Origin of the sequence: Phaeovibrio sulfidiphilus (genome assembly GCF_014861485.1) — a bacterium.
In the GTDB taxonomy this organism is placed as follows: domain Bacteria; phylum Pseudomonadota; class Alphaproteobacteria; order Rhodospirillales; family Rhodospirillaceae; genus Phaeovibrio; species Phaeovibrio sulfidiphilus.
The window spans coordinates 1-115343 of sequence record NZ_JACZHT010000004.1; the positions used below are offsets into that span (position 1 = coordinate 1).

The 115343-nt window shown below is 66.3% G+C and carries 97 protein-coding genes, 3 tRNA genes and 3 pseudogenes; 42 read left to right on the top strand and 61 right to left on the bottom strand.

Features of this window, described 5'->3' with window-relative positions:
• The first annotated feature begins 266 nt into the window (after positions 1–266).
• A tRNA-Met gene (locus IHV25_RS06040) sits at positions 267–343 on the top strand.
• Between the two features lie 659 nt (positions 344–1002).
• Here IHV25_RS06040 and IHV25_RS06045 read toward each other — a convergent pair.
• Together IHV25_RS06045 and IHV25_RS06050 are read right to left on the bottom strand one after the other, a co-directional pair.
• The gene (locus tag IHV25_RS06045; protein ID WP_192534222.1) at positions 1003–1368 is read right to left on the bottom strand and encodes a hypothetical protein; all 366 of its coding nucleotides are present in this window, start codon (positions 1366–1368) and stop codon (positions 1003–1005) included.
• Positions 1369–1463: 95 nt separating this feature from the next.
• Positions 1464–1646 carry a hypothetical protein gene (locus tag IHV25_RS06050; RefSeq protein WP_192534223.1) on the bottom strand — a complete coding sequence of 61 codons (183 nt, stop codon included), beginning with the start codon at positions 1644–1646 and terminating at the stop codon, positions 1464–1466.
• Between the two features lie 136 nt (positions 1647–1782).
• Here IHV25_RS06050 and IHV25_RS06055 point away from each other — a divergent pair, with 136 nt between their 5' ends.
• On the top strand, positions 1783–2331 hold the full coding sequence (locus IHV25_RS06055) for a hypothetical protein (protein WP_192534224.1): 549 nt from the start codon (positions 1783–1785) through the stop codon (positions 2329–2331).
• Here IHV25_RS06055 and IHV25_RS10705 read toward each other — a convergent pair.
• The 9 genes and pseudogenes from IHV25_RS10705 to hsdR form a co-directional block, all read right to left on the bottom strand.
• A pseudogene (locus IHV25_RS10705) lies at positions 2299–2679 on the bottom strand (relaxase/mobilization nuclease domain-containing protein); the annotation flags it as partial. The gene IHV25_RS06055 and the pseudogene IHV25_RS10705 sit on opposite strands and share 33 nt — an antisense overlap.
• Positions 2679–3050, bottom strand: a complete 372-nt coding sequence (locus IHV25_RS06065) for a hypothetical protein (protein ID WP_192534226.1) — start codon at positions 3048–3050, stop codon at positions 2679–2681. The gene IHV25_RS06065 and the pseudogene IHV25_RS10705, both read right to left, overlap by 1 nt.
• A 252-nt stretch (positions 3051–3302) precedes the next feature.
• Complete coding sequence (locus IHV25_RS10450) at positions 3303–3533, bottom strand: restriction endonuclease (protein ID WP_338048604.1); 231 nt, start codon at positions 3531–3533, stop codon at positions 3303–3305.
• 83 nt (positions 3534–3616) lie between these two features.
• Positions 3617–4213 carry a winged helix-turn-helix domain-containing protein gene (locus IHV25_RS10455; protein ID WP_338048597.1) on the bottom strand — a complete coding sequence of 199 codons (597 nt, stop codon included), beginning with the start codon at positions 4211–4213 and terminating at the stop codon, positions 3617–3619.
• Positions 4213–4584 carry a hypothetical protein gene (locus IHV25_RS06075; RefSeq protein ID WP_192534227.1) on the bottom strand — a complete coding sequence of 124 codons (372 nt, stop codon included), beginning with the start codon at positions 4582–4584 and terminating at the stop codon, positions 4213–4215. Before IHV25_RS06075 ends, IHV25_RS10455 begins: the two co-directional genes overlap by 1 nt.
• 406 nt (positions 4585–4990) lie before the next feature.
• Complete coding sequence (locus tag IHV25_RS06080; RefSeq protein WP_192534228.1) at positions 4991–6394, bottom strand: restriction endonuclease subunit S; 1404 nt, start codon at positions 6392–6394, stop codon at positions 4991–4993.
• Entirely contained in the window at positions 6391–7857 is a 1467-nt protein-coding gene (locus tag IHV25_RS06085) for a class I SAM-dependent DNA methyltransferase (protein WP_192534229.1), read from the bottom strand. Before IHV25_RS06085 ends, IHV25_RS06080 begins: the two co-directional genes overlap by 4 nt.
• Complete coding sequence (locus IHV25_RS06090) at positions 7854–8498, bottom strand: hypothetical protein (RefSeq protein ID WP_192534230.1); 645 nt, start codon at positions 8496–8498, stop codon at positions 7854–7856. The genes IHV25_RS06085 and IHV25_RS06090 overlap by 4 nt, the downstream gene beginning before the upstream one ends.
• Positions 8495–11878, bottom strand: a complete 3384-nt coding sequence (gene hsdR, locus IHV25_RS06095; protein ID WP_192534231.1) for a type I restriction-modification system endonuclease — start codon at positions 11876–11878, stop codon at positions 8495–8497. The genes IHV25_RS06090 and hsdR overlap by 4 nt, the downstream gene beginning before the upstream one ends.
• Positions 11879–12145: 267 nt before the next feature.
• On the opposite strand from hsdR, the gene IHV25_RS10745 reads away from it, so the two are divergent.
• Both IHV25_RS10745 and IHV25_RS06105 read left to right on the top strand, forming a co-directional pair.
• Positions 12146–12976, top strand: a complete 831-nt coding sequence (locus IHV25_RS10745; RefSeq protein ID WP_192534232.1) for a recombinase family protein — start codon at positions 12146–12148, stop codon at positions 12974–12976.
• A gap of 94 nt (positions 12977–13070) precedes the next feature.
• Entirely contained in the window at positions 13071–13904 is an 834-nt protein-coding gene (locus tag IHV25_RS06105) for a hypothetical protein (protein WP_192534233.1), read from the top strand.
• A gap of 57 nt (positions 13905–13961) precedes the next feature.
• On the opposite strand, the gene IHV25_RS06110 is transcribed toward IHV25_RS06105, so the two are convergent.
• The gene (locus tag IHV25_RS06110; protein WP_192534234.1) at positions 13962–14426 is read right to left on the bottom strand and encodes a hypothetical protein; all 465 of its coding nucleotides are present in this window, start codon (positions 14424–14426) and stop codon (positions 13962–13964) included.
• 761 nt (positions 14427–15187) lie between these two features.
• Here IHV25_RS06110 and IHV25_RS06115 point away from each other — a divergent pair.
• Entirely contained in the window at positions 15188–15787 is a 600-nt protein-coding gene (locus IHV25_RS06115) for a hypothetical protein (protein WP_192534235.1), read from the top strand.
• A 177-nt stretch (positions 15788–15964) separates the two neighbouring features.
• Positions 15965–16378, top strand: a complete 414-nt coding sequence (locus tag IHV25_RS06120) for a hypothetical protein (protein WP_192534236.1) — start codon at positions 15965–15967, stop codon at positions 16376–16378.
• On the opposite strand, the gene IHV25_RS06125 is transcribed toward IHV25_RS06120, so the two are convergent.
• Entirely contained in the window at positions 16348–16920 is a 573-nt protein-coding gene (locus IHV25_RS06125) for an Arm DNA-binding domain-containing protein (RefSeq protein WP_192534237.1), read from the bottom strand. The genes IHV25_RS06120 and IHV25_RS06125 overlap by 31 nt on opposite strands.
• A gap of 135 nt (positions 16921–17055) precedes the next feature.
• On the opposite strand from IHV25_RS06125, the gene IHV25_RS06130 reads away from it, so the two are divergent.
• Positions 17056–17132: transfer RNA gene (locus IHV25_RS06130), tRNA-Met, on the top strand.
• Positions 17133–17360: 228 nt separating this feature from the next.
• Here the strand turns inward: IHV25_RS06130 and IHV25_RS06135 are convergent.
• The gene (locus IHV25_RS06135) at positions 17361–19040 is read right to left on the bottom strand and encodes a hypothetical protein (protein WP_192534238.1); all 1680 of its coding nucleotides are present in this window, start codon (positions 19038–19040) and stop codon (positions 17361–17363) included.
• Positions 19041–19512: 472 nt separating this feature from the next.
• Here IHV25_RS06135 and IHV25_RS06140 point away from each other — a divergent pair, with 472 nt between their 5' ends.
• Both IHV25_RS06140 and IHV25_RS06145 read left to right on the top strand, forming a co-directional pair.
• On the top strand, positions 19513–21357 hold the full coding sequence (locus tag IHV25_RS06140; RefSeq protein WP_192534239.1) for an ABC transporter ATP-binding protein: 1845 nt from the start codon (positions 19513–19515) through the stop codon (positions 21355–21357).
• Complete coding sequence (locus IHV25_RS06145; protein WP_192534240.1) at positions 21357–23144, top strand: ABC transporter ATP-binding protein; 1788 nt, start codon at positions 21357–21359, stop codon at positions 23142–23144. The genes IHV25_RS06140 and IHV25_RS06145 overlap by 1 nt, the downstream gene beginning before the upstream one ends.
• 509 nt (positions 23145–23653) lie before the next feature.
• Here the strand turns inward: IHV25_RS06145 and IHV25_RS06150 are convergent.
• From IHV25_RS06150 to IHV25_RS06170, 5 genes are all read right to left on the bottom strand, one after another.
• On the bottom strand, positions 23654–24898 hold the full coding sequence (locus IHV25_RS06150) for an MFS transporter (protein WP_192534241.1): 1245 nt from the start codon (positions 24896–24898) through the stop codon (positions 23654–23656).
• Between the two features lie 166 nt (positions 24899–25064).
• Complete coding sequence (locus IHV25_RS06155) at positions 25065–25994, bottom strand: helix-turn-helix transcriptional regulator (RefSeq protein ID WP_192534242.1); 930 nt, start codon at positions 25992–25994, stop codon at positions 25065–25067.
• Positions 25995–26472: 478 nt separating this feature from the next.
• Positions 26473–28641, bottom strand: a complete 2169-nt coding sequence (locus tag IHV25_RS06160) for a TonB-dependent receptor (RefSeq protein WP_192534243.1) — start codon at positions 28639–28641, stop codon at positions 26473–26475.
• 406 nt (positions 28642–29047) lie between these two features.
• Positions 29048–29869: a MinD/ParA family protein gene (locus IHV25_RS06165; protein WP_192534244.1), complete on the bottom strand. Its 822-nt coding sequence runs from the start codon at positions 29867–29869 to the stop codon at positions 29048–29050.
• Positions 29869–30864 carry a flagellar biosynthesis protein FlhF gene (locus tag IHV25_RS06170; RefSeq protein WP_192534245.1) on the bottom strand — a complete coding sequence of 332 codons (996 nt, stop codon included), beginning with the start codon at positions 30862–30864 and terminating at the stop codon, positions 29869–29871. Before IHV25_RS06170 ends, IHV25_RS06165 begins: the two co-directional genes overlap by 1 nt.
• Positions 30865–31183: 319 nt before the next feature.
• Between IHV25_RS06170 and IHV25_RS06175 the strand changes: the two genes are divergently transcribed.
• From IHV25_RS06175 to IHV25_RS06185, 3 genes are all read left to right on the top strand, one after another.
• Positions 31184–32068 carry a SphA family protein gene (locus IHV25_RS06175; RefSeq protein ID WP_192534246.1) on the top strand — a complete coding sequence of 295 codons (885 nt, stop codon included), beginning with the start codon at positions 31184–31186 and terminating at the stop codon, positions 32066–32068.
• A gap of 299 nt (positions 32069–32367) precedes the next feature.
• Positions 32368–33894, top strand: a complete 1527-nt coding sequence (locus IHV25_RS06180; RefSeq protein WP_192534247.1) for a hypothetical protein — start codon at positions 32368–32370, stop codon at positions 33892–33894.
• A 1-nt stretch (position 33895) separates the two neighbouring features.
• On the top strand, positions 33896–34483 hold the full coding sequence (locus tag IHV25_RS06185) for a L,D-transpeptidase family protein (protein ID WP_338048598.1): 588 nt from the start codon (positions 33896–33898) through the stop codon (positions 34481–34483).
• Positions 34484–34653: 170 nt separating this feature from the next.
• Here IHV25_RS06185 and IHV25_RS06190 read toward each other — a convergent pair whose 3' ends face one another.
• Genes IHV25_RS06190 through purU form a run of 3 tightly spaced genes read right to left on the bottom strand, consistent with a single transcriptional unit; the run spans position 34654 to position 38061 of the window.
• Positions 34654–35673 carry a DUF6635 family protein gene (locus IHV25_RS06190; protein WP_192534249.1) on the bottom strand — a complete coding sequence of 340 codons (1020 nt, stop codon included), beginning with the start codon at positions 35671–35673 and terminating at the stop codon, positions 34654–34656.
• Positions 35670–37136, bottom strand: a complete 1467-nt coding sequence (locus IHV25_RS06195; protein WP_192534250.1) for an ammonium transporter — start codon at positions 37134–37136, stop codon at positions 35670–35672. The genes IHV25_RS06190 and IHV25_RS06195 overlap by 4 nt, the downstream gene beginning before the upstream one ends.
• Positions 37137–37173: 37 nt before the next feature.
• The gene (gene purU / locus IHV25_RS06200) at positions 37174–38061 is read right to left on the bottom strand and encodes a formyltetrahydrofolate deformylase (protein ID WP_192534251.1); all 888 of its coding nucleotides are present in this window, start codon (positions 38059–38061) and stop codon (positions 37174–37176) included.
• A gap of 158 nt (positions 38062–38219) precedes the next feature.
• On the opposite strand from purU, the gene folD reads away from it, so the two are divergent.
• Complete coding sequence (gene folD / locus IHV25_RS06205; RefSeq protein WP_192534252.1) at positions 38220–39104, top strand: bifunctional methylenetetrahydrofolate dehydrogenase/methenyltetrahydrofolate cyclohydrolase FolD; 885 nt, start codon at positions 38220–38222, stop codon at positions 39102–39104.
• Between the two features lie 352 nt (positions 39105–39456).
• Here the strand turns inward: folD and IHV25_RS06210 are convergent, their stop codons facing one another.
• The 10 genes from IHV25_RS06210 to ftsE form a co-directional block, all read right to left on the bottom strand.
• Entirely contained in the window at positions 39457–39990 is a 534-nt protein-coding gene (locus tag IHV25_RS06210) for a universal stress protein (protein ID WP_192534253.1), read from the bottom strand.
• A 70-nt stretch (positions 39991–40060) separates the two neighbouring features.
• Complete coding sequence (locus IHV25_RS06215; protein ID WP_192534254.1) at positions 40061–40894, bottom strand: TIGR02186 family protein; 834 nt, start codon at positions 40892–40894, stop codon at positions 40061–40063.
• 2 nt (positions 40895–40896) lie between these two features.
• On the bottom strand, positions 40897–41112 hold the full coding sequence (locus IHV25_RS06220) for a hypothetical protein (protein WP_192534255.1): 216 nt from the start codon (positions 41110–41112) through the stop codon (positions 40897–40899).
• The gene (gene argH / locus IHV25_RS06225; RefSeq protein WP_192534256.1) at positions 41112–42536 is read right to left on the bottom strand and encodes an argininosuccinate lyase; all 1425 of its coding nucleotides are present in this window, start codon (positions 42534–42536) and stop codon (positions 41112–41114) included. Before argH ends, IHV25_RS06220 begins: the two co-directional genes overlap by 1 nt.
• A 386-nt stretch (positions 42537–42922) precedes the next feature.
• Complete coding sequence (locus tag IHV25_RS06230; protein ID WP_192534257.1) at positions 42923–44983, bottom strand: propionyl-CoA synthetase; 2061 nt, start codon at positions 44981–44983, stop codon at positions 42923–42925.
• A 428-nt stretch (positions 44984–45411) separates the two neighbouring features.
• A complete protein-coding gene (locus tag IHV25_RS06235) occupies positions 45412–46122 on the bottom strand; it encodes a class I SAM-dependent methyltransferase (protein WP_192534258.1) in 711 nt (236 codons plus the stop codon).
• Positions 46123–46611: 489 nt separating this feature from the next.
• Positions 46612–47445 (bottom strand): lysophospholipid acyltransferase family protein, encoded by an 834-nt coding sequence (locus tag IHV25_RS06240; RefSeq protein ID WP_192534259.1) that lies wholly within the window; start codon positions 47443–47445, stop codon positions 46612–46614.
• Positions 47442–48107: an ElyC/SanA/YdcF family protein gene (locus IHV25_RS06245; RefSeq protein ID WP_192534260.1), complete on the bottom strand. Its 666-nt coding sequence runs from the start codon at positions 48105–48107 to the stop codon at positions 47442–47444. The genes IHV25_RS06240 and IHV25_RS06245 overlap by 4 nt, the downstream gene beginning before the upstream one ends.
• A 16-nt stretch (positions 48108–48123) precedes the next feature.
• Positions 48124–49020: a cell division protein FtsX gene (locus tag IHV25_RS06250; RefSeq protein WP_192534261.1), complete on the bottom strand. Its 897-nt coding sequence runs from the start codon at positions 49018–49020 to the stop codon at positions 48124–48126.
• On the bottom strand, positions 49017–49790 hold the full coding sequence (ftsE, locus tag IHV25_RS06255; RefSeq protein ID WP_192534262.1) for a cell division ATP-binding protein FtsE: 774 nt from the start codon (positions 49788–49790) through the stop codon (positions 49017–49019). Before ftsE ends, IHV25_RS06250 begins: the two co-directional genes overlap by 4 nt.
• A gap of 180 nt (positions 49791–49970) precedes the next feature.
• Here ftsE and IHV25_RS10720 point away from each other — a divergent pair.
• From IHV25_RS10720 to IHV25_RS06270, 3 genes and pseudogenes are all read left to right on the top strand, one after another.
• Positions 49971–50027 (top strand): annotated as a pseudogene (locus IHV25_RS10720) (zinc-ribbon domain-containing protein); the annotation flags it as partial.
• Positions 50028–50222: 195 nt separating this feature from the next.
• Complete coding sequence (locus IHV25_RS06265) at positions 50223–51647, top strand: hypothetical protein (protein ID WP_192534453.1); 1425 nt, start codon at positions 50223–50225, stop codon at positions 51645–51647.
• Positions 51648–51762: 115 nt separating this feature from the next.
• The gene (locus IHV25_RS06270; protein WP_192534263.1) at positions 51763–53553 is read left to right on the top strand and encodes an OmpA family protein; all 1791 of its coding nucleotides are present in this window, start codon (positions 51763–51765) and stop codon (positions 53551–53553) included.
• 368 nt (positions 53554–53921) lie between these two features.
• On the opposite strand, the gene cysC is transcribed toward IHV25_RS06270, so the two are convergent.
• Both cysC and cysD read right to left on the bottom strand, forming a co-directional pair.
• Positions 53922–55850 carry an adenylyl-sulfate kinase gene (gene cysC / locus IHV25_RS06275; RefSeq protein ID WP_192534264.1) on the bottom strand — a complete coding sequence of 643 codons (1929 nt, stop codon included), beginning with the start codon at positions 55848–55850 and terminating at the stop codon, positions 53922–53924.
• Positions 55850–56764: a sulfate adenylyltransferase subunit CysD gene (gene cysD, locus IHV25_RS06280; RefSeq protein WP_192534265.1), complete on the bottom strand. Its 915-nt coding sequence runs from the start codon at positions 56762–56764 to the stop codon at positions 55850–55852. Before cysD ends, cysC begins: the two co-directional genes overlap by 1 nt.
• Positions 56765–57012: 248 nt before the next feature.
• Between cysD and htpG the strand changes: the two genes are divergently transcribed.
• The gene (htpG, locus tag IHV25_RS06285; protein ID WP_192534266.1) at positions 57013–58947 is read left to right on the top strand and encodes a molecular chaperone HtpG; all 1935 of its coding nucleotides are present in this window, start codon (positions 57013–57015) and stop codon (positions 58945–58947) included.
• Between the two features lie 102 nt (positions 58948–59049).
• On the opposite strand, the gene IHV25_RS06290 is transcribed toward htpG, so the two are convergent.
• Positions 59050–59913, bottom strand: a complete 864-nt coding sequence (locus IHV25_RS06290; protein ID WP_192534267.1) for a 23S rRNA (adenine(2030)-N(6))-methyltransferase RlmJ — start codon at positions 59911–59913, stop codon at positions 59050–59052.
• Between the two features lie 244 nt (positions 59914–60157).
• Here IHV25_RS06290 and IHV25_RS06295 point away from each other — a divergent pair, with 244 nt between their 5' ends.
• From IHV25_RS06295 to IHV25_RS10320, 3 genes are all read left to right on the top strand, one after another.
• The gene (locus IHV25_RS06295) at positions 60158–60706 is read left to right on the top strand and encodes a MarR family winged helix-turn-helix transcriptional regulator (protein WP_192534268.1); all 549 of its coding nucleotides are present in this window, start codon (positions 60158–60160) and stop codon (positions 60704–60706) included.
• Between the two features lie 421 nt (positions 60707–61127).
• Positions 61128–62309: an MFS transporter gene (locus tag IHV25_RS06300; RefSeq protein ID WP_192534269.1), complete on the top strand. Its 1182-nt coding sequence runs from the start codon at positions 61128–61130 to the stop codon at positions 62307–62309.
• A gap of 85 nt (positions 62310–62394) precedes the next feature.
• Positions 62395–63060: a hypothetical protein gene (locus IHV25_RS10320; protein WP_197974978.1), complete on the top strand. Its 666-nt coding sequence runs from the start codon at positions 62395–62397 to the stop codon at positions 63058–63060.
• A gap of 125 nt (positions 63061–63185) precedes the next feature.
• On the opposite strand, the gene IHV25_RS06310 is transcribed toward IHV25_RS10320, so the two are convergent.
• Positions 63186–63422 (bottom strand): helix-turn-helix domain-containing protein, encoded by a 237-nt coding sequence (locus IHV25_RS06310; RefSeq protein WP_192534270.1) that lies wholly within the window; start codon positions 63420–63422, stop codon positions 63186–63188.
• Between the two features lie 848 nt (positions 63423–64270).
• Here IHV25_RS06310 and IHV25_RS06315 point away from each other — a divergent pair.
• The gene (locus IHV25_RS06315) at positions 64271–65230 is read left to right on the top strand and encodes an NAD(P)-dependent oxidoreductase (protein WP_192534271.1); all 960 of its coding nucleotides are present in this window, start codon (positions 64271–64273) and stop codon (positions 65228–65230) included.
• Here IHV25_RS06315 and IHV25_RS06320 read toward each other — a convergent pair whose 3' ends face one another.
• From IHV25_RS06320 to IHV25_RS06330, 3 genes are all read right to left on the bottom strand, one after another.
• Entirely contained in the window at positions 65231–66925 is a 1695-nt protein-coding gene (locus tag IHV25_RS06320) for a nitrite/sulfite reductase (protein ID WP_192534272.1), read from the bottom strand.
• Positions 66926–67568: 643 nt separating this feature from the next.
• Positions 67569–67653, bottom strand: a tRNA-Leu gene (locus IHV25_RS06325).
• A 608-nt stretch (positions 67654–68261) separates the two neighbouring features.
• Complete coding sequence (locus tag IHV25_RS06330; RefSeq protein ID WP_192534273.1) at positions 68262–69095, bottom strand: hypothetical protein; 834 nt, start codon at positions 69093–69095, stop codon at positions 68262–68264.
• A gap of 353 nt (positions 69096–69448) precedes the next feature.
• On the opposite strand from IHV25_RS06330, the gene IHV25_RS06335 reads away from it, so the two are divergent.
• From IHV25_RS06335 to IHV25_RS06350, 4 genes are all read left to right on the top strand, one after another.
• Entirely contained in the window at positions 69449–70273 is an 825-nt protein-coding gene (locus IHV25_RS06335) for a tetratricopeptide repeat protein (protein WP_192534274.1), read from the top strand.
• Positions 70274–70626: 353 nt separating this feature from the next.
• Entirely contained in the window at positions 70627–71289 is a 663-nt protein-coding gene (locus IHV25_RS06340) for an LON peptidase substrate-binding domain-containing protein (protein ID WP_192534275.1), read from the top strand.
• 21 nt (positions 71290–71310) lie between these two features.
• Positions 71311–71493, top strand: a complete 183-nt coding sequence (locus IHV25_RS06345; RefSeq protein ID WP_192534276.1) for a Trm112 family protein — start codon at positions 71311–71313, stop codon at positions 71491–71493.
• A 13-nt stretch (positions 71494–71506) separates the two neighbouring features.
• Entirely contained in the window at positions 71507–72472 is a 966-nt protein-coding gene (locus IHV25_RS06350; RefSeq protein ID WP_192534277.1) for a DUF1266 domain-containing protein, read from the top strand.
• Between the two features lie 401 nt (positions 72473–72873).
• Here IHV25_RS06350 and tldD read toward each other — a convergent pair whose 3' ends face one another.
• The 5 genes from tldD to IHV25_RS06375 all read right to left on the bottom strand — a co-directional run bounded on the left by tldD (position 72874) and on the right by IHV25_RS06375 (position 78466).
• Complete coding sequence (tldD, locus tag IHV25_RS06355; protein ID WP_192534278.1) at positions 72874–74313, bottom strand: metalloprotease TldD; 1440 nt, start codon at positions 74311–74313, stop codon at positions 72874–72876.
• Between the two features lie 220 nt (positions 74314–74533).
• Complete coding sequence (gene kaiC / locus IHV25_RS06360; RefSeq protein WP_192534279.1) at positions 74534–76054, bottom strand: circadian clock protein KaiC; 1521 nt, start codon at positions 76052–76054, stop codon at positions 74534–74536.
• A 58-nt stretch (positions 76055–76112) separates the two neighbouring features.
• Positions 76113–76403, bottom strand: coding sequence for a circadian clock KaiB family protein (locus tag IHV25_RS06365; RefSeq protein ID WP_192534280.1), 291 nt, complete (start codon positions 76401–76403; stop codon positions 76113–76115).
• A complete protein-coding gene (locus IHV25_RS06370) occupies positions 76400–77287 on the bottom strand; it encodes a NarL family two-protein response regulator (protein ID WP_192534281.1) in 888 nt (295 codons plus the stop codon). The genes IHV25_RS06365 and IHV25_RS06370 overlap by 4 nt, the downstream gene beginning before the upstream one ends.
• Positions 77288–77494: 207 nt before the next feature.
• Positions 77495–78466, bottom strand: coding sequence for a DnaJ C-terminal domain-containing protein (locus tag IHV25_RS06375; protein WP_192534282.1), 972 nt, complete (start codon positions 78464–78466; stop codon positions 77495–77497).
• A gap of 166 nt (positions 78467–78632) precedes the next feature.
• Between IHV25_RS06375 and pdxH the strand changes: the two genes are divergently transcribed.
• The 3 genes from pdxH to trxA all read left to right on the top strand — a co-directional run bounded on the left by pdxH (position 78633) and on the right by trxA (position 81223).
• Positions 78633–79238, top strand: coding sequence for a pyridoxamine 5'-phosphate oxidase (gene pdxH / locus IHV25_RS06380; RefSeq protein WP_192534283.1), 606 nt, complete (start codon positions 78633–78635; stop codon positions 79236–79238).
• 42 nt (positions 79239–79280) lie between these two features.
• Entirely contained in the window at positions 79281–80255 is a 975-nt protein-coding gene (locus IHV25_RS06385) for a cation diffusion facilitator family transporter (RefSeq protein ID WP_192534284.1), read from the top strand.
• Positions 80256–80905: 650 nt separating this feature from the next.
• Positions 80906–81223 carry a thioredoxin gene (gene trxA, locus IHV25_RS06390; RefSeq protein WP_192534285.1) on the top strand — a complete coding sequence of 106 codons (318 nt, stop codon included), beginning with the start codon at positions 80906–80908 and terminating at the stop codon, positions 81221–81223.
• A gap of 646 nt (positions 81224–81869) precedes the next feature.
• Here the strand turns inward: trxA and IHV25_RS06395 are convergent.
• Positions 81870–82979 carry a porin gene (locus IHV25_RS06395; protein ID WP_192534286.1) on the bottom strand — a complete coding sequence of 370 codons (1110 nt, stop codon included), beginning with the start codon at positions 82977–82979 and terminating at the stop codon, positions 81870–81872.
• Positions 82980–83937: 958 nt separating this feature from the next.
• Here IHV25_RS06395 and bchC point away from each other — a divergent pair.
• From bchC to pufC, 9 genes are all read left to right on the top strand, one after another.
• Positions 83938–84879 carry a chlorophyll synthesis pathway protein BchC gene (gene bchC / locus IHV25_RS06400; RefSeq protein WP_192534287.1) on the top strand — a complete coding sequence of 314 codons (942 nt, stop codon included), beginning with the start codon at positions 83938–83940 and terminating at the stop codon, positions 84877–84879.
• Positions 84876–85790: a chlorophyllide a reductase iron protein subunit X gene (locus IHV25_RS06405; protein WP_192534288.1), complete on the top strand. Its 915-nt coding sequence runs from the start codon at positions 84876–84878 to the stop codon at positions 85788–85790. The genes bchC and IHV25_RS06405 overlap by 4 nt, the downstream gene beginning before the upstream one ends.
• 15 nt (positions 85791–85805) lie before the next feature.
• Positions 85806–87164 (top strand): chlorophyllide a reductase subunit Y, encoded by a 1359-nt coding sequence (gene bchY, locus IHV25_RS06410; protein ID WP_192534289.1) that lies wholly within the window; start codon positions 85806–85808, stop codon positions 87162–87164.
• Between the two features lie 46 nt (positions 87165–87210).
• Complete coding sequence (bchZ, locus tag IHV25_RS06415) at positions 87211–88659, top strand: chlorophyllide a reductase subunit Z (protein ID WP_192534290.1); 1449 nt, start codon at positions 87211–87213, stop codon at positions 88657–88659.
• 193 nt (positions 88660–88852) lie between these two features.
• Complete coding sequence (locus IHV25_RS06420) at positions 88853–89047, top strand: light-harvesting protein (RefSeq protein ID WP_192534291.1); 195 nt, start codon at positions 88853–88855, stop codon at positions 89045–89047.
• A 20-nt stretch (positions 89048–89067) separates the two neighbouring features.
• Positions 89068–89253, top strand: coding sequence for a light-harvesting antenna LH1, alpha subunit (gene pufA / locus IHV25_RS06425; RefSeq protein ID WP_192534292.1), 186 nt, complete (start codon positions 89068–89070; stop codon positions 89251–89253).
• A 141-nt stretch (positions 89254–89394) separates the two neighbouring features.
• Entirely contained in the window at positions 89395–90225 is an 831-nt protein-coding gene (gene pufL / locus IHV25_RS06430) for a photosynthetic reaction center subunit L (RefSeq protein ID WP_192534293.1), read from the top strand.
• A gap of 18 nt (positions 90226–90243) precedes the next feature.
• A complete protein-coding gene (gene pufM, locus IHV25_RS06435; RefSeq protein ID WP_192534294.1) occupies positions 90244–91209 on the top strand; it encodes a photosynthetic reaction center subunit M in 966 nt (321 codons plus the stop codon).
• 16 nt (positions 91210–91225) lie between these two features.
• The gene (gene pufC, locus IHV25_RS06440; RefSeq protein ID WP_192534295.1) at positions 91226–92473 is read left to right on the top strand and encodes a photosynthetic reaction center cytochrome PufC; all 1248 of its coding nucleotides are present in this window, start codon (positions 91226–91228) and stop codon (positions 92471–92473) included.
• A gap of 885 nt (positions 92474–93358) precedes the next feature.
• On the opposite strand, the gene IHV25_RS06445 is transcribed toward pufC, so the two are convergent.
• The 16 genes and pseudogenes from IHV25_RS06445 to IHV25_RS10725 all read right to left on the bottom strand — a co-directional run.
• Positions 93359–94045 (bottom strand): J domain-containing protein, encoded by a 687-nt coding sequence (locus IHV25_RS06445; protein ID WP_192534296.1) that lies wholly within the window; start codon positions 94043–94045, stop codon positions 93359–93361.
• Between the two features lie 4 nt (positions 94046–94049).
• Positions 94050–94724, bottom strand: a complete 675-nt coding sequence (locus IHV25_RS06450; RefSeq protein ID WP_192534297.1) for a LolA family protein — start codon at positions 94722–94724, stop codon at positions 94050–94052.
• Positions 94725–94987: 263 nt separating this feature from the next.
• Positions 94988–97705, bottom strand: coding sequence for a ribonuclease E/G (locus IHV25_RS06455; protein ID WP_192534298.1), 2718 nt, complete (start codon positions 97703–97705; stop codon positions 94988–94990).
• Between the two features lie 160 nt (positions 97706–97865).
• Positions 97866–98000 carry a hypothetical protein gene (locus IHV25_RS10560; protein WP_274605253.1) on the bottom strand — a complete coding sequence of 45 codons (135 nt, stop codon included), beginning with the start codon at positions 97998–98000 and terminating at the stop codon, positions 97866–97868.
• Positions 98001–98498: 498 nt separating this feature from the next.
• Positions 98499–99134, bottom strand: coding sequence for an ABC transporter substrate-binding protein (locus IHV25_RS06460; protein ID WP_192534299.1), 636 nt, complete (start codon positions 99132–99134; stop codon positions 98499–98501).
• A 393-nt stretch (positions 99135–99527) separates the two neighbouring features.
• On the bottom strand, positions 99528–100196 hold the full coding sequence (locus IHV25_RS06465) for a class I SAM-dependent methyltransferase (RefSeq protein ID WP_192534300.1): 669 nt from the start codon (positions 100194–100196) through the stop codon (positions 99528–99530).
• A gap of 56 nt (positions 100197–100252) precedes the next feature.
• Positions 100253–100822, bottom strand: a complete 570-nt coding sequence (locus tag IHV25_RS06470) for a hypothetical protein (protein ID WP_192534301.1) — start codon at positions 100820–100822, stop codon at positions 100253–100255.
• 293 nt (positions 100823–101115) lie between these two features.
• Complete coding sequence (locus IHV25_RS06475) at positions 101116–101460, bottom strand: carboxymuconolactone decarboxylase family protein (protein WP_192534302.1); 345 nt, start codon at positions 101458–101460, stop codon at positions 101116–101118.
• A 193-nt stretch (positions 101461–101653) separates the two neighbouring features.
• Positions 101654–102103, bottom strand: a complete 450-nt coding sequence (locus tag IHV25_RS06480) for a nucleoside deaminase (RefSeq protein ID WP_192534303.1) — start codon at positions 102101–102103, stop codon at positions 101654–101656.
• On the bottom strand, positions 102093–102494 hold the full coding sequence (locus tag IHV25_RS06485; RefSeq protein WP_192534304.1) for a response regulator: 402 nt from the start codon (positions 102492–102494) through the stop codon (positions 102093–102095). The genes IHV25_RS06480 and IHV25_RS06485 overlap by 11 nt, the downstream gene beginning before the upstream one ends.
• 21 nt (positions 102495–102515) lie before the next feature.
• Positions 102516–105137: an ATP-binding protein gene (locus IHV25_RS06490; RefSeq protein ID WP_192534305.1), complete on the bottom strand. Its 2622-nt coding sequence runs from the start codon at positions 105135–105137 to the stop codon at positions 102516–102518.
• 326 nt (positions 105138–105463) lie between these two features.
• Positions 105464–106366: a carbon-nitrogen hydrolase family protein gene (locus IHV25_RS06495; RefSeq protein WP_192534306.1), complete on the bottom strand. Its 903-nt coding sequence runs from the start codon at positions 106364–106366 to the stop codon at positions 105464–105466.
• A gap of 17 nt (positions 106367–106383) precedes the next feature.
• The gene (grxC, locus tag IHV25_RS06500) at positions 106384–106641 is read right to left on the bottom strand and encodes a glutaredoxin 3 (RefSeq protein ID WP_192534307.1); all 258 of its coding nucleotides are present in this window, start codon (positions 106639–106641) and stop codon (positions 106384–106386) included.
• 91 nt (positions 106642–106732) lie between these two features.
• On the bottom strand, positions 106733–107353 hold the full coding sequence (locus IHV25_RS06505; RefSeq protein WP_192534308.1) for a HEAT repeat domain-containing protein: 621 nt from the start codon (positions 107351–107353) through the stop codon (positions 106733–106735).
• Between the two features lie 642 nt (positions 107354–107995).
• Positions 107996–108559 (bottom strand): hypothetical protein, encoded by a 564-nt coding sequence (locus tag IHV25_RS06510; RefSeq protein WP_192534309.1) that lies wholly within the window; start codon positions 108557–108559, stop codon positions 107996–107998.
• Positions 108556–108801, bottom strand: a pseudogene (locus IHV25_RS10725) (L,D-transpeptidase); the annotation flags it as partial. The gene IHV25_RS06510 and the pseudogene IHV25_RS10725, both read right to left, overlap by 4 nt.
• A gap of 496 nt (positions 108802–109297) precedes the next feature.
• Between IHV25_RS10725 and leuA the strand changes: the two are divergent.
• The 5 genes from leuA (at position 109298) to IHV25_RS06540 (ending at position 115320) form a co-directional block, all read left to right on the top strand.
• Positions 109298–110983 carry a 2-isopropylmalate synthase gene (gene leuA / locus IHV25_RS06520; protein ID WP_192534310.1) on the top strand — a complete coding sequence of 562 codons (1686 nt, stop codon included), beginning with the start codon at positions 109298–109300 and terminating at the stop codon, positions 110981–110983.
• 717 nt (positions 110984–111700) lie between these two features.
• Entirely contained in the window at positions 111701–112906 is a 1206-nt protein-coding gene (locus IHV25_RS06525; protein WP_192534311.1) for an ABC transporter permease, read from the top strand.
• Positions 112907–112910: 4 nt separating this feature from the next.
• A complete protein-coding gene (locus IHV25_RS06530) occupies positions 112911–113789 on the top strand; it encodes an ABC transporter ATP-binding protein (protein ID WP_192534312.1) in 879 nt (292 codons plus the stop codon).
• Positions 113789–114661, top strand: coding sequence for an MlaD family protein (locus tag IHV25_RS06535; protein ID WP_192534313.1), 873 nt, complete (start codon positions 113789–113791; stop codon positions 114659–114661). The genes IHV25_RS06530 and IHV25_RS06535 overlap by 1 nt, the downstream gene beginning before the upstream one ends.
• Positions 114658–115320, top strand: coding sequence for an ABC-type transport auxiliary lipoprotein family protein (locus tag IHV25_RS06540; RefSeq protein WP_192534314.1), 663 nt, complete (start codon positions 114658–114660; stop codon positions 115318–115320). The genes IHV25_RS06535 and IHV25_RS06540 overlap by 4 nt, the downstream gene beginning before the upstream one ends.
• Positions 115321–115343 lie beyond the last annotated feature (23 nt).

Here is a 115343-nt window from a genome sequence, read left to right on the forward strand (position 1 = left end):
AAGCCCCCACGGATCACAAAGTCTTGGGGGCTTTTTGATGCGCACATACAGTCACGGCCCAAAGCCTCGCACGACGCCCCAAAGGCGCCAACCACCCCGAGACGCTCCCCCAACACCGGGAGCACACACGGGGAACCGACGGACCCGCACAGCGCCTCCTCAGGGTACAGGCGGTGCCGCCCCTCCGGAGGCCTCCCTTGCACAGCGCGGGAGCCGTCGCCGGAAACCGGAGACAGGCCCAAAGGCCTCGCACACAGCGCCCTTGACGCGGGGTGGAGCAGCCCGGTAGCTCGTCAGGCTCATAACCTGAAGGTCAGAGGTTCAAATCCTCTCCCCGCACCCAAAAAAGCCCCCACGGACCAAAAATCCGGGGGGCTTTTTCACTTCCTCAAAACAGCGATCGGGCACATGTAAACGGGCCCCCAAGACTGCCCGCACCGGCAGCTTCAGGCGCCACCATGGGCGCGCCTCACCCCCAATACAAAGGACCGGGGCGCAGCGCATCCCCACAAACCCGGACCTCGAGCAAGCGCAGGGCGCAGGGGGCATTGCTAAGGCAGCCAGCGGACAGGGCACCAGCACAGGCGCAAGGGCGCGCCAACACGCACGTCGCCACGCAACGCCCTGGATGCTGTCCGGGGCGTTTTTCTTTGTGTCCGTGCCATGTCCGTAAATGATGGCGTGCACTGCGCGGGCGAGGATGGCCCACAAGGCCCAATGGAAGCGGTCTGCCTGCTTCCGGTTTGCGTCCTGCCACGGGGCGGCGCTGCCGGGGTGTCTCCCACATTCTTCCCCGTTGCGACCCCATCGCCCTCGCGCTGAGTCCAGCACCATTGGCGCAGGGTGGAGCAAGCTTTCCCTGATTACAAGGCGTTTCCGCAGGTGCTCCGGCATCTCGTGGCTGGTGATCGGCGGCGGCTGGTTCCGCTCGCATTCGAGGGTGATGGCCTCCGGCGGCCATCCCTGACGCAGGGCCTCCAATTTCGCGCCGTATTTGAACACCTAACTGCCGAAGAACCGTATGTCGCGGCAGCCGCGCTGCTTGGCGGCGGCGACCATCTGGGCAATTTGCTGGTCTGTGGGCGGGCCGCCGCTGATCTCGACTCGGCTGCCATGGTCGCGGATGACGTGGCCGGTGTCGGTCTCGATCTCCAGGCAGTTGGGCTTACGCTGAGGTTCGTAACCAAGGCGCTTCCAATAGTCGGTGATTGGTTCCCAGTCCCATGTCACGCTCGGCTGGGAGGAGCCAATCCCCCACACCTGATCCTGTTTCCTGTCCATGTTGATGGTTTTTTGCTTAGTTTCTTCTCCTCTGAGGTTTCGCTGAGGCCATGCAAGGGACAAGGGTTGGCGCAGGGCATCCGTCAACGAACGACGTTCCTGGGTCTGCCGGAGGGCGCTGCAAACCTTTTGGCGCTCCGGAATAAGTCCGGAGCCAATGCGGGCAAGTTAACCATCCGCTATTAGGCTGCGGATGGCCGCTGCCTGATCTCGACCTGTGCCGCCAGCATCGCACCAAGCTGGTCGTTGATCTCGCGGAGCAAGGTGGTTTGGTTGGTCAGCAACTCGATCACCAGCGCTATGCGGTCCTCGCCATCCCCGGCCAGCGCCTCCGCCAGCAGTGCGGGGATGGCGTCGGCGGTCACCTCCCCCTGCATCGCCCCGTATCTCGCTGGATCGAGGCCCGAAGGGTCGAGGGCCTTGGTTGCTTCCGCGCGCGTTTCCCGGTAGAGGACCGCTTTCAGGTGGGCAATGGTTCAGGGCGTAGCTTTGGTTGGCGGCATGGGCGTTCTCCTGTTGTTGTTTCTTGGCCTCGGGAGGGCGGGGAAGGGGATAGCCGTCGAGGCGGGCCTTCACCTGGGTGGCGGTGATTCGCTGGCCGGTGGCGGCGCGGGAGGCTGCGCCAATAACTCGGGTGAGGCTGTGAACCGCACCCGCGTGGTCAACAATCACCGGCCCTTTGTCGCCCTGGGCCAATGCGAGGCCCTGGTGAGCGAGGGTGGCTTGGAAGTCATTGGCAGTGCTTGTGGCGGTCCAGGCGTCCAGCACCATGGCGCGGACCTCGGCCAACGGGATGCCGGTGCGCTCCTGATGATGCCGTTCATCTGGCGTCAGAGACGCGACGGCGCGCTGGCCGAAGGCGTACCCTCCATCTACCAGGGCGCGGTGCACGTCGGGGCGTTCCTGGCGAAGGGTGGTCAGGACGGCCTTTTCGTGACAACCGGGACCGAAGGGAATGCCGTGGTCAAATTCCCAGCAGCGTTGAACCGCCTCGCGCGTGGGGAAATCATGGGAAAGCCTGACGGTGGTGCCGTCCTCACGGACGGTTAAGTAAACCCGGTGCTCGTGCCAGCGCCCGTGCTTGACATGGTAGACGGCGGCATAGGGCTGCCGATCCAGCGCCAGCTTGATTTCAAGGCGGGTCCAGAAGTCGGCGCGCTGCTCTTCGGTCGGGAGCGGGTGATTGGGGGCCGGATTGAAGTGAAGATGGTAAAGCGGCTTTTTGGTGCGGCCATGTGCCCCCAGGGTCTCAAGCTCCCTCCTCTGGGCGTGAAGGTCGCCCTCGGCGACGAGGCCGCGCGACGGGCCAAGGCGAACTTCTTCGTTGTCGTCAGTGCGAAGCAGGTGCCTAACCAGGGCGGCACCGCCCGCGCCTCGGGTTGCGCCGGTCAGTGCCATCAGGCTTCGCCCTCCCTCAGCCAATGCAGCATGTCCACGACCTGAGCATAGCCACTTCGCAAGGCGGTAAGGACTCGTTCTGCCTCGTCGTGGACGCCGTCATGGCCGGTTTCTCGGAGGTCTTTGCAAAGCTGCACCGTAGCTCCGCAAGTCTCCCCCAGCACACCTTGAAGGCGGCGCATCTCGACCACCGCCTCGCTCAACACCGGGCGGCTTTTCTTGGCTGGCGGTGTCGGATGCACTGCATCCGGCTGGTGAACAACATCGGCAAGCTGTCGCCGAATCCATGCGCTGGCCGACAGTTCGGCGGCCTCGGCACGCACGGCAGCGGCCAGGGTAGGCGACATCCGCACCAAGACCTGATCGGCCAATCGCCTGCGTTCTGATCCTCGTTCTCCCGGCATTAGCATCCTTTTTGTTCTTTCGCCTTCGGGGTGCACGGGGGGGACCCCAGCCCAGGACCTGACAGTATCCGCGCCCCAATGCGGGCGCGGATACTGTCATGCCTGGCTTTCTGTTTTTGTTCTCTCTGGGGGAAGTATGAAGCTGCCGTGTCCTGCGCAAGCGGAAAATTACAGCTCTAAATCGTGTTTTGTTGACGAGTGGCGATGCGGGTTGGCCCCTTACGCCTCGAAAAATTCCTCGTCCACCTTCCTGATGGTCAGGGCTTCCTCGACGCGGCAACCAACGTCGTGGCGGATCATCAGGCGGGCCAGGTGCGGGCCGTCGATGAGGACGATGCGCTTGCCCAAAGCCTCGGCGGTCTGCTTGGCGGATGGCGAGAACGACGAGGCGGTGACGAAGATGCCCTTGCTGGCCTTCTTCATATCCAGGCTGCCGAAGAAATCGCGGATGGCCCCGGCCCCGACATTGTTGCCGTCGGCATAGCGCTTGGCCTAGACATAGATGCGGTCGAGGCCAAGCGGGTCCTGGTCGATCACGCCGTCGACGCCGCTATCGCCGGGCCACCGACCAGGGCCTTGTCCACGTCGGTGACCGAGCCGCCATAGCCCATGGCGACCAGCAGGCGGACGACCAGGCTCTCGAAGAATGCCGGGGTGCCAGAGTGGATGCGCTGAAGCAGGTCGTCGGCCAGGGCCGCATCCAGTTGCTGGTGGGCACTGCGCATGATCTCGTCCGGGGTCAGGGTGCTGGCGACCTCGACAGCGGGCGCGGCGACGCTGTCGTCCTCGGTGACTTCACGGAAGGTCTGGAATTCGGGGAACTGGCCAAGGAACTTGATGTCGATGCGCTCGGGCGGTGAGGTCAAAACCTTGCGGCCCCGGTCGGTGATGCAGAAATGGGCGCGTCTGGTCAGTTCCACCAGTCCGGCCTTCCCCAGATAGCTCTTGGCCCAATGGATCCGGTTGGCGAAGGTGGTCTGCCGCTCCGAGGTAAGAAGCTGGGAGCGTTCTTCCGGCGTTAACGCGAACTCGTCCGCCAGCCGTTCCACCACGTCGGAGATGCGGACTTCGCCCTCGGCGGCGACGCGCAGGACGGGCAGCATCAGGGTCTGGAAATCGGGGATGCCCACTATTCGCTCTCCACCAAGTCAGGACCATAAGGTATGCAATGTTCGTCATAGGCGGCCAGCAATTCGGCTGACAGCAACGCCTCGCGCAGTGCATTCAGATGGGACGCTGGGCAAAGCAGCTTGAACACGTCCTCGGGGTCCACATCCATGCTGACACGGATTGCGCTTCCCTTTCGCCCCCAAGTGTCCGGGAACGCGATAAGGGCGGGAATCTGTTCTTTGCCGGTCTCTGTCCCCAAGCTCAGAGGTTCGCTTTGGACAATCCTCCACTCGGCTTCCCAGCTATCCTCGGCCCCCTGCATGAATTCGAGTTCCCGCAGGAAGCTGATTTGAGTGACGGCCCCCAAGGCCGCCGCTGCATTCGCGTTCATTTGGGCGAGTTTCCAAAACTCATCGTCGGGATACAAAATCCGCCTGTCAACGTCTATGGCGGCAGCCTTGGCCCAGTTTTGCAGGCTGACAAAGTCGGGATCATCCGGGCTGATTTAACGCACCTTCCGGGCACCGTTGCGAGCCGCCCAACCAGGCGACATGACGACCCCAGGCGGCCCATAATCGCGGGTGTGTCTGTCCGCCTGTGCCAAGGGCAGATCGGTGAGGCAGACCATGCCGAAGGCTTGTGGCTCGTGCTTGATCGGCAGGTCTGGTCGCAATTTGTTCATGACCCTGCGGTCATGACGGGGCATCAGAAAGCCGTGCCGCAAAATCTCAACGACCGTGCCGATTTCGCCGGTCCAATGGGTCAGCAATGGGATGCGGGCTGGTTGAGGCATGCCATTACTCAACCGTCTTGGATCGTCCCTGTTTCACCTTCGGTGCCGCCGCCCGCGCCGCCTGGATGCGCTCCAGCAGTGTGGAGGCCGGTTCGTCGGTGGGGTCTTGCGTCACTAGCCTGCCGCTGAAGGCTTTGTCGAGGATGGATTGGTCGAGGCGATCAACATGTTTGACCGCCTGACGGAATTCGTTGGCGATGGTCTCGATGGCGGCAAAACGCTGTTCGATCCGCGACACGATTTCCGCCTGTTCCTCTTCGGGCGGAAGAGGAACGGGAAGCACCTTCAGAAGCGTGCCACTGATCTTGGGCATATTGCCAGCGGTGCCGGTGGCGCGATCTTTCAGCCAGTTGCGGGCGCTGGGGCTATTCATGTAGCGCCAAAAGAACAGGCGTGTCGTGGGCGAGGCAATGCGGACCCGCATCATCAGATCGGGATAGATGTATTGCCCTGCGGGACCATCGAAAATCGCCGTTGCGCCGACATATTCGAGCGAATTCGCCCGCTGGATCAGGATGTCGCCGGGGCGTAGCCAGAATTTTGCCTCTGGCGAGACTTCCTCTAAAAGCCGCTTGGTGGTCTGGTCGTTGAGAATGAAGGTGCCGGTGGTGGTGGCGCTTAGCTTCAGACTCTTGGTGCCCGCAGCATCCGCAGCAGCCTTCGGCGAATACCCATTAGTCGGTCCCTCGTCAAATAACCGGAGGGCTTCAACCTCTCGCCATTTCGGACCTTCACCGTTGCGCCAATCTGCCGTCAGATCGCCCCGGAAAGCCGACTTCAGCACGGCCTGGCGGTAGCGGTCGATTAGCTTGGGGATGTGGGCGAGTTCGTCCCGTGCCCGCGACAAACGCTCAGAAGCGGAATTGATTGTGCGCGTGATGCGCTCTTGTTCTTTTCGAGGGGGGATTGGCACCTGAATCTGTGAAAAGCGGGCACGAGTTAAATTCATGCCGCTTTCACTGATCCCTGTCTTCATCTCGTCGATCTGCTCTTTTGACTGAGTGCAGCGAAGAAATGCCGACAAGTAACTCGGCGACACTAACTCATCATTCGCACGGAATCTGTACATTTTTCCGGATATCATGAGCTTTGGGCGCGCCTCTTTGACCAGACACGACACTCCACACCGTTCCCTCGGACCCGCGCAGGTCAGCAGTATATCGCCTGTTCTTACCTCAAGGTGGGGGCGTGGCTCCAAGTGGTCTGGTAGCTTTTTGTTATGCCTACCATCGAAGAAGCCGTATTGAATCGCAGTTGTTTTAAGTGCAGCCCATTGTTGATCATTGTCGGCGGGTTGCCTTTCGCATTGCGGACTCCAACCCTGATGCAAAATCTTGCCATCGGCAAGGGGGGCGAAAGTGTCGTAAATCGGCGCGAAGACCCATCCGCTCGGTAGTTCCTTGCTCACTCCGCAGCCTCCTCGACTGCGACCGCTTCCCCGCCGACTTCCTCGGCCAGGGCGGCGATTTCGTCTAGGGCGGTTTGCAGGTGGCCCATGATCGCGGCGGCGATGTCGGCGGGTTCGGTCAGGCCGTCCTCGGGGTCGGCGCTGTCGTCGCGCAGCCAGGCGATATCCAGGTTATCGTTGCGCTCGGTGATTTGGGCGCGGGTGAACTTGCGCCAGCGGCCCGCCTCGCCCTGGTCGGTGCGAGGGGATTTGCCCAGCGGGTCGGTGCCGAAGCAGGTCTCGAAATCGGTGAAGTGATCGACGGTCAGCGGGCGGGTCTTGCCAAAGGCGGGCATGTCGGCCCGCATGTCATAGACCCAGGTTGCAGTTGTGGTGCCCTTGGCTGCCTTGCCACGGGTGAAGAAGATCACGTTGGTCTTGACTCCCTGGGCATAAAAGATGCCGGTGGGCAGGCGTAGGATGGTGTGCAGGTCGCACCAGTCCAGCAGCATTTGGCGCAGGGCGCGGCCCGCATTGTCCTCGAACAGCACGTTGTCCGGCACCACCACGGCGGCGCGGCCACCGGGCTTCAGCGCCCGGATGATGTGTTCGACGAAGGCCAATTGCTTGTTGGACACGTCGGCGGTGACTGAGAAATCGCCGCGCGTCGGCCTGCCGCCACCTTTCTTGGTGCCGAAGGGCGGGTTGGTGATGATCACGTCGGCTTGGCCCAGCGCCTCGCCCTCGTGCGACAGAGTATCGCCCTGTTGCACGCCGTAACCAGCCTCGCCACCAATACCGTGCAGCATCAGATTCATCAGGCACAGGCGATGGGTGTCCGGCACCAGTTCCAAGCCGATGAAGGCGTTGTTGCGCTGGAAGAAGCGCTGCGGCTCGGCCAAGTCGTAGAGGTCGTCGGTGTGAGACTTGATGTAATGGTCGGCGGCGACCAGAAAGCCGCCGGTTCCGGCGGCGGGGTCCTGGACCACCTCGCCCGGCTGGGGCTTGATCAGGCGGATGATGCTGTCGATCAGCGGGCGGGGGGTGAAATACTGGCCAGCGCCGCTCTTCTTTTCCGCTGCGTTCTTTTCCAGCAAGCCTTCGTACAGATTGCCCAGGCCCTCCTCGCGGGCGCTGAACCAATCCAGGCCATCGATGGCCTCGACCAGCGCCTTCAGGTTGGTGGGCTTCTTCAGGCGGCTTTGGGCGTCGGCGAAGATGGCCTGCACCAAGCCGCGCCCGTTGGTGCCCGGGTCCAGCAGCAGGTGCTTGTAGAAGGTCAGTTGCTCCATGCCCTCGCGCCGCACCAGATCATTCCAGCGCTTGCCCTCGGGCAACTGATCCTCGCGGCCAGTCTCCGCCATCATCTTGAGGAACAGCAGGTAGGTCAGTTCGGTGACGTATTCGTGATAGGTGATGCCGTCATCGCGCAGGATGTCGCATAGCCGCCACAGCTTGGCGACGATATCGGTGGTGATGGTCATTCGTTCCAATAATCCTGTTCAGTAAGAACGCAGACGCAGAAGCGATTGCTTGTGCTGCCTACGCCGAGCGCGTACCACCCATGAGGAGATGCTAGGTTTTCACGGCCTGACAAAACGGTTCGCACCTGCCCATAAACCTTTTTCTTGAGTTCAATTTTTGGATACTTATCAAAAAATTCAGAAAGATGTTTCTGCTTTCCGACAATCATCATGTATTTTCTGGGTTTGCCATATTTTTCCACACCAAGGTGGGCAGCGCTCAAACCTGACAGCTTCTCGACATCAGATTCAATTGAACCGGAGAATGATGCAGGATTCTTTATGTACTTGACCTCAAGGGCGACGGAACATTTTTCCAAACCGGCCTTTGGCCTCGCCGATTTGTAGAAGACAAAATCTACGGATTTGCTTTTTGAATACGTTGTGTCAGACGCTATTTCCGCCTGTGGCCGTATCTGCCATCGCCTGCCAATAGCCATCTCGTAAATCGGGTAATAAAACAAATACTCGCTGTATGTCCTCTTTCTAAAGCCGAAGCTCATAAAGCTGGCCCACCCGGCAAGCCCCTGAGATAAAGCCATTATGAGTTTGTCAGGCTCTGAAAGATCGACGTATTTCTTATTGGAAATCAGCGCCGTCACCCCGCCACCCTCCAAACACCCTCCCGGATATCCCCCAGGAGCGCTTCGAGCTTGCCGCCAAACACCTTGTTCAGGCGGTCGAAACCGCCCGCGTCAGTCTTATACTGGCCGGAATCGAGAAAGTCTCGGTCCACCACCACCTCTTTCGCCACGTCGTCGCCGATGCGCTTCAGCCAGCGTTGTTGAACCGGCGTCCAGTCCTGGGATTTGAGGATACGGGCCATGGCCTCGCGGACGCGGTCGGCATAGGGGCGCAACGGGTCGCCTAGGGCGGCCTGGCGGATATAGCCGATGATGGAGGCTGCGATATCCTCGGATTTGGCCTGTTCCCAGGCGCGATGCAGGGCGGCCTCGGTGAAGGCCTTTTCGTCCAGCATCAGCTTGATCTGGCGCAGGTCATCGCGGGTGAGGTCGCGGGGGCGGCTGACCACGATATTGAGTGCAGCCATCTTATTGACGTTGTCGCGCACCCAGGCGGTGAAGCTGTCCAAGTAATCTTCGGGCCGGGTGAGCTTGCCGTCCTTGCCGTAGCCGTGGGTGATGGACACCACTTCGTCCGCGTGCTCGGAAATGGGGATGGGATCGCCGGGGCGGTCGGGCCGCCAATCAAGGATTTGGCCAAGGCGCGGGCGGTCGCGGAACCACGCAGCCAGATCAGCGGGATCGCTATCGGTGACGCGCTTCACCGTTGCTTCCGGCGCTTCCCCGGCGGCGTCCTCGTACATCCGACGCGCCTCGTCGGACAGCAGCTTGGCGCGGCGCTTCAGCTTGGTCTCGATCTGGCTCCGAACGGTCTCGCGGTGACGGTCGTCGGTGACGGAGGTCAGTTCATCGAGCAGCTTGGTGAAGGTGAATTTTGGTTCCACGCCGACCGGCTTCATGTCGGTCATGTTTTCCAAGGTGGCGTACAAATCCACCGCGTCATAGATGCGGAAAACATCCTTGCCGATCTCGTCGCACTTGCGGGTGGCACGGCCCAGCATCTGTTCATAGAGGATGCGGCTGTTGACCCGGCGCAGGAACACCAGATTGGTGATCTTGGGCACGTCCACGCCGGTGGTCAGCAAATCGACGGTGACGACGATCTTGGGCTGCGGATCGTTGCGAAACGACAGGGTCAGTTTGCGCGGTTTGTCCACGGTGCCGGTGATCTTTTTGACATCGGAATCGTCGATGCCGCCATAGGCTTCCTCGAGCGCCTTCTTGACCTCCTCCACCACCATGTCGGCATGGCCGTCGCTGACGGCGAAGATCAGCGTCTTGTCGGGCAGGCTGGGGTCGATGTAGCGGGCCAGCGCCTTGGCCACGGCACGGTTGAATTCGCGGGTGATGACGCGGCGATTGAACTGTTCAACCTCGAAACCGAGTTCGTCGGGGACAAAGGCGGTGGTGATGGTGCCGTCGCGGGTATTCAGCAGATCGACCTTGTCACCCTTCTCGAAATTGATGCCGTCCCGCGACAGCAGGGTTTCGATGCGGATGGGCGGTTCGTGGTCGATCAGGTAGCCGTCGGCGACGGCGTCGCGGTAGCTGTATTTATAGATCGGCTCGCCGAAAATCTGGACGGTGTGGAGAGCAGGGGTGGCGGTCAGGCCGATCTTCACCGCGTCGAAATGCTCCAGCACCCGGCGGTATTTGCTGATGTAGTCGGCCTGGTCGCGGAATTCCAATTCCTGGTCCGACAGTTCACGGTCCAGCAGATAGCCGCGATGGCATTCATCGACCACGATCAGGTCGTATTGGTCCATTGCGGGCGAATCCGCCGGATCGTCCATGTCGAGAACGCGGCGGGCCAGGGCCTGGATGGTGCAGATATGGACCTTTGTTTCCGCCTCGGGGTCTATGTCGCTTAGCCCCTGGACGCCAAAGATGTCGGCGAAGGTGCGAACGCCCACCACCTTGGTCTTCTTGAATTCGTCGCCGGTCTGCTCGCCCAGAATGTTGCGGTCCACGACGAAGCAAACACGGTGGAAGCGCTTGGCCTCCAGCAGGCGGGACAGCATGGCGATGGCCAGCTTGGTCTTGCCGGTGCCGGTGGCCATGGCCACCAGCATCTGGCGCTGATCGTCGGCCAGGGCCGCTTCGACCGCCTCGATGGCCTTGCGCTGATAGGGGCGCAGGTCGAAGCCGAAGTTCAGCGGCATGACCGTCAGCGCCGCGTGGGCGGCGTCACGGTCCATGGTGAGTTGCGAGCGCAGGCCATCGGGCGTCGGCCAATCGCTCAATGCGCGTCTGCGGTTGGTGGATTTTCGGGTGTCGCGGAACCAGATGCCGGATTCCGTCTCGATCTGCTTCAGGTATTCGCGGCCATTGGTGGCGTAGACGAAGGGCACCCGGAATTCGCCTGCCGAACCGGCAAGCTCCATGCTCTCGGTGGTCTTGATACCCTTGGCGTAGCGCTCGGCTTGGTCGATGGCCGCCGAGACATTCTTGCGCTTGCGCTTGGCCTCGACGATTCCCACGCAAAGGGTGTCGAGGAACAGGGCGTAATCGGCGGGGCCGGATTCGGTGGGCCATTCGGCAATGGCCATGGCCTTGCCCTTGGCCGGGCGGGCACCGGATTTGAAGGTCAGCGCCTGGCTGTCCACCTCCCATCCCCGGTCGCGCAGTTGGCGGTCGATGATGGTACGGGTGGCGGCCTCGTCCAAGTCGATGGCTGCGGCGGCGACCTTGGCGGCCTCGACTATCGTCTCGACGGTCGCAGGCACGGCGGCGGCGGCACGCTGGGCGGCCTCAAGCTCCTGTTGCAGGGCGGCGTGCTTGGCCCCGACCTCGGTCAGCAACTTATGCAACGCGGCCTTTTCTTCCGCCTCGGCGCGGGCCTTTTCCTCGGCAGATTGGCGGGCCTGCTCGGCTTCCTGTGCCGTCAGTTGGGCGCGCTCGGCCACCGACAGGGATTGCAGGTGCTGTTCGCGCAGGCGCTTCAGTTCCGCCGCGACGACGGCATCGACCCGGCGGGGATCGGCGGGAGGGGCAAAGGGCTTGGGCTGGAAATCGCGGTTGCGATCATAGGCGCGGTGAAACCAGATCGCCAATTGCCAGGCCATCTTGAGGCCGGTCAGCGCCGAATTCTGGTCGCCGAAACCCCGGTGGGTCGCCTTGTTGCCCACCATGCGGAGTTCGTGGAACAGACGGGCGGCATCGCGGGGAATCGCGCCACGATCTTCAAGCCGGTGCAGCAGGTCTTTTTGGTTTTCGCCTTCCCCCTGATATGCGCCCACCCCGGCCGCGATGATCTGCGCCATCACTTCGCCGAACTGGCGCAGCTTTATCAGGGCTGTGTTGCCGTCCTCGCGGAAATACCGTTCCGCCAGCGTGCCCAATTGGACAAGCTGGGCGTGGCTGGTCAGAAAACTGAAATTGTGTGAAACGGCCCCCATGATCCCCGCCCTGCAAACGAATAATGGAAACTGTAAGACCAACTTTCGGGAGAGGCAAGGTGCGGCAGCGCCATTTGATAGACTTGTTGCCATGCATCGCGGCGAAAGTGCTATTGAGAGCGCTCACGCTTGAGGAGACGCTCCGGCGTTACGACTACATTCAGGGGCTGTTCATCATCAGTCCGGTGCGACAGCCAAAGCGCCTGTCGGAGGACTCTGCCGCCCGCGCTACCTTGGCCTTGGCCGATGAGCAGAAGCGGGGCGGGCATGAGTGGAAGTGCCGACAAAGGGCAGGGGCGATTTCTCGGCTACGTGCGTGTCAGCGTCGCCGACCAGCACCTTGATCTTCAGCTTGATGCATTGCGGGCGGTGGGGGGCCCCAATGACCTGATCTACGCCGATCATGGTGTCAGCGGTGCCCGCGCCCGTCGGCCCGGTCTTGATCTTTTGCTGGAAGAGGCCCGGGAGGGTGACACGCTGATCTGCTGGCGGCTTGATCGTTTGGGGCGGTCTCTGGTCAACCTGTCCACCCTGGCCAGCACCCTGACAGAACGAGATATCCGTATTCGCACCATCGCGGATGGGGTGGACAGGTTGACCAGAGACCGGCAGGCTTCTGCTGGGTCTGCTCGCCACTTTGGCGGATTGGGAACGCGAGGTGATCCGGGAGCGGGTGATTGCCGGTGTTCAAGCCGCCCGTCGCGCCGGGAAGGTGCTGGGGCGGAAGCCGCGCGTGCTGGAGAGATCAGCGAGGAGCAAATAGGGCTAGTGGCGGTTCTGCCTGCCCGCATCGAGCCGGTCATGAAGTTGCGGGAGAGGTTGACGGATTGGTTGGCCCGCCATTGCGTTCCGGGCACTGCCGTCGAGCAATACTTCGCAGGGCCTGAGTGGACGGCGCTGTTGGCGCAAGCGGTCGAAAGCGCCACAGGTGGGGATGATCTGCGCCCCGACGTAACCATCGACGAGTGCCGCACCTGCTTCAAAATCGAAGACGACGAAGCGGATCGGCTCGGGCTAACGACCCTAGTTGGGGGAGCGCGTGCGCTTCAAACTGCGCAGGTCTGCCGAGGGAAGCTCTGGCCGCCGGGGACGGCCTAAGCGGGAGGATCGACCCCGGGAGGCCCTCGGTATACCGGAGCGGACTTGGCGTGACAGACAAACGAGGCAGAAAGGGGCCGAGGAAAAGGGGCTGGTGGACCGTGCTGCGAATGACTCGCAAATCCGCTGGAAATTCGACCCTATAGGCCAGATTTTAGACCCGGCTATTCTATTTAATAATAGGGTCGAATTTCCGGCGGATACGTCAGTCGAACTGACCTTTTATGACGCTTGGGAAGAGCTTCCCCAACACCCCATTCCTGCCTCGGCCTCCGACGCCATTCCGGCGTGGGTGCGGCAGACCGCTGAGGCTCGCCGCAATGCGGCGGCGCGCACCCGCCCGGTCTCGCGGTCCAATCCGGTTCCGACTGTCCCTGCCCCCACTTCAGCCGAGGGCGAAGTAAAGGGGCCTCCGCTGGTGTCTGAGCAGATTTGGGATGCGGTCCCTGATGATCTCAGAGCAGAGGCGAGGCGATACGCCGCTCTGCACTACGCGGCTGGCGAACTGCCGGATCGTGCGATGGTGATGGGCGTAGAACAAGCCCGGCGTACCCGCGCTTTGGTCGTGGCTGTTATCGTGGTTCGGCCCGAATTTGATCAGGCAGTTGTTGCCAAGCTTGCGGACGAATCCCGCGATCTATGGAAGCTGGCAACCTTGGAAGCGGTGCTTGCGCTGATCGCCAAAATGGAAGCCAAGCAGGCAATGGGAGCGCAGAGGAATACTGAAACGTCGCAATTTGCCCGGAAAGAGTTTCTCCGGCGTGTCAGGCTTGAGGCGCACAGCAATAGCCTGTTCCTCGCCCACCGGGAGGCCATCGTCGCCGAAGCCGTCCGGATGATCGACGAGGATAAGTGGCTTGCCGGTTCCGATCCATACCGCGTGGCGCTGGCCATTTGGCGTGCCGTGGAGAAGGCAAGGAAAGGCTGAGGGATAGCGGGGCGGTGCCGCATTCGGGGAGAGGCTGTTCCCCTCCGGCACCGCCCTTTATCGAGGTTCGGCTTCGGCTGTAGCTTTTTCACTACGAGGCCATCGCGGTGGCTTCGGGGCGCTGCCGTCAATCACGACAGTTCGCCCATCAGGCGTCTCACCATAAATCGCCTCGACGCGATAGCCGCCACCCAGGTGACGCCCCAACTGCACGCTGATGCGGGCGAATTTGCTGTCCTCAACGTCACTGCCATAGGGGCCGGTGACCGCGAGCCATTGGCAGAGAGCGGCGACGTGGTAGCCGAAGCCGCTGCCGACACATGAGTAGACGTGGAAGAGGGAACCCAAGGACCGGCAAGCGGACTCGCGGTGATCTTCCTCGGGCACGTCCTTGAGGAAAGTCAGCGCCTCATTCACGCCGATGTCCAGGAACGCGGGGTGGGTGTGCCATTCGACGGTAAACGTGCCGTCAGTCACCGTCCAAAGGATAACGCCGTTGGCGGGAGAGTTGTTGGTGTTCATGGGCTTTCTCCTGTGTCGATAGGTTAAGCGCTCAGGTCGGCGCGGATGGCAGCGCGCATGGCGGCGTCAGACGTCGGCCAACGTTGGTAAAGGTGCTGAACCTCGCAGCCGTACTGATGATTCCGACATTTCCGGGAATGAGGCCGTAGGGCGACTTCTGGCCCAAGCTGATGTGGGTAATCTCGTACATGTGTGTGCTCCTTAATGGTGGGCGGGGCTGACGCCGCTGCGGTCAATGCCGAGGATGTGCAGGCGCGGGGGCTGTCCGTCGCCCTCGGGGGGCGTCACCACGCAGGCGCGTTGGGCGAGTTGACCGCTAAGGAGCGGGATACAGTAGCTGGACCGGGCCGCGAGCCAGACCACGGCCTCCTTCAGCCACTAGTAGGCGTCCTCGTTAGCGAGGTCAGCCGTGAACATGTGGCGGACGAAGCTGCGGACATAGCCGGGGCGGGCCTTTTCCGGCAGAAAGGAAACGTGTTCCTCGGTGTCGGTGAGGTATTCGATGATCTCAGGGTGCTTCAGCGTCCACCGGGCGTATTTCCCCTCCAGAGGTGAGGAAGAGGAACTCGGTTTGGCCCTTGGGCACTGGCTTGATGAGCGGGCGCATCAAATCCATAACCATTGGCATTCCTTTCGGCTGTTGGGTGGTTGGCTTGTCTGTCTGCCAACCGGCTTGCCGAAAGATGCTCGGTTCCTTGAAACCGATATCGGTGCGACCTGAAGGGGTGCGTAAACCGCCCCAAAGTTTGGAGAGAGTGGCCGTGGACCTCGATTTTCTCCGTTACCGGCAGGCCGATTTGTTGCTCGTATCGGCTCGAGAGAGGGAAAGCGTCGGGTTGGTGGATGAGTTTGACGCCGCTCTGGGCAGGGAAGGGTCCCTTCACCATCCCTGGGCCTCAGTCTTCCAAGTGAGGGGAGACCGAGAGAGAGTTCGGCTGTTGGCTGTGGACCTCGCCACCTGCTTTGTCGTGTATGGGCGGATGTGTCAGGCGGAGGAGAGTGGCGCGACGGTCGCTCAGACCCGAGAACGTGTGGAAGAGATAGGCAAGGCTCTAACCACGCTGGGGGACGGGTTGCAGATGTTTTCCGAAGCGCGCACCAAGATGAAGGCAGACCTTGTTTCGGTGAACGCCTTGGAGGCGGTTGCCGAAGCTCTGGCCCGTTCAATGGTGGAGCAGATTGAGGAGCGAGACCCTACCCAACTAAGGGGGCTTGCCGCCGTTTCTGAGAACATGGTCTATCCCAAGAACTTCATGGCCGCTGCATCGGATGCGCTGCCTCCGGTTTTTGAAAACTTGCGCAGTAACGTCCTATTTCCGGAACCAGACCCGGCTGATCAGTTGGAAGGCATTCGGCTTTAAGTTGAGGCGGGTAAGGCAGCCCTGTGCGCGCCAGTTCCCCTCGACCCTGACGAGGACGAAATATATGTCGGTCCAGTCACTCTCACCGAATACCGTCATAAGTACGCGGCAGACATGCTTCAAAATTTCAAGGATATACTGTTGAGGTGTCTACCCGAAGGCTCCCCATACGTTCTCATGGGGAACAAGCTGCTCGACGCGGTGAAGAAGTACAATGAAGCAGATAAGTTGAAGACGGGCGGCACATCGCTGATGTTGTCACCCAAGGAAATGTTGGTGTGGAGCGTGTGCCGCCTTTTCGACGGATGGAAGGCCGTTGGCTTCAATGGAAAGCCGATTCGGTATGAGAAAGGTTCTCGCCTGCAGATGCTCGTGGAGGCACTGATCAACGATGTCGTTCAGTTGGTTATTGAAGAGGACGCTTTCCCCAGGCCCCCGAAGCCTGTGGTAGGTGCTGCGGCGGAGCAGAACTATGGAGATACGGTCGTCGCTGACCAGTGGCGAAACATTGGCCCGGCTTATTTCAAGTATCGGAGCCGCATGGAAGGTGGCATTGCTGCTCACGTCATCCCGTTCGTAGATCGCGGTTGAGGGCGGCGTCTGGCGCTGCTGACCGCCTTGCGGAAAACTTCGATCACTCTATTGGCCCGCATGGGCTTCGTGCTGCCGATCTCGGCGTGCAGTGCGTCGATGTCCTGGGGAGTGAGTGCGCGGACCTTTTCCGAGCGGAATTTGGGGAGGATGTAATTCTCCCACATGGAGCGGTCGTCGGCGGCGGAGCGCGCTCTCTTGGTTGGTAGGTGCTTGCTCTCGTACTCGCGCCATAGGTTGGCAACGGTCGGGGCCTCACGGTTCTCGATGCGCTTCCCGAGCGGGTCGTGGCCCAGGTCAATGTCCCGCTTGAGCCGCTTGGCCTCCTCGCGGGCGTCCGCCACCGGCCAATCTGGGAAGGAGCCAATCGTGTAACGGCGTTCCCGGCCATGGATGCGATAGTTCAAAATGAACGCTCTGGCTTCGGCGGCGGTGACGCGGACGCCGAAGCCTTTGACGTCGGAATCGTAGGTGATGGTGTTGCCGCTGGCCGGTGTCGCCAGGGCTTTGACAATCCTGTCCGTGAGTTTGTCGGATGCCATGATGCGTAGCCCTATCGTGTCCGTACTGTGTCCGCAGATAGATGGCATTTTGTGGGCGTTGGCGCGGTCATTCCCATGCTTGCCAGCGTCCGTTTGGCATTATAATGCGCTGGAAAACAAGGAAAAGAGCAAATGCGCGGGATGGAGCAGCCCGGTAGCTCGTCAGGCTCATAACCTGAAGGTCAGAGGTTCAAATCCTCTCCCCGCAACCAATAAAAGCCCCCACGGATCACAATCCGGGGGGCTTTTTGCCGTCCTCAAAACAGCGACGGCGCCAAAAAAAACAGGGCCAATGCAGCGGTCACGGGGAGGTCTACCCTCTTCCCACGCTTGGCAACACCCCGGGCAGAAAACGCACATACTCGATGACAACCTGCCAGCGTGGTGTGCGCCGACTCAGGTCTGGAAATCTGGGAGTGGCATGGGCGTATTCACACTGTTCAGCTCGTCCGCATGTTGTCCAAATGTGTCGGCATGTGCCCGATCAGCAGTTTCTGCTCTTCCTCGTGCCAGTGATAGTAGATGCGGAACATATCGCGGCCATCGTATCCGCCGCCATATTTGATATGGTCGTGGCACAAGAAACAGTCCCGCCCGTAAGTCACCTTGTACTCGGGGAAATTCTTGATGTCGTTACGGTTGCTGAAGCAAGCGGAATCCTCAAGCCCCAATTCCGATAGAGCGTCATTATATGCCTCCCGTGCGGTCGGACTTGGGTTTATACGCATTGGCACATAGAGGTCTCTCAACAAAAGGAGGGTTTTCGAGAAGCGTTCGATGTCTCTGAAATTGGCTTTGCGGGTTTCCCGCAGTGCCTTGGGGGCGATCCACACCGAACCAATCAGGTTCTGTTCGGCCCAGGTCTCAATGTCGTCGTATTTCTCCAGCGGCTCGCATGGGATATCGCGGTCATTGGCACGCAGGGCATTCCGAAGCGCTTCAACACAGAGGCGAAGCGAGCGGTTTTCTTCGCGCACGGCCCTCTCCTGCGCCTCCGCGGTTTTAATGTCCGCGCTAGCGTGAGCAAGAAGTTCATTATTCGAAGCTTTTTCGGATTCGAGGTCTTTCCTCAGTTTATCGATCTCGTCTTCATAGAGTTTAACCAGAACTGCGTCTGACTGCCCTTGGCTTTTGACTGCTTTACTGCGCCTTTCGTCAGAGCAACGGCGAATTTCGGAATAGCGAGGAAAATCGGGGATATGGCTGGACCGTACCGAGTTCGTCAGCGTCCACCGGATAATTTGATCCAGGCGACGCTCCTGTTCCTCCGGGCCGTCAGTTGGCCGCCCAAGCCACAAACTGTGGTCGAAAGGGTTTGATTCGTTGGGATCAAAATCGGGGCCATAGATGCGGACGGCGCCGTTAACGGACGATTTTGCGTCAACATAAACGGATAGCTTCTTTCCAACGATGTCGGTCAATTGCCATGCCGCATCCTCGGTGAGGGTAACCAGATGCGCTAGCCCAGAGATCTTCCTACACATCTCATGGAGGTTTATGGGTGGGGACGTTTCCGGCGACGCTGTTGTCACGATTAGAGGAAGCGTGCGATTGGGATTGAGCAGAAGTGTCCGGAACTGCTCGAAATCCGCCTCGTTCTGAACGGATTTGACGCGCGGCAGCAACAGGACGCCGTCGTCCTCTACCGCAAGTTTATCGAGTATGCCGTGAACTACTCCAGGACGTGAGGGAACGAAGTGGGCATCGTTGCCCTTGGTCACATTGAACAGGCGCGCACCAAACGCCGTGCGCCCGTCCCTCTCTCCAACGGTGAGCTCGGTCACCCAGGTGCGCTGCGCGACGTCCTTACAGGGGTAGTCCAAAATGGCTGCCCAGAGCCGTGACCCGTGATCGTCAAGTCGAACGGCCTCAGCGGGGTGTTCACCTCCACCGCCAACGTCGAACGGTTCGCCCTCGAAGGCGGTTTTGGGAATCCCTGGCGACCGATTTTTCATCCAGGAGACGACGCACCGGATGGTTTCCTCAAAGGCCCGGTCGCCACCGATCTTGAATGCGACGCGAGAAACGTTGCGGATGATTGGAGCCTGATTTCCAGTCTTCTGGGCAAGGGGTTCCAGCGCAGCTGCCGTCGGCCCATTCCGCTTCCTGATATTCATCATTTCGTCCCCCTCAGAGTGCTGAGTTTACCCTGTTGGTTGTTACCCTTGCTGTCCAGGTTGTTTTTCAGTGCCGTCGGTCACTCGTGCGGCTCGGTTTGTGGCCGGAGTCTGCCTTGTGCCCGTGGTGTCTGACCTGCAAGGGGCGGTGACAGGTCGGGTCGCCCTTTTGCGTGTGTGTCCGGGTTTACACACGGAAACTTTAGGAGCAATACGGTGGCGAGGCAAGATGATGCGTCAATCCAGGGGAGGCTGAGGGATCGGATTTCGTGCCCTCCCGAATGGGTTGGCCGGCACGTTGGGGGCCGTGCCCTGGCCGCCGCCCCCTCAGCACTCCCTCCGTAAACAAAAGCCCGGCGCACAAAAGGTTGCCGCCTTGCCAGATCGAGATGAGAATGATACGCACAATCGTTGCGCGATGTCCTCCGGGCCAGCGCGCAGGGTGGTTTCAGTCTCTCTCCAGTGAGGAAATGGAATGGCGGAAAGCCCCACGTGTGCGGGTGCCGGGGGAGCCGCTGCGGATGCCTCGTCCGTGGCCCGGCCCGACTACCTTGCGGCTCTTCGGCTTCTGAAAAGTCAAAGCGCCGGATACCGCTGGCCCCTGTTCCAGGCGGTGGTGTTCTCGGTTGCGTTCGTGGCTCTGGATCTTCTGCTCGTGTGGGGGATCTGGCGTCTGTGCGCCGCGGTCTTTCAGGGCACCATCACGGCGGCGGTGTTTCTGGAGAACGGCCTTCTTGTCCTCGCGTCGGTGCTTCTGGGCCAGCTGGCCTTCGGGATTTCCACGACGAAAAGCCATCTGGTGGCGTTTGGGCTGATCCGCACTGTGCGCCAGACTTTGGCAGATCATCTGTCCCGCCTGCCCCTCGGCTGGTATTCGACCCGGGCCAGCGGCGAGGCCAAGAAGCTGGTGGTCGACGATCCCGAGCAGCTGGAGATCCTGACGGCCCATGCCCTGCCCGAGGGCCTTGGTGCCCTGTTTATGTGGCTTGGGGTCAGCGTGTGGCTGTTCCTTGTGGACTGGCGGATGGCTCTTGCCACCATTGTTCTGACACCGGTGTCGTTCCTGATCCTCAGCCGGGCGCTCGCCGGGTCCAGCGCTCTGGCGTCCGATTACCAGGGGGCGCTCGGGCGTATGAACGGCGCCATTGTGGAATACCTGGCCGGCATGCCGGTGCTGAAGGTCTTCAACCGGACGGGAGACAGTTTTGCAGGCACGGCCGAGGCGGTTCGGGCCTACACCGCCATCGAGACCCGCATGGGGCGGCAGTATATCCTCCGAGGTGGGACCTTTCAGGCGCTTGTCCTGGCCAACATCACGGTGATCCTTCCGGCGGGGGTGTGGATGCTTCACGCGGGCTGGATTGACCCGCAGACCCTGGTGTTCTTTGCCATTGTGGGCGGGAACTACAGTGTCCCGCTTCTGAAGCTGTTCAACGTGTTTCACCGCTTCGCCCACATTTCCATGGTCTCGACCCTGATCGAGGAGGTGCTGGGGACGCCCGCCCAGCCGGATGCGACCCGGCGGGTGGACCTGCCGGATACGGATATCGTCTTCGAGGGCGTGTGCTTCGCCTACGACGGGCCGGACGTGGTTCACGATGTTTCGTTTCGCGCCCGCTCCCGGAGCGTGACGGCCCTGGTGGGCCCCAGCGGCTCGGGCAAGAGCACGGTGGCCGCCCTGGCCGCACGCTTTCATGACGTGCGGCAGGGGCGCATCACCCTGGGCGGCGTTGATGTGCGCGACATTCCCCAGAAGCAACTGATGGAGACCGTGGCGTTCGTTTTCCAGGACACGTTCCTGTTCGCGGCGACGGTGGCAGAGAACCTTCGGGTGGGCAAGCCCGACGCCACCAGGGAGGAGCTCGAGGCGGCCGCCCGTGCGGCCCGGGCTCATGAGTTCATCATGGCCCTGCCGCAGGGGTATGACACGCCAGTGGGGGAGCGCGGTCGGGCGCTGTCCGGGGGCGAGCGCCAGCGGCTGGCCATCGCCCGGGCCATTCTGAAGGACGCACCCGTTGTCATTCTGGACGAGGCGACCGCCTTCACCGATCCGGACAACGAGGCCGCAATCCAGGAGGCCCTGTCGGCGCTTTCGGCGAACAAGACCCTTCTCGTGGTGGCGCACCGCCTGCACACCATTGCGGCCGCGGAGTGCATTGTGGTGCTGGACCGGGGGCGCATCGCCGGGAGCGGCACCCACGAGGCCCTGCTGGGGCAGGACGGTCTCTATCGAACTTTGTGGGACAACTACACACGGGCCCGGAGCCTCTCGCTTCGGACCCAAACGGTTCCGTCCGCTGTCCCCGGGGAGGGTGCATAATGTGTTCCACCGCTGACGCTCCCACACCGTCCTCTGGCCTCCAGAGTTTCCTGCGCCTGTGGCGCGTTGCCGGCCCGTGCCGGGGGCGCCTGGTCCGGGGCATTGTGTTCCGGTTTCTCCAGTCCATGGCCCTGGGGGCCTCCACCATGGTGGTCATCTGGGTTCTGACGGGGCTGGCCGACGGCCGGGATATGACCGCCGCCTGGGCCTGGCAGGCCACCGGGATCATGGCGCTGTCCCTGGTGGCCCAGATGGCGTTCAGCTTCCTGTCCGTGCGCGACACCTGGACCGCCAGCTACGAGGCCGCCGGGACTCTGCGCCTGTTCTTGCTGGATCATCTGCGCCGTCTGCCCATGGGGTTTCACCTGTCCGCCCGCCGGGGCGACACCCTGACGGTCCTGACGTCGGACATGCAGACGGTGGAGATGTTCCTCTCGGACACCCTGCCCCGCCTTGCCCAGGCCCTGGGGCTGCCCGTCTCCCTGTTCGTGTTCCTGTGCTTTCGGGATCTGACGGTGGCGCTTCTCAGCGTTGTGTCCCTTGCGGTCGCGGTTCCCTTCTTTGTGTGGTCCAGCCGGCGGCTTGCGGCGCTCTCGGTTCGGCGCCAGGACAGCCAGGCCGACGCCGGGGCCCGCATGATCGAGTTTGTGCGGGGCATGCCCGTGATCCGGGCGTTCAACGGGCTGGACCGGGCCGGGCGGACCTTCCGGGAGGCCCTGGACCGCTTCCATGACATTTCCGTGTCCATGGTCCGGGCCCTGACGGTTCCGCTGGCGGGTTTTGCCTCCCTTGTCATGGCGGGTGTGCCGCTGGTGATTGCGGGCTCGGCGACGCTGTTCCTGTCGGGGTCCATGGATACGGGCACCCTGCTCAGCGTTCTTGTCCTGCTTCTGACCATGTACGCGCCCATTTTGGGGCTGGTGGCGGTGATGGAGCTGACCCGCCTTGCGGATGCCTCCCTTGCGCGGATGGACCGGATTGTGCAGTCGCCCCCCATGGCCGAGGCGGCGCAGCCCGCGGAGCCGCAGGGCTTCGGGGTGTCCTTTGACCGCGTGAGCTTTGCCTACGAGCCGCAGAACCCGGTGCTTCGGGATGTGTCCTTCGAGGCTCCCGAGCGCGCCATGATCGCCGTTGTGGGGCCAAGCGGGTCGGGCAAGAGCACGCTCCTCAATCTGGTGTCCCGCTTCTGGGATGTGGATGCGGGCGCGGTGCGCATTGGCGGGGTGGATGTCCGTGACCTGGCGCCGGAGCGCCTTGCCGGGCTGATGACCGTTGTATTCCAGGACGTCTACCTGTTCAGGGGCACGATCTTCGACAACATCGCGCTTGGTCGCCCGGGCGCGACGATGGAGCAGGTGCGCGAGGCCGCCCGCGCCGCCCAGGCGCTGGACTTCATCATGGCGCTTCCGGAGGGCTTCTCGACCCCGGTGGGGGAGGGGGGCGCGACCCTGTCCGGGGGCGAGCGCCAGAGGATCTCCATTGCCCGGGCCCTCCTGAAAGATGCGCCGGTGGTGCTGATGGACGAGGCCACCGCGGCCATCGACGCGATCAACGAGTGTGCACTCCAGGAGGCTCTGGCCGCTCTGGTGAGGGACCGGACGCTGATCGTGGTGGCCCACAAGCTGTCCACGATCCGGGCGGCCGATCGGATCCTGGTCCTTGATGCGGGCCGGATCGTGGAGGAGGGAACCCACGATGGCCTGCTGGCCCGGGAGGGGCTCTATGCCCGCCTGTGGCACAGGCGCGTCAGCGCGGAGGGCTGGACCATCGGCGACGCCTCGTCCTGAGCGGGAGGCGTCCCGGCACCGGTGGTGGACAGGGGCCTCCACGCCCGGGAGGGTCTCACCCACCGGGTGGGGGCCAAAGGAGTGCGGGGGCGCCCGGGTGGTGTCCCCATTTGGGCTGGGGTACGGGCCTCCGGTGGGCACCCCGCCCGCCCCGGGCCCGTTCCGCTGTGTTCCGGTTTGCCACCGGATCACGGGGCAGGCTGTCGGGCCCGAGGGTCTCACATGCTCCTGTTCCTGTTCTCGGGTGGGAGGGCTCCGGCCTGAAGCGGGGCACAGGTTTTCCGGGCCCCGTTATCGCGGGCTCTGGCGTGCCCTCCCTTCCCGACCCTGCCCAGCCCTTCCGCCGGGCGACAAAGGCTCAGTCCAGCTCCCGGAGGATCCGGACCGTCACCGGATCACGTCCGGCCCGAGGGGCTCGGTCGCCCCAGCCCACAGGCATGGGGAGGCTTTCCGGCACACCGGACAGCTCGACGCTCAGGGGCGCAGGGCGCGCGGGGGCGGGCGGGCCGTCATGGGGTGCCTCCTGAGGCAAGAGGGGAGGCCGCGGGGAAAAGGGGTCCGGGTACGGGATGGCGCTGGATCCGCCGGTACAGCGAGGGCGCGGCGGCAACGCCCACCAGGCAGAGCACGAAGCACAGCCCGAAGTGCGTGGAGTAGCCCAGGGTCTCGGCACTGAAGCCGCTCACGGCCCCTCCCAGCATCTGCACCAGGTTTCCGATGCAGTACTGCACGGTAAAGTCCGTGGCGGCCTGGGCGCTGCAGCAGCGGTCCATCATCAGGGACAAGATCACGACGATGGCCATGCTCGTGACCAGGTACTGGAAGACAAACGCCGCCGCCAGGATCCAGAAATCGTGGACACCGGCCGCAGCGACACCCCACCAGACCAGGGTCGACAGGGCCTGAAGGATCATGACGGCAATCAGCGCCCGGTAGCGGTCCATCCGGTGCAGGAGAAGGGCGCCCAGGAGGCTGCCGCCGAAGCCGGCGCACACGCCGAAGACCCCCCGAAGCAGGCCGATGGACTCGGACCGGAGCCCCATGTCCACCAGGAACGGGGATTCCATGGTCATCGAGGCGCTGCGCCCCAGATGGAACAGGAATATGAGGGCGATGATGGCCAGGGCGTCCGGGCGCCTCAGGAAGACCATGACCCCGGGCGTCACCCGGGAGGGCGGGGCCACCCGCCCCTTTTCGGGAAAGAAAAAGACCGGAACCACCGTGAGCCCGACGATCAGGGCGAACAGCCCGACGGCGCCCTCGACCCCCAGGGTGGGCACCAGAATGAGGATAATGCCGCTGCTCACAAGGCTGCCCACCCAGTAGCCCCCGACCTGGAGGGCGTTTCCGGTTCCCCGCTCCGAGGGCTTCAGGCGGTCCACCGCCAGGCCGTGGGCCGCGACGTCGCTGGTGGAGGCCGCGAACCCGGCCAGCATCAGCAGAACCAGGGCGATGTAGACGTGCCCCGCGCCCAGCTGGAACCCCAGAAGCACAAACAGGGGCGGCAGGGTCAGCTGCAAGGGGACGATCCAGGATTTCCGGTGGGGACGGTTCCACAGGGCGAACCGGTCCACAAGCGGGGCCCAGAACACATTCAGGGCCCAGGGCAGCATGGCCAGGGAGGACAGTCCCACCAGCCACAGGCTCACCCCCTCCTGGCGCAGGACCGTGGGGAAGGTGGAGCAGATGAACCCGACCACCAGCCCCTGGGCGGCATACAGGCCCGCAAGAACACATCCCAATCGCAATGGCATTGTTTTTATCTTTCCTTTGGCCGCTGGGGGTGTGTCGGGCCCGACGTCGCGCAGGCCTCCGCGCCCCGGTTGCCGGACGACATCTTGCGAGATAGTCGCAACTGGGGACCGCTGGCCGCAATGAGGGGGGCTTGCGAATGCGGGACTCTTCTTTTCGTCCGCCGGACTAGAAGGGATGGGTGCGCCGGATCTGCCCCGGGGGGTGTCCGTAGTGTTTCTGGAAGAGGCTGCAGAAGTGGGGCAGCGTGTAGCCCACACTGAAGGCGGTCTGGGAGACGTTCATCTCGCCGGCGGCCAGGAGCTGGTAGGCCCGCTCGAGGCGCCGCCGCTTGAGGTACGCATAGGGGCTGTCGCCGTACAGCCTTCGGAAACCCCGGGTGAGCTTGCGCACGTTCAGTCCGCTCTGGCGGGCCAGTTCGGGCAGCGAGGGCGGCGCCTGCATGTGCTCGACGAGAATGGCGCAGGCTTTTTGCACCCGGGTCACATCCAGGGCGCTCAGGGCGGCGGTGTCGGCCGTGTCCTTGCGGCAGACCAGGCCCTCGATGGCCAGGGCCGCGAACTCCAGGGCCTTCGCCGTCTCGTACAGCGAGCCCGAGGCGCTGTTGAGGGGGCAGTTCAGGAGCTGCCGCGCCAGCGAGCACAAGGTGCGGTCCGCCGGGCGCAGAAGAACCCGGGGCAGCGGGTCGTCATCATGGGGGCTTCGGGCCTCGGCAAGGTCTTCCATGTTGATTCCGGCCGTCTTCAGGCAGGAAAACTGGATGGACACATAGGTGATGGGCTCTCCCGGGTGGAGCACATAGCGGGTGGGGTAGCCCTCCGTCGAGGCCGCAAGGTAAAGCAGGGGGCTGGACAGGGTCACAGGCCGCGCCCGGTTGCGTGGATACATATCCAGGGATCCGGACAGCATGACACCGACCCGGATCCCCGGCGGCAGGCTGCCGTCCATGGGCGCGGCTTCGGTGCCGGGCTGGAGGCAGTGCCTGAGGAGTGTGATACCCCGGGGAAGGGACAGCGGGTGCATCAGGAGATCGGGCGTCGGCGCGCAGGACACGCCGTCGGGTTCGACTTGCTCAAGAGCTTCGGAATCTGATGCCATGGTCCCCGTTCCGCACCGGTTATGCGAATGGTTATCATGCATGATCCGGCGCGCCTGTCAAACAGGGACTGGACCGGCCCGGGCGACCCGCCGTCCAGCGGCAGGGCGCTGCCCGAAGACCCGTCCCGGTGCGGATGCCCGGGCGCTGAGGCCGGGAGGTGCTTTTGGCAGGGCGTGGGTGCTGGTCGTGCCGCAGGCCGGGCCCCGGTCGCGGAGGGTTCCCGGGCGGAGGCTGGACAGGGGTGTCCGGGAGCGCGGCAGTGCAGTGGGAGGGGGGCGGGGCATCAGCAGCGGGGAGTGGATCGGGCGGAGCCTCCGGGAAGGGCTCCGCCCGGCAGCGGGCGGCTGGGCCCCCGGCTCCAGTGGGGGCCGCCGCCACGTTGGGCGACAGAGGCGCTGGGCGCAGAGGGACTGCGCCCCGGTCGGGGAGAGCGGGCGGAGCACTATGGGGGGAGTGGCCCCGCCCGGCACCGGCAGGCTAGAACGTGTAGCTTGCCGTCACGCCGAGGGTTCGTCCCTCTGCGGCGGTTCCAAGGGTGAGCCCCTGGAAGTCGGTGAAGGCGCTGGTCAGGTACCGGTCATCAAGGGCGTTCTTCATCCAGCCCAGAACCTTCCAGTCGTCGCCGGCAAAGCCGATACGCATGTTCACCAGGTTGACGGGGCCCCGGGAGTGGGCGTTGTCCGCCATGAAGTAGTAATTGCTGGTGTAGTTGTAGTCGGTTCCGGCAAGGAAGCGGACATTCGCGCTGACGGGCCTCTCGTAGGACAGGCCGACCGTCGCCGTATGGCGCGGCGCCTGGGGGATGTCCTTGTTGTCGTAGTTCACGCCCAGGATGGGATCCTTGTAGTCGGTGAACTTGGCGTGGGTGAAGCCGTAGCCGAAGTTGGTTTTCAGGTGCTCGGTGATCGAGAGCGCTCCCTCGATCTCGAAGCCCCAGCTGCGCCCGGCGTCCGCGTTGGACACGATCTGCTGGAGCGGCGAGATCGCCTTGATGGCCTGAAGGTCCGACCAGTCGTTGTAGAAGGCGGCAACGTTCAGGTTCAGGCGCCGGTCGAGCCATTCGGTCTTGGCGCCGATTTCGTAGGACCAGACCTTTTCCGGGGCGTAGATGTTGACGGCGCCGTTTCCGATCCCCTGCCCGATCCCTCCGGCCCGCCAGCCGTTGGAGATGCGGCCGTAGGTCATGAAATCATCACTGAACCGGTAGCGCAGGGTCAGCTCGGGATTGATGGCGTTGAAGCTGGTGTTGGCCGAGGCACGCCCCGCGACCCACTGGGCCGGGTTTTGCGGCGTTGCCGTGACGGTGGCGGTTCCCCGCTGAAGCTCGTAGGTGTAGCGGACGCCCCCCTCGACCTCGAGCGCGTCGGTCGCCTGCCACGTAAGCTGGGCAAAACCCGAGAGGCTGTTGGTGTACTTGTCCAGGCCCTGGCCGGACATCTGGCTGCGGGGCACCTGGGACCAGTCGAACATGTCGGCGCCCTTCAGGCTCTCCCAAAGATAGAAGCCGCCGACCATCCAGTTGAGGCGCTCGCCCAGGTCACCGGCCAGGCGCAGTTCCTGGGTGAACTGGCGCTGGCGCTGCCACTGGGCCTGGCGCAGCACGTCCCGGGGCTGGTAGTCGCCATCCATCATCACATCGTAATTGTATCCGCGAAAGGCGGTGATCGAGGTCAGGGTGACGGGGCCGAAATCGTGCTCGGCGCGCACGCTTGCCCCGGCAATCTCGCGGTTTTCCACGGGCCGTATGCTCAGGTTCACCCGGTCCTTCAGGACATCTTTGATGCCGCCGACCAGCCAGCCGTCGCTTTCGTCGATCGAGTAGTCCGCGGAGACGCGCACGGTGGTGTTGTCCGAGGGCGTCATGTCCGCAATCAGGCGGACCGAGCCGTTGCGCACGTCACCGAACCGCCGGCCGTCCCAGTTTTTTACGGATCCGTCCTGACGGGTGAGGGAAAATGACGTGCGGGTCTGGAGCTTGTCCGAGACCGGAACGTCCACGGCCCCCTGGGCGCGTCCGAAGGCGTGGAGGCCTCCGCTCAGTTCCAGGTCCGCTCCGAAAACGGGGCCCGGGGCGATGGGGGTCAGGTTGATGGTTCCGGCGGTGGCGCTTCGGCCGTGAAGAACCGCCTGCGGGCCGCGCGCGATCTCGACGCCCCCGGCATCCATCAGGAAGGAGGGCAGTCCCGCCGGGCGCGCCAGGTAGACGCCGTCCAGGAACATGGCCGCGCCCTGCTGGCGGTCCATTCCGATGGCGCCGATGGTGCCGCCCACGCCACGAATGGCGATGGAGGGGGCCATCATGCTGCCCTCGTCGAAAAAGGTCACGTTCGGGGTGGCGGCAATCACCTGGTCGATGGTGTCGCGCCGCCCGGTTTCCAACTCCCGGGCGCCCATGACCTTGACGCTGGCGGGGGCGTCCTGGAGACGCTCGACCCGGCCGCGCGTTGAAACCAACACCGGATCCAGGTAAATGGAGTCGTCGGTCGCCACCGCTTCGGACACGGCCCGGGGCGCGGCGTCCTCGATGGTCCTGTAGCTGTCTGTAAAATCAGTCGTCTGGGCAGAAGCCGTGCCGCAAAGCAACAGGGGCGGAAGCAGTGCTGCAATCGCACCTGCTGGACGGTGTCGGAAACGTGAGTTGCTCATGCCGGCCTCCCTCGCCAAAGGGGTTCAAACAAGATCCGGTCATGACACTGCGTATCATTTGCATGAAAGGGGCGAGCGCCACGCGAGATCGTGAACGCCGGGTAATACCAGCGCGCGTACAGCCCTCACAAGAGGCGGACGTTATGAATGCCGGACTATCATTTTTGATCCCGGAACGGACAGGGGGCCGGGGCTCCGGCGTTTTCGGGAGGTGGCCGGAAAACGGAAGCGGGTGGATGCCAAACCGCCGGCCGGGTCTGCTCACGGTCACGGGGAGATGGCGGGGAAAGGGAAGCTGGCGGACGCGGGGCCGCTTGCGCAGGGCGCCCGCGCTCGCGATCTCGCTGCGTCCGGGAATACCGCGTCCGGTTGGAGGGTCCGCCGGGTGCCCTGTCGGTCCGGTCGGTCAGCCCAGTTCGTGGAGGCGGTCGGCAATGGCCTCCACATCCAGGGCCGCGTCCGCATTCGGCGAGCGGGTCAGCAGGGGAACCTGGTTGCGGATGGCCTCGCGGACCCGCGTGTCCCGGCGCACGATGCCGAGCAGGGGCGGCGAGTACTTCAGGAAGCTCTGGCAGGCCTTGAGCAGGGTCTGGTAAGTCCGCTCCCCCTCGCGGGTCGAGTTCGAGGCATTGACCACGATCCGGATATCCACCTGGGGATTGTCCAGAACGTTGAGCTTGATGAACGCATAGGCGTCCGCCATGGAGGTGGGCTCGTCGTTGACCACCAGCACGATGCGCCGGGCGACGGCGGCCAGCATCTGGTTCGAGCGGCCCATGCCCGCGCCCAGGTCCAGGATCACGCGGTCGTAGCCCCGTCCCACAAGGAGCAAGTCCTCGATCAGGATCTGGAGGCGTCCGGGCGGCAGGGTGGCCAGGCTCCCCGAGCCCGAGCGCCCGGCGATGATCTCGAAGCCGCCGGCCGGGTAGGGGGTCACGGTCTGGTTCAAGGTGCGCTCGCCCGAGATCACACTGCCCAGGTCGTAGCGGGGGATCAGCCCCAGGTGCAGGTCCACGTTGGCGAGGCCCAGGTCTCCGTCGAACAGAAGCACCCGCTCGCGCCTGCGGGCCAGGGCATGGGACAGGGTGACCGCAAGCCACGTCTTCCCCACACCGCCCTTTCCGGAGGCGATGGCAATGAAATTGGATCCCGGACGGGGGCCCCGAGCCACCGGGGCCGCCAGCGTCGGCGCGGCATTCCTGCCGTGATCAGAGGACCGGGGCACCATCAGTTCGGTTCCATTTGAAAGTCAGGCCCGGACGACGGAGGCGGGCGGTCGTCCGCGGGCAAAATGAGCTGCGCAAGGGAGGCGGGGGCAATCGCATACAGTCCATCTGCAACATGGGGATTGATCGAGACATCTCCAAACGCGAGTTTTCCAGCCTCGGCTGCCGCGAGTATCCCCCCCAGCCGGCGGGCCATGTCGAGCCGCGAGGCGAGAATCCGGGTCGCTCCCACCTCGGCGAAGGCCTCGGCGATGTCGATGGCTTCCATGGGGTCCACCCCGGCATTCAAAACGAGGACGATGTCCATCGGGCCGGAGCGGGTCAGGGCTCCCAGGAACGCCATGTCCTCGGCGGAAAAGGGGTTCAGCCCCGGGGTGTCGATGAAGACGGCGCACGGGCGGCTGCGCAGCCCGATCAGCAGGGCGGACAGCATCCCCGGATCCCGGGCCTTCTGGAGGTCGATATCAAGAATCCGGGTGAAGGCGGACAGCTGGTCCAGCGCCCCGGCCCGGATGGTGTCGGTGCTGATGACCGCGGTCTGGGTGCGGGCCATCTTTGCCCGGGCGGCCAGCTTTGCCACCGCGATGGTCTTTCCGGTTCCCGGCGGCCCCACCAGAAGAACGGGGCGGGGAAGGGGTCCGGTGGCGGTGGGGGTGAAGCCGAACGCCTGTTCAAGGGCCCGGGAGCAGGCGCTCAGGGTGTCGGGGGCGTTGCTGGACAGGACGAGACTGACGAGCATCTCGGTCAGGCGGCCCGGAGTGCCGTGGAAGGTCAGGGCCTCGCGCACGAGGTCGGCCATGGGGGTCCGCCGCGCCCGGCCCAGAGCGACCTGGATGTCATCCTCACGGCTGGAGGTCTCCACGGCTGCGGTGATGCGCACGCCGCTGCCATCCGCTGCGCGCTGGGTCGAGACGATGATGGCCTCGTCTCCCAGTTCGCTCCGGATTGTGGCCATGGCTTCCGCCATGCTCTCGGCCGTGTAGCACTTGAGGCGCATAGACCACTCCGCAGTCAGGAATACGTCGGGGGCCGCGGGTGCGGGTCTCCCGGTTCAGAAAAAGCGCTCCGCATTATATTCACATATGGCGGTTAACGGTCATTTAACAGGGGAAAAAATGGCGGGTTTGCGGGCTTTTGCGGGCAGGGCTTCGGGGGTCCGGAGGCCGGGTGTTGCAGGTGTGCAACTGTCTTGTGGAAAAAGGAAATCCGGCGGTGCGAGGGCTTGAAAGCCTCCGGAGCGCGGCGTATGCAGGCCGGAGGCTCGCCGTGGAGCGGGCGTCCGAGATAAAAGTCTTTATGTGCCGGAGTATTGACCCATGAAACGCCTGCTGCTTGCCGTTGTCTGCCTTTCGTTTCTTCATTCCGGTCCGGCGCTGGCAGGGCACGCCCGCTACACAAGCGGGGTCGAGGGGCTCCGGGTTGCCAGCTTCCCGCCGCCGGGGGCCTACTGGCGGACGTACAACGTTCTGTACACCGCGAACACCCAGGTTGATGACGCCGGTGACCGCCATGGCATGGACGTGGACGTGTTCGCGTTTGTGAACCGGTTCATCTACTCCAGCGAGGTCGAGGTTCTGGGCGGAAACTGGGGCTTTGACGTGATCGTGCCCCTCACCTCCACAAGCTTGGACGCCGGCTTCCCGGCCGGGCGCAACAGCCGCGTCGGCATGGGCGACATCCTGGTGGAGCCCTTTGTTCTGGCCTGGCATGGCGCCCGCTGGGATGCGGCCCTGATCTGGGGCCTGTATCTTCCGGTCGGGGACTACAAGGCCTCCAAGCCCGCGAGCGCCGGCAAAGGCTACTGGTCCAGCATGGTCTCCGGAGGGGGCACGGTGTACTTCGATGCCGAGAAGACCTGGAGCGCGTCCCTCCTGGCCCGCTGGGAGCATCATCTGACCAGGCAGCGGACCACGAAGACCGAGATCGGCGATGACTTTCACTTCGAGTGGGGTGTGGGCAAGCGGCTGACCCCGTTCTTCGAGGTTGGTGTCACCGGCTATTGCGAGTGGCAGCTGGAGGGGGACCGCACCCGCTCGGGCTCTCGCGGTGACCGGGCGCGGGCCTTCGCCGTCGGCCCCGAGCTGGGCTACACCATCGAGCCCTGGGGCCTGGATGTGACCGTGCGCTCCCAGTGGGAGTTCGGCAACCGCAACGCAACCCAGGGAAACATTTCCAGCCTGGTGTTCACCAAGGCGTTCTGATCCGGCTGGGCTCGGGCCCGATTCGCCGCCTTTTGAGGCTGTCGGCCTCCCGCGTCCTGTCCGGCGCGGGGCGGCCGATTTTGCCGCCCTGGCTGCGGCTCCGGGTTCCCGGGCGCCGGTTTTTCCCCTTGGGGCGGTCACATGGGGCCTGTGGGCCCCCCGCTCCCGGCGGGCGCCGAGTCGGCAACAATTTCCCATACGGTAACATGGTTGACGAACTCCCGGAAAAGCCTCACTTTTTCTGGAGCGGCACCCCTGTGTCCGCTCGGGTTCCTGGTCCCCGAAAGGAATGCTGTCCCATGGCCGTCGATGCCGTTTCCGCAGCCTCGCGCACTCCGGCTGCTGCTGGTTCGCCTGCGGCCCCGTCGCCCGTTGGGGCGCAGGAGGACGATGGCCTGTTCGACGGGCTGTCCTTCTGGGATCTTCTGGACGTCGTCAATCCCCTTCATCATCTGCCCATTGTGGGCCCGGTCTACCGGCACTTTTCCGGCGACGAGCTGAAATCCGGCCCCCGTCTTGCGGGGGGCTTTCTGTTTGGCAGCTGGATCGGTCTTGCGGGCTCGGCCTTCGAGGTAGCTCTTCAGAAAACCACCGGCCGGGACACGGGCGAGCACGTGTTTGCCCTGTTCGAGGGGGAGCCCGAAACCCTGTCGGCCTCCGGCTCCCAGCCGCTCCGCCCCGCCATCCTGGGGGGAGGGCGCGATGACCACTACCCCGAGGGCTGGGGCACGGTGAACCCCCACGGCCCCACCGCCCTGGTGGGGGCTCCGGGGTCCGCATCCGTTCCCTTTGACGGTCTTGATATTCGGGCCAGGGCTCCGGACCGCCTTGCAGACGGGGGCACCGCGCCCGCGCGTGCACCGGCGGCCGTACCGGCGCTGGAGCTTCGGGCCGATCTGCGGACGCCCGCCCCCCTGTCGGCGCCGGGCGCGAGCGTGGGAGGCTTCTCGCCCCTGGCCGCCAACGTCATGGCGCCCCCGGACCGGGTTCCCGGCCCCCGGGATCCCAGGGAGGTGGTTCACGCCCGCAATGCCTCTCTTCCGCCACCGAGGCTGGGTGGCACCCATCCGGGCGGTCTCCCCGGTCCTGCGGATCTGGGCCCCGGAGCCCTGTCCCGGGAGTCCATTCACGACCGGGCGATGCCGGGCAGTGCCTCCGCGCCCGTGATCCGCGCGGCGTCCTCGGCCCCGTCTCCGGCGGCGCCTCCGTCGCCTGCGGCCCTTGCGGCCGATCCGCTCGGGGTTGCGCTGGGGCCCCGTCCTCCCGGAGGCCGTCTGGCCGACAAGCTGCCCCCGTCCCTTCCGGACCTGTCCGGGAAGCCCTCGTCCCTGCCCCGCTCCCTGACGGACGGGCGCACGTCCATGGAGCTTCTGGAACTGCGCATGCAGGCCATGGCGCCTCCTGCCGGGGTGCGGGTGGTGGCGCCGGCCGGCGCCGCGGCCGGGGCCTCCGGTCCGGACCGGCGCACGGTCACGGCCTCCCGCGAGCCGACCGGGGAGACCGGCGATGCCAATCACAGGGGCTCGCGCTCCCGTTCCGGCACCCGGCCCTCCGTCCCCGCGGGCTCGCTTGCCAACGCGCCTGCGTCGGCTCCTGCGCTCGCCTCCCTCCCGCCCCCGGTGCCCGCGTCCCCCGGATCGGATGCCCGGGCAAACAGAACCGCCGGCGTGTCGGTGCCCCCGTCGTCCGCACCGGGGCCGACGGCCTCCCGGTTCGAGTCCGATTCCGCCCTCTGGGGCCTTCAGCAGATGATGCGCAATCTGGACACCTATCGCCGCAACCAGGCGGCCACGTCCGGCGCGGCGGCCCTGAACACGGATGTCTGACGTGTCCGCACCCCGTCCTCCCGTCGCCGGAGCCTCCCCGTTCTGTGACACGATCCGGGTGAGTGTGTCGTCCGTGGGCGCCACCACCGGAACCCTTGTGGCGGGCGCCCTGGTGTTCCCCTGTACCCTGGGCCGCACGGGGGTCTCGGATGCCCGGGTCGAGGGCGACGGAAAAACCCCCCTGGGCTGCTTCTCCCTGCGCCAGGTGTACTACCGCCCGGACCGGGAGAGCCCGCCCGAAACCGGGCTCCCGGTTGCGCCCTTGCGCCCGGAGCAGGGCTGGTGCGACGATCCCCGCGACCCCGCCTATAACCGCGAGGTGACGTTGCCCTTCGCGCCGTCCCACGAGGTTCTGTGGCGCGAGGACGCGCTCTACGACCTGCTGTGCGTGATTGGCTACAACGACGATCCTGTGGTGCCGTTCCAGGGCAGCGCGATTTTCCTGCACGTGGCGCCGCCGGAGGGCCGCCCCACCCAGGGCTGCGTGGCCCTTGAGAAAGAGGCGCTGCGGCAGGTGCTGGCGCTGTGCGGGCCCCGGACCCGGCTGTGTGTCCACCTGGACGGTCCCGGAGACCCCTCGGCCGCCTGACCGGGGTGATGCATTTGCGCCTGGCGCCGCGACTTCCGTGCGTCCCGGGACACCGCGGCGCACAGGCCTTTGCGCGGGACAGGGCAGGTCCGCCGGGAGTGCACCGGTCTTCGCGCGCCGGACACTCCCCAGGTTTTTTTCAGGCTGGCGGATGCGGATTCGGGATGGCTTCAGGGCTTCAGGGCCATCATCCGGACGGCGGCCAGGACATCCAGGACATCGAACACCCGGGCCACATAGTGGTCATGCAGGACCACGGGTTCGGCCTGCGGTCCCAGAAGGTCTTTCTCCAGGGAGGCCACCACCTTCCGGAGCCGGTTCCGGTGCCAGCCCAGGCGGCTTTGGATCGGGTCGGCCACGACGCCGGAGAACGCACCCGCCACGGCCACGGCGCCCAGAACCGACAGGGCCGTTACCGCCGTCGCCCCCGCTCCGGCAAGAGCCGGAAGCGCCGCGCCGCCTGCCGCCGCCTTCTGAAGCACAAGCCCCGACAGGGCCGACGACAGCCCGAGCGCGCCCGGGGTCATGTGCTGGGTCGTCACCACGCCGGTTCCCAGGCACAGCAGGGAGGTGACCACGTTGGCCGCTGCCGCCCGGGTTCCCATGTACCGGTCCACCGTGTCGCGCAGCCGGTCCTGAAACCCGGTGTCCCCCTGCCGGGCGAGCAGCGCCGAGCGGGTCTCGTCCAGCACCCGGAGCAGCTCCGGATCCCGGGCGATTTCCCGGGCAAGGGCGTCGACGTCGGTGCGCCGTCCCTCGCCGCCGTCCCAGGGCAGCTGGAGAAAATCGCGGTACAGAAGGAAGGTCAGTTCCCGGGTGACATCGGTGGGCAGGATGAGGTTCGTGCCCACGAGCCGGTCCGACAGGTGCCGGACCCGCCGGGAGCGCAGTCCCGAGTGGCGCAGCGCCACCCCCGAGAGGTTCATAAGCGCCTGGGGGATGGACAGAAGCGCGTTCACCGGGGCGCGGACGATGTCCGGGCCAAGGGCCACCCGGTGAAGATCGAGGCTGGCCCCGAAGGACCAGGTGTTCTCGATGAAGGGGTCAATTCGGCTGTTCAGGCCGTCCAGATAGCGACGGCTGGCGGCCCGGACCAGGGCCGCGGCCTCGTCGCGCAGGAGCGGTCCCGGCAGGGCCGGAGCATCGGTCTCCGGCCCCCGGGGCCCGGCGTGGGCCCCCGCCGTGATCATCGCGCGGGCGGTGCGGGCTGGTCAAAGCCCAGAAGCTCCTCGGCTTCCGAGCCCCGCAGCCCCACCGTGAACTTGAGGACCAGCCACACAAGGGCCGACGACAGGAACACAAACCCGCCGACCGCGGCCACTGCAAGAAGCTGCCCCCCGAACTGTCCGGAGACCACACCGGCGGCCAGAGTGCCCCAGATGCCGCACACCAGGTGCACGGGGATCACGCCCACCGGATCGTCCAGGCGCAGCAGGTCCATCAGGGCCACCGTCAGGACCACCAGGGCCCCCGCCACGGTGGTCACGGTGATTCCGGACACGCTGTAGAACGGGATCTCCACCAGGTTGACCGAGACCACGCCCCCCAGACCGGCCAGGACCAGGGCCACGCCATTGATGCGGCGGTAGATGATCTGGCTGACCACGGCGGCGGCAACCACGGCGGTGGCGGCGGCCAGACCGATGGCCTGGAACGACAGGTTCTGAAGCAGGAGATAGGCTCTGGGCATGTACTCCGGATCGGCAAAGAACCCGGCGGCGATATCATTCAGGACCGGCAGCCCAAGCGCCAGAAGGCTCGCCCCCGCAAGGGAGAGGGGCACGCTGGAGCGCGGCAGGTAGGTGGCGGTGCCGTCCGGGTGGAAGCGGCCGCGGCGGGCTCCGGCGATCAGCAGTCCCGCAAGCCCGGCAAACCCGGCGGCCGCGTGAACCGACAGGGGACCGCCGGCCGCCAGCGAGGCCCCGGCCTCGCCCAGCCAGCCTTCCTTGAGAAGCCAGCCGGCCTGAAGCGGGTAGATCACTCCGGCGAACACCGCCCCGAACAGGACCAGCGGCCAGAAGCGGACACGCTCCGCGACGGCTCCGGCCACCAGAAGCGTGGCCAGCACCGCAATCACCACCTGGGTGGAGAGCATGTTGCGCGCGGCGTTCAGGCTCACCCAGTCGGGGGAGGCCAGAATACCCGCAAGGTCGCCCTGGGCCGTCGAGGGCAGGAAACCGGCAAGGCCGCCCGCGCCGCCCGGGACCATCAGGGGATAGCCCGCCAGAAGGAACGCGAGGGAGGCAAAGGCTCCAAGTCCCGCCAGGTTGATCGCCTGGGAGGCCGCGTTCACAGGCCGCGACAGGCCCGACTGGAGAAGGGTCACCCCGAGGGCGCCGCCCACCAGCAGAAGCATGGAGAAGACGTAGAAAACGTTCTCGAACATGGCAAGGGAGTTGCGCCGCTTGATCTCGGCCTGGGACAGGGGCGTCTGGACGGCGGGCTCGGCGACGTCGGCCGCCTCGGCACGGACAGCGTCGGGGTCAACGGCCTGCGGCGCGGGGAGGGTTCCCGGGCGCTCGCGGGCGGTGTCCGCCTGTGCGACGAGAACGCCCGCCGGATCCGCGTAGGCCCACGATGGGGCCGGAGCCAGAACGGTCATCAGGAGGCACAGAAGTCCTGCAAGGGCGAAACTCGTTCGTGAAGAAGTCATGGGTATGGGCCTCGTGTTCGATGGGAGCCGGAGCACCTTAATGGAAAACAACCGTCCGGGCACCATTGATCATGATCCGGCGCTCCACGTGCCAGCGCACGGCGCGCCCCAGAACAAGGGTTTCCATGTCGCGACCGGCGTTCACCAGGTCACGGACTCCGAAGGTGTGGTCAACCCGGGCGACCTCCTGCTCGATGATGGGGCCCTCGTCCAGCTCGTCGGTGACGTAGTGGGCGGTGGCACCAATCAGCTTGACGCCCCGGCCGTGAGCCTGGTGGTAGGGCTTGGCTCCCTTGAATCCGGGAAGGAAGGAATGGTGGATGTTGATGCAGCGCCCGGACAGGACACGGGACGCCTCTTGCGAGAGGATCTGCATGTAACGGGCCAGCACAACAAAGTCAGCCCCCGTGTCCTCGACGACTTTCAGGAACGCCTTTTCCTGAAGCTCCTTGGTGTCCTGGGTCACGGGCAGGTGATAGTAGGGGATCTGGTGCCACTCGGCCACCTGGGCCATGTCCGGGTGGTTGGAGATGATCGCCGGGATGTCCACGTTCAGAAGACCCGAGCGCCAGCGGTGCAGCAGGTCGTCCAGGCAGTGGCCGAACTTGGACACCGCAATGACCATTTTCTGGCGCTCCCGGGCGGAGAACAGTTGCCACTTCATCTGGAAGCGCTCGGCCACGGCGGTGAACTTGTCCCGCAGAACCTCGATATCCGGAAGGTCCGGGGTGTCGGAGCGGATCACCGTGCGCATGAAGTAACGCCCGGTATCCGGGTCGGAGTACTGCGCGGTTTCTGTAATGAAGGCGTTGTTATCGAAAAGAAAGCCGCTGACCGCAGCGGTAATGCCAAAGCCGTCCGGGCAGGTGACGGTCAGGATCAGGGAATCGCGGGGATCCCCGTTGTGCAGACGTTCTGAGGACATGGCTCACCCGATAGCAAAAAGGAGTGCAAGCTGTTTACCGCTTCGACCGGATCGCGTCCAGCACTAAGCGTGGCCGTGTGCCGCTTTGTCCTTGACGCCGGGGGCAAGTCGTCCGATGAAAAAAAGCCTTTCCCCGTATTCTTTTCAGGAGACCGTTTATGAGCGCAACCTTGATCGACGGCAAAGCCTTTGCCGAGCGAACCCGGGAGCGGATTGCCCGCGACGTCACCCGCCTGAAGGCCGAAAAGGGCGTTGTGCCCGGGCTTGCCGTTGTCCTGGTGGGCGATGATCCGGCGTCCCGGGTCTATGTCGCCTCCAAGGAGCGCCAGGCCAGGGAGGCCGGCTTTCACTCCGTCACCTACCGCCTGTCCGGCGACGTGGCCGAGGCGGAGGTGCTGAAAACCATCGCCGACCTGAACGCGGATCCCGCCATCCACGGCATTCTGGTCCAGCTTCCCCTTCCCGAGGGCATCGATTCCTGGAAGGTCATCCTGGCCATCGACCCGGACAAGGATGTGGACGGCTTCCACCCGGTGAACGCGGGCCGTCTCAGCATCGGTCTGCCCGGTCCGGTGCCCTGCACTCCGAAGGGCTGCATGATGCTGCTGGAGGACACTCTGGGCGACATCTCCGGAAAGTCGGCCCTGGTGATCGGCCGCTCCACCATCGTGGGCAAGCCCATGGCCATGCTGCTTCTGGCTGCGAACGCCACCGTGACCATTGCCCACTCCCGCACCCGGAACCTCGCGGAGCTGGGGCGCCAGGCGGATATCCTGGTCGCCGCCGTCGGAAAGCCGCACTTTGTCCAGGGGGACTGGATCAAGCCCGGCGCGGTGGTTCTGGACGTGGGCATCAACCGCCTGGATCCGACGGAGGAGTACCCGAAGGGCCGCCTGGTGGGGGATGTGGACTTCGAGGCCGCCCGGGCGGTGGCCGGGGCGATCACTCCGGTCCCCGGCGGGATCGGGCCCATGACCATCGCCTGCCTGCTTGACAACACCCTGGCGGCTTGTCAGGCGCGGCTGGAAACGGGCTCCGAGTAATCACGGGATCCGGGGCCTGCCACACCTGTGGATGCCGGGCCCCATTAGTGTGGAAAAAGGCCGGTTCCCGAAGAAAAGGGGAGCCGGCCTTTTTTTATGCTTCGGGAGTCAACTTGCCGGGAATCGGGCTGTGCGGAGAGTCCGTGGAAAAACGCCCCCTGTCACCCCCTGTGGAAAGTCAGTCTATTGATTAATATGGGCTTTCCCCGTTCGGGGGCTGTGGATAACTCTGTGGAGAAAGTGTGCGTTTTGCCGAGGAATCAGGCGGTTAGCACTCATTCTCAAAAACACCCATGGGGCGTGGACTTGAGCGTGTTCGCGTCTGAATAATTGCCTTCGAGCCGAAACGGACTCAGCCCATGCGCTCGATGTCCTCGTCGCTCAAGGTGCCCGGAACCAGGGTGACCGGAACTCCCAGACGGGTCGAGAGCCCCTGGCTGATGGCCGACACCAGAGGCCCCGGCCCGCGTTTGCCCGTCCCCACCGCCAGGACCAGCACCGAGATGGCGGGCTCATCCCTGATCAGGGAGACCAGTTCCTCGGCGGTGTCGCCCTCGCGCACGTACAGAACCGGGATGTGTCCCGAGCGGCGGTTGACCTCTCCGGCCATCCGCTGAAGCAGCTGTCCCGCCTCCTCCAGGGTCTCGCGCTCGAACGCCTTGCGGATGAAGGCGAAGCTCTGGATTGCCGGGGGCTCGATGACCCGCAGAAGGGCCACCTGCCCGTCGGCGATCCGGGCGCGCAGGCAGGCGTAGGCCAGCGCCGCGTGCATTTCCTCGGAATCGTCCACCAGAACCAGGAAGGTGCGCGGGCTGGGGCCGCAGCGGGCGCAGTCCGGGGCCGGGGTGTCTCCGGGGGACGTGGGCCTGTTGTCCGTCGATGTCATGGCGGTCTTCCTTTCACAGTTTCCGGAGAGGCCCCGGGTGGCGGGCCGGGGGGCGGGGCCCCCGCGGCCGTCAGGTGCGCCGGGATGCCAGCTGACCGGCCAGCCAGCCGGCCAGCAGGGCGACCAGGACCGAGCTGATCCCATAGACATAGGGGCGGTTCATGGCCAGGTCGTACAGGTCGGCACTGATTCCCGACCGGTCCAGGGACAGGGGGGTCTGCCGCACGCTTTCCAGGTTCCCGTCCCGGAACAGGTAGATGTCCACCGTGTAGCGGCCCAGGGGCGCGTTGGCGGGAAAGCGGATGGGCTTCTGAAACAGGGTGTCGCCCGAGACCGTGATGGTGGTGTCCGGCGTGGCGCCCACATCCTGCGGCGCATAGAGCCCCTGGTCCCGCTTCAGGGACAGGAACGCCTCGCGGAAGGTGGCAAGGGTCTCGGGATCCATCGGGGTCGACGTGCGGGTGGCCAGCTCCAGGTCCCGGGTGCCAATCTGGTTTCCGGCCAGCACGGCGGGCCCGGCAATGGCATCAAGGGGCCGGGTGCTCGCAACCTGGTAGAAGCCGGGTGCGTCCCGGAAGTCCACGGACTCGCCATAGACCCACAGGGGGCCCTTGTGGGTTTTCCGGCGCACGGTCTCGCTTCCCGCGGGTCCGCGAACCACCATCACCACATCCGCGTCCCGGACATCAGCGGTTCCGAACAGCAGCACCTCGGTGCCGGCGTAGGCGGTGGTGATGGAGACCTGGTGTCGGGACAGGTCCACAATAAAGGGCCCGCTGCGCGCCCGGGCCCCCGGCACGGTGAGGCCCGCGACGGCAAGAAGGACCACAAGGGCTGTCACAACGCGGACAGCCCGGGCGGCGGAGGGGGTGCGAGGGGCCGGAGCCCGAAACACACGGCGCACGGTCATTTCCCGAAGACCGAGCCGCTGGCGCGCATGTCCTCGCGCCGCAGGGCGTCACGGGCGGAGGAGTCCGGAGGGTAGGTGGGGTTATAAAGGTCGGGCGGCTCGTAGGGGTACTGCCGGGGATAGGCTCCCTCCGGCGGGCGCTTGTTGGGGGCGACCTTGGCGCACGCGGCCAGGGTCACCACAACAAGCAGGCAGACGAGAAGGCGACCCATCAGGTGTCCTCCGTTTCCAGGAAGCGCCGCCGGGCCTCGCGGACCGCCTCGCGCACCCGCGAGGGCGCCGTGCCCCCGAAGCTGGAGCGCGCCGAGACCGACGCGTCCACCGTCAGAACCCGGACGGCCTCGTCCGTCAGGCGGGGCTCCACGGCCTGCATGTCCTCGAGGGTCAGGTCTTCCAGACCCACGCCCCGGTCCTCGGCCATGCGGACAATGGCTCCGGCCACGCCGTGGGCGTCACGGAAGGGCGTGCCCAGCTCCCGGACCAGCCAGTCCGCAAGGTCGGTGGCGGTGGTGAAGCCCTGGGCGGCGCTCTCGCGCAGGCGGGCCACGTTGGGCATCATGTGCTCGACCATGCCGGTCATGGCCGCAAGGCAGAGCTCCAGGGTGTCGCTGGCCTCGAAGACCGGCTCCTTGTCATCCTGCATGTCCTTGGAGTAGGCCAGCGGAAGGCCCTTCATCACCACCAGCAGGCTGTTAAGGTTGCCGATGACGCGCCCCGCCTTGGCCCGGACCAGCTCGGCCGCGTCCGGGTTGCGCTTCTGGGGCATGATCGACGATCCGGTGGAGTAGGCGTCGGGCAGGCGCACGAAACCGAACTGGGCCGAGGTCCAGATCACGAGCTCCTCGGCCAGGCGCGACAGGTGGACGGCGCAGATGCTGGCCGCCGAGAGGTAGTCGAGGGCGAAGTCCCGGTCCGAGACGCCGTCCAGAGAGTTGCGCATGGGGCCGTCAAAGCCGAGAGCCCGGGCGGTCTGCTCCCGGTCGATGGGGAAGCCGGTTCCGGCCAGGGCGGCGCTGCCCAGAGGGCACTCGTTCAGGCGGGCCCGGGCGTCCCGGAACCGGGAGCGGTCCCGGCCGAACATCTCGACATAGGCCAGAAGGTGGTGTCCCAGGGTGACGGGCTGGGCGGTCTGCAGGTGGGTGAAGCCGGGCATGACCGTGTCGAAGTGCTCCTCCGCGCGGTCGATCAGGACGCGCTGGAGATCCCGCAGAAGGCCCTGGATGTGGTCCATGGCATCGCGCACCCAGAGCCGGAAGTCCGTGGCCACCTGGTCGTTGCGCGAGCGCGCCGTGTGGAGCCGCCCGGCGGCATCGCCGATCCTCTCGCGCAGGCGGGTTTCCACGTTCATGTGGATGTCCTCCAGCCGGGTGGAGAACTCGAAGCGGCCGGCCTCGATGTCCTCGCGGATCCGGTCCAGGCCCTCCTGGATGGCGGCGTTGTCCTCCTGCGACAGAATTCCGCAGGCGGCCAGCATGTCGGCGTGGGCCTTCGATCCCGCGATATCCTGGGCGTAGAGGCGCTTGTCGAACCCGATCGAGGCGTTGATGGCCTCCATGACGGCGGACGGGCCGCTGGCGAACCGGCCTCCCCAGATGGCGCTGACGGGGCGGGAGTCACTGCTGGCGTTGCGAGACACGAAAGGAACCTTCCTGAAAAAGCGTTGCGATGCGGCCGGAGGGGCTGGCCCCGCATCCCGGGACAAGGGCTCCGGCTGGCGCTGATTTTGAGCGCAAACGCGCCGCCGCGCAAGACGGCAGGACGGGGCGCGTGCTGCGGCGGTGTTTTTCGGGTGGGTGGGGCGGCGAAGGGGGCGGTGGCCGGGTCCGAACCGGTGCCTGCGTTTGCGTCCGTTTGCGTCCGGCGCCGGCCCATGAAAAAACCCCCTGCCGGTTGGGGCAGGGGGTGGGTCGGGGCGTGGACACCGGCGGTTCCCGATCCTCTCGCCCGAGGGACCGGGGAGGCCGGAGCTGCCCGAACCCGGGAGCCGGAACGCGATGCCGGCACCCGGAGACCGTGTCCGGCCTAGCCCTGGCGGCGGGTTGCGAGCCCGATGTCCTCCAGAGCCTCCTGAATTTCCGGCAGGATGCCGGGGTCGTCGATGGTCGCGGGCATCTTGTATTCCTCGTTGTCCGCGATCTTCTGCATGGTGCCGCGCAGGATCTTGCCCGAGCGGGTCTTGGGCAGGCGCTGCACCACCACCGTCTGCTTGTACGCCGCCACGGGGCCGATCTGCTCGCGCACCAGAGCCGCGCACTCCTTCTCAATGACCTCGGGGCTGGTGGTGATGCCAGCCTTGAGCACCACGAAGCCGAGGGGCATCTGTCCCTTGAGCTCGTCGGCGATGCCGATCACGGCGCACTCGGCCACCGCCGGGTGGTTCGCCAGAACCTCCTCCATGGCGCCGGTGGACAGGCGGTGTCCGGCCACGTTGATGATGTCGTCGGTCCGGGTCATCACGTACACATAGTGGTCGTCGTCCAGGAAGCCCGCGTCACCGGTCTTGTAGTAGCCCGGGAAGTCGGTCAGGTAGCTGTCGACGTAGCGCTTCTCGGCGTTCCACAGGGACACCAGCGTGCCCGGAGGCAGGGGCAGCTTGCACACCAGCGAGCCGATCTTGCCCGCCTCCATCGGGTGGCCGTCCTCGTCCAGCACCTGCACGTCCCAGCCCGGGGCGGCCCGGGTCGGGGAGCCGAACTTCACCGGCAGGAGCTCGATGCCGCGGCAGTTGGCCGCAATGGCCCAGCCGGTCTCGGTCTGCCACCAGTTGTCGATCACGGGCACCTTCAGGTGCTCCTCGGCCCACTGGATGGTGGCCGGGTCGGCGCGCTCGCCCGCAAGGAAGAGCGTGCGCAGGGAGGACAGGTCGTACTTGCGGATGAACTCGCCCTCGGGGTCGTCGCGGCGGATGGCGCGGAACGCGGTCGGGGCCGTGAAGAAGCTCACCACCTTGTATTCCGATATGATGCGCCAGAACGTGGAGGCGTCCGGCGTGCCCACGGGCTTGCCCTCGAACACGATGGTCGTGGCGCCCTGCAGGAGCGGCGCGTACACGATGTACGAGTGGCCCACGACCCAGCCCACGTCGGAGGCGGACCAGAACACTTCGCCCGGGTTCACGTCGTAGATGGCCTGCATGGACCACTTCAGTGCCACCGCGTGGCCGCCGTTGTCGCGCATGACGCCCTTGGGCTGGCCGGTGGTGCCGGAGGTGTAGAGGATGTACAGGGGATCCGTTGCCTCAACCGGCACGCAGGCGTGGGGCTCGGCCTTCGCCATTTCCTCCATCCAGTCCCGGTCGCCGGGGCGGTCCAGGGTCGCCGTCGCCTGGGGACGCTGGAAGACAATCACGCCCTCGGGCTTGTGGGTGGAGAGGTCAATGGCCTCGTCAACCATGGGCTTGTAGGCAATCACGCGGTTGGGCTCGATGCCGCAGGAGGCGGTCACGATCACTCTGGGCGTGCAGTCGTTGATGCGCGTCGCCAGCTCGTTCGCCGCAAAGCCGCCGAACACCACCGAGTGGATCGCACCCAGGCGCGCGCAGGCCAGCATGGCCACAAGGCTCTCGGGGATCATGGGCATGTAGAGAATGACCCGGTCGCCCTTCGTGACGCCGTTCGCCGCCAGGACACCGGCAAAGCGCGAGACCTGGTCCAGCAGCTCCCGGTAGGTCACCTGGCGCTTGGTGTTGGTGACGGGGCTGTCGTAGATGATGGCCGTCTGGTCCGCGCGACCGTTCTCGACGTGGCGATCCACCGCGTTGTAGCACGTGTTCAGGACGCCGCCGCGGAACCAGCGGTAGATCGGCGGGTTGGAGTCATCGAGCACCTTGTCCGCCGGCTTGATCCAGTCGATCTGGCGGGCCGCGTCGCCCCAGAACCCTTCCTTGTCAGTGATGGAACGGTGATAGACCTCGTCGTATTTTCCCATGTTCAGGCCCCTGTCAGTTGCATTCGGGTTCCGGAGACGGTGGGTGTTGTCTCGCCCCCGGGCTGTGGAGCGGCGGAGTGTATGCAAAACCGTATGCGCGTGCCTAGGGAAAAACGACAGAAAGAGACGAAAAAGGCTCGCCTTATGCAAGTTCATTACTGAAATCGATATCGAAGCCGGAGATCTGTTTCGAGCCCCTGTTTTTCGTCATCTCCCGGTTGCGTGTTCTGTGTGGTTCACGGATAGGGGGATTGGAAAGCAACGGGGCATCTTTCACGAGTCCCGACTTCGGGCGCGCACGCATGGGGTGCGGTTTTGCGCTCCGGAGCCCGGGGGCGGGACAACGGGAGGATGTTGTCCGGGGCTCCCGGGGGGTGAAACGGGGCTGTGCGGGGCCAACCGGAGGGTGCGGGAGCCGTCGGACCCGGGGTGGACCCGGGGCCCCGCCCTCCGGCCTGGCCTGTTTGTGTGGCCGCCGGGGGCGGGGTGCCCGGGCCCGGTGTTGCGCGCGGGTGTGTGCGCCCTGCGGGGGTCGGGTTTCCGGACCGGGGCCCGGTGTTGCGCGTGGCCCGTCGCGTCAGGCGTCAGGGCGCCGGTGCAGTGAGCTCCTGCGTCGGATACGCATCCGGCTCCTTGTACAGAATGGACAGGGACAGCCGCTCATTGCTGTCTTTGTCGAACTGGGGCGCCGTGTGAGAAAAACTCTCCTTGCACACCGGGTGGTAATGGCCGCTTGCGGTGAAGAGATCCGGATACGGGCCCTTGTAGCAAAACAGTCCCGGCAGGTGATGGTAGGGGCGTTTGTGCCGGAACGCAGGATCGAAGTCCAGGATTGCCAGAAAGCCGCCCTGTTTGAGAACCCGGTCCGCCTCGGCGACCGCTTTCAGGATGTCCCGGCGGTCGATCATGCACAGACAGAAGCCGAACACGACGAGGTCGAACTGATCATCCTCATAGGGCAGTTTCGAGGCGGTGGCCACGGACAGCTGGCAGGAGCTGTAGGTTGCGTTTCCATGCGCGACCGCGCTGGCGGAAGGATCAACCCCGAACCCTGAGGCCTTGAAAAACTGGCAGAGCTCATTGAGCTTGGCCCCGCCGCCGCACCCGATTTCGAGAACCGTGTTTATGTCGTTTTGAAACGGTGCGAGCACGCGCTTGATCATTTCGGTGTCGAAAAAAACCGGCTTTTCGGCGAGCGCGGAGCGGTTGCGCTCAAACCAGCGGTCTCCCTCGCTTTCCAGAAATGCCCGCGACTGCAGGGACTGGCTGGTTTCTTCAGTGACAGGTAAAGACATGGGTTCTCTCTTGTTGGTGCGTGTTTTGTGGTCGTGCCGGGTGTGTTCTGAAGGGACCGGGTCTGCCACCCGCTGTCACGCGTTCACGGGGATGTCCGTCCCGTTCTCCGATTCATCGTGCTCCGTCCGGGGGTGTGGGTCCAGAAAAAAGTCTGGCGGCAAGCGAGTGGAAATTCCGCAATCCGGTCTGCCCGGGCGGAACCGGGTCCGAGCCGCTCCTGCCGGGTCTCCCGAGGGGGGACGGGGCTGTGCGGGCCCAACCGGAGGGTGCGGGAGGCATCGGGCCCTTGGCGGACCCGGGGCCCCGCCCTCCGGCCTGGCCTGTTTGTGTGGCCGCCGGGGGCGGGGCGTCCGGGCCCGGTGTTGCGCGGGGGCATCTGCGGCCCTGAGGGGGCGGGCTGGTCAGTCCCGGGGCCCGGGTTTCCGGACCGGGGCCGGTGTTCGGGAAGAGCGGGGCGCCGGCGGGGCGCTTCCCCGGGCGCCTGGCCGTCAGGGGGCCGGCTCGGGGGAGGGGGCCGGGTTCGTGCTGTCCGGGCTCTGGCTGTCCGGCTTCGGGCCGTCTGTGACCGGATCCTCTGCATTCGGGCGGGGGCTCCGGAGGGCCTCGGGCAGGAGGGCCTGGCAGTGGCGGTCAATGCGGTCCTCGAGGAGTTTCAGGAACTCGCGCTGGGGAAGGCCCGGGGGGATGGGCTCCAGAAACTCGATGACCATGGTCCCGGGATGCTTCCGGAAGCTCCGGCCCTCCCAGTAGAGGCCCGTGTTGAGGGCCACCGGCACAACGGGAACCTTTGTGTGGCTGTAGAGCAGGGCCACGCCGGGCTGGAACGGCCTGCGCTCGCCGGGGGGAACGCGGGTGCCCTCGGGGAAGATCACGATCTGGGCGCCCTCGTCCACGCGCTGCTTGGCCTCGTTCAGCATGGCGCGGGCCGCCTTGCCGCCGGCCTTGCGGTCCACGGAGATGGCCCCCGAGCCCAGAAGGTACCATCCGGCAATGGGAATGCGCGTCAGCTCCTGCTTCAGGACGTAGGCCGAATCCGGCACGAGCCGGTGAAACAGGAAGGTCTCGGCCATGCTCTGGTGCTTGACGGCCAGGATGGCGGCGTCCCTGGGGATGTTCTCCTGCCCGCGGACCTCGTAGCGGATGCCCGTGATGATCCGGAGCCCTCCGACCAGGCCCCCGGTCCAGATCCGGGCCGACTTCTGCACGAGCTTGCGGTTTTTCGTCAGCTTCGCCCACCCGAGAACCGGCAGGAAAAGAAGCGAGAAGAGGACAGACCAGACCGCGAAATACACCGAATAGAGGGCGGATCGGAACAGGTTCATGGGCAGACGACTCCGTCATGGGGCGCCGGGGCCGGAGGGCCGGGGAAAATCCCGGGGCGGGTCCGGATCCAGGCGGCGAGAAACTTTACGTACTCGTGGGCAATCAGGCGGGCGGTCCCGCTCCAGCGCCACCACTCCCGGACCTTCACGTGTCCGGGGAAGACAGGGTGGGGGACGATCTCCACGTCGGGCATGACGGCCCGGAACTCCGCGATGGACCGGGGCATGTGGTAGCTGCCGGTCACCAGCCGGATGCTGTGGTAGCCGCACGCCTGAAGCCAGGCGGCGGTCTCGCGGGCGTTGCCGAAGGTGTCCTGTGCCTCGTAGCCCAGGACCACGCGGGAGCGCAGGTCCGGGGGCAGGACGGCGTGCAGGTCGTCGGCTGCGTATTCCAGCTCCTCGAGGGTGGCGTGTTCCCCAACGCCCGAGAAGAACAGGGCCCGCGCCTTCCCCTCGGCCAGCAGGGCGATGCCCGTGGACACCCGCATGGAGCCCCCCGTCAGGACGACGATGGCGTCGGTGGGGGTGTCGGGGGCGGCGACCGTGTCGGGCAGGAGGGCCGCGAAGACCAGAAGCCCTCCGCCGAACGCCACCGCAAGCAGCAGGGTCGTGCGCACAAGGACGTTCACCGCCCGCAGCAGGAAGGGAGAGCGCCGTCTCACAGGTCTGGTCCGTTTCTCACAGCATGCGTTTCAGGGCCCGCAGGACCGTCCAGCGGGTTGCCGCGACGGCCAGCAGGGCCGCGCACACCGGGACGGAGGCAAGGGCAACCCAGTCGCCCGCCCCGAGGGTCAGGTCGGGGATGATACCGCTTTGAACGTTCCGGGCAAGACCGCCGATGAGAAAAATCGCGCCCGACGCGAGGACAAGCCCCGCTCCGCCCCCTGTCAGGGCTGCCCGTGCCCCCAGCCACTCGAAGCGCCGGGCGATGGCGTGGTCGTGGGCCCCGATGGCGTGGAGAAGCTCGATCATGGGCCAGTGGTTGGTCAGGGCCGAGCGGGTCGCGTTGACCACCGTGATCGAGGTCACGGCGGCCACAAGGGCCACCAGGAGCCAGGCCAGGGCGGACAGGGCCCGGGCCAGAACGATCAGGCCCGAGAGAAAGCGCCGGTGGTCCTCGACCTGGACGCCGGGGGCGATGGCCTCCAGGCTGGTCTGGAGCGTGGGCACGTCCAGGCGCACCCCCTCGTTCAGGGTGACCGAGACAAGGCGCGGCAGGGGCAGGTCGGCCACCATCTTCGAGGAGCCCAGCCAGGGCTCAAGCAGGGCCCGGATGTCGGCCTCCCCCAGCACGTCCACCGACTGGATGCCGCGGATCTTCGTGACCTCGCGGACCACGTTGTCCACGTCGGCGCTGGTGAGGGCGTCCGCCTCCGCCGGGTCGCCGAACCGGGGCATGACCTGGATCGTCAGGGTGCCCGTGACCTCGGTGTGCCAGCGTCCGATCATGTTCTGGACCACCAGCGCGCCCGCAAGGCAGAGCACCGCCAGAAACACCATGACCCCGGCAATGGTCATCAGGGACTTGGTCGCGCCCCCGTCCGGGATGGGCAGCGTCGAGCGGAACCATCTCATCGCAGCGAGCCCCCTCCCTTGATGGCCTGTTCCAGCCGTTCCGAGAGAAGTCCCGAGGGCGGCCCGATCCGGTAGATCGCGGCGTCCTCCAGGTGCAGGCGGGGCGCGTTGAAGCGGTCCACCAGGCCTTCGTTGTGGGTTGCGATCAGCACCGTCGAGCCCAGCTTGTTCAGTTCCACAAAGAGATGGAGAAGCCGCACGGCAATCGTGTCGTCCACGTTGCCGGTGGGCTCGTCCGCCAGGAGGATGTCCGGGCGGCTGATGACGGCCCGGGCGATGGCCACCCGCTGCTGCTGGCCGCCCGAGAGGGTGGCGGGCAGGGCGTCCATGTGGTCGCGCAGGCCGACCCAGTCCAGGAGCTCGGTCACGTGGCGGCGGATGTCCCGGTCCCGCAGGCCCGCGACCCGCAGGGGCAGGGCCACGTTCTCCAGGGCGCTGAGGTGGTCGATCAGGCGGAAGTCCTGGAAAACAAAGCCGACCCGGCGCCGCAGATCGGGAAGCACGTCCCTTGGCGCCCGGGTGACGTCCACGCCGAAGAGCTTCAGGGTGCCGCTGGTGGGGCGCCGCGCAAGATGAACCAGGGAGAGCAGGGAGGATTTCCCCGCCCCCGACAGCCCTGTCAGGAAGTGAAACGATCCGCGGGGGAGCTCGAAACTGATGTTCCTCAGGATTTCCGGGCCGGATTCATAGTGCAGGGATACGTTCTCAAACTGGACAGCCGCCGGCTCCCGGGACCGGTCTGTGCTTGTTTCCCGGTTTGTCATGCTCATTACACCAGAGTGCTCCGTCAGCGAAACTTGGTCCGTGTGCGGCGATGTGCTATAAATCGGCGTGCGAATCCCGATTGGCCCCTTTTATAGAGCATAATTCAGCACGCTTGTCACTGCGGCGGGTGAGCCCTTATAACAGAATTGCTATCAGTCCCCTCGCTCCGGATTCCTGAGAAACGCATGATCATCACCTGCCCGAACTGTGAGACGAAGTTCGAGGTGCCGGAAACGGCGCTGGGTTCCGGAGGCCGGAAGCTGAAATGCGCGAAGTGTCACCACGTCTGGTTTCAGGCGCCTCTCCCGCCTGAGGGGGCGCAAACGCCCGCGGGAGGACCGCCGGAGCCGGTTGGTGGCCATGGTGCGGCTGGCCCGTCGGGCAGCCCGTCGGGCGGTTTTTCGGACAGTGTTTCAGAGAGCGTCCCGGATGGCGCCATGACAGGCGCTGCGTCCCGGCCCGAGTACGGGACCGGGGAGAGCTCTCCCGACAGCGCGCCCTGGCAGGCCCCGGACCGGGCGGCCCCTGATCCCGCCGCATCCCATGAGGCCCCGCCCCCGCCCGCGCCGCCGTCCCCGTCGCCGTCTCCGTCTCTGCCCGGCAGCACCGTGTCGGAGGGCGAATCCCGGCCCGGTGCCCGGGCCTCGACCCTGTCGGCCCCCTTTGACGGGGGGCGGGTTCCGGCGAACGGCACGTCCGTGTCCGGCCCCGACGACATCCTGTCCTTTACCCGGCCCGACGCCGAGCGTGCCCCCTTCCCCTCGGTCCCCGAAGACCTGCCCCCGCCGCCTGCCGGGCCGGCGGTTGACGGGTTTGCCGAGTTCGACACGCTCCAAACCCCCGAGGATCTTCTGGCGCCGTCCGACGCCGGAGAAGACGAGACCTACGATCCGTTTGGCAACGATCCCCTTCTGTCCAGCAGCCCCGAACCGGAACCGGAGGTTCCCGCTCCGCGCCCCCTTGCGGGCTCGGAGGAGGGCGCGGACAGCTTCTTTTCCTTTTCCGACGCTCCGGAGGCGGATGGGCCTGTCCCGGCCCCCCCTGTGTTCGAGGGCGGGCCCTGGGACGAGGATGCGGGCTTCTCCCAGCAGGGCGGTGACGAGCGCCGGCCGTTTTTCGGTCCTGTCGACGGCGATCCCGAGCCTGAGCCCGAGCCCGAGCCCGAGGTGCAGATGCCGGCCACGCCGCTGGATCGGGCCCTGTCCCGGCTGGAGCAGGCTCTTGACCAGGCGGAGGGAGCCTCCGGGCCGTTGCGCACGGATCTCCGCCCCCGGGCCGGAGCCCGGCCGGACGCCGCCCCGGCGCCGGACGCCCCGGCAACGGGCGATGCGGCCAGGGAGCGCGGTGCGTCCGGGCCCGCAGCCGACGGACGGCTTCCCAAAATCAGCAGCGGCCCGGTTCCCTCGCGGTCCGTTCGGGGCCGGCGGGTTCTTGAGGTTCTGGCGGCCATCCTGATAGTGGTCAACGTGGCCTGTATCTCGTTTCTTCTCCTGCGCGACCCCATTGCGCGGCTGATTCCGGAAACGGCGCGGGTCTATGCTCTTCTGGGCGTGCCGCTGTCCGCGGTGGACGACCGGCTTATCTTCCAGAACACGGTGGAGGAGAACTCGCCTCCGGGAGTGCAGCCCCGGTCCCTGACCGTTCGGGGCTATCTGCACAACCCCTCGGAGACGACGCCGCTTCCCGTGGACGGCATTTTGCTTCAGGTGTTCGGGGCGGACGACACGATGCTCCAGTGGGTCCGGGGCGAGGTGTCCAGGAAGGTGCTCCAGCCCGGAGAGAGTGTTGAGTTTGAAATAACAATGCTCAATCTGAGCGAACTGGCGTACAGTTATCGTCTGTCCCTGGCTCAGGGTCGATAGACGAGGACACCATCAACAGGCTCGCACTGTTCTTGATGACAGTCCGGCGCGTGAGTATAGTGCTGTTATAAAGCGACGGAAAACATTCCGTTATCTCATAATGGAGAAGCTTTTCGTGACCGTTGTGACCTCTCGCATCCTGCGCCTGTTCGCTGTCTCGGCGTCCCTGCCGCTTCTTGCGACACTTCCTTCCGACGCCGGGGCCGCCTGGAATGCGGATGTGCGGTCCGTGCTTCCGGCCGGGGGCCCGTCCCTGGTGGTTCCGGTCAATGACGGCGGGCTCCTCATGCCTGACGGACGCTACCCGAACTCCTACGGCCCGTCGGAACTGGGGTATTACGATTTCGGGCCCGAGGGCTCCGACGCCCGGCCCCCGTCCCGCGGTCCCGTGTCCCGCTCGTTCCTGCCCGGATCCCAGCCCAACGCCCACCGTTCGCGCTCGTCCGGGCCCGGAGCCGGGAGTGCGGCCCCGTCGGCTGCAGCGTCCGAGCCGGTCTCCGCGCCCCGCACCGTGTCCGAGCGCCCCGATCCGCCGGCTGAGCGTGTTCCCGCCGTGGTTCCCCCGGCGTCTGCGGCCCCGTCGGCCGCGTCCCGGTATCCGGCCCCTGCCCCGGCGCCCGAGCCCGAGGACATGGCGGCCTCCGCAGAGCCCGAGCCGACCCCGGCGCCTCCCGCAGCCCCTGCGGCTCCCGAGCCCCCGCCCGTGTCGCGCCCGTCCTCGGCCTCGCCGCTTGTTGCTCCGCCGTCCCCGCCCGAGGTTCCGGATCTCCGGTCCCTGCCCCGGTCCGAGCCCATCCGCCGCCCGCCGGTTGCCGAGGCTCCTCCGGCGGCTCCGGTTGCGCCCCCGGCCGTCACGGCGGCTCCCGAGGCCCCGCCGTCGCAGCCCGTTGCCCGGGCCCCCGCGCCCGCGCCCGATATTCAGCCGTTCCTGGACGGCGAGGCCGCCCTGCCGCCTCTGGCCCTGTTCCCGTCCGTGTCTCCGCCGGCGGTGGCCGTCCCGGGCACCGCGTCCGAGCGCGTCCACAAGGCCCGCCAGGAGGCCGGACCCGAGCCCGTGGCGGAAACGCCGCCCCCCGCTCCGGTGGTGGAGCGGAAGGTCTACGAGCCCGGTCCGCCGCTTGTCATGGGCATGATGTCCCTGGATCAGCTGGACGACCCGGTTATCCCCGGGATGTCCATCACCGCCCAGACGCCTCTTCCCGGGCGGGCCATGACCGTCGCGCCGGGGTATCAGAAAGACGCCATGGACATGACGCTCCCCGGCAGCGCGGCCCCCGAGGCCCCCTCCCGGGCGCCGGACGGTGCGGCAACCGGTGCTGCGGCGGTTCCGCCTGCAAGCGCGCCGGACCGCGATCCGGTATCGGCCCCGTCCGCGTCGTCGTCGCAGATCACCGGGGCCATCGGCATTCCCGGGGTGTCCCGTCCCGCTCCGCAGAGCCCCGCGCCGCAGAGCCAGGCCCCCGGTCCGGTTCCGCTTGTGCCCGACCCCGCATCCAGCGCGGCCCCCGTGGCTCCGGCTGTGACCGCGGCGCCCGAGCCTCCCGCCGTGGACCCGGCCGCCGGGTCGTCCGCTGCGGCGCCGGTCGAGGTCGCGAAGGCGGTTGTGGAATACACCCCCGAGGCCACCGCCATTCCGGAGAGCGATGTGGCCCTGCTGGAGCGGTTTGCGGCTCTGGTTCTGGAGAACGGGGAGCGGCGCCTGCTGATCCAGGCCTACGCCGGAGCCAACGACGAGACCGGCCCCAACCGGGCCCGGCGTGTCTCCCTGACCCGGGCGCTGGCCATCCGGACCTTCATGCTGGGCCGGGGCGTTCCGGGCGACAGGATCGAGGTCCGGGCTCTTGGCGAGCAGGGAGCCCGGGACGGCAAGCCGGACCGCACCGATGTGATTGTCATGTCCCGCTAGGGTCTGGCGCCTTCGGGCGCCGGGATCTTCGCAAAGGAACGGGGCGGCGCCATCAGGCCCGCCCCTTTTTGCTGCGTGCGTTTTTAACCCTGACGGTTTGGCCTCTGTGGGTCCGGTTCGCCGGGCATCCACCTCCCTGCGCCCCGGCTTCCGTGCGACGCTATCCATCGCGCTCCCGTCGGCCCGGGTCGGGATCACGGCGCGCGGACGGATCGTGTGTGTTCACTCTGCGTGCCCGGGGGCATCCGCACGGGGGCCGCTCTGCGGGCCCGGGGCTCGCCGGGGCGTTCCGCGCCCCGCGCGCCCTTCACGCGCCCCCGCCGGCGGCCTCTGCGGGCCCTGTGCCCGGCGTCCGGGTGTGCTGCGGCTCAGGGGGCGCCTTGGGGCGGAAGCTGGAGGAACCCGGTCCGCTCCAGGTGATCGAGAACCCGGTCCGCAAGAACCTCGGCCGAGGCCCGGTGGCTTTCCAGGTGCAGGTCCGGGGCTTCCGGGGGCTCGTACACGCTGCCAATCCCCGTCAGGTTGGGGATCTGTCCGGCGCGGGCTTTCCGGTACAGGCCCTTGGGGTCGCGCTCCTCGCAGACCTCCAGCGGGGCGTCCACGAAGATCTCCAGAAAGCGGCCCTCGGGCAGGAGGGACCGGGCCATGGTCCGCTCGGCCCGGAAGGGCGAGATGACGCTGACCAGAACCAGGAGCCCCGCATCCGCCATCAGGCGGGCCACTTCCGAAAAGCGACGGATGTTTTCCACCCGGTCGGCGTCGGTGAAGCCCAGGTCCCGGTTCAGGCCGTGACGGACGTTGTCGCCGTCCAGGAGCATGGTGTGGATGCCCAGGTGGTGGAGTTTCTGTTCAAGGCGGTCGGCAATGGTGGACTTGCCCGCGCCGGACAGGCCGGTGAACCACAGCACGCCGGAGCGGTGGCCCATCAGGGCCTCGCGGGCGGGGGCGTCCACCTTCAGGGGCTGCCAGTGGATGTTTTCGGCGCGGCGGTAGGCGAAGTCCAGCATGCCGCAGCCCAGGGTCTCGTTGGTATGGCGGTCGATCAGGATGAACGAGCCCGTGTCCCGGTTCTCGCTGTAGGGGTCGAAGGCAAGCGGGCGGTCCAGCGACAGGCTGACCCGGGCAATGTCATTGAGCCCGAGGGTGGAGGCCGGACGCTCCCCCAGGGTGTCGATGTCGGTGCGGCTTTTGATCTGCATGACCCGGGCTCCGGCGGTGGCCGTGCCAAGGCGCATCAGGTAGCCGCGCTGGGGCAGCAGGGGGGTGTCCGAAAGCCAGACAAGCCGGGCGGAGAACTGGTCCGAGACCCCGGCGGGCTCCTGCGCGGCGCACAGCATGTCGCCCCGGGTGATGTCGATCTCGTCCGCCAGCGTCAGGGTCACGGACTGCCCGGCGACGGCCTCGGGGAGGTCGCCGTCGAAGGTGACGATGCGCGCCACCGTGCTGCGCTGCCCCGAGGGCAGGACGCACACCGCGTCACCCGGGCGCACCCGCCCGGCGGCGATCCGGCCCGCAAAGCCCCGGAAGCTGGAATCCGGCCGGATTACGTACTGGACGGGGAGGCGGAACGGGTCGTCCTGCGCGTCGCGGGCGACGGGCAGGTTCTCGAGCCACTCCAGAAGCGTGGGGCCGGTATACCACGCGGCCTCGGCCAGGCCGGTCCGGGTGCAGACGTTGTCTCCCGACAGCGCGCACAGGGGAATGGCCAGGGGCGCGGGGGCGGTGCCGTCAAGCTGGAGGGAGAAGGCGGCGGCCTCGGCCTGGATGGTCGCGTGCACGGTCTCGTCCCAGCCGACCTGGTCCATCTTGTTCACTGCCAGAACCACATCGGGGACGCCCATCAGGTGAAGCAGGGCCAGGTGGCGGCGGGTCTGGGTGGACAGGCCCTTGCGGGCATCCACCAGGACCACGGCGGCCCGGGCCGTGGAGGCCCCGGTCACCATGTTGCGGGTGTACTGCTCGTGCCCCGGAGTGTCGGCGACGATGAACGCCCGCCGGGGCGTGGAGAAATAGCGCCAGGCCACATCGATGGTGATGCCCTGCTCCCGCTCCGAGGCGAGCCCGTCCACCAGAAGGGCCAGGTCCAGGGCTCCCTGGCCCGTGGTGCCGAAGCGCGCCGAGTCCGCCTTCAGGCTGTCCAGCTGGTCGTCGAACAGGGCCTGGCAGTCGTACAGCAGGCGGCCGATCAGGGTGGATTTCCCGTCGTCCACGGATCCGCAGGTGAGAAAGCGCAGCAGGGGGCGGTTCTCGCGCTCCTTCAGAAGAGCCTCGAAGGCGGGATCGCTCGTCACGCTCATCAGAAGTAGCCCTCCTGCTTCTTGGCTTCCATGGAGGCGCCGCCGTCCCGGTCGATGATCCGCCCCTGGCGCTCCGAGGTGCGGGCGGCCATCATCTCGCGGATGATGTCGGGGACGGTGGCGGCCGTGCTCTCGATGGCGCCGGTCAGGGGGTAGCAGCCCAGGGTGCGGAAGCGCACCTGCTTTTGGGCCGGGACTTCTCCGGGCCTGAGGGGCAGCCGGTCGTCGTCCACCAGGATCAGGGCGCCGTCCCGCTCCACCACCGGGCGGGGGGCGGCGAAATAGAGCGGCACCACCGGCAGGTTTTCCCGGGCGATGTAGAGCCACACGTCCAGCTCGGTCCAGTTGGAGAGGGGGAACACCCGGATGGACTCCCCGGGCGCAATCCGGCCGTTGTAGAGGCTCCAGAGCTCGGGGCGCTGGGCCCTCGGCTCCCACCGGTGGGCCGCGGTGCGAAACGAGAAGACCCGCTCCTTGGCGCGGCTCTTTTCCTCGTCCCGTCGGGCGCCGCCGATGGCCGCATCGAAGCCCCAGGTGTCCAGAGCCTGCCGCAGGGCGACGGTCTTCATGATGTCCGTGTGAACCGCCGAGCCGTGGGTCACGGGGGAGACGCCCTCGCGCCGTCCGTCCTCGTTGACGTGGACCAGAAGATCCAGCCCCAGCTCCTGCATCCGGCGGTCCCGGAAGGCGATCATGTCCCGGAACTTCCACAGCGTGTCCACGTGCATCAGCCGGAACGGGGGCTTGCCCGGGTAAAAGGCCTTCAGCGCCAGGTGCAGAAGCACCGACGAGTCCTTGCCAATCGAATAGAGAAGCACCGGATTGCGGAACTGGGCAGCGGTCTCGCGCAGAATGTGGATGCTTTCCGATTCCAGGCGGTCCAGGTGGGTGAGCTCGGGCACGGGGCACTCCATGGAGACGGCCGCGGGCAGCGAACCGGCACAGGCGCCGGTGCACACGGGGAGAACCCGGGCGGTGCGGTGCTCGCAAAGTACGACAGCCGGGTGCGACGTGCAAGGCGCTTCCGTGAGGCGCGGGGCGTGTGGGAGGCCCCGTCCGGGCGGGTGCCGGGCTGTCAAAATGCTTGAGTTCGGGGGCCTGCTGTCTCATATAAAAGCTTGCAAATTCTCCCGGTTTTCAACCCCTCTACCGGACAGGTGTTATGACGGAAGACACTCTTCAGGCCTCCGGCGAAGAGACGTTGGCGTTTCAGGCCGAGGTCTCCCAGCTTCTTGATATCGTCGTTCACTCCCTTTATTCCGACCGGCAGATTTTCCTGCGCGAGCTCATCTCCAACGCGTCCGACGCGTGCGACAAGCTGCGCTACGAAAGCCTGACCCGCCCCGAGCTTCTGGGCGGAGATGCCGAGTTCCGGATCGCCCTGCGGGTCGATACGGAGGCGGGCACCCTGGCCATCACCGACAACGGGATTGGCATGAACCGCCAGGAGCTGATCGCGAACCTGGGCACTATTGCCCACTCGGGCACCCGGGCCTTCGGGGAAATCCTGAAAACCCGCAAGGCGGACGAAAGCCCGGACTTCTCGCTGATCGGCCAGTTTGGCGTGGGCTTCTACTCGGCCTTCATGGTGGCGGAGCGGGTGGACGTCCTGACCCGTCACGCGGGCGAGGACGAGTGCTGGCGCTGGTCGTCCTCGGGAACCGGGTCCTACACGGTGACCGAGGGGTCGGGCTACCCCCGGGGGACGACCATCATCTTGCACATGCGCGAGGACGCCCGGGAGTTCCTGGAGGAAAGCCGCCTGCGCTCCATCGTGCGGATGTACTCGGACCACATCGCCATCCCCGTCGTGTTCGAGGGGCGCGACGACGAGGGCAAGGAGGCCTCCGACACCCTGAACGCCGCCAACGCCCTGTGGATGCGCTCAAAGGACACGATCACGCCCGAGCAGTACACGGCCTTCTACCGCCATGTCTCCCACGCCTACGACGACCCCTGGATGACCCTCCATTTCCGGGCCGAGGGCGTGCTGGAGTACTCGGCCCTGCTGTTCGTGCCGACCGAGGCGCCCTTCGACCTGTACACGACCGAGCGCACCCCGCGCCTGAAGCTTTACGTGAACCGGGTGTTCATCACCGACGACTGCGAGAGCCTGCTGCCGTCCTACCTGCGCTTTGTTCGGGGCGTCGTGGATTCCTCGGACCTTTCCTTGAACGTCAGCCGCGAGCTGATCCAGCAGGATCCGCGTCTGCGCAAGGTCCGCTCGACCCTGACCCGGCGCCTGCTCGACGAGCTGGGCCGCCGCGCCCGCGAGGACGAGGCCGGGTACCTCGGGTTCTGGAACACCTTCGGCCCCATCCTCAAGGAGGGTATCTACGAGGACTTCGAGCGCAAGGACGAGATCCTGAAGCTGGCCCGCTTCCGCACCACCGCCGGGTCCGAGCCCGTGTCCATCGAGACCGTCATCGGGCGTATGCGGGAGGGCCAGAAGGCCGTCTACTATCTGACCGGCGACGGGGCCGACACCCTGTCGCGCAGCCCCCAGGTCGAGGGCTTCCGGGCCCGCGGCGTGGAGGTGCTTCTGCTGACCGATCCCATCGACGAGTTCTGGGTTGCCGCCATGCGCGAGGTCGAGGGAACGCCCCTGCGCTCGGTCGGCGAGGCGGGCAGCGATCTGGACGCCCTTCCCCTGGTGGGCGGTGCGGACGAGGCCGAAGCCGCCCCGGAAACCGGAGCCGGTGTGGACGGCAGCGCCCGTGATCACCTGGTGGCCGCCCTGCGCACGGTTCTGGAAGACCGGGTGGCGGATGTGCGGGTGTCCTCCCTGCTGACGGACAGCCCGGTGGTTCTGGTGCCGAAGGAGGGGTCCATCAGCCCGCACCTGCGCAAGCTGCTGGCCCGCGCGAACCAGGACAGCGTGCTGCCGGACGAGCGGGTGCTGGAGATCAACCCCCGCCATCCGGTGATTCGCGCCCTGTCCGAGCGCCTGGAAAAGGAGCCCGTTCCCGGCGAGGATGTGACCGAGACCGCTCTGCTTCTTTACGATCAGGCGCTGATCCTGGAGGGCGAGGCCCCGGCGGATCCCATCGCCTTTGCCCGTCGCCTGACCCAGGCGCTCACGAAGGGCCTTGCCTGACCCGGGCGCTCACGAAGGGGCCCGCCTGACGGGCGGGCCTTTCCGAAAGACCGGATCCGGGGGGCCTGACACGGGCCCCCCGATCCCTTCCGAAGGCTTTGCTCACGCTCCCGCCGGGGCATCCCCCAGAAGGTGCTCCTCGAGCGACCAGGTGCCCGCGCCATCCTGCCCCAGGCACTCCGCCAGGAACGGCAGGATCTCCGGCAGGGCCTTTTGCAGGGCAAAGGGCGGATTGAGTGCCAGAAGCCCCGTTTCCCCCATGCCCGGCGCGGTCTCGGGCAGGATCCGCAGGCGGGCCATGAGGGCAGGCACGCCAAATCCGAAGGCCTTTTCCTGAAACGCCAGCACGGCGTCCTCGTTCTTGATGGGGAACCAGATCAGGTAGCGCCCGATCTTCCAGCGCCGCAGGGCCTGGGCCAGGAAGCGGGCCAGGGTCTCGAACTCATCCTTTTTCTCGAACGGCGGATCGATCAGGACCAGCCCACGGCGCTCGGCCGGGGGGAGGGACGCCTTCAGGAAGGCATACCCGTCCGTTTCCTCGATCCGGGTGTTGGGGGCGCGCCCGAGAAGGGCTCGAAGGGCGCGGAAGAACACCGGATGGCGCTCCGCCACCCACAGGCGGTCGTTCGCACGCATGAGGGTCCGGGCGATCAGGGGGCTTCCCGGGTAGGCGCGCAGGGTCTCCCCCGCCGCGCCAAGGCGGGTCACCACGTCCAGGTACGGGCGAAGGCTTTCCGGGAACCCGCCGCTGCGGGCCGCCGTCATCAGGCGGAGAACACCGGCCTCGGCCTCGGCTGTCCGCCCGGCCTTGTCGCTGGCCAGGTCGAAGCGCCCCTGGCCTCCGTGGGTGTCTAGGACAAAGTAGGGCTTCTCCTTCTCCCCCAGAGCCTGCAGGGACAGCACAAGACAGGCGTGCTTGAGAACGTCGGCAAAGTTGCCTGCGTGGAAGGTGTGGTCGTAGTTCATGGGGCTCTCTTTTGGGGCGACCGGGAGACCGGCACAGGGGGCACGTCCGGAGGTGTCCGGCGGCCCGGGCGGGCGGGCCGGACAGGCCGGGGAGCCGCCCTTATACCACGCCCGGCGACCGATATCGAAATGCTCTGTGCGGGCCCGCCGTGGCCGGCTGGCCGGGGGCGGTTCCGGATCATTTATGTTGACAGCTACATATTAGGCACCTACATAGATACCGGAACAACAGGGAGGCGCGTGAATGTTCACTCTCAGGGATTTGCCCAGCCGGAAAACGATCGACGATTTTGCAGCGCGGTACGGGAACCCCGATGCGGAGGGGCTCGAGACGTGGCTTGTGTGGGCCTCGGCCACCAGCGAGATGCTGTCCGCCTTCGAGCGCAATCTTCAGAGAACCTGCGGCATCTCCCAAACCCAGCTGTTTGTCCTGATTCTGCTGAAGCGCAATCCGGACGGACTGGGCATTGGTGCCCTTGCAAGCCGTGTGTCTGTCACGTCGCAGACCATGACCCGGGTCGTGGACCGCATGGAGCGCGACGGGCTGTGCCGTCGGGAGCCCGACCCCCAGGACCGCCGCGCCCAGCTGGTCCAACTGACCGCGGAGGGCGATCGCATGCTGGAGGTCGCTCTTCCCTTTCATTATCAGTGGGTTGCAGACCTTATGAGTTGCCTCGACACCACGGAGCGGGCGACGCTGCGGGATCTTGTGTCGAAGCTGGACGCCTCCCGGCGCACCCGGACCGAGCGTGAGACCACGCCGCCCGGACGGCAGGAGACCGATCCGCAGTAGGAACCGGCCCGAAGCCGGGCGTGCGTCGGACAGGGGAGTCCTTTGGCGGTGGGGCGGTCCGCGCACCGTGCGCCCGGCATCCGCTGTCGCGCCGCCCACCGCGCTGTGTCTGCCTTTCGGGCGTGCCGCAGCTCGGGGCGCGCCTCGGGGCGGGAGCGGCAGGAGCCCGGTCCGCTCCAGGGGATCCGGAACCCGGTCCGCAAGGACTTCGGCCGAGGCCCGGTGGCTTTCCCGGTGGCTTTCCCGGTGCAAGTTCGGGGCTCGGGGCCCGGGTGCGACCCCGGAGCCTGAGCACCACGCCGGGGCCGTTCACGGCAGACCGGCGCTGTTCGCGGCGGGCCTGGCGGCCCGTCACGGGGATCCATTCCCCTGTCTTTTTTTCGTTTTTATGTGTCTGGCTGTTAATCAGGGAGCGATCGTGATGCCGACCCCAAACCCATCCTTTCTTCTGCGGGCGTGGCTTGTGCTCTGTGCCCTGGCCGTCGTCTCGCTTCTGTATCTTCCGCTGCCGGTTCTTCCCGAACTGGCGGTTCGCCATGCCCTGAGCCCTGCGGGCGCGGCCGGCATGATCAGTGCTTTCGGCTTTGCCTACGCCGCCGGGTTTCTGGTGTTCGGCCCGCTTTCCGACCGGATCGGACGCCGGACCGTCATGATCGTCGGACTGGCGGGGCTGTCGCTGGTCACATTCCTTCTGACCTTTGCCGAGAGCGCGTGGCCGCTTCTGGTTGGCCGCGGGGCCCAGGGGTTTCTGGCCGCCGCCTTCCCGCCGGTCGTGGTCGCCTATCTGTCCGAGCGGGGAACACCGAAGCAGCGCATCTGGAGCGTTGCCTGGCTCAGCACGGCCTTTCTGTCCGCCGGTCTGGTCGGTCAGGTTCTTGGCGGAGAGATTGGCGGGCGCTGGGGGCTGGAGCGGGCCTTCCTTCCCTCGGCTGTGATCTGTCTGGTGACGGCGCTGGCTTTGCTGCGCACTCCGGCCGAGAGCCCGGCCGCTGCGGACAGGCCGATGTTCGACGCCTGGAAATCCGCGGGACGTCTTTTTGCCCACCCGGGGCTGCGGCGCTGTTATCTGGCGGCATTTTTTCTGCTCCTGTGCTTTGTGGCGTTCTATGTGGCCCTGGACATGCATCTTGGCCTTGCCCTTCTGGCCAGCAACATCAGCCCCCTTATGGCCCGGGAAATCGCCCTTCCGGCGTTCTTCGCACCCCTGTGCGTCGCGCTGGTCATTGCACGGCTCGGGGCCCGGCGCGTTGTGATCGCGGGTCTTGCGCTGGCCTCAGCCGGCCTTCTTGTGGCGGCCCTTGTCGCTGGAAACCCGAACGTTTTCCTGTTCCTTGGCGCCAGCGTGCTGTTCGTGTTCGGCGTCGGAACCAGCGTGCCGGGGCTGATTGCCAGTGTTGCCGGAGCGGTGGACCCGTCCCTGCGGGGGCTTGCCGTCTCGCTGTACACGTTCCTTCTGTTTGTGGGGGCAAGCCTTGGCCCCTGGCTGGCCCAGGCGCTGGGGCGCTGGCCGGTTGAAACCACGCTCGCTGTTTTGTCGTCCCTTCTCGGGGCCGCCACGCTCTTCCTTGTGTTCGAGCGCAGGGCAGTCACGCCGGTCGCCTGAAACACCGGATCCGGGGCGTATCCGTCGCCGTCGACGTCACCACGGGTCCGTTGCGCCTCCGGGCCCGGAGCTCAGGGAAACCACCATGAAAGCTCTGTTCTTCTCGCTTTTGACGCTGGGAGCGCTCGTTTCGCCTTCCCTTTCCATCACTGCCGCCGCCAACGGGCCGGCCGCCAGGGAGTTTTCTGCCATGACAACCGCCACAGCCCACCCCACACCGACATTCCTCCCCATGGACAGCCACCGGGAAGTCCGGCGGACCTCGGTCCTGATCGACGGCAATCCCGCCGAGCTGACGCGCCATGAGCGCTCCGATGGACGCAACGCGGGCCTTTTCGGAGAGCATATCAGTGTTCTCCACGCGCCTGACGGTCGCCTGAAAGGCTTCGCCCGCCTGTCCCTGGACCTGGCCGGAGAGCCTCTTCCCGACCGTGAGGAGACCGAGAACATCGCCCGCGCTTTTCTTGCGGACCATGCTCCGGACCTGTTGCCCACCATGAAAATCAGCTGGATCGAGCCCCATGACGAGACCATCGTTGATCGCACAGGGGGCGCGGAGACCACGGTCACCGTGACTGGCATGAAGGTGAAGGCCCGGAACCTTGCGGACGGCACGTGGTTCTGGGTGATCGTCGGCGGCGATCGCACACCCATGGTCTTCGAGCGCGATATTGTCTGGATCGCCTTTCCCGGACACCGCCAGACGGAAAAGTGGCTTCACGACAACTGGCTGAATGAGCGGTCCGGCTGATGGTGTGGTCCGGCTGAACGGATGGCCGTTTGCCGGTCCGGTAGCCGTTTGTCGTCCCAGTGGCGGGGTGTGTTTGCGCCCCGCCCCGACGACAACCGGCTTCGGGGGCTCCTGGAACTGAGATCCTACTGCGAGGGCTGGAAGGTCTTCAGCCGCTCCATAATCTCCTCCGGGTGCTCCTGAAGGTACAGGGCGGCGTAGCGGGTCCGCGCGTCCGTTTCCGGGTTCTTTTCGAGTTTTCCATAACCTCTCCGGGTTATCCCGAAGAGAAACGCCGCCTGGTCCTGGGTCAGCCGGTTGATTTTCCGCCATGCCTTCAGGTCATAGGACGGGACGGGGGCTTCGGGCGGGTGATCGGTCATGGGAATTCCTTGAAAACAGGTTGAGGAAGGCGCGCGCGAGACCATCGCCGCCGTGTTCGTCAGATCCCGGAGGGCTCGGCCCGCTCCCCGGGCCCCGGGGGGCGGGTTCCGGCGCTCACGCCCGTCATCCGGAGCCGAACCACGGCGGGACCAACGTGGTTCATCCCGGGGCATCTGCCGTGAGGGATCACCCACAGTCCGGATCCGCGGCCCGACACACCCGAGATGTTTTCCGGGGGCTTCAATAGCAAAACGTGTTCGTTTTCAAAACACTATTCGGGGCCGGGCCGGGCGCTTTTCCGGTGCGGCCTTTCCAGACGCGGAAACCTGCACTACTATCCCCCGGGCGCCGGAACCGGACCAGCCGGACATCTCCGGGGGGACACAGTGCACCGTGGATCCTGCACCGCGCCCTTCCGAAAGGGCCCGGTGTTGCGGACCGCCCCGGCCCCGTGATGGGGAGGCCGCGTCGGGCCCGGTCGTGCGAGGCAGGTTCGCGGCGGAGGGGCCACAGTCCACCCGCACACAGGCCCCCCTAACCTTGAGAAGCGACATCGCGATTTGCACACACACGCTCCATCAGAGGCACGACACCGCGAGCCCGGCGCGCAAGGCGCCCGCTGCGGCTCCGGACCCGGGTTTGCCAAACACCGGGTCGGGGCGCGTCCTCGGCGACCGGCGCGGACAGCACTGGCGTTCCCAGCCTCACGGACCGGGCGTCGGGGGGGCGCGTTCCCTGGCCCGTGTCGGCGCCTCACGGCCTGCCGGACCTCGCGTCCGGCTTCGGTTCCCGTCCGGGCGGAGCCGCCTGTGAACTGTTTTGGCTTCCGGCGGCGGGGGGTGACGCTGTGAGTGTGCTGCCTGTCTTTCTTCCTTTGGAAAACCGGCCCTGCCTGGTGGTCGCCTGCGCCGCTGCGCCCTGGGGAGCCACGCTGTCCAAGGTGCGGGCTCTGGCCCGCGCCGGAGCCCGGGTCACCCTTGCGTGCGACGCCGGGCCCGCCCGTGTCCGGGAGGCCCAAGACGCCGGGGCCTCCGACGTCGTTCCGCTGGATGAGGCTGGAGCGCACATCCCCCGGCAGGGCCTTGCGATCTTGAACTCGCCCGATCAGGACCGGGTCGCCCGGCTGGGCGGGGCCATCCGTTCTCAGGGGTCGTGGGTCAATGTGGTGGACCAGCCGAACGCGTCCGATTTTATTTTCGGCGCCCTTGTGGACCGTTCGCCGGTTCTCGTGGCCATCACCACGGGCGGCCAGGCGCCGGCGGCGGCGCGGGCCCTGCGCCAGCGTCTGGAGGGGCTTTTGCCCGGGAACCTGGGGGAGGCGGTGGCCTGGAGTGCGCCCGTCCGGTCGGCGCTTCAGGCGGCCGGGATGGACAGTGCCACCCGCGCGCGGGTGTGGTCCGCGTTCTGGGAGCACGTCTTTTCCCTGGAGACCTCGGTTCCCCTGTCCCGCGAGGGGGCAACGGATCCGGCGGCATTTGCCGAGACCTGGGCCACGCCCCCTGAGGCCCGGCTGCTCGTCCTGGACGCCCCCGAGGCTCCGGATCTCCTGACCTTGCGCGATGTGCGCCAGCTGTCTGCCGCGCGGACCGTCCTGGCCGATGCCCGGTGCCTGGCGGACTTCCGCTTCCTGTTTCGCCGCGAGGCCCGGTTGCGCACGCCCTCCGCCCCCGGTTATCCCGAGCTTCGGGAGGCCCTGGACGACGGCGGGCTGAGCGTCTGGCTGTGCCGCGGCGGGGAGCGGCCGCCGGCCGACCTCCTGGAGGACGTCAGGCGTCGGGGTCTCCGGGTGGACACCCCGACCCGGTGATCAGCCCTTCTTGAGGGAGAACGGCTCGTCGGCAGACCAGTCGTGGTAAAACAGGGGGTCTTCCGCAAACGGCGGAGCGACATCGTAACGCTCCACCAGGTCGGCCACCTCGTCTGCCCCCTCGCCCAGGACCCAGTCGCCGAAGGCCTCGGTCGGCGCCTCGTCGCGGGTCAGCCACAGTCCCAGAAGCGCCACGACAAAGTCCGGCACAGCGCGGGCGGGAACGCGGCCAAAGGATCGGGCCAGACGGGTGTGTCCCACACCGGCGCGGGCTCCGGCAAACAGGGTGTAGGCCGGGAACGCAACCCCGTCCTGCCGGCGCGCGCCGCCCGAGAAGCCGAGATCGGCCATCAGGTGCTGGCCGCAGGCGTTCGGGCAGCCCGAGACGTTCAGGTGAAAGTCCCCAAGCCGGTCCAGGTCCAGAGAGGACGCCTCCAGCGCCTCCAGGATGGCCGAAAGCAGGCCCTTGGAGCGGCAGATGCCCAGCTTGCAGGTTTCCGCGCCGGTGCAGGCAATGGCCTCCCCCGAAAGGCGGGGCCGGTCGCTCGGAAGCCCTTCCTCCTGCAAGAGGGCAAACAGCGCCCCCAGCCGGTTTTCGGGAATGTGGCGCAGCCGGAGGTTCTGTCCGAACGTCGCCCGGACGGTGTCGTCCCCGATGGGCGCCAGGAAGTCCGCAAGGCGCCGGGCGGTCGCGTTGGGCAGGTTGCCCATGGGGACCGGAACCACAACGGAGTACCGTCCGGCCTGGCGCTGGGACTCCACATAGCGCGAGCGCCACAGCCGCTCGGCCTCGTCGGGCTCGGCGGCTCCTGCGAAGGGGTCGCTGTCGGGAACAGGCACGACGGGACCGGGCACAAACGGGGCGGGGCTTTCTTGCAGCAGCCCCGCATACTCGGCCTCGTAATACTGGCGGAAGGTTTCCTCCCCCAGGGCGCTCCACAGAAAGCGAAGCCGCGCGCGGGCCCGGTTCTCCCGGTCGCCGTACTTCGAGAACACGCGCTTGATGGCCTCGCTCACAAGCCAGACGTCGCTTTCGGCAATGAAGTCGTGCAGCACATGGGCGATTTCGGGCTTGTTGCCCGCACCCCCGGCCACAAACACCTGAAAGCCACGGGCGCCGTCCCGCATCGTGGCCACGAAACCCACGTCATTCAGCAGGGCATAGGCCCCGTCTCTGGGCCCGTTCGCAAACGAGATCTTGAACTTGCGCGGCAGCTGCCAGGACGTGGGATCGGCAATCATCCGGCTGGTCAGGGCGAAGGCGTGGGGGCTGGGGTCAAAGACCTCGTCCCGCGCAAAACCGGCATCGGGGGAGACCAGGACGTTGCGGACCGTTCCGCCTCCGCCGCCCCGGGTGGCCAGTTCGAGGCCCTTCAGATCCTCCATGACCGCGATGACGTCTTCGGCGCGCAGGTCGTGAATCTGGAACTCCTGGCGGGTCGTCACGTGGAGACAGGGCGCCCCGTAGCGCTCGGCGATATCGGCCATGCCGCGCAGTTGGGCGGGCGTCACGGCCCCGGCCGGAGTGCGGACACGAACCATGCGCACGCCGTGGCCGCGCTGCTCGTAGGATCCCCAGGCGACCCGCAGCCGGTCCAGGGTGCTTTCCTCCATTTCGCCGGACGCGGCCTGTGCGGTCGCGGCTTTCAGGGCGTCCAGTTCGTCAGTCAAAGTCTCGGGAAGACGGTAGAACATAGGGTGTCTCTCTTGTCCGGCCCGCTTGGCCTCTGGCTTTTGCCGCCGGTTCGTTCCGGTGAAACGGATCGAAGGGACAAAGGGGATATCCTGTCGATCCGCAAAAACGGGGTCTGGTGTGTCCGCGTGCCGGGGCACGGCGGCGGGTGTCCTGCATCGGGGCTCCCGGCCCGGGCCCCCGTCACTCCGGATCCGGAGGGTGCGGGCGAACCGGCGTCGGCCCACAGGTGGCAGCCGCGCATCGGCATCACGCAGCGCTGTCCCGCAGCAGGGGGAGACGCGAAGGGGCGTGTGCCTGAGCACGTCCGGCCCACGCTCGTTTCCCGAAACGCCCCGTACAGGGGGAGACCACGGGCAGCGCCTGAACAACACCACAAACCCGACTGGATTTGTGTATTGTGAGCCCGGGTTGAACGCAAGGTCTTTCTGGTGCGCGTTTTTGCTGGCGTTCGTCCGAAAGCCGGAGCCCGGGGCGTGCCCGGTTTCCGGACCCTGCCCGGTTCTGTGGCTCCTTGCGGGTCACGATCCGTGTGGCGATGTGGGGCGGTTCGTCGGCAAAACCGCACCGGCACAGCGGTGGACCATCAGGCGTATGGGACGTTTTGCAGGGAAGGCCCCCTGATCCCCGGGGGGGCGGAGGATCTGGTCCGGGCAGCCGGACTCGAACCGGCATGGGATAACCCGGGGGATTTTAAGTCCCCTGCGTCTACCTGTTCCGCCATGCCCGGGCGGTGGGGATGCGTGTCGCCCGGGGCGGGGGTGGTGCGGTGTCCGCGTACCTGCGGGGGCCCTGGGCTCCGCTCCCGGCCTTCGGGGGCGGGCATGGTAGGGGCGCCGCCTGTCCGCTGTCAAGACGCGGTTCGGGTGCTCCGGCGGGTGTGCCGGGGGGCGGGCGGTGACGTGAGCGGTGACGTGAGCGGTGACGTGGGTCGGATGCTTCGGGGGCGCTCCGGGGGGCGGGCAGTGCGGGGCCCGGGTCCGCCCGCGTCCTGTTCTGGTCCGTCATGGCGGGCCCGGCTGGCGCTGGGCAGCGCTGGGCCCTGTCCTGTCTGCTCACTCTTGCCTCTCCTTCGGGAGGCTCCCGTAATGCCGGGCGGTGGAGACATCTGCGAGCGGCAGGAAATCCGCTGCCATCTCTCCGGGCCGTTCTTCCTTCTGCGGAGTAATGGCCGCGGGAGCCGCCCTGACCCCGTTTGCCGTCCGGGGCCCGATCCGCAAAAGAACGCCCCTGCCGAAGGGTCTCGACAGGGGCGTTTGCTGCGCGAGAGAGTGTGCCGGGGACCGCAGGGGCCGTTGCGGGTGGCTGTGGCCCTGAAGCGGTCCGGCCGGAGGCGGCTTACTCGGCCTTCGGCGCGGCCGGGCTGGCTGCGGGGCCGCCCTGCATCGGGCCACCCTGCATGGGGCCGCCGCGTCCCGGACCCATCATTCCGGGCATGCCGCCCCGGGGCATGCCCCCCATGCGGGGACCGAACCGGCCGGGCTCGAAGCTTTCGGTGGCCAGAACCTTGCCCGTCACCGAGTCCACCAGAACGATGGACATGGAGCGGGGGCCGCTCTCGGCGGTGCTCTTCATCGTGACCATCCACGCGGTGCCCTCGGTGCTCTCATCCGAGGCCACGCCCCGGACCATGACCGGCTTCGCGTCCTTGACGGTGTTTGCCGCCGTGCCCAGGGCCGTGGCCGCATCGACCTTGGCGGTTCTCATGTCCGCGGCCGGGCCGAAGCCGCGGGCGCCCCAGCCCTTCCAGCCGCCCTGATGACGCCAGCCCGAGCTGGGGTTGAACGGGGCCCGGGCGAACACGCCGGTGGCCTCGCCGATCACGTCGGTGGCGCCCGTCAGGCCGTTGACCGCAACCATGGTGCGGGTGTCCGCGTCCCGGACGGTGACCAGGTACGTGGGGGCAGAACCCTTCCGGTCTTTCGGCGTGACGCGCTCCTCGCCCGGAAGCCCGAAGGCCGCGAGGCGGGCGCCCTGGACGGCACCCGGAACTTTTTTGGTGGCCGCCGTGATGGCCGCATTCAGGTCAAGGGATGCGCCCTTCATGGCCTCGGTGATGGCTTTGTCGTAGTCGTCGTTCGGACCCCAGCAATAGGGCTGGGCACTCGCCGCGAGCGGGAGCATCAGGCTGCCTGCGAGCAGGGTCGAGAAGAACAGGGAGCGACGGCTCATGGAGGAGACCTTTCAAGAGAGGGGGAGTGGGGCCAGGCCAGGATCGTCAGGATCCCGGCCGGGGGTGCGCCGTCGTGGGCGCAACCCTGGGGGCTCGCAACCTTATCGCCTCAAACGCGGGCGGCGCAAGCCTGGAGTTGCTTCAAACTTGCGCGGCGGGTCTGTTCCCTCTACTCTGGACGCAGTGTCAGGATACCTGGGCCATTGCCGGATGACAGGTGTCTTCATGAGGAAAATCAGGAGAATCGGGCTTAATGGCGGAGTGTTCTGGAGGGACGTCTGGGACTCCCTCTCGCGAGACGTCCGAGGTACCCCACGTCATCGGGACCGGCGGGGAGGATTTTTTCTGCGATGTGATTGAGGCGAGCCACCGGACCCCGGTCCTTGTGGATTTTCATGCGGACTGGTGCCCTCCGTGCCGTGTTCTGGCCCCCTTTCTCGAGACGATGGCCAACCGGAAGAAGGGGCGGGTTCGTGTGGCTCACGTTGCTGTGGATGATAACGAGGGGCTGGCGGGCCTTCTGGGGCTCCATACGCTGCCCACCGTCATCGCCTTTCTGAACGGCCAGGAGGTGGACCGCTTTGTCGGCCTGCAGCCGGTGGACACGGTGGTGGCCTTTGTGAGGGGGCTTGTGGCCCGGTGCTGTCCCGGGGGCCTGTACAGTGAGCTGGCCCGGGCCGAGACGGCCCTGGTGGCCGGGGATGCTGCCGGGGCCCTGGCCCTGTTCGAGGGGGTCTGGCGGCGGGAGCCGGGGAGCCTGCCGGCCCTTGCGGGCATCTTTCGGGCCCGCATCACCCAGGGGGAGGTGGAGGCCGTGAGGGGGGCTCTGGCGCTTCTGGACGAGGACGACCGCTGGGCCGAGCCCTTCCGGCGGGTGCACGCCTTTTTGGAGATTCTCGCCGGTGCCGGATCGGAGGAGACCCTCTCTGGCGCACTGGACCGGCTGCACCGGGATCCGGCGGATCGCGAGGCCCGGCGGGATGCGGCGTGCGGGCTTTTTGCCCGGGGGGATGCGGCCGGTGCCGTGGACCTGCTTATTGAGCCGTTCGGGGCCGATCCGGCCTGGAGCGCGAGCGCGGAGCAGACGCTGCTGCTGAAGGTGGCGGATGTCCTGGGGCCGGCGAATCCGGTGATCCGGGAGGCGTGGCAGCGGTTTCCCCGTCGCCTGTTTTCCTGAGCCCGTCCCCGGGTCGGGCCGGGTGTCTGGAACGGGGCGGAGCGGAGCCGGTGGCCAGGGGTTGGGGCCGGGGGCCGGTTGGTTGGTGCCTGGAGGCCGGGGGCCGGAACGAGGCGCGCCCGAAGGCTGCCGGCGCGAGGGGGCCACGGGTCTAGGGCCTTAGGGCTCCAGGGCCCGGAGCGGCGGGCGGTCGTGACCGGCGCCGGGTGGGTGCACAAGGAGGTCCATGCAGGGCATTCCGGGAGGGATGGTCTTGCGTAGTTTCAACAGCCTGCCGGGACAGGCCACGGGGAATGCCCCTACCGGACGGACACGGGAACCGACCGTCCGGACGCAGCGGAACAGGAGGCGCGATGCCTGGGACACGTAAACAAACCGTCTTCACCCTGCCGGACGCGGTGCCGGTCTATCCCCTGTCGGGCGTTCTTCTGCTTCCGTCGGCGACGCTGCCTCTGGATATCGTGGAGCCGCACCACTGCGCCATGGTGGAGGACGCCCTGGCCGAGGGGCGCCATATGGCTCTGGTCCAGCCGGTGAGCAGTCGTCCTGGCGAGGCGGGGCTGTACCGGGTGGGCTGCCTCGGGCGGATCATCTCGTTTCTCGAGACGGGGGAGGGGCGCTACGAGATCGGCCTTCTCGGCCTGCGCCGGGTTCACCTTCTGGATGAGCAGGCCTGTGACCGGGGCTACCGCCGCTTTTCCCTGCGCGCCGAGGATCTGCCCGCCGGGGAGCCGCAGGACAGTGCGTTCCTGTTCGACGATCTCGACGATCTGGACACGTTCTTCGACACCCTGTCCGCCTACGCCGAGACCTACAGCATCGGTTTCGATCACGAGGTTCTGCGCTCGATTCCGGCCCAGAACCTTGTCAACGCCCTGTGCATGGCCTGTCCCTTCGATCCCAGGGAGAAACAGGCCCTTCTGGAGGCCGAGAATCTGCGGGCGAGGGCGGTTCTGCTTCATAACCTCTTGCAGATTTCGCTCCGTTCTCCATTATCCAGCGATTCGACACAGTAAACCGTCAGATGGAGAGACCCAATGACCGAGAGACTGACCGACCCCCGCCTGCTGGAGCTTCTCGTGGCTCCGGTGACCCAGAACCCGCTGCGTTACGACGCCGGTGCCCAGGAACTTGTCGACGACAAGGGCGGCCTCGCGTTCCCCATCCGTGACGGCATTCCCATCATGCTGGTCGAGGAAGCCCGCTCCCTGGATTCCTGACCGGAGTCCGCTCATGCTGGACACGGGCTCCTTCCCCGGCTGGCTCGAGGGCGTGGCCTTCGCGATGATCGCTCTGGGCGGCTCGGTGGTCGCCTGGTTGCGGTACGGCTCCCGGGGGGCGACAGAAAAGAGCGTGGAGTTCCTGCCCTGGAGCGACCGGATCTACCGGGCCGCCAGGGGGGAGTACACAGCCCGTGCCCGGGGGCAGGTCGCGGCCCTTACGGCGGCTGACTGGCCCTATGCGCCGGGGGCCCTGTATGCCGCGTACTACGGCTACCCCTGCAACGCCGTTCCTGTCGAGGGGCCCGAGGGCGAGGGCGCCCGCATGCTGGCCCGGGACTGGTCCGTCGGGAACCGGGCCGATCTTCTGGCGGTCCTGTACCGGCTGCTCACCAGGGGGCACCGGGTTCCCTATACCGCCGACTGCCGTTTCTATGCGGACATGTCCGAGGTGGACTACCGCCGCTGGGTCCATACCGGGCCCGATCCCGCCGAGCTGTGGCGGGCCAACGCGGTGCGCACCAACGCGGGCGGCATGCGCCACGTCCATTTCCTGGCCTGGGATCTGGTGCGCTTTGTGAACGTGGTCTGCCTTGGGTACCGGGCCGGGTATCTGAACCGGAAGGAGGCGGACAGTTTCGTGGGCCTGGTTGCCCCTCCCCTGCAATGGGCGTATGCGGGCTGGCCCGACCTGTGGGAGAACTTCCTGCTTGGCCGGCGCTTCTGGTTTGCGAACCGGGATGACAGCGAGGTCACGGCCCTGTTCTCGCACCTTGCGACGCTTGCGGTGCGCACACCCGGGGGCCCGTGCAAGGTTCTGAAATGGGACACTCCCCTTGCGGACGGTGATCCGGCCGCCTTCATTGCCGCGTATCGTGAGGTTCCGCGCCTGGACGAAAACGGCCAGCCCCTGTCTGCGGAGGCTGTGGCGAGCGCGGTTCTGGACGTCATCCGCCCGCCCGGCAGCGCCCGGGTCTGAACACCCGGCGCCCGGGGCCCTGCCTTCATCCTGTCTGTCCTGCCTAAGCCGCCGCCCGGAAGCGCGCCGCCCGGCCCGGGGTGCCCTGACGGGCCCCTGACCCTGGGGCGCCGGCTCCGTGGCTTTGCTGGTCCGGGCGAGCGTAACGGCCCGCGTGTGCGGGTGCGTGTTCCGGGGCGGCGCCTTGGGCAGGAGTGGGCACGGGCATCCCACGGCCCGTGAACGGGCGGCAGCTTTGGCCGGAGCGCTCGCGGCTCCCCTGGGCCGGTCCGGGATCCGGGCGCGGGTCCGCCCGCTCCCGGGAGTGCTGTCTTTTCGTTGAGCCCGGGGCGGTCCGCGCCGGGACCGGAGGTCCGCCGGTCCGCCGGTCCGCCGTCCCGCCGGTTTCCGGCGATGCGGGGTCAGGCGGTTCCGCCGACCGTGAGCCGGTCCACCTTCAAGGTGGGCTGTCCAACCCCCACGGGCACGCTCTGGCCTTCCTTGCCGCAGGTGCCCACGCCCCGGTCCAGTTCCAGGTCGCTGCCGATCATGGAGACCCGGGTCAGCACATCCGGGCCGTTGCCCACCAGCGTGGCGCCCTTCACGGGGGCGGTGAGCTTCCCATTCTCGATCAGCCAGGCCTCCGAGGCGCTGAACACGAACTTGCCCGAGGTGGTGTCCACCTGGCCGCCGTTGAAGTTCACCGCATAGAGGCCCTTTTTGACCGAGGCGATGATTTCCTCCGGGTCGCGCTCGCCCGCCAGCATGAAGGTGTTGGTCATGCGGGGCAGGGGCACGCAGGCGTAGGACTCCCGGCGCCCGTTTCCGGTGGAAACCTGGCCCATCAGGCGGGCGTTCATGCGGTCTTGCATGTAGCCCTTCAGGATGCCGTTCTCGATCAGGACGGTGCGCTGGGTGGGGGTTCCCTCGTCGTCAACGGACAGGGAGCCGCGGCGGTCCAAAAGGGTGCCGTCGTCCACGATGGTCACGCCCTCGGCGGCGACCCGCTGGCCGATCAGGCTGGCAAAGGCCGAGGTGCCCTTGCGGTTGCCGTCCCCCTCCAGCCCGTGGCCGATGGCCTCGTGCAGCAGAACGCCGGGCCAGCCCGGACCCAGGACCACGTCCATCTCTCCGGCCGGGGCGTCAACGGCCTCCAGGGACAGGACGGCGGCTCTCAGGGCCTCGTCGCAGGCGTACTTCCAGGTGCTGTCCTCCAGGAGGGAATCGTAGAGGATCCGCCCGCCCGTTCCGAACGATCCGGTCTCGCGGCGCCCCGCGGCGTCCTGGACCACCACCGACACGTTCAGGCGCACAAGGGGGCGGATGTCCCCGGCGCCCGAGCCGTCGGCCCGCACGATCCGGACCGCCCGCCAGGAGCCGGCCAGGGAGGCCATGACCTGCACCACCCGGGAGTCCCGGGAGCGGACCCAGGCGTCCAGTTTTTCCAGGAGGGCAACCTTGACCGGAAACGGTGTCAGGGCGAGGGGGTTGTCCTCGGTGTACAGCTGGGCGTTGGTGGCGCGCGGGGCCGGATCCAGGGCGCGTGCGCCGCCGGCGCCCGTGCGCACGGCGCGCACCGTGTCCGCCGCGCGGGACAGGGCTGCCCGGTTCAGAAGGGACGACTGGGCAAAGCCCACGGTCTCCCCCGAAACGGCCCGCAGCCCGAAGCCCCCCGAGGAATCGTAGCCCGCCTGGCGCAGATGGCCGTCGTCGAACGCAAAGCTCTCGCTGTAGGACTGCTCCAGGAAAAGCTCGCCGTCATCGGCGCCGTCCAGGGCATGGGCGGTCAGGCTCCGGACCGTGTCCAGGTCGAAGTCCTCGCGTTCAAAAAACAGGGGGTCGGTGGACAGTGTGCCGGTCATGGAAAGGGAGCCTCCTGAAGGGAAATCCTGTTCTGAAGATATGGCCCATGCACGCCGGTGTGTCCAGAGACGACAAAAACAACGGCCGCGTCAGGACCGGGACGGGCATGGGTGCCGCCGGGGTTCCTGTCGGGTAAAATCCGGGCGCGGGCCCGCACAGCAAAACAGGAGGCGCGCGGCTGCGGCCTCCTGTCCGGTTTTCGTGTGGCGTTCGGGCCGCTTACTTGGGCTCGATGAACAGGCCCTCGATGCGCTCGGTCTCCGAGGCCTGGAAGTGCTGCGGCCGCCCGGCCAGGATGCCCGTGATGTTGCGGAACGGGCGTCCGATGTGCATGCCGTCCCCGTCGATGTTGAACTCGCGGATTTCCTTGTCGTGGTGGGAGCCGCGCATCTTCAGGACCATCACGCCGCGGGAGATCTCGCCGAACAGCTCGACGTAGCGCAGCAGGATGATGGAGTCCGTGATCGACGAGATGTGGGTCTCGGTCACCGACGACCCGCCCATGAGGGTGGGGGTGTTCGACGTGAACAGGGCCGCGACCTCGCCGTGCTTGATGAACGAGGTCAGGCCGATGACGAACTCGCGGAAGCCGCGCTCGGACGAGATGCGCTCGATGGCGGAGAGGGAGTCAATGGCCAGCCGGTCCGGCTTGAAGTCGGAAATGATCTGCTTGATGTTGATCAGGTGATCCTCGATGGAGGCCACCTCCGGGTAGTCGCAGCAGACGCGCAGCTGGCCCGATTTCTCGGCGCTCTCGAAGTCCACCCCCCAGCCCTGGGCGTTGCGGAACAGCTGCTGGCGGCTTTCCTCGTAGGCCAGCAGCAGGCAGCGCTCGCCCGCCTTCAGGCCGCCGTTGAGGAAGTGGGTGGACATGAGGGTCTTGCCGGTGCCCGTGGCGCCGGACACCAGGACGATGGAGTCGCGGAAGAAGCCGCCGCCGCACATCTCGTCCAGGTCGGTCGAGCCCGAGGGAATGCGGAGGTCCGACGAGCTCTGGCGCAGCTCGATGGCGGACAGGGGGATCACCTGGATGCCCGTGCCCGGAAGGATGGCGAAGGGGAACTCGCCCTTCTGGTGGTAGGCTCCGCGGAATTTCAGGATCTCGCAGGTCCGGCGGCGCCGCTCGTTGTCCTTGACGTTGCGCAGGATGATCACGTTGTCGGCAACGAACTCCTCGATGCCGTAGCGGGTCAGGGGCCCGTCCTCGGTCTCGCGCTCGGCGGTCATGACGGTGGTCACGCCCATGGTCTTCAGGGCGGCGGAAATCCGCAGCAGCTCGTTGCGCAGCGTGGTCCCGTCCCCCAGACGGGTGAAGATGGCCCCCAGCGAGTCCAGGACAACCCGCTTCGCGCCGGTCCGGCGCACCGCGTTTTCCACCCGCGCCAGCAGGGCGCCCAGATCGAAAGCCCCCAGGATTTCCCCGTCATCCAGGGGACGCGGTGCCGCGTCCACAAACGCCCAGCGCCCCTCGGCCTCCCACTCCTTGATGGTCCAGCCGAATCCGGCCACGTTGTGGCGGATGTCCTCGACCATCTCCTCGAAGGTCACGAAGACGGCGCTTTGGTTGTACTCCATGATCCCCGACGCCAGGAACTGGAGCGAGAACACGGTCTTGGCCGATCCCGCGGTTCCCACCAGCAGTGTGGTCCGGCCCTTCGGCAGTCCTCCGTAGGCGATGAGGTCAAAGCCGGGTATGCCGGTGTGCTGCTTGTCGATTTCGCTTGCGGTGGAGTACTTCATGGCGTGTTTTCCCATCCTGGGTGGGGGGATCCGGAGAGCGGGGGGAGGCCGGACAGGGCTATCGGGTGAATCGGTCGTAGGGGGGGAGGCTGAGGATCTTGCGGACCTGGTCGAGATCCTCAAGGTCGCCGATCACCCGGCGCTGAGGCTGTGGCGTTTCCCGAACCAGTGTCGGGGTGGCCAGGATCCGGGCCGTTTCGGCCTCGTCCGGGTCAACCACCACGTCCACAACCCGGAACGTGGCGTCGGACCCCACCGTGTCACGCAGGCGGTCAAAGGCCCGCAGGGCGTTCTGGGACCGCACCGTCTCGCCGCAGATGTAGAGGGTCAAATGGATGGCTTGCGTCATCTCTGATCTCCCCTTTCCCCTTTGCGCAGCGGTGCGCCGATCACGCGCAGTCTGTAGTGGTTTGCCAGGTGCCCCATGAGGCGTAAGACCAGGAGCCGCATCTCTTCCATCACCAGTGCCTGTCGTTTGGCGGGTCCGTTGCCGATCCGCTCTTTAAGCACTGTAACATAAAGGTCGATCACATCGCGAGGCCCGGCACGCACAAAGCCCAGACTTTCGGAGAGGGCAATGAGGTCGGTTTCCACCCGGCTGGAGGATCCGTATATCCTGTCCTCTACAGCAAGGTCGACAAGTGCGTTCAGTTTCTCGAGAAATGTGGCAAAAAGGTCCGGCAGGACCTTGCGCACGGTTCCATAGGTGAAGGTGCGCGTGGTGATGGGGGTCGTGTTCGGGGAGAGCATCTCCAGGAGCCGCTCGGCCTCGCCGCTGAGGGAGTCCGAGATGTCGCTGTCCGAGGTTTCCTGGTGGACCCGGTGGCGCCAGACCATGCGGTAGAGAAGGGAGGCGGGCTCGAAGCCCGAGCGCAGAACCCAGTCGTCCGCACCGGCCCGCAGCAGGGCAATGCCCAGATCGTCGTCGTGGTGTTCCAGAACCACGAGCACCGGGCCACAGGCCTCAAACTGCCCGATCATTTCCGCAAGGGCGGCGTGGGATCCCTCGGGAACCCGGAAGGTTTCGGGCAGGACAAGAACCACAAGATCGACCCGGCCCGACGGATGGTCGCCCTCGGGAGGACACAGGGGCCGGTCGCGGAAGCGCGACAGGTCCACATCCTCGACCCGGGCCGTGGGGAGGTGCTCCCGGATGTCGTTGGCCACGCTTGCACCGCTCGACGAGTCCAGACTCGCAACGACGACGTGAAGCGGTGTTTCTTGTGCGAGCATGGCAAAAACCGGCTGGGGGCGGGACAGGGCGGTGAGGCCCAGTATCGGGCGCGCGTATTCAGAGCATAAAGTGCTGGCATATACAATACAGAGTTTTGCCGCCGGGGTACAACGAACAACCGCCCGCGCCCCGAAAAAAACGCGGAGACACCGTTTCTCGGGGGTCTCCGCGTGATGTTTACAGACCGGATAGTGTATCCGTATTGCTTAGGCGATACCGGCTTTTGTTCTGGGGTCTTCTTCCGGGTCCGGCATGTTCTTCACACAGGCTTTCAGGGTCTCGTCCGGGGGCTCGGGCAGGATGATCACCAGCCGGATCAGAAGATCCCCGCGGGCCTCGCCGTGGGGGATGCCCTTGCCCCGCAGACGCAGGACGGTCTCGGTGTTCGAGTCCTCGGGAATGGTGACGCTGGCCTTGCCCTCCAGGGTCGGGACCACGATTTTGGCGCCCAGAAGAATTTCTTTCAGGGTCACAGGAATATTGGCGACCACATCGAAGCCGTCCCGCACAAAAACCGGGTGGGGCTTGATCTTGACCTCGACCAGGGCGTCACCGCTGGCGCCCCCCGCGATGCCCGGGGTTCCCTGCCCCTTCAGGCGGAGCTGGGCGCCGTCCTCCCAGCCGGGCGGGATCTGGATGTCGAGGGTCTTGCGGTTGGTCAGGGTGATGCGCCGGGTGGCTCCCAGTGCGGCCTCCTCGAAGGAGATGCGCAGCCGGTAGTGGGTGTCGCCGCCGCGCTCGGGCTTGGGTGCCGAGGCCCGGCGCGCTCCGCCCCGGCCGCCCCCGCTGAAGAGGTCGGAGAACAGATCCTCGTCCAGGTCGCCGAAGATCGAGTCGAAACGGAAGTCGCCGGGCCGCCCCGGGCCGCCCGGGTTCGCCGAGCGCTGCCAGGTCCGGGACGAGCCCTGGGGTCCGCGGGGACCGCCGGGCCCCCAGCCTCCGCCAAAGCCCTTCTCGTTGCCCTCGGCATCGATCTCGCCGCGGTCAAAGCGCGCGCGTTTCTGCTCGTCCGACAGGAGCGAGTAGGCGGCGGAAATTTCCTTGAAAGCCTCTTCCGCCTTCGGGTCGTCCGGGTTAAGGTCCGGGTGCCGGGTCCGGGCCAACTTGCGGTAGGCCTTCTTGATCTCGCTGTGGTTTGCCGTTCGGGGAACACCGAGAATGGTATAGGGATCTCTCATGTTTCCTTCCGTTTTGCACCCGTTTGTGTGTCCGGGCCCCATCTTACAGGATTTCCGGGGGTTGTGAACCCGCCCCTGACGCAACACTGTCTGTGGACCGGTGACCGGGGCCCGCCCTCCATTTTGGTGGTCGGGTCCAGCCCTCTATTTTATAGTGTAGATAAACATGAACCGTTCTGAAAACAACGATCCATTTTCCCTCTTCCAGTCCTGGATGGCCGAGGCCCGGGAGAAGGAGATCGACGATGCGACGGCGGTGGCTCTGGCCACGGCCACCCCCGAGGGGCGCCCCAGCGTGCGCATGGTTCTTCTGAAGGACGTGATCCCCCGGGACGACGAGACGGGGGGCTTCGTGTTCTATACAAACCTGGAGAGCCGCAAGGGCGGAGAGCTCCGGGCCAATCCCCACGCCGCCCTGTGCTTCCACTGGAAGTCCCTGCACCGGCAGGTTCGGGTCGAGGGCCCGGTGGTCCCCGTGAGCGATGCGGAGGCCGACGCCTATTTCGCCTCCCGGGCGCGGGAGAGCCGGATCGGGGCCTGGGCCTCGCGCCAGTCCCGGCCCCTTGAAAGCCGCTGGGCCCTGGAGAAGGCCGTTGCGTCGGCCGCGGCCCGCTTTGCCCTGGGGACCATTCCCCGGCCGCGCCACTGGTCCGGGTTCCGCCTGGTGCCGGAGCGCATCGAGTTCTGGCAGGAGAAGCCCTTCCGCCTGCACGATCGCCGCGTCTTCCTGAGAGAGAACGGAGACTGGCGCGTGGAGGCTCTCTATCCCTGACGGGACAGAGGACCGTCCGACCATACTCAGGAGTGTCACGGAATGAAGACGACCACGGAAGGCCTCTCCGGCAAGGAGGCCCGGGACCGGTCCGTTGCCCGGCTTTTGACCGCCGCCACCTTTGCCTCGGTCGGCGTGGCGCTGACCCTGGTGGTGGCCAAGACCGTCGCCTGGTTCATGACCGGGTCGGTGGCCATTCTCTCCACGCTGATTGACAGCATCATCGATACGGGGGCCTCGCTGCTGACGTTGCTTGCGGTGCGGGCGTCCCTTGCCCCGGCGGACGAGAACCACCGCTTCGGCCACGGCAAGGCCGAGCCCCTGGCCGGTCTGGGGCAGGCGGCCTTTATCTCCGGGTCCGCCGTGTTTCTGGTGATCCACGGGATCGAGCGGGTTCTGGTGCCCGAGCCCGTTCACGGAAACATGGTCGGCATCGTGGTCATGGTCCTGTCCACCGTCCTGACCCTGGGCCTGGTGGCGTTCCAGAAGTACGTGATCCGCCGGACCGGCTCGCTGGCGGTGGGGGGCGACAGCCTGCACTACACCGGCGACCTTCTGATGAACGTCTCGGTGATCGGCTCCCTGGTCATTGGCCTGTACTTCGACATTCCCCTTATGGACCCGATTTTGGGCATCGTGATTGCCCTGTTCCTGATGGTCAGCGCCTGGGAAATCGGCCACATGAGCATCAACATGCTGATGGACCGGGAGCTTCCCGAGGACGAGCGCCGTCGGATCCTGGATATCTGCTTCGACGATTCCCGGGTTCTGGACGTTCACGACCTGAGGACACGCCGGTCGGGGCAGACCACGTTCATCCAGCTGCACCTGGATCTGGACGGGAACCTGTCGCTCACGCAGGCCCACGACATCACCTCGGACCTGTACCGCAGGCTTGCGGCGCTCTTCCCCCAGTCGGAGATCCTCATCCACCAGGATCCCATAGGGGAGGACGATGACGAGCATCATCCGACGTTCGCCTATTCGGATTCCCGGATGCCGCCGGAGCCCCAGTGACCGGGGCTGCCTGATGGCGTCTGGCCCATGGTGTCGGGCTGGCGGTGTCGGATTGACGGAGCCCGAGTGACCGGGTCTGGGGGGGCGGGGTGTGGGTGAGGCAGCCCCAGTGACCGGGTCTGCCTGATGGCGTCGGGCCCATGGTGTCGAGCTGGCGGTGTCGGATTGACGGGGCCCGAGTGACCGGGTGTGGGTGACGGGGTGTGGGTGAGGGAGCTTGGGCGACAGCGCGGACCCCTCCGGCCCCGGTCTCCGTTTCCGCCCGATTCCGGTTTCAGCCCGGGTTCCCGCCCAGGCCCAGCCCCCGTTTAGCCCCGGGCCCAGACCGGTCCCGGACCCGCGCCGGACTCCGGGCGAGCGATCCGGCGGCCGCCTCCGGGAGCCCGATCGGGCCGGATCATCGGGCAACAGTGCCGCCGGGTAAAAACCCGGGCACGGCGCCCGCAGGTTTTTCGGAGCGAATTCAAAAAACTGTGCTCGCGATGCTTGACGGAAGCGCTTTTCCCTTCCTAACTTCCCATGGGACCGGCGTTCCGGAGGTCTATCCGGTCGCCTCTGCGAGGGATCGTCCCGGGCCGTGCTTCAGGGCGCGTCGGGCACTTTCACGAACTTTTGAACTGGGCGCACGCATGCGCTGGGAGGAACGTACTATGAAGCAGGTTTCTGACGAATCATTCGAGGCGGACGTCCTCAAGGCCAGCGGGTCTGTTCTCGTTGACTTCTGGGCGCCCTGGTGCGGCCCGTGTCGCCAGATTGCCCCGATTCTCGACGAGATCTCCCAGGAGCGCGCCGGGAAGGTCGAGATCGTCAAGATGAACATTGACGACAATCCCCAGACCCCCGCCAAGTACGCCGTGCGCGGCATCCCCACCATGATGCTGTTCCGTGACGGCGCCCTGGTGGACGCGAAAATCGGTGCCCATCCGAAGTCCCGTCTTCTGGAGTGGCTGGACTCCAAGCTGGACTAGTGTTCCGTCCGGTCTGCTGAAGCGGGTGGCGGGGGAGGCCCTCCCGCCCGTCTTCCGGGCCCGCGAAGGGGTACTCAAAGGTCGGTTCCCGGCCGGAGCCTGAACGGCTCCCGCTTCCGGGAATTCGGCCTTTTCTGCGTTTTGGGCCCTGGTGGCTGTGCGCTGTGTGCCTGTTTGCCGCGTCGGTGGCGGCCGCTTACCGCACGCCGTCTCCCGCGCTTCCCCGGGAACGCGGGCGGCGGACGCCTGCCACGATCGGTGGCGCTCCGGCCACGGTGCGGCCGGGTGTCCGGGGCCTCGTTTTTGCGTTGGGATGGGAGAAATATCGGGGCTGTCGGCCCGGAAAGGGCGCGACCGGCACGCAGACGAGCCGGGATGATGCTCGTGTCCGGAGGAGGGTCCGGGGTGTGCCGGGCGCGTCGGGACTGTGTCCCGCTTCAGGCAGGGCGCTCCGGAGACCGGGTCCGGCGCGGACGTCTGCTCTGTGTCCCTTCGGGGCGCCTGTGGTCCCGGAACGTGTCCGGGGCCGGCGCCGTCGAACTCTGGTTTTGAGTCCTGGGGGCAACAGCCCCCGGGGACAGGGTGGTGGCGCTCGGGCGGGGCCTTTGGGAGCCCCGGCCCGGTGTGCGCGTGTCCGGGCGTGAGCCTAGAACTTCAGGAGGATCGCCGAGACGGCACCGACGCCGTTGCGGTAGGTCGAGCTGCCGTGGCCGGTGTCGTAATTGATCTTGCCATCGCTCTCGCCGTAGAACAGCTGACCGATGAGCGTCACGCCCGGGCCCATTTCGTAGGTGCCGGCGGCGTGGGCCATCATGGCCTTGCCCTGGCTGCTGACGTTCTGGCCGTAGGTCATGGAGAGACCATACGGACCAAACAGGTAACGGGCGCCAAGCTCCATGAGGTTCTCATTGAAGATGTGGTTGGCGGAGCCGTTCCAGACGTTGCCACGCTTGGACTCGGAGGAGGAGGTGCCGAGGTAGGCGCCGCCGACGGTCCAGCCCGCGTAGCCGAACGACAGGCCGGAGCGGTAGAGCCAGCGGTCAACCCCGTCGATGGTCGTGGAGAGGGACGCGTCCCACTTGGTCTCGATCTCGCCCAGGGAGCCGGTGTAGGCAACACCAACCTGAACCTCGTTCGAGCCCTCACGCTTCTCACGGACGCGGACGCCGCTGTTGCGGTTGACCTCGGCCCAGGGGGCGTAGGACACACCGGCGGAGAAGCCGTGGAACGACGGGGTGATGTACATCACGCGCAGCGAGTTGTCGTCAATGAAGGACTTCAGGGTCGGGATGCGGTGGGTGTGCCCCTTCTTGCCCGCACCCGTGTACGCGAAGTTCATCCAGTCGAGAAGTTCGTGGTTGTTGCGCCCGCCCTGGTCGGGAGCGGTGACGGCGAAGCGGTCGACCACGCCGTTCTGCTCACCGATGCCGAACCAGCCGAAGTCGCCACTCATCCAGGCGTACTGGCGCTTGGTGTTGACCTGCATGTTCGAGCCCTCGGCGCGGAGGTTGATGTGGGCGCCGACGGTAATGCCGTTGTCCAGATTGGTCTTGCCCTGGACGAACACGCGGGTCTCGCGGTCCATTCCGAATCCGGAGGATCCTCCACCGAGGTTGCCGTCCTTGATGGCCTTAACACCGCCGAAGAACTGTTCCATGTAGCCACCCAGCTCAAGCTGGATCTTCTCGGCCGCCATCGCCGGCGAGGCGATCTGGGCTCCGATCAGTGCAGTTGCTCCGATAAGTACTCTTTTCATGTCGTTGCTCCGTTGTCGGGCGATTATTGCTTCTCACCGGGACACCCCATTGCCGCACCTGGATCGCGGGGCTCGTCTTCCGTAAGACGGATAAAAGCAAGGCCGGAAAGGGGGGTCAATATAATATATGACGATATCTCTGTTTTTTATTTTTGTGGCAAAATAGCAACACCTGGCGTGTTCCAAAAAGGCCCGCCCGCCGGCGAATAAGGCGAGCCTCGCCATACTGTTGCAGGGGTGGCCTTTTTTGAGGCGGCGCCTCGGTGATCCGGGCCGGAAGTGTGTCTTTCCGGTCGAGGGTCTTTGGTGCATGTTCCCCTGCCGTGAGGTTTTGACCCGCTTTAAATAACTAAAAGTTATGGGCTCGGGCGCATTTTGTGCGTAACCGGTCGCCTTTTAGGTGTGTATTCAGGGGGGTGCACCGCAGGGAGGCGGTCCGGGCGCCTGGCACAGGTGTCCGTCGTCCGCGTCGGGCTTCTTTGGGCGCCCGGTTCCCGAGGGGCGGTGCCTGTGGGGCAGCGTCGGGACCGCTGCTGTCCCGTGTCCTGCCGTCCGGCCCCGGTCCGGCGCGGGAAACCGGCAGGGCTCCCTTCCGCGGCTCTTCTTTCCGATGCCTTTCCGGGGCGCTGCCGGGGTGGTTCGCGTGGAGACGGCCGGGGCGATCCGGCCGCGCGCGTCCCTTCGGGTGCCGGTGGTTTGGCCTGCAACAGCCTGGGGTTGTTTTGGCGGCCGGGCCCCGGGGACACCGTCCGGTGGAGGGCGTGGATCCGGTCGCCTGTCCTGGCGGTCCGCCGGGCGGATTCGGTCCGGCGAATCCCGTGCCGGCGTGCCTCCGCGCGCGGTTTTGCGTGTCGGCGGTGCGACGTTCCTCCCTTGACAGCTTCAAGGGGAAGACTAGGATGACGGCCCGGTTTCGAGATGTCCCCACTGTGCCCCCAGCAAGGTCAAGGACCGATTCATGGAAGCGCTCTGCGTCGTAATTGTCGAGCCCGATACCCTCGAGGTAAAGCGGCTGCCTCTCACGCCTCCCTCCGACTCTGATGTCGTGGTCGAAATCGATTACTCGGGTATCAGTACGGGAACCGAACGGCTGCTCTATACCGGCCGGATGCCGCCCTTTCCGGGCATGGGCTATCCGCTGGTTCCGGGCTATGAGTCCGTTGGCCGGGTGATCCAGGCCGGCCCCCAGTCCGGACGGACGGTGGGCGAGCGGGTCTTCGTCCCCGGTGCCACCTGCTACGGCGAGGTGCGCGGCCTGTTTGGCGGCGCGGCCTCGAAGGTGGTCCTGCCCGGCGCCCGCCTTGTTCCCCTGCCCGACAACATGCCCGAGGAAAAGGGCGTCCTGTTTGCCCTGGCGGCCACGGCCCATCACGCGGTGACCCTGCCGGGCTCCCGGCTTCCGGACCTGGTGGTCGGACACGGGGTGCTGGGCCGCCTGATTGCCCGCATTGTGGTGGCCCTGGGGGGCGCTCCGGTGGTCTGGGAGAAAAACCCGGCCCGCATGGACGGCGCCGAGGGCTACCGGGTCGTGGATCCGGACCAGGATGACACAAAGGCCTACGGCACCATCTGCGATGTGAGCGGCGATTCGAATATCCTGGACCCGCTGGTGGCCCGCCTTGCCCCCGGGGGCGAGATCGTGCTGGCCGGGTTCTACACGGACCCGCTCCACTTTATCTTCCCGCCCGCGTTCATGCGCGAGGCGCGCATCCGCATTGCCGCCCAGTGGAAGCCCTCGGATGTCGAGGGTGTGCTGCGGCTCCTGTCCGAGGGGGGGCTGTCGCTGGACGGGCTCATCACCCACCGGCGGACACCCCGGGAGGCCAAGGACGCCTACGACATCGCGTTCACCGACCCCGCCTGCCTGAAAATGATCCTCGACTGGAGAGACGCCCCATGAGCAAGAAGGAAAAGCAGATTATCGCCATCTATGGCAAGGGGGGGATCGGCAAGAGCTTCACGCTTGCGAACCTGTCCTACATGATGGCGCGCCAGGGCAAACGGGTGCTTCTCATCGGCTGCGACCCGAAGAGCGACACCACCTCGCTCCTGTTCGAGGGCCGGGCCACGCCCACCATCATCGAGACCGCCGCCCGCAAGAACATGACCGGCGAGGAGCTCACCATCTCGGACATCTGCTTCAAGCGCGACGGCGTGTACGCCATGGAGCTGGGCGGTCCCGAGGTCGGGCGCGGCTGCGGCGGCCGGGGCATCATCCACGGATTCGAGACCCTGGAGCGCCTTGGATTCTCCGACTGGGACTTTGACTATATCCTTCTCGACTTCCTGGGCGACGTGGTCTGCGGCGGCTTTGGCCTGCCCATCTCCCGCGACCTGTGCCAGAAGGTGATCGTGGTGGGCTCGAACGACCTCCAGTCCCTCTATGTGGTGAACAACGTGTGCTCGGCGGTGGAGTACTTCCGCAAGCTGGGCGGCTCGGTCGGCGTGGCCGGCATGGTCATCAACAAGGAGGACGGCACCGGCGAGGCCCAGGCCTACGCCGAGAAGGTGGGCCTGCCCGTCCTGGCCACCATTCCCGCGAACGAGGACATCCGCCAGAAGAGCGCCGCCTACGAGATCGTGGCCGATCCCGACGGTCCCTGGGGCCCGCTGTTCGGCGAGCTCGCGACCAACGTGGCCAGCGCTCCGCCCATCCATCCCAAGTCCCTGTCCCAGAACGAGCTGCTCAGCCTGTTCAAGTCCGGGGACGTGGGGCGTGATGTGACCCTGGTCCCCGCGACCCAGGAGGACATGCACGGCGGAAAGATCGAGGTCCGCCCGTCTCTCGAAATCGTCTACGAAACGCCGTAAGGAAAGGGTGCCGTCATGAGCGATCCCGGAACGGTCTGCACCAGCAGCCCGGAAGGCCAGCAGTGCCACGGAAAGGTTCCCTTTGCCGTTCCTCCCGGCCCCCATTCCCGCGCACCCACCATGTGCCCCACCTTCGGGGCCCTGCGCGTGGGCCTGCGGATGCGCCGGACCGCGTCGCTTCTGTGCGGCTCGGCCTGTTGCGTGTATGGCCTGTCCTTCACCGCGCATTTCTACGGTGCGCGCCGGACCATCGGGTACCTGCCGTTCAACTCGGAAACCCTGGTGACCGGCAAGGTCTTCGAGGACATGCGCGACGCCGTCGAGAAACTGGCCGACCCGGAGCGCTATGACGTGATCCTGGTCACCAACCTGTGTGTGCCCTCGGCCTCGGGCGTCCCCCTGGAGCGCCTGCCCAAGCAGATCAACGGGGTGCGCGTGGTGGGGCTGGACATCCCCGGATTCGGTGTGGCCACCCATGCCGAGGCCAAGGACGTGCTCTCGTCCGCCATGCTGCGCTACGCGCGCCAGGAGGCCGAGCTGGGCCCGGTGATGGCGCCCCGGGGCGGTGTGGTGGAAAAGCCCACCGTGGCGATCCTGGGCGAGATCTTCCCCGCCGATCCCATGAGCATCAACGCCATGATTGCCCCCATGGACCTGGCCGTGGGGCCGACGGTCCCGGTTCGGGAGTGGCGCGAGCTGTACGCGGCCCTGGACTGCGCCGTGTGCGCGGCGGTCCATCCCCACTATACGGGCGCGGTGCGCGAGTTCCGCACGGCCGGGCGTCCCGTGGTGGGCTCGGCGCCGGTGGGCTGCGAGGGCACGGCCGACTGGCTGGAGGCCATCGGTGTGGCGGCCGGTGTGTCCCGCGAGCGGATCGACGCCACAAAGAACGCGATCCTGCCTCCGATCCGCGAGGCCCTGGCCCGGGCTCCGATCAAGGCCCGGATCACCCTGTCGGGCTACGAGGGCTCGGAGTTCCTGGTGGCCCGCCTGCTGATCGAGAGCGGGGCCGAGATTCCCTACGTCAGCACGGCGGTTCCGGCCACACCCTGGTCCGAGGCGGACCGGGCCTGGCTCGAATCTCGGGGCGTAATTGTGGCGACTCGGGCATCTTTGGAGCAGGATATTGGCGCCGTGGAAGAGTTCAAACCTGATCTGGCCATCGGGACAACCCCGGTGGTGCAGAAAGCGAAAGAACTCGCTATTCCCGCGCTTTACTTCACAAACCTCATCTCGGCCCGCCCGTTGTTCGGGATTGCGGGGGCCGGTTCCCTTGCCCCGGTCATTCTTGGAGCCGTTTCAAATAAGGGCAGATTTGAGACGATGAAGCGCTTTTTTGCTGGCGTTGGCTCGGACAATGTGGCAGAAGTTTGAAGCCGACCGCAGAGCGGTGGGGCGTCTGTACATGGAGGCGCGTTGAATGTTGGTCCTGGATCTTGATCGCCCGGGTGGATATTGGGGAGCCGTGTATGTGTTCGCGGCTGTCCGTGGTCTGCAGGTGATTATCGACGGACCGGTGGGATGTGAGAACCTGCCGGTGACGGCGGTGCTCCACTACACCGACGCACTCCCCCCGCACGAGCTTCCGATTGTGGTGACCGGCCTCGGAGACGAGGAGCTGGGCCGCAATGGAACCGAGCAGGCCCTGGTCCGCGCCCGCAGCGTTCTCGACCCCGCCCGTCCGGCGGTGGTGGTGACCGGCTCCATCGCCGAGATGATCGGCGGCGGCGTCGTGCCCCCCGAGACCGGCATCCGCCGCTTCCTTCCCCGCACCATCGACGAGGACCACTGGCAGAGCGCCGAGCGCGCCCTGACGTGGCTCTGGAACGAGTTCGGTGCCGGAAAGAAAGTCCCGGCGAGGAAGGCCGGGACCGACACGGGCCGTCCGAAAGTGAACATCATCGGTGCCGCCTACGGAACGTTCAACATGTGGTCGGACGTGGCCGAGGTCCGTCGCCTGATCGAGGGCATCGGCGCCGAGGTGAACCTTGTGTTCCCCATGGACTGCCCCATCGAGGACATCCCCCGCTTGGGCGAGGCCGACCTGTCCGTCTGCCTGTACCGCGAGTTCGGCAAGGGGCTGTGCGAGACCCTGAACATTCCCTGGCTGCGCGCTCCCTTCGGGATCGAGGGCACCACCAATTTCCTGCGGGCCGCGGGCGCCGCCCTGGGCCTGGATCCGGAGCCGTTCATCGAGCAGGAGAAGCGTTCCACGCTCAAGCCGCTGTGGGATCTGTGGCGGTCCGTGACCCAGGATTTCTTTGCAACGGCAAGCTTCGGAGTCGTTGCCAGTGAAACCTATTCTCGCGGACTTGAGGGTTTTCTGAGCCACGAGATGGGTCTGCCGTGCAACTTTTCGGTCGCCCGGATTCCGGGTCAGAAGATCGATAATGAGACGGTGCGGACACTTGTCCAGACCAAAACGCCCCTGGTGGTTTTTGGCAGCTACAACGAAAGAATGTATCTGGCCGAAACTGGTGGACGGGCCATGTATATTCCGGCATCCTTCCCGGGCGCGATCATTCGCCGGCACACAGGAACCCCCTTTATGGGATATGCGGGTGCCACGTATCTGATTCAAGAGGTCTGCAACGCCTTGTTTGACGCCCTGTTCAACATCATTCCCCTGGGAAGCGATCTGGACCGCGTCGAGGCCACGCCCTCGCGGATGCACCGGGAACTCCTGTGGGAGGACGAGGCCCGTCTTCTCCTGGACCGCATGGTCGAGGCCGAGCCGGTTGTTGCCCGTATTTCTGCAGCCAAGCGGCTCCGTGACGAGGCGGAGCAGGCTGCCCGTGCCTTGGGTGCCGAGGTCGTGAGCGCCAGTGTGCTGCGCTCCCTCGGTCGCCACGGAGGGTCTGTGCATTGACCCCCGTTCTGACGAGTTTCGCCCCTGTTTCAGGGGTGTCGAGTTTCGATGGTCCCTTCCTCCCCTCGGGGAGAAGGGTATCGGATCCGGTGTCCGCCTCAGCCGTTGGGCGGGCATGCCGGGGGCTCCCGGCGCCGGGTGGCGTCACGAACGCCGAGACGGCTTTTCTGGGCTAGTATCAGGAGGTACTCAGATGGTTGATAATACTACCCTTAACGAAGAAGAAGCGAAGGAATTCCACGCGGTCTTCTCGAGCAGCGCCACTGCGTTCGTCGCCGTTGCAATCGTTGCGCACGTCCTTGCTTGGATGTGGCGTCCGTTCTGGCCGGGTCCCGAGGGCTATGTTGCTCTTGACACCCTGACCCAGACCCTGACGTTCCTGTCGTAACTCGCAAGGAGGACAATACCATGTGGCGTATTTGGATGCTCTTTGATCCGCGTCGTGCCCTCGTTGGCCTCTTCGCGTTCCTGGCGGTGCTTGCTCTGCTGATCCACTTCCTCTGCCTCAGCGCTCCGCGCTTCAACTGGCTGGAAGGCGCACCGGCGGCGACCCAGAAGACGTCGGAAGTCGTTTCGACCTCCGTTCTGTCGTAAAGGCGTTTTGCTTCGTCAGTAACGTCGCATACCGACGGCAGCGGGCGCTTGGAAGGGTCCTGGTGAGACTTCCAAACCGCCCGCTGTCGCCTCTCGGTGGAGCGACGGTCGTCTAAAGACTCCCGACCGGAGGGTCCATAAATGGCCATGCTCAGTTTTGAAAGAAAATACCGTGTCCGTGGCGGGACACTGGTGGGAGGGGATCTGTTTGACTTCTGGGTGGGGCCGTTTTACGTCGGCTTCTTCGGGGTCACTACGATTATCTTCGCATCCCTTGGCACTGCACTGATTCTTCTTGCAGCGGCTCTTGGGGATACGTGGAACCCCCTCAGAATCAACATTGCTCCCCCGGATCTGTCCTACGGATTGGGCTTTGCCCCGATGAAAGAGGGCGGGTTCTGGCAGTTGATCACGATTTGCGCCGTTGGTGCCTTTGTCTCGTGGGCGCTTCGTCAGGTGGAGATTTCCCGCAAGCTCGGGATGGGGCTTCATATTCCCTTTGCATTTAGCTTCGCCGTCTTTGCCTACATTGTTCTCGTGGTCGTCCGTCCGCTTCTGCTCGGAGCCTGGGGACACGGATTCCCTTATGGTATTCTGAGCCACCTGGACTGGGTGTCGAACATCGGCTACCAGTTCCTGCACTTCCATTATAACCCGGCTCACATGCTTGGTATCACCTTCTTCTTCACCTGCTGCTTCGCGCTCGGCATGCATGGCTCTGTCATCCTGTCGGCCGCCAATCCGCCGGAGGGAGAACTGGTGAAGGGTCCCGAGCACGAGAACGCCTTCTTCCGCGATATCGTGGGCTACTCCATTGGAACGCTGGGCGTTCACAAGCTGGGTGTTTTCCTTGCGATCAGCGCGGCTTTCTGGAGCGCCATGTGCATCCTCCTCAGCGGTCCCTTCTGGACCAAGAGCTGGCCGGAGTGGTGGAACTGGTGGCTTCAGTTCCCGGGCAGTTTCATCGGATAGGGGCAAGGGGAACGAAAAATGGCTGAATATCAAAACATATTCAACCCTGTGCAGGTTCGTACCGAGCCGCACATGGGGGTCGATCTTCCCGAGATTGAAACGCCCCGCGAGGGCAAGCCGGTCTTTATCTGGCTTCTCGGCAAGATCGGTGATGCCCAGCTGGGCCCCATTCACCTGGGTCTCACGGGTATCGTCGCCGGTGCCTTCTTCGCAATGTGCTGCTTCATCCTGATGATGAACTTCCTTGCGATGGTGGACTGGAACATCATCGAATTCGTGCGCCAGCTCCCCTGGCTCGCCGTTGACCCGCCCGTGATGGACGGTCTTGGCGTGGCCCCCATGAACGAGGGTGGCTGGTGGCAGATGGCCTGCTTCTGCCTGACGATCTCGATTTTCGTCTGGTGGTGGCACATCTACACTCGGGCGCAGTCGCTGGGTCTGGGCACCCACATGGCCTGGGCGTTCATGTCGGCGATCTCGCTGTACCTGGTGTTCTTCATCATCCGTCCGCTGATCCTGGGCAGCTGGGCCGAGGCCGTTCCGTTCGGCTTCTTCGCTCACCTGGACTGGACTGCCGCGTTCTCGCTGCGCTACGGAAACCTGTATTACAACCCGTTCCACATGCTGACCATTGCGTTCTGCTACGGCTCTGCCGTTCTGTTCGCGATGCACGGCGCGACCATTCTGGCCGTCTCCCACATGGGTGGCGACCGCGAGGTCGAGCAGATCACGGATCGTGGTACGGCCGCTGAGCGTGCCGCTCTGTTCTGGCGCTGGACCATGGGCTTCAACGCGACCATGGAATCCATCCACCGCTGGGCCTGGTGGTTTGCGGTCCTCACGCCGCTGACGGGTGCTATCGGTATGCTGCTGACCGGCACGGTTGTGGAAAACTGGTACCTCTGGGGCATTGATCACGGACTGGTTCCGACCTATCCGCCGATTGCCGACCCGGTGGTCACCGATCCCCTGCTGACGCAGTGATGAGAGGAGCGCCATAATGTTCGATTTGTTTAAGAAGCAGGCTGAGGATGCCGTCTCTCTCTTCAAGCAAGAGAATCGCGACAAACTCACCTTCTCCTGGACGCAGGACAAAGTTGGTCCTACGCCTCTCATCTGGAAGTACGGTATCTGGGCCACTCTCCTTGCGGTCGTCGGGATCTTCGTCGTCTACTGGACGTACGACCCGGTGAACACGCAGCAGCTCGGCTTCCGTGGAACCGGCATGCAGCTGATGACCCAGAAGGGTCAGAAGGCCATGGCCATCCCGGCCGCTGCCGAGTTCTACCCCGAGGAGGGCGGTGAAAAGGCCGGCTCCATGTACCAGCAGGTGCACATCCCCGCGCTGGCCGACATGGACAACGGCACCTTTACCGGCTTCATGCAGCAGATCACGGACTGGGTTGCGCCCACGCAGGGCTGCTACTACTGTCACGTGGCCGAGGGTCTGGAGTTCGAGGCTCCGTACACCAAGATCATCTCCCGTCGTATGATCGAGATGGTCCAGGAGCTGAACAGCAACCCGGCGTGGAGAGCCCACCTCGTGGAGTCCAAGGTTACGTGCTGGACCTGCCACCGTGGTGTTGCGATCCCGAACTTTGTCTGGTACCAGGAGCCCCCGAACGGCCGCACCGGCCTTGGGAACGACGTTGGCCAGAACAAGTCCACGTCTCCGGGCATGACCGCAATGCATCGCGACCCGTACACCCCGTACATCGCCGATGTCATGGCGGACCCCCGCGCCATCCGTGTGATGGGTACGACCAGCCTGCCGGTTGAGGGTACGCTGGGCAAGGGCAAGTCCCTCCAGCAGACCGAACAGTCGTACTCGTTCATGATCAGCATTTCCCTTGGCCTTGGCGTCAACTGTACCCATTGCCACAACACCCAGAACTTTGCTGACTGGTCGCTCAGCCGCCCGCAGCGTCTTCTGGCCTGGGAAGGCATGAACATGATCCGCGATCTGAACCGCGACTGGCTGTCCCCGCTGTCGGCTGACTTCTCGGCTCCGTGGATTGCCCAGACCAACGCGGCGTTCAACGACACGTTTACCTGGGAGTTCGGCTCCGACCGGACGGGTCTCTCCCGTCTTGGAAAGATGGGCGATGCTCCCAAGGCGAACTGCGGTACTTGTCACAACGGCGAGGCTATTCCCTTGCTGATGTCGGACGGCGTCACCCGTGCGGACCTTACGGTCGACTTCCCGCAGTTGCTCGGTCCGCCAATGCCGAGACTGGGAGCCCAGTAAGCTGAGCTGATCAAGACCTCAAGGTCGGAAAAACGGGCGGTGCGCAAGCGTACCGCCCTTTTTTTGTTTGACGGTGTGGCCGGCCGCGCCAGAAGACGCCCGCGTTATGCAGCGCGGAGCTGGGCGGGTCCGCCTTTTCCCGGCAGGTGGGGGCCACAGGTACGGAACGTGGGGTTTCAGCGTTCCCACCGGCCCTGCGCGCGTGTGGGAGCGGGGGTGCCGTCTGGACCCGTCGCCGCAGCGCGTGGAGAGGTGCCGTGGCGTGGTGCGCACGGGGGTGCTCAAGAGGGTTGGCGGTCGGCATACAGGGGGCTGCTTCTTCCGCCAGGCAATGTACAGAACCGCTGGCGTGTCCCAGGACGGGTCGTGCCGCTGTCTGGCTCAATCGTTGCGGGGTTGGGGTGAGCTGCAAGCCGTTCCGTGCGCAAAGGGGCGTAGCCGCAGCCGGGTGTGGCGGTACGCGTGTTTGTCATCGATTGGCGCCGCCGGGTCTGGCGGCACGCGTGTCGGTGATCAAGGTGCGTGGGGGTGATGCTTTCGGCGCCCGTCACGAGCGGCCGCGTGCCGCACCCGGTGCAGCATCAGCATATTTCCGGCTCGTTTCTTGCGCTATCAGGCGGGGTCGTCGCCCGGTGGGTTCGGGGCGAGGGGGCGCCGATGGATCGTGTCGGGTCCACGCCCCCGCAGGGGCGAGACCACCGGCCTTCCCTGATTGGGCTTCCCCGGGATCTCCGTGTTCGCTGGCTGGCGCATAAAAAGCAGACGTCGCGCCCGGTCTGCCTGTTGCCGGGCAGCAGACAGACCCGTGACGGGTGTGCTGGCTGGGGTCCACCGTGAACCAGACGGGCCACTCGGGGGCAGCGGCGCGACGCCCGAGCCCGGGCTCTAGCGGTCCTTGAGAGAGCGCATGAGGACGCGGTAGGCGTCCCCCACCATCTTGAAACGCTCTTCCGCGTCCCGGGCGCCGCCGTTGACGTCCGGATGGTAGCGCTTGACCAGTTCCTTGTAGCGCCGTCGCAGGGCGTCGTGGGTCAGGGGCTCGTCCAGGCCGAATACCCGCATGGCCCGGGCCCTGGGCCCGTCCACCCGCCCCTCCGAGAGGGCGCGCCCGCGGCGTTCGCCCGCCCGCGCCCCCTTTGGTGCCATTTCCCGGTCGTAGAAGCCAAACGGATCGCGCGGGTCGCCTTTCGCCGGGCCCCGGGGGCTGTTGGGGCCATTTTCCCCGAGCGGCCACGTGGGCCGGTCCCAGACCGTGGAGCGGCGGATCTCGTCCTCCATGGCGGCCTCATCCAGGCCCGCGTAGTAGTTCCACGCCTTGTTGTAGGCCTGAACGTGGTTGAGGCAGAACCAGTAGTAGCTCTTCAGGGTCCGGTCCCGGGGCGCCCGGTGAAGCCCCTCCTCCTCGCAGCCCGGGTGGTCACAGGCACGGCGTTGCGGCTGCCGTGATTCGGTGCGAAGCAGGTCGTCGAGGTCCGGAATGACCCTCTTGCGACCGCTTTCGGCTGTCTTGGGCTTCGCGGTCCGGCTCCGGGGGGTGGCACGGTCATCGGATTTCCGGGAGTGATGGGTCATGAACTCAACGGGGCAGATTTCTCGGGTCCGGACGGCGGTACACAAACAGGTCCGGATCCAGTGTGGGGTTGCGGTCGATGTTGAACAGGGAGACGGTCACGCTGATGCCCTGGGCGTCCAGAACGCGCCAGCCCGCAAGGGCTAGGGGCTCCCGGTCGAAGGCGAGGGTCAGGGATCCGATCCCGGGATCTTTGGTCATGTGAAGGGTCACCTCCACGCGCTTGTCCGAGGTCTCCACGTTCGTGATGGTGATGGCCGGATCAGCAAAGGAAATCCGGTCCGCAAGGAATACCGAAAGGGGCGTGGTGTCGAGATCGATGTACGTCACCTGCTCCATCTTCGCGTCGATATAGATGAGATGGGTGCCGTTCGCCACCAGCGTAAGGGGGGAGGGCGGATCGTAATTCATGCGCAGGCGGTTCGGCCGGGCGAGGGCCAGGGTGCCGGACAGGGTCTCGCCGGTGGAGGCGGTCTGGATAAAGCGCGCCTTGGCCATGCGGAAGGTGTTCAGGTAGCCCTCCGCCTGCTTGAGGAACGCCTGCTCCTGGGCGGTGAGGGGCCGGGCCGGCGCGTCGTCCGCCCGCGCGGGGCCGGGCAGGGCAAGAGCGGCGAGCGCAAGAGCCGCCAGGACGGCCAGTGTGGCGCGGCGGGCGCGTCTGAGAGCGTGAAAGGGCAGCATGAACCGGTCCTCGGGAAGTGACAGCGCGAAGGGCCGAGTATCCCAAAGAGCCGGGCGGAAGAAAAGAGAAACGCTCGTGAGCGCGGTTATCTCACGCGATTGTCATCCGGTGCGGGGAGCCGTGCGGGCGCGGCTGGCCGGGGCGCGTTGGTGCGCGGTTGGCGGGCCCCGGGGCGCCGGAAAAAAAAGAAAGCGCCCCCAAGGCAGGGGGCGCTTCCAGTATTCGTTTTAGAACCGTGGGTCCGTGGATCCGTGGTGCGGTCCTAGCGGTTCCACCAGCCGGCGCGTTTCGGGCGCGGCGCGGGTTCCGGCTCGGGAGGCGTGAGCGGCTCGTCGGCGGCGGTCCCGGCCTCGACGGTGTCCGGCACGTCCGAATGGGCGGGGAACAGGTCCACGACCTCGTGCGCCCGGGGCTCGGGGGCGTGCGTGTCGGCCTCCGGCGCGTCGACCGGCGACGGACCTGCTGCTGCGTCCTCTTCCAGGTCGTCGGAGGCGGTGACAAACAGCATGTCCTCCGCGGCGACCGCGTGGCGGTGCGCGGTGTCCCACGCGCCGTTTCCGGGTGCTCCCGCGCTCGCGTCGTCGCCGTCCGCCGGGCTTCCGTCAGCGTCCGCGTCGGCGCTCAGGGAGTCGGCTGCGACAGGGGCGACAGGGGTGACGTCCTCTCCGGTTTCGGTGGCTGCCGGGGTGTCATCCGCCCCGTTGTCGTCGCCCGAACCGTTGTCGGCGTCATCGTGGCCGTTGTCCTCCGGATGGTCGGAGCCGTCCGCGCGCTTGCGCCGACGCCGGCGGCGACGCTTCCGCGAGGCGGACTGGGGTCCGTCGCCGTCGTCGCCGTTGTCCGTGTGGGCGGCCTCGCTCGCGGGTTCATCCGATGCGGCCTCGGTGCCGGCGTCCGCCTCGGCGGCTGCGGCGGGCACCTCGGCGGTCTCCACGGGCGCGGGCAGGGCGGGAGCGGCAACCGCCGCCACGGCCGCGGCCGGAGCCTTCTCGGGAGCGTGCTCGAACTTGGTGCGCTCGATCCGGTAGTCCGGGATCAGGAGGGAGTCATCCCCCTCAAGGAAGACCCGCAGGCCGTACTTGGCCTCGATCTCGCCCAGAACGTCGCGCTTGCGGTTCAGGATGTAGAGCGCCACGTCTGTGGGCACCCAGACGGTGATTTCCGCGTATTTCCGGCGGATGCCGTCTTCCTCGATCATGCGCAGGATGTAGAGCGCCGTCGATTCCACGGACCGGATCATGCCCGTGCCACGGCAGTGGGGGCAGATACGGAAGCTGGTCTCGATGAGGCTGGGGCGCAGTCTCTGGCGGGACATCTCCAGCAGCCCGAACGAGCTGATGTGGCCGACCTGGATGCGGGCCCGGTCCGACTTCAGGGCGTCCTTGAGGCGCCGCTCGACGGCCTGGTTGTGCTTCGGGTCGTCCATGTCGATGAAGTCGATCACGATCAGACCCGCCAGGTCGCGCAGCCGCAGCTGGCGGGCGATCTCGTCCGCCGCCTCGAGGTTTGTCTTGTAGGCGGTCTCGTCGATGTTGCGCTCGCGGGTGGACCGGCCCGAGTTCACGTCGATGGCCACAAGGGCCTCGGTCTGGCTGATCACAAGGTAGCCGCCGGACTTCAGCTGGGCGATGGGCTGGAGCATGGCGTCCATCTGGTTTTCCACCTGGAAGCGGTGGAAAAGCGGCATCTGGTCGTCCTTGTAGGGCTGGACCTTCCGGGCATGCGAGGGCGTCAGCATGCGCATGAAGTCCTTGGCCGCACGGTAGCCCTGATCACCCTCGACCAGAACCTCGTCGATGTCGCGGGTGTAGATGTCGCGGATGGCGTGCTTGATCAGGCTGCCTTCCTCGTGGATCAGGCAGGGCGCCTTCGAGGCCAGAGCCCCCTCGCGGATGGTTTCCCAGGTCCGCAGCAGGTAGTCGTGGTCGCGCTTGATCTCAGCCTTCGAGCGCTCGGACCCGGCGGTGCGCAGGATAATGGCGCTCCCTCTCGGGCCGTTCAGCTCGGACATGATGGTCTTGAGGCGCTTGCGGTCGGCCGCGTTGGTGATCTTGCGGGAGACGCCGCCGCCCCGGGTGGTGTTGGGAACGAACACGCAGTAGCGGCCGGCCAGGGACAGGTAGGTGGTGAGGGCCGCGCCCTTGTTGCCGCGCTCCTCCTTGACGACCTGGACCAGCACGATCTGCCGGCGCTTGATCACGTCCTGGATCCGGTAGACCTTGGACGGAGCCCGCGGGCGGGCCGGGGTTCCGCTGCGCCCGTTCTTCCGGCCACGGCCACCGCGTCCGCGGGACGCGCCCTGGTCGGCGGAGGTGTCGGAGGCGCTGTCGGCGGAGGCGTCGCCGTCGTCCTCGTCGTTTTCGTTCTCGGCGGAGGAATCGTCGTTGGCAGCCGGTGCGGGTTCCGAGATCGAGGGCATCCCGTCCGCCGCGAGGGGCATGGACGTGGCGCCGCCCGCGTGGGCATCGCTCTCGCCATCGCTGTCGCCGTCACCGTTGGCGTCGTTTTCGGCGTCGCCGTCCGGGGTCTCGGATCCGGAGGCGTCCTCGCGCGCGCTGCTGTCGCGTCCGCGGCGGCCTCTGGAGCGCCGGTTCCGGCCGCTCTCCCGGCGGGGAGGCTCGTCGTCGACGCTGTCCTGGTCGTCGTCGGGCGCGTCGTCCTCGTCGTCCTCCTCCTCGGCCTCGGCGCGGGCCAGCTCTTCCTGCTCGGCAATCAGCTGGGCGCGGTCGTCATCCGAGATCTGGTAGTAGTCCGGGTGGATTTCGCTGAACGCCAGGAAGCCGTGGCGGTTTCCACCGTAGTCCACAAAAGCGGCCTGGAGGGAGGGCTCGACCCGCACAATCTTGGCGAGGTAGATGTTGCCCTTGTTCTGCTTTTTCGTGGAGGTCTCGACATCGAATTCCTCGAGTCGGGAGCCATCCAGAACCACGACCCGGGTTTCTTCCGGGTGGGTGGCGTCAATCAACATGCGTTTTGTCATAAAGACCTGGTCTCCGCGGGACCGGAGCAAAAAAGGCGAGAGCGCCTGCGCCGGTCGAACTGATGCAACCGGTCGCTTCCGCGGACCTGAAAAAGGGGCGCACGGCCCTGTTCCTCTCCCCGGCCTCCCCGGGATACGGGGGACAGCAGGGATCATCCTGTCAAACCACAGACCAGCCGAGCGGAACGCAGTACGGGATCAGGTGGAACTCGGGCGTTCCAGGCCCCGAAACCGCATCGTTCGATCCGTTGGAGTCCGTTGCCGCCGGGGTTGGCCCGTTTGCAACGGCCGGCATCAACGGCGTTTCCGTGCTCATGACCAGACCGGAGAAACCCGGAATCTGGCAGACATTTAGGCGTGCACCCGCGCAAAACCGCGGAAAACAACCGAAAACTGAACTCAACCACAGTTGGAAAAGTCGGTCACAGCCCGAAGCCGGATCAGCCCTTCCCGTTTCGTCGTTGAAAACCGCTTGAAAGCCTCAAGAAACCGCGCCGGATCGGGAACAGAAAGCGCCGACGAAGCGCGCTCCTCTTCCCGCGACACGCACGTTCCGCCGTTGGACAGGAAGGCGCGCGCCAGGCTCGGGGTTTCTCGTGAAAGGAGGCAAAAAAGCCCCTTTTCCGGGATTTCAACGGAATATCACGGGCACCATAACGGGGCCTCGCCCGCTTTACAAGAATATATTATGGAAAAAGCGCAAATCGGGAAGAAAAACGGCGTTTCATAACCGTATGATTGCTGAAATGCCCGTAATCCCGGTGCCGCCCGGTCGCCCCCCGGTCCCGAGGTCTCAGGGGCGGTCCTTGGTCAGGTCCGTCGCCTGCTTTTCCAGAAGCGCGCTCAGGGCGTCGAGGCCGCCGGCGCCCAGGGTCCGGGCGTAGTCGGCCCGGCGGGTCGCAAGCTGGCTGATGCTGCCGTTGATGAGAATGTCGCTGGCCTGCCAGCCGTCCTTTCCCGCGGGGGTCATGACATAGGTCAGGTCCACGGCGGGATCCTTGGGCAGGACAAGGCGGGTGTGGACAAGGCGGGCCTGCCGGGGGCCGGGCTCCACGCCCACGGTCTCGAAGCGCTGGCCGCTCCAGTCATGGAACTGGGCTGCGTAGATGGAGACGTTCAGGTCCGAGAAGGCCTTCACCAGACGCTGGCGCTGGGCCTCGTCGGCCTCGCCCCAGGCCGAGGCCCCGGTGACGATCCGGGTCATGCGGGGGAAATCGAAGGTTTTCTCGATCACGGGCGCCAGGATCTGACGGCGCTCCAGGGCGTTTTTCCCCTTGGCCTTCATCGTGTTGATCAGAACGGTGTGGAAATGCTCGACCACTGCGGCGGCCGGATCCGTCTCCCCGGCCCGGGCTCCGGACATCGGGAGCACAGCGGCGGTGATGCACACAACGAGAAGGGCGAGAAGGCTGCGCCGGAGAAACGACATTGGGGGAAGGCTCCCTGAAACGGACCGAACGTGCGGGGCTCCTGACACGGAGACCCCGCGCGCTATATCAGAGGAGCGGGGAAAATACACGTGAACAAAAGGATACGAGCCGAAAAGGTCCGCCCGGGAGGCCGTCCCGGGCGGGGGCGGCTGGCGCGGTTGGCGGCGCAGGGACCGTTGCAGGGACCGTTGCAGGGACCGTCGCGTGGAGCCGGGCGGGCAGGCGCAGCGCCCACCGGTTTTTGGGCGGGAGCCCGGTCCGGGCTGTCCCGGTTGCGCTGGCCGGATCCCGCTGGCTGACGCGCGGTGGAACCGGACCCGGGGCCAGGCGCAGGCAGGGAGGTGGGGACCGGAGAGCCTTCTCCCCGGTCTCTCCGGTCCTCCCCACTGCTCTCAGGACCGGAAGCCGAACAGGCTGAAACGGCGGCGCGGCGGCGGCTCGCTGTCGGCCGGGCGGTACATGTAGACGGTGAAGTCGGTCCGGTCCGGCGTGTGGAAAAGGCGGGTCTCCCAGCCGAAGGACTGGCAGTAGGCCAGGGTTTCCTCCGGGTCCGCATGGAACAGGGTCCAGTACTGGGGCTGGCCCGCCAGGGTGGACTGGGAGTTGAAGGCCACGCCCTTCCCGGCCAGGTCCATCATGCGGGCGATCGCGGTTTTCATGTAGTCCCAGGGCTCTTCCTTGCGGTGGGCGAAGATGCCGCTGGCCACGACCCAGTCGAAGCGCCGCTCCCGGAAGGGCATGCGGCTTTCCAGGATGTTGGCGACGAAGAAGCGCTCCCCCGGAAAGCGGGTCCGGCACTGGTCGATCATGGCGGGGGTCATGTCCACGCCCGTGTAGCGCACATCCGAGAGGTCGTTGTCCCGCATCCAGGCGAGGAAGTCCCCCAGGCCGCATCCCACGTCGAGAACGCTGTCGCCGCCCGCGAACCCGATGTCCGAGAGGACACGGAACCGCCCGGTCTGGCTTTCTGTGCTGGTCCAGTCCAGCGCCCTGTGCGAGTGCCCGTGGGCTTTCACCAGCCCGGTGTAGAGCCCCACCACGCGCCTGTCGTCCTCGTCCATCCTTGTCCTCGTGAGCTGTTCGGTGTGACGGTCAGTGTTTCGGCCGGTCCGGCGTCCTAGTTGCAGACCAGGCTGAGTTCCCGGTCCTCCTCCGAGATCGGGCGGGGGATCGAGTCAATGGGAACAATCCGCATCGTCTTGAACAGGGGCACCTTCGTATAGGCGTTCACAACGCGCGCGAGCTGCTTCTCATCCGCCGAGTTTCCCTCCTCGGGCGCGTGATCAAGGGGCGAGCGGTAGTAGTGGAGGATCAGGGCCTCCGTAATCCACGGGAGCTTGTAGCAGGCGTCCACGATCTTGTCCTCGGCGGGAACAAGCTGGATGCGTCCCGCAATGTAGCGGACCGGGCCCTTTTTGGAGGTCTGGACCGGAAACCAGAAGGGCTCCAGCTGGAACAGGGTGCCGCCGATCAGGTCCGCCTGGTCCCGTGTGCGGCGGCCCCGGGCGTTCTTGCGCTCTGCCGGGTTCCCGGCCATGTCGCTCAGCAGGTCGCCGTCAAAGAGGATCGGCGGGCCCGAGCCCTCGCCCTCGGCGGCGCGGGCGCCTCCCGGCGCTCCTGCAGCGCTCAGGACCAGGGCCAGACAGGCAAGAACCGCGAAAGAAAACAGGGTCTGGGAAAACGGCATTCCAGGGCTCCAGAGGGGTCCGCAGGCCGGGGAGTGGGAGCGGGTGTACCGTAACGGCCGCCCGCCGCTCCAGTATAGGCAAGAATTCGCTTCGGGCAACGGTGCAGGGCCGTGCGAAAGAGGCCCGCCGGTGCGGTCGGGCCCCTGGAGCCGCCGGCGCGCCTCCGGCGCGCCCCCCGTGCGCCCCCCGTGCGCCCCGGGGCCCGCCCGGAAACGCCAGGTTATGCCCGATGCGCAGGCGTGCGCCGGACCCGCCCGCCCGGGGGCGACCGGTCCGGCGGCCTGCAGGCGGCTCAGCCCTTCGAGAACTGGTCGAAGGCTTCCATCACGTAGGTGCCGTACACGCTGGCGGGGCCGCCGCCCAGGTACAGCGCGACGCCCACGGTTTCGAGCATCTCCTCCCGGGTCGTTCCCAGGCGGACCGCCTCGCGCACGTGGAAGGCAATGCAGCCCTCGCAGCGGTTGGCGATGGAGATGCCAATGGCAATCAGTTCCTTGGTCTTGGCGTCCAGAACGCCGTCGGCCTTGCCCGCCATCGAAAGGGTGCGGAAGGCGTTCCAGGTGTCCGGGATGCCGTTTCCAACGCTCTGCATGTTTCCGGCGAGTTCCTTGACGTAGGCTTTCCAGTCTCTGTACATGGTGTGACAACTCCCTGTTCACGGTATGAAACGCCCCGAGAGTGAGCCGTTCGTGCCGGTTTGGCAAGGGCCCGGATCCCGGGTTCCAGTGTCCGGGTGGGGGCCGCCGCGGGGCGGGCCGTGTCCCGGTTTTGCCCCGGCCGTGCGCCGTGTGGCGCGCGCCGGGTTTCGGTGGGGGCGGCGGTGCGCGGGGTTACCGCCGGGCCCGGAAAAACTCCTCCAGAAGCGCGGCGCAGTCCGCTGCGGCAATGCCGCCAACGATCTCCGGGCGATGATGGGTTGTGGTCTGCTCGAACACCCGGGCGCCATGGTCCACGCCGCCGCCTTTCGGATCCCAGGCGCCGAACACCAGGCGTTTCACGCGGGCATGGGCGATGGCCTGGGCGCACATGGCGCAGGGCTCCAGGGTGACATACAGCACCGAGTCCGGCAGGCGGGGAGCCCCCGCCGCGGCGCAGGCTGCCCGGATTGCCAGAATTTCGGCATGGGCTGTGGGGTCGCTGAGTTCCTCCACCCGGTTTCCGGCGCGGGCCAGAACCGTGCCCGAGGGGCCGACCAGGACGGCGCCGACGGGAACCTCGCCCCGGGCGGCGGCCGCGCGGGCCTCGTCCAGCGCCAGGACCATAAAGGGGTCAGGAGGCATCCGGCCGGGCCGTTCCCAGGGCCAGAAGGCGCTCTTTCAGCTCCTCGCTGGTAAACGGCTTGTAGAGAATGTCCGAGGCCCCGTGCATCTGGAGAATCTTGAGGCTGAGGGCCGCCGGCGCGTCACCGCCGCCGGAGATGGCCAGAACCCGCAGACCGGGATGCCTCTCGCGGGCCTTTTTCAGGAACGAGATGCCGTCCAGGCGGGGCATCCACACATCGGAAACCACCAGGTCGAAGGTCTCGGTGTCCAGAAGCTCGAGGGCTTCCTGACCGTCGCGTGCCTCCCGGTAGTGCCAGCCGAGTTCCTCGACCCCCGCTCCGACAGCCCGGCAGACAGCGGGGTCGTCATCGATGACAAGAACCAGATTGCTTTCACTGGGAGACGACATGTTTCCGAACCTCCAGGGGGGTTAGGTCGCGATAACGGGCAGGGAGATCCAGAACGTTGTCCCGAAGCCGACAACGCTTTCCACTCCGACGGTGCCACCCCATGCTTCCACAAGACCGTGTACCACGGCAAGTCCCATTCCGGTTCCCTTTCCCTCGGCCTTTGTGGTGAAGAACGGATCGAAGATGCGATTGCAGGTGGTCAGGTCCATTCCGGGGCCCTGGTCGCGCACGGTGATGCGCACCCGGCCGATCTCCTTCTGGGAGCGCAGGGTCACGGTGGCCACGCCGCGGCCCCCCATGGCGTCGGCGGCGTTGGTCAGAAGGTTGAGGACAACCTGGGACAGTTCGGTGGTGTTGGCCAGGACCTCGGCGTCTGTGGGCTCGATGTCCGTGTCCACCCGCAGGCGCGGAATGCCCTTGCAGGCGAAGGCCAGGGCCTTGTTCAGCTCGGCGGCGATGCGGATGGCGTGGCGGTCCGACGGCGCCTGGCGCCCGAAGGCGAGGATGGCCTTCACGATCTCCCGGGCCCGCAGGCCGCTTTCCTCGATGTCGGCCAGGGCGGCGCGGACGTACTCCTGGTCGTCGAGGCGCTTGGCGGCCTGGTAGGACATGCTCAGCATGGGCTGGAGCACGTTGTTGATCTCGTGGGCGATACCGCTGGCCATGCGTCCCAGGGCCTCCAGCCGCTGGGAGCGGATGTTCTCCTCCTGGAGGGCGCGCAGGTGGGTCACGTTGGTGGCCGCGCCCCGGTAGCCCAGAAGGTTGCCCCGGGTGTCGATCATGGGGAAGCCCGACAGGCGGACCCAGCAGGGGTCGAAGCCGGGAAGCTGGAGCTGGGCTGTCAGCCCGTGGAAGGCCGCCCGGCGCGAGAAGGCCGAGCGCAGCTCCTCCAGATCCGAGCTCTCGCCGCCGCCGGATGCGACGACCAGGAAGTCCGTGAGCCGGTGCCCGACGACGGGCCGTGTGCTGGAGCCCTCCACGTCCTCGAAGAACTTGGTGACGTCGGTCAGGCGTCCGGCCTTGTCGGTTTCCCAGAACCAGTCCATGGAGGACTCGTGCCAGGGCGGGAAGGAACGGGGCTCGCCTCCGCTCCGGGGGTCGGTCTTGCGGACCCGGGCCTCGAAGACCCGCCGCGACAGGAACATGCGCAGCGAGTGCGCGAGCTCGTGATCCAGGGAGCTGAAGGGCAGGGTCCGGTCCTGCTGGTCCTCCTCCCAGCGGGAGAAGGCAAACGAGCCGTTGCCGGGACGGGGCGCCGACGCGCCGCGGGACGGTCTCAGTCCCGCCCAGTGGATGCTCTGGCGGATGGCCGGGCGGCCGATCAGCAGGAAGTCCTCCCGGGGCTGGTCCGAAAGGGGGATCAGGATGCCCCCCGCAAAGCCGGGGCCCAGGTCCGGAGGCACCTTGATCAGTCCCTTGAAGGTGTCCGTCACCACCAGGGGCTCGTCGACGGCGAAGGCGACCTTGGGGCCGTCCCAGGGGCCCGAGGGCGTCCAGCACCGGCCCCGCAGGGACAGCAGCCCGTCCGACGCGGAGAAAAGCGAGAGGATCTCCCCAAGGGAGCCGGCAAGGGCGTCCTCCAGGGGGGTGGATTCCGAAATCCGGATGTCGAGGGTCTCCACCAGCCGGGACAGGCGGCCGCGCCGGTCGGCGCTTTCGGTATTTTCCAGGTTCCGGATCTCTCCGGCCATGACCCGCACAAACACCTGGATCGCGCCCATGACCGCCGGGTCCAGGGGCCGGGGCGAGGGGTGGTGGCACAGCAGGAGCCCCCAGGGCTGGTCATCGACCAGGATGGCCACCGCCAGCCGGGCCCGGACCCCCAGACCCCGCATGTACTGGAGCCAGGCAAGCGGCGGCGCCGCTAGGTGGGCCTCGGAGGGGGGGAAGGCCCGCATGGGGCCACCGCCGATGTTCAGCACCGGCTGAAGGGGAGCCTCCACATCCGGGACCGCCGAGAGCGGCATGGTCGAGAACGTGTCCCGGTAATTGAACAGGACATCCGAGGCCGGAAAGCGGCCCCCGAGGAACGGCGGCAGCGGGGAGGTCTTGCGCAGCTTCTCGGCCACCACGTCCCCGTCCCCGTAGTCGGTGAACCGGAACACCATGACCTGGTCGTAGCCCGTCAGCCGGGAGACGGCCCGGACCGCGTTCTCGCACAGGGACTGGACGTCGTTCAGGCCCGGGGCCCGGCCGAACGAGAACAGGAACGGCACCAGGGGATCGGGACGGCTGCTGGCGGCGGGCCACATCTCGATCATGATCTGGGAGGGCACCACCTTCCGGACCGTGGCCTCGCAGGCCGTGCCGTCCGCGAGATGCAGGCGGAACGGGTCCAGGGGGCTCAGGCGCGTCACGTGCCCGGCGCGCCGCAGACACTGGGCCAGGGACACCTCGTCCAGCAGGTCGGCCAGGAACAGGGCCTTCGGGTGTGCCGGGCGTCCGGCCTCGGGGCCGGGGCCGGGGCCGGAGTGGCCCTGCCCGTTCGCCTGGAGGCGCCCGTACAGGTTTCGCGACAGGGCAAGGACGCGGCAGTCCCGCTCGTCAGCCAGAAGAAAATCACCGTGGGACTGGATGGAGAAGGCCTCCTCCAGTCCGCAGGGAGGTCTTTTTCCGGTCTGCTCTGTGGTCTGCGATGTCACGCGTCTCTCCATGGTTCGGCCCGTTCCGGCGAGCGGCGGCCGCCTTGCGATACAGGATCAGGCACGGCTTGAACAGGAGAACTTCCGGCCCGGCGGCGCGCCGGACCAGGCCGGGCTCCGCGTCCTTTCGGAGATCCGGACGAAAGGGTGTACAGCCTCTTGACGGGCCGTTGGTGAGTCCCGGCCCTGTTCGCCCGGTGCAACCCTGGGGAAACCCGCCCACAGGCAGGGAGATCCCGGTACACACAACAGTGCACCGGCTGGGAAAGTTTTTCAATCAGTAAGAGCTGCCTCACGTTCCAAAGACCCCGTCCGGAGGGCGTGTTTTATAGTCTTTCTACCGTAAAGGTCCGGTCATGCGCCAGGGACGGGATCCGGGAGCGGCTTTCGAGAACCTGTCCGGGATCGATGGACGCCAGGATCACGCCCTCGCCCTCGCCCCCGTCGGCGACAATCTCGCCCCAGGGGGAGATGATCAGCGAGTGCCCGAAGGTCCGTCGCCCGTCCTCGTGATGCCCGCTCTGGGCGGCCGCGATGACCCAGGCGCCGTTCTCGATGGCCCGCGCCCGCAGGAGCGGGTGCCAGTGGACCGTGCCTGTGGTGTGGGTGAAGGCGGCCGGAACCGCAAGCATGTCCGCTCCCGCCTGGGTCAGGGCCCGGTACAGGGTCGGGAAGCGCAGGTCATAGCAGATGGACAGCCCCAGCGTCCCGAAGGGGGTCGGCAGCAGAACCGCCGAATCGCCGGGCGCGAAGGTCCGGCTTTCCCGGTAGGCCTCGCCGCCGGACAGGGCCGCGTCAAACAGGTGGATCTTGTCGTAGCGGGCCCGGATGTTCCCTTCCGGATCCAAAACCAGGGACCGGTTCAGGGCCCGTGGCGGCTCTCCCGGGGCGATGCCCGTTTCCGACTGGTCGGAGGGCTCGGGAAGGACGGCAAGGGAGCCCGTGTGGATCCAGGTTCCGGTGTCCCGGGCCAGTTGCCGCAGGGCGGCAACGCCGGGGTGGTCGTCCTCCCGGCGGATGCTCTCCAGGAGGGCGTCCCGGTTGCGGTCCATCAGGGTCGCGTTTTCCGGCAGGAAGACCATCTGTGCGCCGCCGGACACGGCTTCCCGGACCCGCAGCCGGATGGTGTCAACGTTGGCCGCAAGGCTCCGGCCGGAGGTCATCTGGACGCAGCCCACCACGAAAGGGGCCGCCACACATGCGTTGGAATGCGGCAGCCCGTTTGTCATGGTCTGCTCCGTTCTTTTCAGGACACGAGAAGGGGGTCGAGGCCGTCACGGCTGTTCAGCGCCATCAGGTCGTCGCAGCCGCCGATGTGCTGGCCGTCGATGAAGATCTGGGGGACGGTGGTGCGTCCGCCTGCGCGCTGGATCATCTCCTCGCGGCGCTCGGGCTCCTCGGTGATGTCAATGATCTGGGGCTCCGCCTTCTTCTCCTCGAGCAGGGCGAGGGCGCGCCGGCAGTAGGGACAGGTGTGCCGCATATAGATTTCCACGGTTGCCATGTTTCGATTCCTTTTTTGGATTAAAGGTTTTCAAAGCGTCGCCTTCCCGAGGGGGAGGACGACCGTAACGGTCACTCCGGGAGGGCGGGCCCTAGGCACACTCTCCTTTGCGGTTGCGGTTGCTGTTGCCGAGATCGAGAAGCCCCAGAAGATAGTGCACGCTCTCCCTCAGGTCGGAGACCTCGGGAAAGCGCTCCTCCACCTGGTGGAGGACGGGGACAAGGGACGGGGTCGCCATGCTCGCCAGCGCATCCAGGGCGGCGCGGCACACCCCCGGATCCTGGTCGCGGGCCAGAACGCTCTCGAGCCAGTGGGAGACCTCGGGGTTGGGCAGATCGCGGGCAATGGTCACGCCGATCGTGCGAAGCGCGGGGGATTCGTCCGTCAGAAGAGCCCGCACCACGGGCTCGCTGCGTGCGCCCAGGACGCGCAGGATGTCCGCACCGACGATTCGCACCGCCGGCTCCGGAGCCCTGAGAAGGGGGAGAACCCCCATCACCACCGCGTCTGAGCCGATGGCCACCAGCGCGCTTTCCAGGGCGCCGAACACCCGGGTGTCCTTTTCCACCCGCAGGCGGGCCACAAGAAGGGGAACCGTGTCCGGATAGGAGGCAGCCGCCAGAGCCGCGGCGTGGCGCTCGTCGGGGCGGGTGTCCCAGAGCGACCCCGCCACCGAAACCATATCCGGGAAACGGGTGTTTCGCGTGCTCATTGTCCCCTCCCGCAGCGGGGACGGCCGGCCTGCTCCTGCCGGACCCAGAGGACCGGCTCCGCGCACGCGCACACACAGCGGCCAGCGCTGACGCGCCGACACCGACTGACGCCCTTTGCACGAGTTCGCGGAAATTTCATGGAAACCTTTCCCGGGACGGCGCCGGTCCCGGGACATGCCCGGTGCCGTTTGCCTCAAGCCAAAAATACATTTCACCCGTTATGCCAGTTTTCCAGTCTTTAGACAATATAAAGAGTGTTAGAGAAACAAGTCGCTGATTTATCGGGTTACGTGTGGACGAACGGGGCGCTGTTTCAGAAATGTCAGCCCGTGGTCACGCCAGGGGGGATATGATTGCTCTGCGGCACCCGGTCGAGCGCCAGTGAAGCGCCGCACGGGTGGCGGGCAGGATTTGGAACGGGCTGAAAAACCGGGGGCCCGTTACTGTCCGGCGGTGGTGTTTCTGTGCCCGGTCACGGCGCAGCGGTTGTCCGCCCCGGTTCCGGAACTCTGAAACCGGCAGCCGTCACCTGCAGGGGCCGGCGGACGCTCTCCCGAATCGCCCGGGAGTGTGTGTCGGTCCCACCCGGAGCCTCGCTGGCCCGTACAGGAAAAGGCCCGGCGGCGGGTGCACCGTGCCCTTTAGCGCGGCGCACCCGGGGGGCGGGGACCGCACAGTGTTTTCAGGCGCTCGAACGTTTCGGCAGGGATCTCGATCTCGGCAACGCTTGTAAAAGTTTGCAGCGCAACACGCCCGTCCGGGGACCGGCGAAGTGTGTAGAGCGGGCTGAAGAGGTCCACTGCCTCTTTTTTAAGTTCGAGATAGCCCAGGAACACCGGATAGTCTGTCTGGAAAAGATCCAGCTCCACATTCTTTCGTGCAACAATGAGGGTAAGGGAGTCAAGCAGGCCCGACAGATCGGGGTTCACCCGGCATCGGCGGGGCGCATCCCCGTTGCTGTAGGTGATCAGAACCGAAAACGGGTCATTCGGAACCGATCTTTGGGCCGTCAGGTTCAGAGACTCGTCCGAAATCGCCACCACCATCGTGTCCTCTTGCCCAAACTCTGCAAGGTGGTCGCCCGGTTGGTAAACAAAAGGCTTCGGATTGAGCACGATCCAGGATCCGTACAGTGCACCCGCAAGAAAGAGCAGGAGACCGAGAAAAAGCAAAAAAGTGCTTTTTGCGATGAATTTTGCGTTCATTCCACGATGACCCTTGTTCCGTCCGGTGCCCAATAAAAAAGGGCGCGAGCGTCAGCCTCCTGCAGGCGCACGCATCCTCGCGACCCGACCCAGTCCGAAGCCCGTCTGGCGGTCCTCATAATATCAAAGTTGATGGCGCCGTGGTATTGGTGAATGGCGTGTGCGTTTACTGGAGGGACGCTGTTCCGCTTTTTTGTGCTCGTGTTATTGCTCGCGTCCTCCGGTTTTTTTCTGTCGATTTTAAAGGTTCCCGTTTTTTTGACCCCGGGGCAGGGGCTAAGGGGGCAGGGGGCGCCCCCGGGAACCCGGGCGCAAAAAAAGCTTGACCCGGCCCGGTCGGGAAAACACTATGGGTGACCGACTTCTTTATGGATCAGTCCGGACTCACGTGGTCTCGTCATGAAACACTGCGGAAATACCCTGACCCTACGCCTCATCTGAAGCGGCCCGCGAACGGGCCGCCGCTCGTCCCTGGCGTCCCTTGTGCAAACGGGTTTTCCGAATCCATGAAGTCCTCCATTTCCCACAGCCCGACATGGTCTCCGGCGTTTTGCGCCCGGTTCCGGCGTCGTGCGCGCACCTTGCCCGCGCCCGTGCCCTCCCGGAGCCTGTCGTGCATCCTGCGACTAACGTCCGGCCGACCGGCCCGGCGGCAGCCCGGCGGCCGTCCCGCGTTCCAGCCGTAGACATTCCGAACATGCCGGAGACCCCGGCCCCGCTTCCCGAGGAGACTTTTCCATGACCTACGCCGTCAATCCTGCAAAGAAATACGTTCCCATGCCCGCGTTCGCCTACCGGGACCGCACCTGGCCGGACGCGCTGATCACCCGCCCCCCCGTGTGGTGTGCCGTCGACCTGCGTGACGGAAACCAGGCGCTGGTCGAGCCCATGGGCACCGAGCGCAAGCTGGCGCTCTACCGGTTGCTGCTGGAGATCGGGTTCCGGGAGATCGAGGTGGGCTTTCCGGCCGCCTCCCAGACGGACTTCGATTTCCTGCGCCATCTGATCGAGAACGACATGATCCCCGAGGGGGTCACGATCCAGGTGCTGACCCAGGCCCGCAAGGAGCTGATCGACCGCACGTTCGAGGCCCTGGACGGAGCCCCGAGCTCCATTGTCCACCTGTATAACTCCACGTCGACGCTCCAGCGCCGTGTTGTCTTCAACATGGACCGGGACGGCATCCGCCAGCTGGCCATCGACGGGGCCAAGATGGTGCGCGAGGGGGCGCAGAAGGCCCGCGGTGACGTGCGCTTCCAGTACTCTCCCGAGAGCTTCACCGGCACCGAGATGGACTACGCCCTCGAGGTTTGCGAGGCGGTCATGGACGTCTTCGAGCCCACCGTGGACAAGCCCCTGATCTTGAACCTGCCCGCAACCGTGGAGATGAACACCCCGAACGTTTATGCGGACCAGATCGAGTGGTTCTCGAAGAACGTGAAGAACCGCGAGACCGTGCTCATCAGCTCGCATCCCCATAACGACCGGGGCACCGCCGTTGCCGCGGCCGAGTTCGCCATCATGGCCGGGGCCGACCGCATCGAGGGCACCTTGTTCGGAAACGGCGAGCGCACCGGAAACGTGGACCTGGTGACCCTGGCCCTGAACATGTTCACCCAGGGCGTCCACCCGGGTCTGGACTTCTCGAACATCGGCCACGTCCGGGCGGTGGCGGAGACCTGCAACCTGATGCCGGTCCACGCCCGCCACCCCTACGGCGGCGACCTGGTGTTCACCGCGTTCTCGGGCTCGCACCAGGATGCCATCAACAAAGGCATGAAGGTCATGCGCGAGACCAACGCCGAGGTCTGGGAGGTTCCCTACCTGCCCATCGACCCGCAGGACATCGGCCGCAGCTACGAGGCTGTGATCCGCGTCAACAGCCAGTCCGGCAAGGGCGGCGTGGCCTACATCATGGAGCAGGAGTACGGCATCCGCCTGCCCCGGGCGCTCCAGGTCGAGTTCTCCGGCATCATCCAGAAGATCGCGGACGAGACCGGGCGCGAGATCGTGCCCGCCATGATCTGGGACACCTTCGAGGCCACCTACCTGAACTCGGATCACCCCTACGCCTTCATCCAGCACCGCACAATCCCCACCTCCGGGGATCCGAACGTCCGGGCCCTGACCGCCGACGTGAAGGTGAACGGCGCGGTGCGGACCATCGCGGGCGAGGGCTCGGGTCCGATCGAGGCCCTGGTGAACGCCATCCGCGGCGACGGCGGCCCCGCCATGGTGATCGAGGACTACGAGGAGCACACCCTGCGCCCCGGCTCGGATGCCCAGGCCATCACGTATGTGCGCGCCCATGACGCCGACGGCACAATCCGCCACGGCGTGGGTATCGATGCCAACATCGTGGTCTCGGCCCTGAAGGCGGTTCTGTCGGCCGCCAACCACCTGGCCCGCACGACCGGCGCCTGAGGACGCCGGGCCCCGGATCCCCTCCCTTCGCGCCTGTGAAACGCGGGGAGGGGATCCGGCGGCCCCCTCCACCGTCCCGCAGTTTTCCCGTTCCTGACTTTATCCCTCCCTCCCTCCCCCTTCCTTCCTCCGGCACACCGCCGCCCCACCCTCGGGCGAGCGCGGCCCGGTGTCGGCCTTCGGCTGTCTGGAATGTGGGGGTGGGTTCGGGCGTGGGGTGTCAGGTTCCGGTCCGTTCTGCGCCGGGGGCGTCGGGATCGGGCCCGCGCAACGGCCTTTTCCGGGCGGACGGGAGCGGGACGGCGCGTGCTTTTTTCGGACCGGTGCCGGTCCTCTCTTCTCTTATGCCCGGAGCCTCTGCCGCCGGTCGGGTGGGGCGGCCGCGCCCCGTGGGGTGTGCCCCTGGCCGGCCCGCCTTTACACGCCTGTCCGCCGGGAGGGGCACGCTCCCTTTGGTTGTGTCGGTCGGGCGCGGTGGGCCCGCGCTCCGGCGCCGTCCCGTCCCAGGAACCGGAAGCCGGTCGGGCGCGTCCGGGGCCGGGTGTCGGGAACCACAGGCCTTCCGGGCGCCCGGGAGGCTCTCCGCCGGACTTCCGGGGACTTTGCCCCGCACGGGGCCGCCCGAAAATACGGCTTGTGAAAACTCTTCTAAATCAACCCGTTTTCAGCGATAATTACCCGTTCCCGCCGTCCTTCCCTCCCATCTGGTGCGAAAGCATGACGGATCGTCTCGTCTCCACTGTCCTTCCCCTGAAAAGCCCCTCGGGCGGCCCGGCGTTATCTGGCGACCGACCGGCTCCGGGGGGAGATTTTGCGGTTGAGCGGGCGGAGGGCGCCGTTCGCCTGCGCCTGACCGGTCTGTGGGTGACCGAAACCCTGGCGGGGCTGGCGGAGCGCTTCCTGCAGGAGGCCGGGGCCATCCAGTCCGCCGCTGTGTCCCTGGACCTGACGGGCGTGACCCGTCTCGACACGGCCGGAGCCCTGGTGATCAACCAGGCGCTGGCGCGTCTCGGGGCCGGGCGCTGCCGCACCGAGGTGGTCAGTCCGGATGAGGAGTTCATCCGTCTTCTGAATACGGCGAAGCCGGTGCCCGAGGGGGACAGGCCGGGCCCGCAGGCTCCGGCGCCGGTGCGGTTCGTCAACCAGGTCGGCCGGAACCTGACAGACGTCGGGCGCTCGTCCCTGGGCATGCTGTCCTTCCTGGGGGAGTTCCTGGGCACTCTGGGGTACCTGGCGGTCCGTCCCGGGGAGATCCGCTGGACCTCGCTCGCGTTCCACATGGACCAGGCCGGCATCCGCGCGATACCGATTGTCTCGCTGCTGTCGTTCCTGATCGGCATGGTGGTCGCCTACATGGGCATGAACGAGCTGGCCAAGTTCGGGGCCCAGTTCTTCTCCATCAAGATGCTGGAGGTCACCATCCTGCGCGAGATGGGGGTCATCCTGGCGGCGGTGCTTGTGGCGGGCCGCTCGGCCTCGTCGTTCACGGCCCAGATCGGCTCCATGGTGGCGAACGAGGAGGTCTCGGCGATCCGCGCCCTGGGCCTGTCCCCCATGGTCCTGCTTGTGGTGCCGCGCATTGTGGCGCTGGTCCTGACATTCCCGCTGCTGGTGTTCATCGCCGATGTGGTGGGCGTGATCGGCGGCGGCACGGCCATCTGCCTGACCTCGGATATCTCGGTTGAGAACTTCATCACCCAGTTCAACAACGGGGCGAAGACCAATAACTTCCTGGTGGGGCTGATCAAGGCCCCGTTCTGCGCCCTCGCCATCGGGCTTGTGGGCTGCTACCACGGCTTCCAGGCCTCCACCAGTGCCGAGTCTGTGGGGTTCCTGACGACCGCCTCGGTGGTGAAGGCCATTTTCCTGGTCATCGTCATTGATGCGATTTTCGCCATTTTCTTTGTCAATATCGGACTCTAGCGCCATGGCGGATCCCCGGGCAGGCTCCAGTTCATCCGACAGCGATGTGGTCGTGCGGCTGCGCGGCATCACCAACCGCTTCGGGACCAACACGGTTCACCAGGGCCTGGACCTGGACGTGCGCCGGGGCGAGATCCTGGGGCTGATCGGCGGCTCGGGGACGGGCAAGTCCGTGCTTTTGCGCACCATCATCGGCCTGCAGAGGCAGGCGGAGGGCACGGTGACCATCCTGGGCGTCACCATGGAGACCGCCACCCCCCGCGAGCGCGCCGCCGTGCGCCGCCAGTGGGGTGTGCTGTTCCAGGACGGGGCGCTGTTCTCGTCCCTGTCCATTGGTGACAACATCCAGTTTCCGCTGCGGGAGTTCACGTCCCTGGGCAAGGGGCTCCGGGCGGACATCGCCCACATGAAGTTGGAGCTTGTGGGCCTGCCCCAGTCGGCCTGGGGCAAGTTCCCGGGCGAGATTTCCGGAGGCATGCGCAAACGCGCCGGGCTGGCCCGGGCCCTGGCCATGGACCCCAAGATCCTTCTTCTGGACGAGCCCACCGCCGGGCTCGATCCCATCGGCGCCGGTGATTTCGACCGCCTGATTGTGACCCTGCGCGACGCCATCGGGCTGACGGTGATCCTGGTGACCCACGATCTGGACACGCTCTATGCGGCCTGCGACCGGGTTGCGGTGCTGTCGGATCGGAAGATCTACGCAATTGATACCATTCCCAATCTGGTCAAGCTCGGCCATCACTGGATCCGGGAGTACTTCCAGGGGCCGCGGGGTCGCGCCGCGGAAGGAACCTATGAGCGCAATCAGGCGTCGGGCGCTCCGGACGCCCGGTCCGCCGCCGCGCAAACCCCAACACAGGAACAGGAGGAGGGCGTCTGATGGAAGTCCGGGCCAATTACATTGTCGTGGGCGCCTTTTTTCTGGCGGCCCTGGCGGGCATCCTGTTCACGCTTCTTTGGCTGATGTCCGACACCACCGGAACCGTGATGGACGAGTACGACATCAGCTTCAAGGAAAGCGTGACCGGCCTGTCCGTGGGCAACGCGGTGCTGTTTTCCGGTATCCGGGTGGGCACTGTCTCGCGCATCAAGATCTCGGAGGAGGAGCCCGGGGCCGTCGTGGTCCGGGTTTCCGTCAGCGCTGACACTCCCGTGCGCGCGGACTCGGTTGCCAGCCTGACCCTCCAGGGGATCACGGGGGTTTCGGTGGTGTCCATCACCGGCGGAACCCGTGGGAGCCCCCTGATTGACCTCAAGCCCGGAGAGGTGGGGACCATCCGCTCCAAAACCTCGCCGCTGGCGGCGCTGATGAAGGACGCCCCCGGCGTTGCCGCCCGGATCGACCGGGTGCTGCTCAACCTCGAGGAGCTCACGAACCGGGAAAACCGGGAGGCCGTCAGCCGGATCCTTGCGAACGCGGCCACCGTCAGCGATGCGGTGGCCAGCCGCTCCGAGGCCCTCCAGAACACCCTGGGGAACGTGGAAACCGCGGTGGACCGGTTCAATTCCGTGATGGATCAGGCGTCCTCCACCCTGGGCCGCTACAATGACGTGGGCAAGAACCTGGAGCTTCTCTCCGCCACGCTGAACCAGGAGATCGGGGCCCTGTCCCGCGAGGCCTTTCCCCAGGTGCGTCAGCTGGTGTCCGAGCTGCGGGGGCTGACCCATACCCTCAACCGGATCGGGCAGCAGCTTGAGAGCGATCCCCGCCACTTCCTTCTCGGAGACCCGGTAAAGGAGTACACGCCGTGAAGTCCTCTTTTCTTGTCCGGCCGTTCCTTGTGGCGGCGCTGGTCCTGCTTCCCGGCCTGGGGGGCTGTGCCTCGTTTTTCACCGGCGAGCCTCCGGCCCGGATCCAGCTGAATCCGACCCTCCCGGATCCTGTGGCCGGGACCGCCAAGTCCCGGAAGATGCCCATTGTGGTCACGGCGTTCCAGGCCGAGCGGGATATCGACACCGAGCGGATTGCACTCGTCTTCAACGACCGGGAGGTCCGGACCCTTGCCGGGTACCGCTGGTCGTCTCCGGCGCCCGTGCTGGTGCAGCAGGCGCTGGTGCGCGCTTTGGACCGCTCGGGGGCGTTCGGCTCGGTCTCGGACGACACGGTCGGGGTCTCGGCCCGGTACGTGGTTATCGGGAACATCTACGCCTTCCAGTTCCGCTACGCGGGCCAGTCCCCGGACAGCAAGGCCTCGGCACCGCCGGAGGCCCGCCTGGAAGGCCAGTTCCGTCTTCTGGACCTGCAAACGGGCACCATCCTCTCGAGCGTCACGGTCTCGGAGAGTGCCGGGGCGACCGGGGTCGACGTGCCCTCCATGATGGCCGCCCAGGAGCAGGTTCTGTCCCGAAGCCTGGGCACCGTGGCCGCCTGGCTGGTGGGCGCCACCGCCGATCCCCGGGTCCGTCCCTGAGTTTCGGGAAAACCGGAACGCGC

Bases quoted from the DNA above. Each gene is read 5' to 3' on its own strand.
- IHV25_RS06160 (WP_192534243.1), bottom strand. From the start codon at position 28,641: ATGAGCAACTCACGTTTCCGACACCGTCCAGCAGGTGCGATTGCAGCA.
- IHV25_RS06345 (WP_192534276.1), top strand. From the start codon at position 71,311: ATGACCGAGAGACTGACCGACCCCCGCCTGCTGGAGCTTCTCGTGGCT.
- IHV25_RS06370 (WP_192534281.1), bottom strand. From the start codon at position 77,287: ATGCTCGCACAAGAAACACCGCTTCACGTCGTCGTTGCGAGTCTGGAC.
- IHV25_RS06085 (WP_192534229.1), bottom strand. From the start codon at position 7,857: ATGACCATCACCACCGATATCGTCGCCAAGCTGTGGCGGCTATGCGAC.
- IHV25_RS06290 (WP_192534267.1), bottom strand. From the start codon at position 59,913: ATGAACTACGACCACACCTTCCACGCAGGCAACTTTGCCGACGTTCTC.
- IHV25_RS06480 (WP_192534303.1), bottom strand. From the start codon at position 102,103: ATGCCTCCTGACCCCTTTATGGTCCTGGCGCTGGACGAGGCCCGCGCG.
- IHV25_RS06170 (WP_192534245.1), bottom strand. From the start codon at position 30,864: ATGCGCCTCAAGTGCTACACGGCCGAGAGCATGGCGGAAGCCATGGCC.
- IHV25_RS06395 (WP_192534286.1), bottom strand. From the start codon at position 82,979: ATGAAAAGAGTACTTATCGGAGCAACTGCACTGATCGGAGCCCAGATC.
- IHV25_RS06110 (WP_192534234.1), bottom strand. From the start codon at position 14,426: ATGAACACCAACAACTCTCCCGCCAACGGCGTTATCCTTTGGACGGTG.
- IHV25_RS06235 (WP_192534258.1), bottom strand. From the start codon at position 46,122: ATGTCTTTACCTGTCACTGAAGAAACCAGCCAGTCCCTGCAGTCGCGG.
- hsdR (WP_192534231.1), bottom strand. From the start codon at position 11,878: ATGGGGGCCGTTTCACACAATTTCAGTTTTCTGACCAGCCACGCCCAG.
- kaiC (WP_192534279.1), bottom strand. From the start codon at position 76,054: ATGAAGTACTCCACCGCAAGCGAAATCGACAAGCAGCACACCGGCATA.
- IHV25_RS06250 (WP_192534261.1), bottom strand. From the start codon at position 49,020: ATGAGATGGTTCCGCTCGACGCTGCCCATCCCGGACGGGGGCGCGACC.
- IHV25_RS06195 (WP_192534250.1), bottom strand. From the start codon at position 37,136: ATGACTTCTTCACGAACGAGTTTCGCCCTTGCAGGACTTCTGTGCCTC.
- IHV25_RS06485 (WP_192534304.1), bottom strand. From the start codon at position 102,494: ATGTCGTCTCCCAGTGAAAGCAATCTGGTTCTTGTCATCGATGACGAC.
- IHV25_RS06535 (WP_192534313.1), top strand. From the start codon at position 113,789: ATGGAAGTCCGGGCCAATTACATTGTCGTGGGCGCCTTTTTTCTGGCG.
- pufL (WP_192534293.1), top strand. From the start codon at position 89,395: ATGGCCATGCTCAGTTTTGAAAGAAAATACCGTGTCCGTGGCGGGACA.
- bchY (WP_192534289.1), top strand. From the start codon at position 85,806: ATGAGCGATCCCGGAACGGTCTGCACCAGCAGCCCGGAAGGCCAGCAG.
- IHV25_RS10745 (WP_192534232.1), top strand. From the start codon at position 12,146: ATGAGTGGAAGTGCCGACAAAGGGCAGGGGCGATTTCTCGGCTACGTG.
- IHV25_RS06525 (WP_192534311.1), top strand. From the start codon at position 111,701: ATGACGGATCGTCTCGTCTCCACTGTCCTTCCCCTGAAAAGCCCCTCG.
- IHV25_RS06180 (WP_192534247.1), top strand. From the start codon at position 32,368: ATGGCCGTCGATGCCGTTTCCGCAGCCTCGCGCACTCCGGCTGCTGCT.
- htpG (WP_192534266.1), top strand. From the start codon at position 57,013: ATGACGGAAGACACTCTTCAGGCCTCCGGCGAAGAGACGTTGGCGTTT.
- IHV25_RS06190 (WP_192534249.1), bottom strand. From the start codon at position 35,673: ATGATCACGGCGGGGGCCCACGCCGGGCCCCGGGGGCCGGAGACCGAT.
- pufM (WP_192534294.1), top strand. From the start codon at position 90,244: ATGGCTGAATATCAAAACATATTCAACCCTGTGCAGGTTCGTACCGAG.
- IHV25_RS06075 (WP_192534227.1), bottom strand. From the start codon at position 4,584: ATGAACGCGAATGCAGCGGCGGCCTTGGGGGCCGTCACTCAAATCAGC.
- IHV25_RS06300 (WP_192534269.1), top strand. From the start codon at position 61,128: ATGCCGACCCCAAACCCATCCTTTCTTCTGCGGGCGTGGCTTGTGCTC.
- IHV25_RS06150 (WP_192534241.1), bottom strand. From the start codon at position 24,898: ATGCCATTGCGATTGGGATGTGTTCTTGCGGGCCTGTATGCCGCCCAG.
- IHV25_RS06460 (WP_192534299.1), bottom strand. From the start codon at position 99,134: ATGTCGTTTCTCCGGCGCAGCCTTCTCGCCCTTCTCGTTGTGTGCATC.
- IHV25_RS06330 (WP_192534273.1), bottom strand. From the start codon at position 69,095: ATGAGCCGTCGCTCCCTGTTCTTCTCGACCCTGCTCGCAGGCAGCCTG.
- IHV25_RS06465 (WP_192534300.1), bottom strand. From the start codon at position 100,196: ATGGACGAGGACGACAGGCGCGTGGTGGGGCTCTACACCGGGCTGGTG.
- IHV25_RS06310 (WP_192534270.1), bottom strand. From the start codon at position 63,422: ATGACCGATCACCCGCCCGAAGCCCCCGTCCCGTCCTATGACCTGAAG.
- pufA (WP_192534292.1), top strand. From the start codon at position 89,068: ATGTGGCGTATTTGGATGCTCTTTGATCCGCGTCGTGCCCTCGTTGGC.
- IHV25_RS06375 (WP_192534282.1), bottom strand. From the start codon at position 78,466: ATGAGAGATCCCTATACCATTCTCGGTGTTCCCCGAACGGCAAACCAC.
- IHV25_RS06505 (WP_192534308.1), bottom strand. From the start codon at position 107,353: ATGAGCACGCGAAACACCCGTTTCCCGGATATGGTTTCGGTGGCGGGG.
- IHV25_RS06450 (WP_192534297.1), bottom strand. From the start codon at position 94,724: ATGCTGCCCTTTCACGCTCTCAGACGCGCCCGCCGCGCCACACTGGCC.
- IHV25_RS06240 (WP_192534259.1), bottom strand. From the start codon at position 47,445: ATGAACCTGTTCCGATCCGCCCTCTATTCGGTGTATTTCGCGGTCTGG.
- IHV25_RS06220 (WP_192534255.1), bottom strand. From the start codon at position 41,112: ATGGGTCGCCTTCTCGTCTGCCTGCTTGTTGTGGTGACCCTGGCCGCG.
- IHV25_RS06210 (WP_192534253.1), bottom strand. From the start codon at position 39,990: ATGACATCGACGGACAACAGGCCCACGTCCCCCGGAGACACCCCGGCC.
- IHV25_RS10320 (WP_197974978.1), top strand. From the start codon at position 62,395: ATGAAAGCTCTGTTCTTCTCGCTTTTGACGCTGGGAGCGCTCGTTTCG.
- IHV25_RS06420 (WP_192534291.1), top strand. From the start codon at position 88,853: ATGGTTGATAATACTACCCTTAACGAAGAAGAAGCGAAGGAATTCCAC.
- grxC (WP_192534307.1), bottom strand. From the start codon at position 106,641: ATGGCAACCGTGGAAATCTATATGCGGCACACCTGTCCCTACTGCCGG.
- IHV25_RS06405 (WP_192534288.1), top strand. From the start codon at position 84,876: ATGAGCAAGAAGGAAAAGCAGATTATCGCCATCTATGGCAAGGGGGGG.
- leuA (WP_192534310.1), top strand. From the start codon at position 109,298: ATGACCTACGCCGTCAATCCTGCAAAGAAATACGTTCCCATGCCCGCG.
- IHV25_RS06510 (WP_192534309.1), bottom strand. From the start codon at position 108,559: ATGAACGCAAAATTCATCGCAAAAAGCACTTTTTTGCTTTTTCTCGGT.
- IHV25_RS06055 (WP_192534224.1), top strand. From the start codon at position 1,783: ATGGGCGTTCTCCTGTTGTTGTTTCTTGGCCTCGGGAGGGCGGGGAAG.
- IHV25_RS06495 (WP_192534306.1), bottom strand. From the start codon at position 106,366: ATGACAAACGGGCTGCCGCATTCCAACGCATGTGTGGCGGCCCCTTTC.
- IHV25_RS06265 (WP_192534453.1), top strand. From the start codon at position 50,223: ATGACAGGCGCTGCGTCCCGGCCCGAGTACGGGACCGGGGAGAGCTCT.
- cysC (WP_192534264.1), bottom strand. From the start codon at position 55,850: ATGAGCGTGACGAGCGATCCCGCCTTCGAGGCTCTTCTGAAGGAGCGC.
- tldD (WP_192534278.1), bottom strand. From the start codon at position 74,313: ATGACCGGCACACTGTCCACCGACCCCCTGTTTTTTGAACGCGAGGAC.
- IHV25_RS06145 (WP_192534240.1), top strand. From the start codon at position 21,357: ATGTGTTCCACCGCTGACGCTCCCACACCGTCCTCTGGCCTCCAGAGT.
- IHV25_RS06340 (WP_192534275.1), top strand. From the start codon at position 70,627: ATGCCTGGGACACGTAAACAAACCGTCTTCACCCTGCCGGACGCGGTG.
- IHV25_RS06320 (WP_192534272.1), bottom strand. From the start codon at position 66,925: ATGTTCTACCGTCTTCCCGAGACTTTGACTGACGAACTGGACGCCCTG.
- IHV25_RS06455 (WP_192534298.1), bottom strand. From the start codon at position 97,705: ATGACAAAACGCATGTTGATTGACGCCACCCACCCGGAAGAAACCCGG.
- IHV25_RS06165 (WP_192534244.1), bottom strand. From the start codon at position 29,869: ATGGTGCCCCGGTCCTCTGATCACGGCAGGAATGCCGCGCCGACGCTG.
- IHV25_RS06155 (WP_192534242.1), bottom strand. From the start codon at position 25,994: ATGGCATCAGATTCCGAAGCTCTTGAGCAAGTCGAACCCGACGGCGTG.
- IHV25_RS06175 (WP_192534246.1), top strand. From the start codon at position 31,184: ATGAAACGCCTGCTGCTTGCCGTTGTCTGCCTTTCGTTTCTTCATTCC.
- IHV25_RS06470 (WP_192534301.1), bottom strand. From the start codon at position 100,822: ATGCCGTTTTCCCAGACCCTGTTTTCTTTCGCGGTTCTTGCCTGTCTG.
- IHV25_RS06135 (WP_192534238.1), bottom strand. From the start codon at position 19,040: ATGATGAATATCAGGAAGCGGAATGGGCCGACGGCAGCTGCGCTGGAA.
- bchZ (WP_192534290.1), top strand. From the start codon at position 87,211: ATGTTGGTCCTGGATCTTGATCGCCCGGGTGGATATTGGGGAGCCGTG.
- IHV25_RS06445 (WP_192534296.1), bottom strand. From the start codon at position 94,045: ATGACCCATCACTCCCGGAAATCCGATGACCGTGCCACCCCCCGGAGC.
- IHV25_RS06350 (WP_192534277.1), top strand. From the start codon at position 71,507: ATGCTGGACACGGGCTCCTTCCCCGGCTGGCTCGAGGGCGTGGCCTTC.
- trxA (WP_192534285.1), top strand. From the start codon at position 80,906: ATGAAGCAGGTTTCTGACGAATCATTCGAGGCGGACGTCCTCAAGGCC.
- IHV25_RS06295 (WP_192534268.1), top strand. From the start codon at position 60,158: ATGTTCACTCTCAGGGATTTGCCCAGCCGGAAAACGATCGACGATTTT.
- pdxH (WP_192534283.1), top strand. From the start codon at position 78,633: ATGAACCGTTCTGAAAACAACGATCCATTTTCCCTCTTCCAGTCCTGG.
- IHV25_RS06365 (WP_192534280.1), bottom strand. From the start codon at position 76,403: ATGACGCAAGCCATCCATTTGACCCTCTACATCTGCGGCGAGACGGTG.
- IHV25_RS06475 (WP_192534302.1), bottom strand. From the start codon at position 101,460: ATGTACAGAGACTGGAAAGCCTACGTCAAGGAACTCGCCGGAAACATG.
- IHV25_RS06125 (WP_192534237.1), bottom strand. From the start codon at position 16,920: ATGGCATCCGACAAACTCACGGACAGGATTGTCAAAGCCCTGGCGACA.
- pufC (WP_192534295.1), top strand. From the start codon at position 91,226: ATGTTCGATTTGTTTAAGAAGCAGGCTGAGGATGCCGTCTCTCTCTTC.
- IHV25_RS10560 (WP_274605253.1), bottom strand. From the start codon at position 98,000: ATGCCGGCCGTTGCAAACGGGCCAACCCCGGCGGCAACGGACTCCAAC.
- ftsE (WP_192534262.1), bottom strand. From the start codon at position 49,790: ATGAGCATGACAAACCGGGAAACAAGCACAGACCGGTCCCGGGAGCCG.
- IHV25_RS06120 (WP_192534236.1), top strand. From the start codon at position 15,965: ATGGGGAACAAGCTGCTCGACGCGGTGAAGAAGTACAATGAAGCAGAT.
- IHV25_RS06530 (WP_192534312.1), top strand. From the start codon at position 112,911: ATGGCGGATCCCCGGGCAGGCTCCAGTTCATCCGACAGCGATGTGGTC.
- IHV25_RS06385 (WP_192534284.1), top strand. From the start codon at position 79,281: ATGAAGACGACCACGGAAGGCCTCTCCGGCAAGGAGGCCCGGGACCGG.
- folD (WP_192534252.1), top strand. From the start codon at position 38,220: ATGAGCGCAACCTTGATCGACGGCAAAGCCTTTGCCGAGCGAACCCGG.
- cysD (WP_192534265.1), bottom strand. From the start codon at position 56,764: ATGGAGTGCCCCGTGCCCGAGCTCACCCACCTGGACCGCCTGGAATCG.
- IHV25_RS06140 (WP_192534239.1), top strand. From the start codon at position 19,513: ATGGCGGAAAGCCCCACGTGTGCGGGTGCCGGGGGAGCCGCTGCGGAT.
- bchC (WP_192534287.1), top strand. From the start codon at position 83,938: ATGGAAGCGCTCTGCGTCGTAATTGTCGAGCCCGATACCCTCGAGGTA.
- IHV25_RS06230 (WP_192534257.1), bottom strand. From the start codon at position 44,983: ATGAACTTGCATAAGGCGAGCCTTTTTCGTCTCTTTCTGTCGTTTTTC.
- purU (WP_192534251.1), bottom strand. From the start codon at position 38,061: ATGTCCTCAGAACGTCTGCACAACGGGGATCCCCGCGATTCCCTGATC.